Below are 115,343 nucleotides of genomic sequence, written 5' to 3'. Positions count from 1 at the left end.
TGTTAATACAAACGCTGCAATTCCTGGCAATGTCAATGTATTACCAATCATTGACATGAGGGCACTCAGCAAAATTAGGTTTAAAAACAATGCTATATTGGCAACCAGACCAAAAAAGCGGTAATAGACAAGCATAAGCACCAGGATAAGTCCCATACCAACTTCAAGGGAAACTAATCCACGATGAATATTTTCCTTACCCAGAGAAGGTCCGACTGTTCTTTCCTCTACTGGGTAAATTGCAGCAGGTAACGCACCAGCACGTAATAGCAGTGCTAAATTACTTGCTTCTTTACTGTCTGAAAGACCTGTAATCTGGAAGTTATTTCCTAACGCATTTTGAATAACAGGGGCACTGATGACTCGCTCTTCACGTTGAGTAACACGCTTTTCAACGCCATCAATGGTGTAGGTATTTGTTTTAGTTTCTACAAATACAATCGCCATACGTTTACCAATATTTTCACGAGTGATTTTGGTAAACAGGCTTTCTCCACCACCTCCCAGTTGAACTTGAACAGCAGGTGTACCTGTTTGCTGATCAAAACTTGAGACAGCACTTGTAATAGAGTCACCACTCAATACGATCTGACGTTTCAACAGAATAGGATGTCCATCCATCATGTACAATTTACTATTAACAGGAATAACCCCAGTTTGTTTAGCCAATTGTGCGTCATTATCCTGATCCACAAGATAGAATTGCAACGTCGCTGTTCCCCCAAGGATTTGTTTGGCACGAGCAGCATCCTGGATACCAGGCAAATCAACCCCAACTCGAGTTGCGCCTTGCTGCTGCACAACAGCTTCACCGACACCTAGTTCATTAACGCGATTACGTAAAATACTCATTGTTTGATCAATCGTATTTTGACGAATCTCATTAAGCTCAGTGGGCGATAATACAGCTAACACTGAATAAGTGGCATTGGATTGAGAGATAAGCAAGTTCGGAAACTTGTTCTTCACTTCCTGCAAACCGCTATCCATTGTTGATTCATCACGAAAACGGATATCAATTCCTTTATCAGCAATATAGCGAATACCCACATAGCGGATACCTGCCTCGCGCAGATCTTGGCCGATATTTTTCATCAAACCTTCATAATGACGACTAACGACGCTGTCAACATCGACTTCAAGAAGAAAATGAACGCCTCCACGCAAGTCTAACCCTTGCTTCATAGGCTCAGCGCGAATTGCACTTAACCATCTTGGTGTAGTCGGCGCAAGATTCAATGCAACGGTATAGTCAGAACCGAGTGCGTGTTTAATAGCATCTCGAGCTAATAATTGTGTATCTGTTGAAGCAAAACGAAGTTCTACACTATCACCTACAATGTTGAGTGCATTATATTTTATCTTCGCATCTGTCAGTACAGTACCAACTTGTTGCTTTAACTGCTCCATATCAACAAGGGCTTGTGAAGAAATTTGTACAGCAGGATCTTCGCTGTATAAATTAGGTATTGCGTAAATAAGGCCGATCACCGCAATGATGATCAGCATTAAATTTTTCCACAGAGGATATTTATTCTGCATATTGTTTCCCTAACTCAACTTAAAGGGATTTAAGAGTGCCTTTAGGCAAAACGGCGCTTACAGCACTTCGCTGGATGTTAATTTCAACATTTTCAGCGAGAGCAACTTTAATGTACTGGTCATCCATATTGACAACTTTCGCCAAAATACCACCGGAAGTAATAATTTCATCACCTTTCTTTATCTTACTAATCATTTCACGATGCTCTTTAGCGCGTTTATTTTGTGGTCTTATGAGCATAAAATAAAAGAGCACAAAAATAGCGACAATCATGATCAGCGAAAAAGTTCCATCAGCTTGTGCTGCGTGAGTTGTTGGGGCTGCAGCCATAGCATCGCTTATAAAAAAACTCATACCATTTCTCCTCAAATTCGCTGTTTAGTCATTGCTTACAACAGTTTTTTTATTAATTCTTGCATCGATATTGTCCCTAAAACCTTATGCAAAAAATAATAAACCGCCTATAGCCAGGCAAAGGTGCGTGACATCATATCTAGAATTCTATCGCTCGTAAATGAATGTCCGTAAATTCGTCGAATTTAAAGAAAGAATTACGAATAATTTTGACAGTAATACCCATTATGTTGGATAAGAAAACGCTGGCAGAGCAAAGGCGTATGGTTAATCAGATGGTGCAAATAAGCACGAGTAAACTGTTGCTGACAGGTAGGGCAGCCACAATTGCTATCAATCACCACATGTTGATGGGTCATCTCCTCAGCAAGTAAGTCGAGCACTTCTCCTCCACCATACACTTTCCCCGAAAAGGCAAGTTGAGAAGGCAGATTTGATTCCACCATAAGAGACTCGTATTGAGCGAGAGCCTTAAGTTGTTCTAAATCGAAATCACCCGTGAGATAAATTGGTTTAGTGTTGTAGCGCTCAATTTTTGTTTGTAATGCTGTAAACGAGGTAGACTGCTCATAAGACAGATACCAGCCAAAATGCTCATCCGAATTTATCTCAGGCACAACAAATGTTTTGGTAGCTTTAGCTAATGACGCGAGTCGTCTTGCATCAAAATCGGATGGCAAGATCACTGCGTCGGGTTGTAATTTTTCAATTAAAGAATAAATATCTTCTTTTGCAATTCGTAATATACTGCCATCAAAAGGCGAACGAATAACATAATCTCCTTGCTTATTAGCAAGCCGCAATGCCGCATTTAAAATCAGAAATCCCTGCCAGGGAATATAGGATTTCAGGTTTAAAAGATTCTCAAGCAAAGAAATCCCAGGCTTTAACAGTAAGGATTCTAAATAACAAGATACCGCTTGTATCCCAATTTCCTGCCAATTTGCCATTGTAAGGCAATTTCCAGCTTCAGTAGTTAATACTGGGATGAAAAAAGGTAGGCTCTTCATTGGTTGATTCATTAAAAATCCTTAACTAAAGCAATAAACTAGCATCGCCATAGCTAAAAAAGCGATACTTCTCGGCAATGGCTTCTTGATAAAGTGCCATTGCCTGAGAATGACCTATAAAAGCTGAAACCAGCATGAGTAATGTTGACTCCGGAAGATGGAAATTTGTTAGCAAACCATCGCAGATTTGGAATTGATAACCTGGATAGATGAAAATATTTGTGTCACGCTGACAGGGGTGCAACAGACCATCACAAGCAGCACTTTCCAAACTACGCAAAGCAGTTGTTCCCACTGCAATCACCCGCTTACCCGCTGCACGCGTCGCATTAACCATCTCCGACAATTCTTTAGTAATTGTAAACTGTTCGCTGTGCATTTTATGCTCTTTAATGTCATCACATCGAACAGGTCGAAAAGTTCCGGCGCCTACGTGTAAGGTTGAAAAGCCTATATTCACCCCTTTCTCTTTCAGTTCCTCTAAAATAGCCTCATCAAAATGCAAACCCGCAGTAGGGGCCGCTACTGACCCTTTATGCAAAGCGTAAACCGTTTGGTATCTGTCTAAATCCAACCGTTCATCGGGGCGAGTAATATAAAGAGGTAAAGGAATATGTCCTATTTCTTGTAACATGGCATCCATATCCCCTAAAACCTGACATTGATATAATTCATCATGTTTCGCGATAACTTCAATCGACCACCCTTTATCAAGATAAATGATCGAGCCTGCTTTTGGAGCTTTACTTGCCTTGATATGCGCTAAAAACGATTGATCGCCTTGTAAACGCTCCACTAGTAGCTCTACCTTACCGCCACTTGCTTTTTGGCCATAGAAACGTGCTGGAATAACTTTGCTGTTATTCATCACCAATAAGTCACCAGCTTCCAGAAACTGACTTATTCCTTTAAATTGATGATGGCTATTGCTCTGTGTTTGGCGATGGTGAACCAATAATCTTGAGTCACTACGATTGGGAAGCGGATATTGTGCAATCAACTCTTCCGGTAAATCGAAATAAAAATCTTGTTTTTTCATTTTTCAACCTGACAACAAATTGACTTAGTATATACCTATTTTACTTGAAATATGATATCAAAGATTTAACAATTTCAGTGTTTTACAAAATAAGGAAATTAAATGTTAGTAACCTTCTACAGCGATGCTTATGAAAATATTGTAATGTTTGGCCACATTGCTCAACATTTGTTAAAACTCATGGGACACAGTGGTACTGTTCCAGGGGCCATTATGGCCGAGGACATTCCTGACGCTTTATCACACTTACAAGATGGCCTTGAAAAAGAAAATAAGCAGCAGACAAAACCCGTGTCCACAACCAATAACGAGGATGATGACCCCATAGTCAGTTTAGCTCACCGGGCGCTACCCCTAATTAATATGCTTAAAGCAGCAGACACCAAGAAATGCAATATAATGTGGAAATAATTATTAAACAAAGCCGTGTTGTCCCCACGTAGCCTGGTTGGCGCAAAAGTGACAACCGGGTTATTGGTTATCCGGCAAACCTCGGTTGTCACTTTTGCGCCAACCAGACTACGCTAAATGTGTTGATCATGATTAAAGTAAACGATTACTTGCCAGCGACTTGCAACAGAACTATATTTTTACTTTGTTCATCTCGATAAGAAACATGACAAAAATAGCACTTTACTTAGCCGGAGGTGGCGCTCGAGGGGCCTATCAGGCTGGGGCTCTTAAAGCTATCAGTACCCTACTAAACTCGAAAAGAATTCCTTTTAACATGCTTACTGGCGCCAGTGTTGGCAGTATCAATACCGCAGTACTCGCTGAAGATGCACTGGATTTTTACGCGGCTACTAATAAATTAAGCGAATTGTGGGGCGAAATTACTTGTCCGCAAATTTTTAAGACAAGCTATTTTGCAGCCTATAAAACATGTATGCGTAATATGTGGAGCATGGTTTTTAAACAGCGCTTATTAGGACATATTCTTGATACATTGCCTTTGCGTGGGTTTCTTAGCAGCAACATTAATTTTAAGAATGTAGAAGCTGCCATTACAAATAAACATTTAGAAACCATTGAGATAATAAGTAACTGTTATGAAACCAAAAAAACCATTTCTTTTTATCAACACCATACCGAGGATTTTGAGGATTGGAACTATCCACTACATATCAGTCAGCGAGTCAATCTCGAAATGGAATATTTTCTGGCATCAACTGCATTGCCGTTGTTCTTCCCGCCCTCAAAAATAGATGGTTTTCATTACGGCGATGGTCATTTAGGGTTAGAGGCACCATTGCGAGGCGCAATTCATTGTCAAGCTAATAAAATTTTGGTGATAGGAAATCGACAATTAAAAGGAAGTGACCCCGAAAAATTACGAGATGGTGATATTGATTTCTCACGTGTTTTAGGTGGAATGATAAATGGCTTGTTTTTAGATAATCTTGATCGAGATATTGAAATGATTAACCACATGAATCATATTGCCCGCTTATTACCTCTTGAGCAGAAGCAACACTCACCCTGGCAAGGGGTGGAGATTTTACATTTGCGGCCCAGTGTCGATATTGCCACACTAGCACAATCCCATTACCACAACATCCCAATGTTTTTACGTCTTCTACTTAATTTTATGGGGGCGAAACGCCACTCAGGTGATTTATTGAGCTTTCTATTATTTGAAAAAGAATTCACTCGTGAATTAATCAAACTTGGCTATGACGACACAATGGCGATACGAGATTCAATTTTGAAGTTTTTCGATTGTTAATCATTCCGGTAAATGACGTATCCTGCTTGCATTCATGGTACTATACTATCCTTTTAATTTGGTGTTATTTGTACCATGTTAACTTTGCGTCAAATTACTCTTTCTCGCGGCAATAAAATTCTTCTTGAGAATGCAAGCGTAGCGCTGCATGAAAAGCAAAAGATAGGTTTGGTAGGCCATAATGGCTGCGGAAAATCCAGTTTGTTCGCATTAATCCTTGGGGATCTAATTGCGGATACTGGGGAGTGTCTTATCAACCCTCAATTACGAATTAGCCATCTTTCACAACAGTTACCAGATAGCGATGATCCCGCGCTTGATTTTGTTCTAGCAGGCGATGAAGAATATTTAAATCTACAAAAACGTCTGGCTCTAGCCGAGAAAAAAGAGGACCACAGTGAAGTTTTGCTTTGCCATGAACTACTTACACAAACAGCCGGTTACAGCAAACCGGCCAAAGCAGCAGCTATTATGGCTGGTCTTGGATTTAAAACAGAAGAACAAAAAAAATCAGTAAATAGTTTTTCCGGTGGTTGGCGAATGCGGCTTAGCCTTGCTCGCTGTCTCATGAAGCCCGCTGACTTATTATTACTCGATGAGCCCACCAACCATCTTGATATGGAAGCCATTTTTTGGCTTGAAAAGTGGCTTAAGCAATGTCCCAGCAGTATTTTGTTGATTTCGCATGATCGTGAATTCCTAGACACCTTTGTGACGCACATCCTTCATATCGAGCAGCAATCGATGAGTTTGTACAGTGGCAACTATAGTCGCTTTGAACAAACAAGAGCGCAGCAGATGGCGTTACAGCAGATGATGTACGAGAAGCAACAACAAAAGATCAGTCACATGATGGCCTATGTTAATCGCTTTCGTGCCAAAGCATCAAAAGCCAAACAAGCTCAAAGTCGACTCAATGCCATTGAAAAAATGGATGTTGTGGCGCAAGCCCAAGTGGATTCCCCCTTTTCTTTTAATTTCTATCCTTGTCAAAAAGCTGGCAATCCACTCTTGCGTTGTGAGCAAGTCAATGCAGGTTATAGTGATGATGCCCTCATTTTGAGAAAGCTAAATCTGGTACTCAATCCTGGTGACAGAATTGCCTTACTTGGACCTAATGGTGAAGGAAAATCTACATTAATTAAAACCCTTACAGGTTCTCTACCTCCTTTGGCTGGCGATATCTATCGTTCACCTCATTTGCAAATCGGTTATTATGCACAGCATCAGTTAGACGAGTTGGATAATAATTTAAGCCCTCTGGCCACCATTCAAGCGCTTTCACCTGATGCGAAAGAACAAACCATCCGTGATTACCTAGGTGGATTCAACTTTGTTGGTGACATGGCCGTCAAATCCATTCAACATTTCTCCGGCGGTGAAAAAGCCAGGCTTGCCTTGGCAAAACTTGTTTGGCAAAAACCCAATTTATTATTACTTGATGAGCCTACTAACCATCTTGATCTTGGTATGCGGGCGGCCATAGAAATTGCGCTACAAAGTTATGAAGGCGCCTTGATTTTAATTTCTCATGATCGTCATCTACTGCGCACAACCGTTGATGATTTTTATTTGGTCTATCATAAACATGTGCAAGCATTTAAAGGTGATTTGGATGATTATCATAATTGGTTACAAACTAGAGAAACTGTTAAAGACACGGCATCCACTTCAAATAATAATCAGTATCGTGAAAAGAAATCTTTGCAAAATCGCATGAAAAAATTGGAGCAAATGGTTGAACAATTTAACGATAAACTAGTGCAACTTGAGCATAAATTATCTGATTTGTCGCTTTACGAAGAAGGCCAGCAACAACAGCTGCAGGTATTGTTGAGCCAGCAAAAAAGATTACAACAGGAACTGCTCACAACGGAAGAAGAATGGTTAAATGTTATCAGTGAGCTTGAGCAGTTTTAATAATTTAACATTAACATATTAGAGTGTGTTGCCTTTCATCTCAACACCACGGCAGGCCCCAACTCTAAGGTGAATTGTCAAAGACTTAAAAAATTACTAACGAAGCAATTGACTATTAAGGAGATCCCAATGCGGCTGCGTAAAATTTTTACTGCTTTACTAAGTTTCTGCACTCCCTTCATCGCCCTGTCAGCAACAAATGCTAATGCTGCTTCATTACATCTCGATTGGTTAGATAAATCAATGAATCCCGGCGAAAATTTCTTTGCGTATGCGAATGGTAACTGGCAAAAACAAAATCCAATTCCACCCGAATATGAGAGTTGGGGTACTTTTTACGTGATCCAGGATAAGCTTCAAAATGTGATTCATCAAATGCTTATTGCAGCGGCAAATGATAAAAATGCAAAGCCTGGCAGTATCGAGCAAAAAGTAGGTGATTTTTATTTTAGTGGTATGGATGAGACACTGATTAATAAGGTTGGTGCGACACCGCTAAAGCCCGAATTTGATCGTATTGAAGCCATTAGAAATACTGATGAATTGCAAACTGTTATTGCCCATTTACAAATGATTGGTGTTGATGCCCTTTTTGGGGTTGGCAGTATGCAGGATTTTAAAAATAGTCAGGAAATGATTGGAGCAGTTATACAGGCAGGCATAGGATTACCTGATCGGGATTATTATTTAAAGGACGATAAAAAATTTGCGCAAATTCGTGAAGCATACCTACAACATTTGACAAAAATGTTTGAATTATTGGGAGACTCTCCTGAAAAGGCTGCAAAAGAAGCAAAAGCAGTCATGGCTATTGAAACTACCCTTGCCAAGGCGTCATTGTCACAAACTGAATTACGTGATCCTTATACCATTTATCATATCATGGATCGCAAACAGTTAGCCGCAGCCACACCTAATTTCTCCTGGCCACGCTATTTAACAGCCATTGGGCAATCCCATCTTCAATCAATCAATTTAGCAACTCCTGATTTTTTCAAGAAAGTGAATGAAATGATCCCTACTATTTCGTTAGATGATTGGAAAATTTATCTTCGTTGGCGATTAATTGATTCCTTTGCGTCGTATCTGTCGCAACCCTTTGTTGATCAAAATTTTAAAATGACTTCAGCGATTGGTGGCGCAGAAAAATTATTGCCTCGCTGGAAGCGAGTAGTTAATACCGAAAATGGCGCGTTAGGATTTGCTATTGGCAAATTGTATGTTGAGAAATATTTTTCATCGGAGTCTAAACAACAAGTTATGGATATTCTACAAAATATCCGCAAAGTTTTGCGCCAAGACTTGCAAACTTTAGCATGGATGGCCCCAGAAACTCGTCAGGCCGCCCTTAAAAAATTGGATTTAATGGAAGAGCGCGTGGGTTATCCTGAAAAATGGTGGGATTATTCTACTCTCAAAGTCGACCGCGGACCGTATGTACTTAATGTTATTCGTGCCAATGAATTTTTAGTAAAACGAGACCTTAACAAAATCGGTAAGCCAGTTGATAGAACAGAGTGGCATATGACACCACAAACAATTAATGCTTACTACGACCCCTCAATGAATAATATTAATCTTCCTGCTGGAATTCTTCAGCCACCTTTTTTTGATCCCAAAGCGCCTGCAGCAGTGAATTATGGTGCTATTGGTTTTATCATTGGCCATGAAATCACGCATGGTTTTGATGATAAAGGGGCTTTATTTGATGGTCATGGCAATCTAAAAAATTGGTGGACTTCTGAGGATCTCAAAAAATTCCAGGCAGCAACCAATTGTATTGCAGACCAGTTTTCTCAGTATAAAGTGAATGGGGATTTATCAGTTCAAGGTAATCTTGTGGTAGGCGAAGCCACTGCTGATCTTGGCGGCTTAACCTTGGCCTATAAAGCATTTCAATCCTCCAAAGAATTTAAAGATGCACCAACAATTGCAGGCTTTACACCAGAACAACAATTCTTTTTAGGTTCAGCACATGTTTGGGCGAGCAATATTCGCCCCGAGAAGGCTCGTGATTTAGTCACTACTGACCCTCATCCACCCATGATCTATCGCGTTAACGGGACTTTAGCAAATATGCCAGAATTTCAAATGGCTTTTTCTCTTTTAGAGAGCAGTCCCATGGTCAATAAAAATAGATGTGTTATTTGGTAAGATTTTAGTCTTCCCCGCTTAGGCGGGGAGTATAGTTTAGTTCAAAAGTTATCAGTGCACCGCTCAAAAATTGTTTAATAAATTAGCCAATTAAAATAATAGCGGTTGTGTCAAAATTTCCATGTCATGAGCCATCAAACGTCGATTGGCACGAAAATAAGTCATGGGTGAATGTTCGAGCAAATCAGAGAATTTTTCCATATAAATACAGGCATAGCGATCGACCTGAGAAGCAAAATAGGTTTCTTCTGCCCCAGCACGAAATACACGCCCCCAACGCTCATTGTAAAACGTTTTCTCTTCATTCAGTAATTTCGTTATTTGCACATCCAATGCAGAAACTTGCTGTTGAATTTCAGAAATTTGCTCATTGAATTCCGTAGTTTTTTCTTCTAGACAGCGGCTATATAGTTCAATATTCTTTTGTTCCAGCGCTTTTTTAACATTCATTGCTTCGACAATTTTCTTTTCTACAGGCAATGCTTTTCTTTGTGATTCAATTTCTTCGCCTAACTCTTCAACAACTAAAGCAGTCCGCCAGTTACAATCCTTTTTCAAACGTAAAATATCACCGTAAATATGGTCACCAATATATAAAATATCATCACCATTAATTGCCAAGTCTTCAGTAAATTTTCTGGCATTTCCGCCCTGATATACGCCAGGTGTTATAGGTCCTGTGGCATTTGTCATTGAACCATTTTCAGGATTCACTGTTAAAAATCTTAGATTATCATAAAAGAAACGTGGTTTATGGGCTAAAGTAATGACATATTCAAACAAATCCCGCCAATTTTGCCCTTCTTCCAGGAAGGGAGAGAAGGCATACTCCAATAAAACATTGGTGTAATAATATTCAGAATTGGTGAGTAAAAAAAACTTTTTCCCATAACGTATATATCGCTTTAAACCTTCAACAACAGCCCGTTCTTTTAAAACATAATTCTCCATATTCTCAACAATGAATCCTTTCAAACTTCCATCAGCATGCGCTTTATCTACGGAGCTTAAGACATCTAAAGCAATGGTTGCATAATTTGGCAAGTCGGCAGGTCGTTCATCTTTTAAGTCGACCAATTGGCTGTAGAGTACACAAAATGCAATCGAAAATGAGGTATCGATAGCAATGTAGTTACGATCTTTTAAATCCACATAGATACTGCGATAAATTTTCTTTTGTTCTGCAAAGCTAATTTCTTTTGTTCCATGGTAGCTTTGGCGAATAGCCGCATAACGACTAAGCTTTAAAATATTGCCATTTTTACTATCGATGATTAAGCCACGAATTGAACTGTCAAAATTAAATTTAAATTTTCTAATATCTTCAGGATATTTTTTATCATTAATTAACTTCTCAACAACCAGTTGGTACACCAAAGTTTCAAAATTTTTCGTGTTATAACGAATTAAGGTGTGATCCATGTCCAAGCCAATGTATTTGATCTTTTTCATGTTTAAAATGCGGTTTACAAAAACTTTTTGATTCATATGTTTTCCTCAAAATCTATTTGCAACTTTTATATCCCTAAGTTGAAAAAATCTGCATTAGGCTTGGATTAAATAATCGGGACGATATTAATCGCATCATTTCTAGTTAGCAATAGACGTATACGAATTCCTTACCAATTAATGACCTTATCATCATAATTACGTAAAGCCTCACCATGGCTTTGATCTTTATGTTTCTCAATAACTTTTAACATGGATTGAACACTTTTTTCAGCATCAAGTTGCGCCTCAACACCCCCCATCCTTGTCTTTACCCAGCCAGGATTTAATAACATTACTTTAATACCCTCTTGGCTAACATCCAGAGCAAAAGAACGCATGACACAATTCAGTGCAGCTTTACTGGCCCGATAGGCATAACTTCGCCCCCATTGATTATCACTAATACTTCCCATAGCGGAACTAATATTAACAATTAGTTTTTCATTCCCTTTAAGCAAAAGAGGCAAAAACGTGTCACTTACTTTAAGTGCACTGAGACAATTGACATTCATAACCTGCAAGAAATTATCACGATCAATGTTGCCTACAGTAACACCAGACTGCCCACTAATACCCGAATTATTAATAATCCAATCCAATGCAATATTTTTTAATTCCTTTGCCAAACCTATGATTTGTCGATCATCGGTCACATCAAGAGGATATATAGAAATATTATTTTTTGTTTTAGCATAATTTTTTAAATCATTGGCTTTCTCAGGATCACGACATGTTGCAATAATTTGATTATTTTGTTCGCTAAGCTGTTTAACAAACTCTAATCCTAAACCTCGATTACTTCCTGTAATTAATACTGTTCTCATTTTTTCTTCCCTTTGGAAAATCCTATGCGCTTATATCATTTTATAGCAAATATAGGCGGATTTCTGACAAGATGTGTTATACTCACACACTTTTTTGTCAGAGTATTTGCTATGTCTGTTTATAAACTCATTATGATTGGTCCAACCAAGGTTGGCAAAAGTGAAATTTTTAACCGCTTTACGGGTAAAAAATTCAATGCGGCTCATAGTGCAACCATTGTTGGCGATTTTTGTCTTCTGAAGGATGACTCTGACCGAGTGCAATTGTGGGACTCTACTGGAGAATTGAGCGGCTTTAGCCATGTGTTTTATAGAGATGCAACTGTAGGAATATATTGCATAGATTTGAGCAATCCTGCAGAACAACAAGATGCAATCGCGTTATTTAGAGGATTTAATCCAGGAAAAAAAATCATTTTAGTAGGTACTAAAATGGATTTGCTGGGAGACACGGTAGATGAACAAAATAATGCAGCGCAAGAAATCTTAGAGAAAGTACCGGGAAAATTTGCTGAACGTATTGCTATTTCGGCTAAAAATGACACACAAATAGAAGACTTAAAAGCCTTATTAATAAAAACTGCTCTTGCACCTATTGATTCGTTTGATGCTGTTCTGGATTCTCTACCTGGTGAGTCCGCATTACATGCAACCTTTACTTATTTACAAAAACAAGCCAAAAGCCTGTCCTCTAAGCAATATGAATGTATTGCCACGTTTAGTAATGAGTTGGCAAAAAAACTTTTAGAAGACAACGGGGCATCGCAAAAAGCCGAAGCCATTAAACAATTTACAGAAAAATGCGCACTTTACTTAGAAGGCAAACATCCCAAGGTGATGAAAGCCGCTTTAGGTGTTGCTGCCGCCGCTTCTGTTACTCTGTTAGTCACTGCCCTAGGATTTGCACTTGGTATTTTAACTATCCCAAGTACAATTGTTATTGGACTTATTGCAACTGAAACTACAACGCTTGCTATTAGCACTGCAATTGGAATATACACAGGTGGTTTGACGTTTTTCCGTGGAGCAGGTAGCAGAGATGCTGTTGGAAAAATTGCTGTGGAAGCCAACGAATTCGATCCTAATCACTATAAAGCAACTTTTTAATGTTTAAAAACCCGTTTTTTTAAACGGGTTTAAACTAGTCTGGCTGTGTGGATTGGGCTTGAAATTGTTTTATTAATTCAATCACTTTGTCTTTCTTTTCAGGCCAATGTTCAACAACCTCATCATTGATTTTTTTACAGTTCTCAGCAACCCAAGGTCCTAATTGCAATAAAATGCCTGGGACTTTGATTTGTACGCACGCCGCAACTTGTCGTTGGGTTTCTTCGGTACACAAATCTCCTTCTTTAAAGCAATCACGCATTAATTCTTCGGTTAATAATTGCCAATTCGGTGGCGATTCAACGCCTAGAAATGCTTTATTCATAATTTGAGGTAAAGCCGTTGTCGAGATCCATTGCAACTGCATCGGCTTAATCCCATTGGCACAAATGTCTTTTTCAAACGCAGCCTCAAGCTCTTTAGCAATTACTCGTAACTTTTTTTGATCAAGACAGCTTAGAGTAGTAGAGAGTATATAGTCGGAGGCAGCAAACACAGGGAGATTAAAGAGAAATAGCATCATCGCCAGAAATATAGTTCCAATTTTACTCACAATGTCTCTCCATAGAACCGCAATAATACAATTATTGCACAAAATACGTGATTAAAACTTATCTGCTCCAATTTTTTCTCAATACATGCATAGAGTAAGATTGTTTTATTGCCTTAGTTATTGTTATGAATTATTGTTTTCTTTTATTTTATTCTAAAATAGTAATATGGAAATTAATCTTATTGCCCTCGCGATTCCTGTTTTTTTAATTTCAATGGCAATTGAGTATGTAATTTCTGTTGTCCAAAAAAAACAACTTTACCGCTTAAACGATTTCACCAATAACATTAGCTGCGGAATACTCGAACAGGTCACCATGTTGCCTTTAAAGGGCTTACTTATTTTTAGTTACCATTATTTCTATCAGCACTTCAGCGTCTTTGAGATAAGCCCACACTCCATTGTTGCCTGGTTTCTTCTATGGCTTGGCGTTGATTTTTGCTACTACTGGTTCCATCGCGCAAGTCATCGCTGTAATTTTTTATGGACAGGACATGCCGTTCATCACCAAAGTGAATACTACAATCTTTCGGTAGCTTTACGTCAAGGAATGGTACAAACCCTTTGTTCATGGGTGATTTATCTACCCTTAGCCTTTCTTGGCTTTCCTACCTGGATGTTCTTACTCGTGGTGTCAGCAAATACGCTTTATCAATTTTGGATACATACTCAACTTATCCAGCGCATGGGATGGTTTGAAGTTATTTTTAATACCCCTTCTCATCATCGTGTCCATCATGGAAAAAATCCTGAATACATTGATAAAAACTACGCAGGAAGTCTAATTATTTGGGATAAGTTATTTGGAACCTTTCAGAAAGAAACTATTCCTGCAGATTATGGAACCACAGAGCCACTCGCTTCCTGGAATCCTTTTTTTGCCAATGTCAAAGTGCTTTATGACACCTATCTTTACGGTAAAAAGTTATCGACGTGGCCTGAGCGCATGTTAGCCTTCTTCATGCCCCCAGAATGGATAGTCAAGCGATTAAATAAGCAATCAATAAATAATAAAACAAAACCTAATAAAGATGTCATCCAATATCCAGGTATCTATGTACTATTGAATCTTTCACTGACCATTTTATTGTCTGGGTACTATTTACTATTTTTTAATCCCAGTTTGCCCTTAAGCTGGATGCTAGGATTTTTTATCTTGATTACGCTTTATTTAATCGGGTTCGTACTCAATCGCGGTATAATTATTAATATCAAATATACCGAGTTTTTTCGCAGTATTTTAGTATTAATAATTTTCCATCTGATGTTCGAAAGTTATGTCATTGACTTCATTGCAATGATTGTATTTTTTATAGTCAATGTATCCGTTTACCAAAAACGTTTTTTGCCTGATCTTCTTTCGTTGCAACTTCACAAGAAATAAAATGTTTTGATTACAACTCATCGAGTCTTAGCGATTGTTTAATATTCCAAAACTCTTTCCAAGGGTCATCTTTTAATTTTTTGAGTCGCTGGGGCAAAGTATGAATAGTATAGAAGGTATCTTTGATGTCATTGGTTAATTCATCCCAATGAATTGGGGTAGCGACCGGCGCATGTAAACGAGCTCTGGTGGAGTAGGCACTAATAGCAGTAGCACCTCGCTGATTACGCAAATAATCAACAAATATTTTGCCCTTCCTTTTTGCCTTTGCCATATTAGTCACATAAGCGTTGGGATTTATTCGCTCCAGAAATTCGACAAAAACATGGGTAAAATTTTTTACTTCTTCCCAGTTATATTCAGGGAAAATAGGAACAACAACATGTAAGCCCTTTCCTCCTGTTGTTTTGACAAAACAGGTAAGTTTAAATGCTTCCAAATGTTTTTTAATTTCAAATGCAGCTTTTACAACCTCCTTCCACGAAACATCAGTTCCGGGGTCTAAATCAATGGTGATCATGTCAGGTGACTCGACATTATCAATGCGACTTCCCCAGGGATGAATTTCTAATGCTCCTATTTGCACCAAACTCAACAAACCCTCTTTATCCTTTAGATAAATATATTGCTCTACCTCATCATCAGACTTATTTTTAATGGGGATTGCGCAAAGTGCTTTAGGGGTGGATTTGTAATAATGTTTTTGATAAAAACACTCCTTATAGCTTTCTGGGCATCTTACTAATGTTAAGGGTCTATTTCTGACAAAAGGTAAGATAAATTCACTGATTTTATCATAATAATCATAGAGATCTTGTTTGGTAATATTATCTTGGTTATATAAAATTTTTTCAGGGCTAGAAATAGTGATCTTCCTTGACTGAGGTGTTTTTTTATTAATGGTTTTTATAGCCACCTCTTCCTCGCGTTTGATTGCTCCTGCCTCTTTATCCTTTCTTAATCCTTTAAAACTAGGATGTCTTAACTTTCCTTCCGATGTCCACTGACTAAACTCAACTTCTGCAATCAGGACGGGGTTAACCCATATCGCATTTTTGGCATCTGGAAAAATGGAGTTAAAGGGATTTTCATCCTTTAAATTTTTTTGTAATTCGGTATATACCTCTTTTAAAGAAGACTCGGTGAAACCTGTACCAACGTTTCCAGTATAGATTAATTCACCTTCATCATTAAAAACACCGAGAAGCAAGGAACGAAAATACTGTCTTGAGCGTTGAGGTTTAAGATAACCACCGATAACAAATTCCTGGCGCTTGATGCATTTGATTTTTACCCATGATTTAGAGCGTCTTTCCTGATAGGTACTTTGACTATCTTTAGAAATGATCCCTTCTAATCCTAATTCGCAAGACTTATTAAGAACGTTTTCGCCATGGCCGGCAATATGATCGCTGTATTGTAACGCTGATGGGGCATTCAGCAATAATTTTTCAAGAATTTCCTTTCGTTGTAATAAGGGTAGGCTCTTGAGGTTAAATTTCTCATAATACAACAAATCAAAAATATAATAGTAAAAGGGATAATCCTTATCGCCCTTCATTGCATTTTGCAAACGCTGAAAATCAGTTTTTTGCTTATCATTGAGTAGCACCACCTCACCATCGACTATGACTCTTGTAGCCGGCAAATGTTGCAATGCTTTAATGACATTTTTAAACTTTCTCGTCCAATCAATATTATTTCGAGATATCAAGCGAATTGATTTACCGTCTTTAAAAGCAATAATTCGATAGCCATCAAATTTAATTTCATGCAACCATTGTGAACCTTGGGGCGGCTTATCCACTAAGGTAGTGAGTTGAGGGGAAATTCGTTCTGGAAAGGGACTGGCTTTAAGTTCAGCAGGAATTAATCCATCGATTTCTTCTTTAATTTTTTTTTTCTCGCTACTCTCTAACCCCTCTTTAGTCCATATGTTGTCATAGTTTTCGGCAATTTCATCTAAGGATTTATCAGTTACAACACTATTTGGTTTTTTAAGAGTGATATCGTAATCATCTAACGGTCTTGCGAACTCATCCTCATATTTCACTAAAAACCAGGAGTTATCTTCATTTTTAAAACGAAAAAGATCCCAGCGGCCATGTAATTTCTTTGCATGTAATTCAAAACGCAAATGTCCTTTTTCATAAGCTTTTCGTGGATCCTCATCCAAAGGCTCCCATTTTCCCTCATCCCAAAGCATCACCGTACCGCCGCCATATTCCCCTTTAGGAATTACACCCTCAAAAGAACCATACTCAAGGGGGTGGTCCTCCACATGAACTGCCAAGCGTTTAGCGTTAGGATCCAGACAAGGTCCTTTTGGCACTGCCCAACTTTTAAGAACCCCATCAAGCTCTAAACGAAAATCATAATGAAGACGACTGGCTGCATGTTTCTGGATAACAAAGCGATAATTCTTATTTTTATCTTGGCGAATTCTTCCCTTCGGTTCTGGTGTTTTCTTGAAATCGCGTTTTCGGTGATAAATATCTAACCCCATGGAGTATGTCCTTTTACTCAAAGTATATATGCTAAGTATAGTTGAAACTGAATTTGAAAAAGATTTACTAGGGTTCTACTTTTGTAGATTCTCCCTCATCATCCTCACTATCCTCCTCCATGAGTGGATGATGGCTGTGCGTAACATCCTCTAATTTAAATACCTTCACTGATTTCGATTCGCTAGCCGTGCGAATAGCAGACAATCCTGGTTTTTCTGCCGTCGGATTACTTACAGTGGTTGTTGCCACTTTTCTAAGAGTATCCAGCATGTGTGGAGTGCTTAATTCTTGTTCATTGATTGCTTGGGGAGACATTAATGTTGTCAACAGTTTATCATGTCTTAGTTGAGCAATATTTTCTGTCATCTCTTGCGCTGTAACTCCGGCCGTAGCGGCTTCCAAATTTTTAGCGCCAGCTGCCTCACGGAAAAAGCCATTGACTGCATTTAAGAGCTGACTTACTTTTCCTGGAGCAAAGAGAAATTCGGAGAGCATGCCATTCATTTCTCGTGGGGTCGGTAAATAGTGTCGCGATGAAGTAAGATACTGAGTAATAAGTACCGGACTGGCTACCAACGAATAAATAGCAACTAATGGAACACGTAAAATACTGCCTATTAGACCCCAGGTTACACGGCCTAAATTAGAAATCGCTTTAATTATCAATCCAGTATCCGCACGGGCCTTATTCAGTAAATCATTGACGGGTTGCAGGGCCATGGAAGCCCGGGATCTTAAGTCAGGGTTGATTAATGAGCCTAGACCAAAACCGGCACTCATGATTAAACCAACACCCGCACGGAAAAGAGCAGGAACATACGATAAAGCTATCTTGATAGAGCCAGCCAATCCGCCAATTTTTTCGTGCCCCCCCATCAAGATATATCTAACAGCAGCAACATAATCAGGATCATTTTTATAATGCGTATTCACATAATGCATTATTTTGTATTTTTCATCCTGAGGTAAATCCTCTGGATTAAGCTCTAGAATTCGTTCTCGAATGTGATTTCGTTTAACACTTTTTTGTAGTTTCTCAAGTGAAGAACTATTGAACTCAGAAATTGGAGCACCAGTATAAGTAGCGACATAGCTTTCCAAAGAACGCTCAACTGCATTGACCATAGGGTCTGTATAATTCACAGCAAGTGCTCCTTTAAAGGCCTCCATATATTCTTTAACTTGGATATCAATTTTACCTTCTTGTTCCTCAGAGACTTCAGTAATTTTGTGAACTTTTTTATAAGCTTCAACCATAGATGCTCTGATCTCAGGGCGTAGTGCCTCAATTTTCTCTTCCATAATATGAGTATGATGTGAATCGTGGTTCTCCCCTCCTTCGTAGCGAATGCCACTTTCAAGAACAATAGCAGCTAACTTTGCACCTGATAGACCGAGCTCAAGTTAGGGAAAAGAGGCATGTCCAGCTTCTGATGCAATGCTTTCACTCAACCAGGGAATATTTGCCTTAAAGGCAATCTCAAAACCAAGACCAATTGCTGCAGTACCCACTAACCCCGCCAAGACAGGGTTTTCCAAAATTAACTCAACCCCACGAACCAGTAGACTGTCTTTACCATTCGTTAAATCCTGTAAGAAAAAAGCCACCTTTCCCTCAATCATAGCGGTGGAAAAAGAAGACATAAGCCCTTGGGTCTCTCCCACCAAAGCTTTTGCAATGGGAATATTAATTTTGGTATAAATAAAATTCAAAAAAGCAAATTTTGCTACAAATGGCATAACCATAGGAACCGCTGTACTTGCCGCTAAGGTAAATGCCAATCCTCCTAAAGGATGGGCACGATAAATCTCATGCGAGAAGACCTCCACCATACTTTTCATAAAATCATTGCTTGCCCATGAGACAAAATCTTCAGGTTTATCGGGATTTAAATGATAATCGGCTTTTGCATCTCCTGTTTTTTCGAACTCTAATTGACCATAGGCTACTAATTCAGGCTTCTGCATATCAAGTAACATTTTAATTGCCTGATGATTGGCATTACTTGCGCTTTCATTCTCTTTAACCCGTGCCGTTAATAAATTGGCAATCTCTTCCTCATCAATTGGCTTGGTCCCAACTGTGATATCGTAATAAATATTTTTTGCGCCATCCCATAAATTAGTGGTCACTCCTTTAACAATTTCAACTAAAGGTTTCCAGGTGAAATTTAAAAGTTGATGGCCAATAAACCGCGCAGCCTTAACAAAAACGCCTGAATCGGTTAGTTCAGTAACTGCATTTTCACCAAATAAATTCTTTGTAGAATCCAAATGGGCATACATATCTTCATCGGTTTCCCATTTTTGCAACAGCTTGAGCTCACTGGGAAATGGTGGAATTTTAAAGGGTGGACGATCAAACACCCGCAGACCAAGATTGATTAAACTAACAGTGCCAGCATAGCCTGCATAAACTAAATCAAGCGCAAAGGTTGTAATATCTAAAGTGAAATTGATGAGAGTAAAACCTACTTTCCTCGCCGCAGTATAGCCTGGGATAGCATCTCTTCTGCCACTAAAATTTATAAATCTAACTGTCTCATCGTCGGGATTATTAAGCGCTTTGCCAGTACGCTCAATTAAGGCTACCCGTTTTGCCAATTCGACATTAGATTTAGGATGAAATCCATATTCCCCCAAGTCAATCGACACTAATCCATCCTTTTGCTTGTCAGAAAAGTCTAAGCCATGCTCTTTTGATATAGCATTGTGGTAATCAAGAAGTTGGCTAGAAAAATTTTCTGCAGTAAATTGAGCATCCAACAACGCCTGAGATAAACCGCTGGAATCTCGATATAAACCAGTTACAGCATAACCAGCATCGATCGCACTTTGTGAAACAAGATTTAATTGTTGCTGTAGAAAATGTTTTAATAAATTATTATTTGTACCATAACTACCTAATATTGCTCTTACTTGTTCCTCGGAGGGATGTTTTATTTCTGCCAAAGAAGCTCGGTACTGTTCTGTGCGTTTTTTTAAGGTAACGGCACAAGCCATGAGTGTTAAATAAGGTTCTTCATTTTTTGCTTTAGTCTCGTCAATCATTTTAGCAAGCTGAAGGCTCAAACCATCTAAAGTTGCCACAATATTTTTTAAATTTTCTTGTGGTTTCCTGGAGCGATCGTAATTATTAATCAATCGGTTGAGGGGTTGTAACACTTCAATCAACGTTTGCGCAACATCTGCAACAACAAGCCTTTCGCTATTTGAGGTAACTTGGGCATGCAATTCAGTAGAGCGCTCAAAAACTTTTCGTTTATAAGTGCCAATTTCAGCAATCATCTTCGCAAGTGGATCTTGAATAGTTGCACTGTCAAAGACTCCATTGCGTAAGGCTAATTTAATATTTTCTGGTGTGGTTGTGTATATCAACGTTTGGTAGCGACCATCGTGATTGATAATAGAAAGTTTCGCTTTAGAGTCCGCATCGGAATATATACGGTGTTTTGTGAATTCTGTGGGCGTTGTTGTTGTTCCCAATCCGCTAAATGTAGGGAAAAAGCTTCCTTTGGGAATCATAATTGCTCGGGTAGGCTCAAACAGAGTCACTTTCGTACCATCTTTTCCATAAAGACTAAACATTCTTTGTAATGCAGCATTGTGTAAAAGCATCTGCTGATAGGGCTTTTTAGGCATAATTATTCTCAAATAGTCCAATTCCTTGACAGCTCACTCCAATTCTTAATAAACAATAAATAATCACTATGATTAATAATAACACAATTATCAATAGTTAATCCATTGGGAAGTTATGTGCTAATATTCAATTCAATTAGAAAAGGAGAAAAATTATGGACAGACAAGGCTCAGCTGAATGGCGCGGGGGCATTAGAGATGGCAATGGCCTCATTTCAACAGAAAGTGGTACTCTTAATAAAACGCAATATTCATTTAAAACACGCTTCGAACAAGGGCAGGGAACTAATCCTGAGGAATTAATTGCAGCAGCACATGCAGGTTGTTTTTCGATGGCATTTGCCGCTCAATTGGAAAAAGAGGGTTTTAAGACAGAACGCATTCAAACCACAGCCACAGTGTCTTTAGAAAAATCAGCAGAGGGATTTTCTATTCCTGCAATTCATTTACAAGTCAGTGCAAGAGTACCTGAAGTTAATGCTGAAGCTTTTCAAATCGCAGCAAATACTGCTAAAGAAAATTGCCCTGTTTCCAAACTAATGCGGGCTAAAATTACTATGAATGCCAGCCTGGAAAGCTAATTTATAGACTACACACTTTTTCCTGAAGAGTGTGTAGAACTTAATGATTCTGTAATTGTAAAATTAAATTCTTTCAATATCTCTTTTTTACTTTCTTCTAATTTTTCTCGTAGGACTTCCTTAGCACGACTAACTTCAGTCCCTTCCTTTTCACTCAGTAGAATTAACTCTTTTAATAATTGGCTACTTTTAGTTTCTGAAGTATTGAAAGTGCGGGTTTTGTTAATAAAAGCACTACAACCTGTCATCTCATTAAGTAACTGCAGTTGTCGACCATTCTGATCCACAATGGCATTGTAAAGTAGTTGTACTTTGACCGCTTTTTCTAAATGGGCGAGAAGCGAGGGAGTAAATCCCGTTGGTCGAGAAAAAAAGGAGTTCGTATTGCTGTTTAAACTCAGACAAATGGAAGAAGCAGTAATATTGATATAAAAACCAAATAATTCCTCATTATTATTTATGTGTAAAACAGCATAAGTTAAAACGCTGGCAATTAAACGATAGGCTGATATATCAGTTCTCTTTTCGAGTGTTGAGGTTACTATATTAGCGATTGCGAGAATTTTTTGCGTATCATTCAATTCTGATAATAAAATCACTCCATGCAATTTATCCATTAGCTTAATTGCTTCTTCATCCAATAAACTCTTACACTTAGGCAGCACGTTATAGACAACTTCAATGAGATTATTAACAGCTGGAGAATAGTTCGCTGCAAATTGGGATAAGTGTTCAACTAAATTGTGAGAAAATATTTTTTCAAGTTTTTCATTATCACTTTGTTCAACATAAATCCTGGCACTTTGTAATATCTTTTCTCTTTTACTCCTTACTCCACTATATTTTATAGTACCTAGTAGAGTTCCTTTTCTATTGACTGTAGTCGCTTTTTGTTTACTCGATAAGCTCTCCAGTAGCAGCTCACTTTGGCTCAAACGAAAAATTGCTGATAAAGACGGAGGAATATCCGCTCTGCCCAGTTGGATGTAATCTGCCTCACCAAAAGATGATTTTAAATGCTGAAAAACATTGGTACGTGATAGAAAAGACAGGTGATCAACAACAAAAAGACCGCAACTAACCCAATCTGTCTGGATCATATTAGCAACTTTTTCTTTTGGTGTTTTGCTAAATGGGCCTCCTGGTGGCACAGAGACATAATAGAGATAGCCAGCACTCAAAAGACCAGCCATTTGGAAATTAGTCAAGTAGACCTGAAAAAAATGCCTTGACCTACTATCCATCACAGCATCTAAATTAAACGCTGAGATTCCTTTAGAAGCAATCACATTATCAACACAGCTCCAATGACCATCCGTAAGTACTGCGAGTTGAAAGCGTAATCCAATCGGCAATTTATGATGGTTAGCTTTTAAAAATTTAACAAGTTCAGATAATTCCTTGTTATTCTCTAAAGAATAATCGGTGGATTTTTCATTAGGAATAAATTCAGTCACCATGTAATTAAACGGTATTTCTTTATTCCGACGACGCTCTAATTTTTGAGCTAAAACTACTTTCATCACTGCTGCAGGCCATACAATACCTTCAATCTGGTGCGGCAGAGCAGTCAAATTCTCCTCTGTTTTGCGAATAGCACGAATAATTTTGCCACGCGAGGACTCGAATTCTTCTTTCATTACTCAAAAAACCACAAAAACCGGTATGCATTACTATAATATATTTAATCAATCAGTACATTAACTAAACATTAAGAGTTTAAAATACTTATATTTAATGATGTTAACAAAGTTATCCACCAAAAATGTGGATAACTTTATTATTCATTGGAATTATGGGAGCTAACTTTGGCTAAATTGTTTCGAGCTTGTTGTGTGCAAAACTGCAAGAGAGTAAGTGACGCCTTCGAGAAGTATGGAATCTATTGAATCACGAATTAAGGGGTTAACTCTCGGGAAACATCTAATTCTGACAAGAAGTCTTTATCGACAGTGCCTTCGCCACCAGTAACAAATCTTGGAGCATTCGCGTAGAAGAATAAGGAGATGTTAAAAATCAGGTAGACGTTTTTTGAACATTCATACCTGATTTATTCAGACATTTAAAAGCTCCATCAGAATAAACTGCGGAGCTTTTAAAAAGTTGCTAACTATTTACTTATTAGCTGCAGCTTTCTTTTCTTTTTCTTTGGCAATCACTGCTTCAGCCACGTTGGTTGGGCATGGAGCATAGTGAGAGAATTCCATTGAAAATTGACCGCGACCGGAAGTAAGGGTACGTAATGTACTGATGTAACCAAACATTTCTGAAAGAGGAACATCGGCTTTAATGCGTACGCCAGCAGCACTTGGTTCTTGACCAGAGATCATGCCTCGACGACGGTTCAAGTCACCAATCACATTACCCACATCATCTTCTGTACTGTAAACATCAACTTTCATGATTGGTTCTAGCAATTGTGGACCGGCTTTTGGTATAGACTGTCGGAAAGCGCCCTTTGCTGCAATTTCGAAAGCAATAGCAGAGGAGTCAACGGCGTGGAAACCACCATCAGTGAGGTTAACCACAACGTCTAATACAGGGAAACCTGCCAAAGTACCCGTGTTCATCATTGAGCGAAAACCTTTCTCAATCGCAGGGAAAAATTCTTTTGGAACGTTTCCACCCACAACGGATGTGATGAAAGTAAATCCAGTGTTTGGCTCGCCAGGAGAAATCGTGTAGTCAATTTTACCGTATTGACCAGAACCACCTGATTGTTTCTTGTGAGTATAACTATCTTGAATCGTCTTTGTTATGGTTTCACGGTAAGCAACCTGTGGTTGGCCTACTATTAATTCAACATCGTAAGTACGTTTTAGAATATCCACTTTAATATCAAGGTGTAATTCACCCATGCCACGAAGAATGGTTTCACCAGAATCTTCATCCGTTTCAACCCTGAATGTTGGATCTTCTGCAACCATCTTACCGATAGCAATACCCATTTTTTCAGTAGAGCCTTTATCTTTTGGTGACACTGCAATTGAAATAACCGGTTCAGGGAAAACCATCGCTTCAAGTGTACACTCGTGGTTAGGATCGCAAAGAGTATGACCAGTACGAACGTTTTTCATGCCCACAATCGCGATAATGTCACCTGCTTCAGCACTTTGCAATTCAATACGCTCATTTGCTTGCATCTCAACCATACGGCCAACACGTTCAGTTTTACCAGTAAAGGAGTTAAGAATAGTATCCCCTTTATTGAGCTTTCCTGAATATATGCGTACGAACGTTAGGGCACCAAAACGGTCATCCATAATTTTAAATGCCAAGGCGCGGAATGGCTCATCAGGAGAAACGATAGCGAATTGACCATTTGGCTTACCTTCAGCATCAGTCAAAGGTTGTGGGTTAACTTCATGAGGAGCAGGTAAGTAGTCAACCACTGCATCCAATAATAACTGCATCCCTTTGTTTTTAAAGGCAGAACCGCAATAAGTTGGGAAGAAGGCTAATTCAAGCGTACCTTTTCGGATACAACGCTTAATTTCTTCTATGGAAGGCTCTTCTCCTTCCAAATAAGCCATCAGCAGATCATCATCCATTTCAAGTGCAGTTTCAATTAATTGCGCGCGATACATTTCAACGTCATCATGCATATCGGCTGGTACATCGGTAACTGTGTAATTTTCTGGCTGACCTGTTTCATCCCAAACATAGGCTTTACGTGTTAACAAATCAACAACCCCTACGAAGCTGTCTTCAAAGCCAATAGGTAAAGTCATAATTAAAGGATGGGCACCCAATACTTTTTTGATTTGCTCAGTCACTTTTAAGAAGTTCGCACCAATACGATCCAATTTGTTGACGAAAATCAAACGAGATACTTTCGAATTGTTCGCATAGCGCCAGTTAGTTTCTGACTGAGGTTCAACACCACCAGAACCACAGAATACCCCAATACCGCCATCAAGAACTTTCAGTGAACGATATACTTCTACAGTGAAGTCAACGTGTCCTGGGGTATCAATAATATTGAAGCGATGACCTTTCCAGAAGCAACTAACCGCAGCTGACTGGATGGTAATACCGCGCTCCGCTTCCTGTACCATGAAATCGGTTGTTGATTCACCTTCGTGAACCTCACCCATTTTGTGGATTCTGCCAGTAAGCTTAAGAATACGTTCGGTAGTGGTGGTTTTTCCTGCATCTACGTGAGCGAAGATACCAATATTTCTGTAAAGGTTTAAATCATTCATAGTTCAAATTTCAAATGGGTTAAAAATAGTCGCATATTATACAGTGTTTTATACGAATTTGCAGCAGTATTTATTACATTGCCAATTTGTTTTTTTTTAATAGTAGACCAATTGGAGAAGATTGTCTTACAAGTATGATATTTATATCTGCATAAAGGTTCAGATAATCAATCAATCATTCAGTTGAATGATGCTTATATTTTCTTTGTGTGTAGATTTTCATCATTAGTTTAGAGAGCACTGTCCGTTGAAATGACCGACTGTGTCAATTGGGCATCGTTGTGGATGCCTCGGACAAGCCGAGGCACGTCGGGTGATTAACAGCTCTTAACCAACTCAGTAACCCTGCCTTATCAATTCAATCAGGCTATTCCCATTTAACCTAAATTCTCTTCGCATTTTTCGACGTGACACGGACAAGACATAGTATATCGAGTGATTAACAGCTCTTTTAACCAATTAGTAAGCCCTGCCTTAGCAATGGATTCACGCTATTCCCATTTACCAGAGTTCTCGTCGCATTTTTCGGCATGTCACGGACAAGAGGTAGCACATTGAGTGGTTAACTGCTTTTAAATAAATTTCCTTCCCATTCTAGGTGCCTCGGCTTGTGCGAGGCATCCAGTCAGCGGCGAGTGACCTTGAGTTTATGAAATAGATTTTTAATAGGTATCAGCTGTTTTAAAATAAATTTATAAAGTTGCTATGGGATTTTCGCGCATCTGAATCTATTAACATGCTGTCACCCAATCCTAATCTCTGGAAAGGTGACAAATGGAATATAAAATGCTACATCAAAAATTAAATATCGATTGAATGCTTAAGTCCTTTCCGATATTAATGAGGACGAGCACTTCCTTTAACATACGTGCTTTTACGAGTATTTTCCGAATGTTTAGGAATAGATTTTTTAATTGTTTTATCAGCACTTGATTCATTGACTCTTTTTTCCAACCAAATTAAAAATTTTCCTTTTAAGTAATGGATTTTTTCTTTAAGAATTAAAGCCTCTTTTTCCGAAAGTACACTTTTAGCCTTGTCAAATATCGCACCCTCTTCTTCCTTGACATGATGTTCAACGATATCTTTCAATTTTAAAACTTTCTCTTTCCAATGCTTACCTGCAGATTGATTAATACTCTGAATTTGCTCCTCTATTTCACGATGTTCCTTCTCCCCATGAAGAGCAATTTCATTTGTTTTAGGGTGTTGAGTGAGCGCTCTATAAAACGTTTCTTGTTCAGAATGCGCATGAACCAATAACTCTTGGGATATGAATGCCACAATCTCTTTTGCACGTTTTTGAGATTTAGTTTTCTCAAAAAGTTTAAATAAATGGTTGACCTTCTCATGATCCATTTTTAAATATTCATAAATATCCATCGAAATCTCCCTAGGGTGTCATAACGACTTTAATACAGCCATCGTCTTTAGCTTCGAAATTTTTATACGCTTCGGGGGCTCCTTTTAATTTAATTCGATGGGTTATTATTTTTGACGGGTCAATTTCTCCCGCAGTAATTTTTCTTAAAAGAATGGGTAAATAACGTTGTACGTGGGTTTGTCCCATTCTAAAGGTTAACCCCTTATTCATTGCGGCTCCGAATGGGATGTTATCTAATGTGTCTAAATATACACCAGGCATGGAAATAGTACCTGCTTTGGCACAACATCGGATTGCTTCTCTTAAAACATGCGCTCTATCAGTTGTAAGATAGGTCGCTTGTTTGACTCTATCCATAATGGAGTCAAACGTTGGACCTACGTGAGCTTCGCAACCTACTGCATCAATGCAGCGCTCAGGGCCCAAGCCACGAGTCATGACCATTAAGGCATCAAAAACATCTTCTTCTTTAAAATTAATTGTTTCCGCATTACCTAATTTTTCAGCCAGCTTTAAACGCTCCTCCACGCAATCTATAGCAATAACTCGTTGGGCTCCGAGCATCCACGCGCTTTGAATAGCAAATTGACCCACTGGGCCACACCCCCAGATAGCAACTGTATCTCCTTTTTGAATGCCACAATTTTCAGCAGCCATGTAGCCAGTTGGAAAAATATCAGATAAAAACAAAAGTTTTTCATCAGGAATATCTTCAGGCACTTTAATAGGCCCGATATTTGAAAAGGGAACCCTCACGTATTCTGCTTGACCGCCTGAAAATCCTCCTAATAAATGAGAGTATCCAAACATTCCAGCGGGCGTTTGCCCCATTTGTTGTCTTGCCATCTCAGCATTTGGATTAGAAAGCTCACAACAAGCATATAATTTCTTTTTACAAAAATTACATTTACCACAAGAGATGCTAAAGGGAACCACCACTTTATCACCAATTTTTAATTTCTTATTTCCGGGGCTTAATTCGACTACCTCACCCATAAATTCATGCCCCAGAATATCGCCTGACTCCATCGTTGGCATTAATCCATTATAAAGATGAAGATCGGAGCCACAAATTGCTGTTGCCGTTACACGAATTATGGCGTCTTGTTCATTTATGATTTCAGGATCGGGAACAGTCTCAACCCGAATGTCTTTTTTTCCGTGCCAACATACTGCTTTCATATCAACTTCCTTATCGACTTTAATGGTTGTGATTAATTCAAGTTATAAAGTGCTTCATCCATATTTTAACGATTAGAGCATTTTTTGATCTATTTCAACATCGATTTTGGAGGCGCTTGCTTAAGTAATTGATATTTTTTTCTTTATTCCTGATAAATTTAATTAGGGAAAATGACCAATTATTCTTCTAGTTAACTAATTACCCACCCGTTGTTGCTATTCTAAGAGGATAAAAATTATTAATAATCCATATATAAAACTATGGGATAAAATATTTTCGTTCAGATTAATACTCATAAAAAAGAAAAAAGAAACAAACTCATGAATAAAGACGCAGCAATGCGTGTGAATAAACCGCTGAGTAAAAATACACCAATAAATAGCTCTATTTCTCTCAAGTATTGCCAGGTAGGTTTGATGAGTAAATCAGGTGCAAAGAGTACCGGTTCTGCCAACTGTGCTCCTGCTTTCGGTATTAATCCTAGTCCGCATAAAATTAACATCCCCCCGGTGCTTATTCTTAAAATCAGTAAACTCCAATTGAGATTCTTAATCTTAAATCCTTTCTTTATTGGAAAATTATAATTAATCACTCCCCAAGCTAATATTGCCAAAAAAGCTCCTGCCAATATTAAAGAATTAAAAAGCGTAAAATGAGAAAACATCCGTGGAGAAGGAAGATTTTTTAATTGGATGATTTCATTATGAGTTAATAACCATTGCTCATGAGCAGATATTGAATTGACGAAATTGAACACGAGTGCTGTTAAGATTTTAGAATCCAACGTTTTCCCCGGGTTTCTATCCTAAGAACCCTCTTTTTATGAGAGATTCTGGGAATCGCCTCTACAAGCGTTAACTAATGGTCTATCTAAAATAACAAGGAATGCTACTCCTAGACACAAGTATTGAAAATATATCTTATATTTCTTTCTTTGGTGGGGTGATACCTGTTTCATTTTGTTTTCTGATAATTTCGTCCATGTATTCACCTGTTCTGCCACCAGAAACGTTGTTTAATTTATCATTGCTAATTTTTTTAGGATTTTTTTGGGGGAATTTTATGGACTTTTTCATGATGATGTCCTATTGCAAGGAAAGTACTTTTAAGAATAGCCCACTTTGTAACTATAGATCGTGACCAGAGCTTTTATTCTTACAAAGCCTTTGCAAGCAGCATAAGGTCCAAGTCTTTTCCTCTGACAAAAACATACGATGTAATCAGTAGATTCGTTATCCGAATCTAGGTAATATGCTGCTGAACAAGTAATTTATGCAAAGGATATGCAATGCTAAATCCAAGGTATGTCAAAACGATTGAAGATGCAAAACAAATCATTGAACAACGCAATCTTAATCATATCAAAGTAGGAATTTTTGATATAGATGGTGTGATGCTTGGGAAGTATATGAGTCGCAGCAAATTCTTCTCCGCACTAGAGAATGGTTTTGCCTTTTGTGATGTTATTTTAGGATGGGACTCTAAGGATAAACTCTACGACAATAGCAAATATACCGGCTGGCATACCGGCTATCCTGACACGCCCGTTCGTATTCTTCCCCATACCTGTCGCGAATTAGTATTCGAAGAGAATCAGCTATTGTTTCTCGCTGAATTTGCAGAAACTGCAGAAACAATATGCCCTCGTGCCGTTTTACGTCGGGTCATTGAAAAAGCAGCAATGATGGGATTTGATGTTTATGCTGCCTTGGAATATGAATTCTTTTTGTTTAATGAAACCCCTGATAGTATCCGTAGTAAAGGATTTCGCAATTTACAGACTATTACTCCAGATTTTTTTGGCTATTCGATTATTCGTAATACTGTTCATGCTGAGTTGTACCATCAAATACTCAAAATGAGTGAAGAGATGGATTTTCCAATTGAAGGCTTGCATGCAGAGACAGGTCCTGGTGTTATTGAAGCGGCAATTGCTGTAGATAACGCTGAAGCTGCTGCGGATAAAGCTGCATTATTTAAAACTTTCATGAAAGTTTTGGCGCAACGAAATAATATGATGGCGACATTTATGGCGAAATGGTCGCCAAATTATCCAGGACAAAGCGGACATATTCATCTTTCTTTAAGACACAAAAATGATTCAAGCTCTGCTTTTTATGACCCGTCCAAGCCTTATAACATGAGCAAAATTCAAGAGCATTTTTTAGCTGGTCAGCAAAAATTAATGCCAGAACTTTTAGCCATGGTTTCTCCAACAGTAAACAGTTACTCACGTTTAATCCCAGGCTTTTGGGCACCTACTGATGCGACTTGGGGGGTGGAAAATCGAACAACCGCTTTGCGCCTTATTCCCGGTAGCGATAAATCACAACGTATTGAATACCGCTTAGGTGCTGCCGATGCTAACCCTTATCTAGCCCTGGCGGTAGCCTTAGGCTCTGGCTTATACGGCATCGAAGAGGAATTGGAACTGAGCCCACCAGTCAAAGGCAATTCCTATGAGCAACAACATAATGACGAATTAGCTTTACCACGAACTTTATGGGAGTCGGCACAGCGTTTGCGCATGTCTACACCCGCACGTAATTTATTTGGTAATGATTTTATTGAACATTTTGCCGCCTCGCGCGAGTGGGAAGAACGTGAATTCCGCCGCCATATTACCGATTGGGAACTGGATCGCTACTTTGAAATTATCTAACCTGGATTAAAAATGAACGGTATATTGAAAACCTACTCACCGATTGATGGCTCCGTTTACGTTGAAAGACCTTATGCCAAGCATGCAGAAATTCAATCTGCCTTACTAAAAGCGCAAATAGCTCAACAGCAATGGCGACATACCAGCGTTGCAGTACGAGAAAAATTTTGCACAGCCGCTATCGATGCATTGGTTGCAGAAAAAGAAGCAATTGCTAATGAAATCTGTTGGCAAATGGGTCGACCTATTCGCTATGCCCAAGGGGAAATAGCAGGTTTGGAAGAGCGTGCACGTTACATGATTGCCACGGCGTCCCATACTCTTAATCCTATTCGCTTACCTTTCAAAGAGGGTTTTTTGCGTTATATTCAACGTGAACCTATAGGCGTTGTCCTAGTTATTGCCCCTTGGAATTACCCTTTTTTAACCGCAGTAAATGCCATTATTCCTGCAATCATGGCTGGCAATACAGTATTACTTAAACACTCAGCGCAAACTCCGCTTGTAGCCGAGCGGTTCGCCCAAGCCTTTGCAATGGCAGGATTGCCTGAGGGTGTTTTTCAATATCTACATTTAACGCATGAAGACACAGAAAACATTCTACAAGCCCCGCAAATTAATTATGTCGCCTTCACTGGCTCAGTAGATGGCGGCAAAATGATTGAGCGTAAAACTGCCGGTCGTTTCTTAAATATTGGTCTCGAATTAGGTGGAAAAGATCCTGCTTACATCCGCATGGATGCCAATCTTGATCAAGCTGTGGAAACTGTTGTTGATGGTGCATTTTTTAATTCCGGTCAGTCTTGTTGTGGTATAGAGCGTATCTATGTGCATCAGGAAATTTATGATTCGTTTCTCAAAAAAGCAGTAGCTTTGATTAAACAATATAAGCTTGGTCGCCCAGATAATCCTGAAACAACCTTAGGACCACTTGTACGTGCTTCATCTGCCGATTTTGTTCGCGACCAAATTAAAGAGGCGCTATCTCAAGGTGCTGTTGCGCATATCAACTCCGAAACCTTTGCAATGGATAAACCGGGTTCCGCTTATATGGCGCCACAACTTTTAACAAAAGTTACTCATAAAATGCGCGTTATGTCTGAGGAATCATTCGGTCCTGTCGTAGGTGTGATGCCTGTCGCCAATGATAAGGAGGCCATTCGATTAATGAATGATAGCATTTATGGATTAACCGCAGCAGTATTTACTCAAGATATTGATGCAGGGATAGCGATTGGCGGGCAAATTGAGACAGGTACATTTTTTATCAATCGTTGTGATTATCTTGATCCGGCATTAGCCTGGACAGGTGTAAAAGATTCAGGTAGGGGATGCACTCTTTCGTCTATTGGCTATGAAATGTTGACTAGACCCAAGTCTTTCCATATTAAAACGATTATTTAAGGGGAAATAATATAGAATGAGTATACAATTGCAAGCAAACTGGAATTATCCTACTTCCGTTCGCGTAGGTGCTGGACGTGCTAAAGAGCTTGCCCAAGCTTGTACACTTTTAGGAATGAAAGCCCCTCTTTTAGTCACGGATCCTGTCCTATCCACGCTGCCAATGATCAACAATGCACTGCAGCAATGCCGCGCAGCAGGTCTGCGTATTGAATTATTCTCTGATATTAAAGCAAATCCTAATGGTGACAACGTAATGAAGGGAACCTCTGCTTACCATGCAGGTCAGCATGACGGAGTGATTGCTTTTGGTGGTGGTTCAGCGCTTGATGCAGCTAAAGCAATTGCCCTAATGACCGGTCAAAATCGACCTTTGTGGGATTTTGAAGACGTTGGAGATAACTGGACACGCGTTAATGCAGCAGGTATTGCTCCCATTGTTGCTTTACCCACCACAGCGGGAACAGGATCTGAAGTGGGACGTGCTTCGGTGATTACTGACACCAAGCAACAAATTAAAAAAATAATTTTTCATCCTAAAATGTTACCCGGAATAGTCATTCTCGATCCAGAATTAACTCTCGAATTGCCACCCTCTATTACCGCAGCAACTGGAATGGATGCGCTTTCTCACAATTTGGAAGCCTACTGCACTTCGCCTTATCATCCTATGGCAGAAGGTATTGCTGTAGAAGGAATGCGATTAATCAAGAAGTTTTTACCTCTTGCAGTTCATGAGGGTAAAAATATTGTGGCACGTACGCAAATGCTTGTGGCCTCTGCGATGGGCGCTACCGCTTTTCAACGAGGTTTAGGTGCCATGCATGCACTCGCTCATCCACTCGGCGCTGTCTATGATGCTCATCATGGGCGTTTGAATGCCATTTTAATGCCTTATGTTCTTCAAGCGAATCGGTCCGCTATTGAAGATAAAATCACTCGACTGGCCGCTTATCTACAAATCAATAATGGATTTGATGGTTTTCTTGAATGGGTATTAGAATTAAGAAACGACCTCGGTATTGAACATCGTCTCTCGGATATTGGTATTGATGATCGCCACATTGAGCGACTTGCAAAGATGGCAACCGAAGATCCTTCCTCCCAAGGTAATCCCATTCCTTTTGACGAGCTACACTATAATAAAATTATAAGAGCCTCATTAGAAGGCGATATCTATTTCCATCTTAAGCATACCAGTTTTGCATAAAGAGGAGTTCAAGGTGAACATCGGTATTTTATTGTGTGACCTGGTGAAAGAACAGTTTCAAGAGCATGGTCAATATCCTGAGATGTTTGCCAAACTACTCCATCAAGTGGATTCCACGTTGAAATTTTCTGTTTATGATGTTCGTCAAGAGCAGTTTCCCGATCAGATTGATGCCGCAGACGCCTATTTAATTTCTGGTAGTCGCCATTGTGTGAATGATGATTTTCCATGGCTACGAAAACTTGAGGAATTCATACTTCATGTGCATAAAGCCCAAAAAAAAATAATTGGTATTTGTTTTGGCCATCAACTTATAGCTAAAGTGCTTGGAGGAAAAGTGGCAGTGGCAACAAACGGTTGGGGTGTAGGCATATCCACTAACAAAATCATTCAGCACAAGTCCTGGATGACTCCTGCTCAAGATAATCTTAATTTAATCGTCAGTCATCGGGATCAAGTTGTGGAGTTACCTAAAGACGCAGAAATTCTTGCTGCCAGTGATTTCTGCCCTGTCTATATGATGCAAATAAACAACCATCTACTGACGGTTCAAGGACATCCTGAATTTAGCAAATCTTATTCTCAGGCATTAATCGAAGATCGAAAAACCCTCCTTGGGGAAGAGTTAGCGAATCAAGGATTGACCTCGTTACACTTACATGTGGACGATCATTTGTTTGCCCATTGGATTATTAATTTTTTACGCAGCTAGTTATTGTTTATGGTTGCTTCAGCAACGCGGGGCACTCCAATCCAGCCGTGATCCTCAGAATTTTGCTGGATTCACCACCACAACTCCCACCATCCGAAAGCAAGTATCGAGGCAATTATTAGGAGCGCTACTGATAGACCAATTTTTACTTTACTCATTGTATTAAAATTTCTAGGCATGTGTTGACTCACTATGAAACGTTGATTCCTATTTAACAAGTCTCAATGAGTAAAGTTTGACGTCAAACTACAAGGAATTCCCTTTAAGTTCTTGCAGTAACTGTTTTGCAGCCTCTTGTTCAGCTTTGCGACGATTCGATCCGCAACCTAGTGTTGGATTTTTTCTACCACTGACTTTGCAAGTCACATAAAATAGTTGATCATGCTCTTCGCCCTCAACTTTTGCCAGGGAATATTCTGGCAGTGGTTTTTTATGCGCTTGTAAATATTCTTGTAACTGTGTTTTTGCGTCTTTTAAATTATCGTGCAATGTCTCATCTTCAAAGCGAGATTGGTATAAACGAAGTACTAATTGTTTGCTTGCCTCAATTCCACCATCAAGAAAAACGGCAGCGATAACAGCTTCCAGGGCATCAGCAAGAATTGAAGCACGGCGAAAACCACCGCTTTTTAATTCACCCTGCCCAAGAAACAAATGATCCCCTAACTCAATTTCAGTAGCGATTTCTGCAAGCATCTCACCTTTGACCAAAAAGGCCCGCAGTCTACTTAATTGACCTTCTGTTTGTTCTGGAAATTCAGAAAATAGTGCATGAGCAATGACAAAACTCAATATGGAATCGCCCAAAAATTCATAACGTTCATTATTCAGGCTGCCAGCACTACAGTGAGTTAATGCCTGCTTTAAAAAAGCAGGGTTTTTAAATTGATAACCTAATCTTCTGCATAGGCGTTGTAAATCACTTGAACCCAATGTTTACCTCAAATTCAGTAGTTACTTTAGAATTCCCTATCAATTAGTTTAGTTAAAAATTACCCTTAACGAATAGTACGACCTATTTTTGACCATCGGATACTATCTGTTTTTCCATTCCAACTCATCCAGACAAGAAAGGCTTTGCCGCGTAGGTATTCATCGGGCGTAAATCCCCAGAATCGGCTGTCAGCACTATCATCACGATTATCGCCCATCATAAAATATTGCCCTTCAGGGACAACAACATCAAAATCATCAGCAGGAACATCTGGGCGGATGTAGATATCGTGTTCCACACCATTTAAATTTTCACGATATTTTGCAACAGCATGACCTGAACTTTGGTCCGTTGCATATTCAACAAATGTCTGTTTCATTTCCTTGCCATTAATGATTAAGACCTTATTATGGTAACTAACCTTATCACCCGGCCCGCCTACAACACGTTTAATGTAGTCATAAGTAGGATCGGGTGGCCAACGAAATACCGCTACATCACCGACTTTAGGCTTAGAAATTGGCAGTATCTTGGTCTCTAAAACTGGAAGTCTTAGTCCATAGGCAAATTTATTAACCGCCACAAAGTCACCTACTAATAAGGTTGGCTCTAGCGAACCAGAAGGAATCCGGAAAGGTTCTACTAAAAAGGAGCGTAAAAGTAATACAAGAATGAATACAGGAAAAAAAGAACGAGAATATTCAATTATCCGTCCCGGCTTCTGATCAGGCTTTCTTCGTTTAGCAAAAAAGAGAATATCTAATAGATAGATAACACCACTGACTAAAGAAAGAACAACTAATAAAAGAGCAAAATTCATAGTTTTACAATTCCTACCTTTGATTCTGTGTATCCAATAGCGGTTTAAAATTAGCACATGACAATAACATTCATATTTATTGCTATTGTGCTATTTTTTTCTTTCGGTTTGAAAAACAGCCATAAATGCTTCTTGTGGAATTTCCACATGCCCGACCTGCTTCATGCGTTTTTTACCCGCTTTTTGTTTTTCTAATAATTTTCTTTTACGGCTAACATCTCCACCGTAGCATTTTGCTGTAACATTTTTACGCAGTGCTTTTACCGTCTGGCGAGCAATAATGTGATTGCCTAATGCAGCCTGAATCGCTACATCGAACATTTGCCGAGGTATTAACTCTTGCATTTTTTCTACTAATGCCCTGCCGCGACTGTAAGCGTCACTTTTGTGGACAATCACAGCCAATGCATCAACACGTTCACTATTAATTAAGACATCCATTTTTACTAAATCAGCTTCCTCAAAACGCAAGAAATTATAGTCCAATGATGCATAACCACGACTTACTGATTTTAAACGATCGAAAAAGTCAGACACAACTTCACTCATCGGTAAATCATAGGTGACTGATACCTGGCGACCGCTATAAGTCATATTAACTTGCGACCCACGTCGTTCAACGCAAAGACTGATAATTTGTCCTAAATAATCCTGAGGTACCAAAATATTAGCGCGCACAATAGGTTCAAACATTTGTTTGATTTGCTGAGGCGGCGGTAATTGCGAAGGGTTATCAATCATCACCGTGTCACCTTTTGTAGTGACAACCTGATAAACCACGGTGGGAGCTGTGGAAATCAAATCCAGATTATACTCTCGCTCCAACCGTTCCTGGATAATTTCCATATGTAACATGCCCAGGAAACCGCAGCGAAATCCAAAACCTAATGCCTCAGACGATTCGGGTTCATAAAACAAAGAAGCATCATTTAAACTAAGTTTTGCCAATGCTTCACGGAATGACTCAAAATCATCGGCGCTGATGGGGAATAATCCGGCGTAAACCTGGGGTTTAACTTTTTGAAATCCCGGCAATGGCGCTGATGCTTGATTCTTCTCCAGAGTCAACGTATCACCAACTGGCGCTCCTTGAATGTCTTTAATGCCGGCAACCACATACCCAACTTCACCGGCCTGCAAAATATCAAGTTTTGTTCGCTTAGGTGTAAATATGCCCACCTGATCAATTTCATACGTTTTTCCGGTCGACATCACTCGCATTTTATCGCCCTTTTTAAGCGAACCATTGGCAATGCGAACCAGAGATACCACTCCCAGATAGCTGTCAAACCAGGAATCAATAATCAGAGCTTGAAGAGGAGCTTCAATATCACCTTTGGGAGATGGTATGCGTGCTACCAGCGCTTCAAGAACATCTACAACACCAAGGCCACTTTTCGCACTAACACGAATAGCATCCTGAGCCTCAAGACCAATGATGTCTTCAATTTCAGCAATAACACGCTCAGGTTCTGCCTGGGGTAAATCAATTTTATTAAGAACAGGCAGAATTTCTAAGGATTGATCAATCGCGGTATAACAAACCGCAACTGTTTGTGCCTCTACCCCCTGGGCAGCATCAACAACAAGAATCGCCCCCTCACAAGCAGCCAATGAGCGTGAAACTTCATAACTAAAATCCACATGCCCTGGTGTATCAATGAAATTAAGCAAGTATGTTTTGCCATCACGGGCTTTATAATTTAAAGAAACGCTTTGTGCTTTAATGGTAATGCCGCGCTCACGCTCGATATCCATAGAATCAAGCACTTGATCGGCCATTTCTCGATCAGATAATCCCCCACAAAGCTGAATGAATCGATCTGCCAAAGTTGATTTACCATGATCAATATGGGCAATAATAGAAAAATTACGAATTCGCGTTAAATCGCTCAACTGAAAAACCTAGTTATAAAATTACGCTATTTTAGCTGAATTATTGGCATCCAGAAAGTATCTTTACATCTAAACGACTAATAGGAAAAAAATCTGCCTCTTTACTCAAAGCACAAGACAACTCCCGCTTTTGCGGGAGTGAATTACTTTGCTGCATTAAATCATCCTATCAAAGGAGCTTCAGAACCACAGAAAACTCCAACACGATTAAAAGCACTGATAACATCCTGATATTTGTAACCACGCTGTTTAGCTGCCTGTATAACACCACATGCTGCACGATTAAAACTGGTTCTTGGTGTCCAATAATTCATATTGGCATCAAGCATAACCCGAAATGCCTTATCGACAGACCAACCCGAAGTCACACTAAGCAGATAAAATGCCTTATTAAAAACACCACTTGAATGGTGCACATCTAGTCCAGAATAATAATCCCTGGCATCATCAATGGAATCCCCATCAAGAGGGGGATTGTTCATATATCGCAAAGGTTTCTTGACTTTGCTGGTTTCCAAACCAATGGTCCAATCTTTACCATCCCATATCCAAGGATATTGGGCCTTCAAATAACTTTTAAGGGCAAATTCAGCCATGTCTGAGAATGACTCATTGATTCCTCCAGACTGACCGTCGTAAACTAGTTCTGAAAAATTATCAGTAACAATATGAGCAAACTCATGCCCTGATGTACCTATGTCAGTATAAGGCGCATCATCAACTCCACCATTGCCAAAAACTAATTGTTGAGGACCGTTAATGCCTGAGTCCCGCATACAAGCCGGCGAACAAGCAAAGGCATTGTCATAGTCATCAATGTGGGTATATAGACGTAGCTGTTTATGTTCAATTGGTGAGGCTACATTGTATTTAACGATGTACATGTCGTAAGCTTTCTTGACAAAAAAGATTACATCATTCACCGGAGACCATCCACCATTCACTGGTGCCGAATTATTATCACTCACATTGCGATAGTTAGGGGCACTGCACGGATAACTAAAAGGATTTAATCTATAATTTTTTGCATCTAAACTGGAAACAGGTAATTCAAATGGCAATGAATTTACCGACTTATTTTTTAGATTTATTACTGAAAATACAAAATTAGTTGCATAACACACTCCTGACTTAAAAGTAATATTTAATTTATTCAAAGTTTTGATACCAGACCTCACCACCCCGAATTGATATCGACCAGGTCGATATTTCAAATTACTAAATGTAAATCCACCATAACCCTGTCCTATCTCAGAGCCTGTTTGCAACCCATCCCAGAAGCGTAATATTTCTCCGGTGTTAGCATCAATGATGAAATGAGGTAACGACGGCATTTTATTCTTATTGGCAGCATAGGAGACTAAATAAGCCATTACCGCTTTATGTGATTTGTTTTTTAGGTATATGATTTTTTTTACAACCATGTTCTGCGAACCAGGTGAATGCCTCTGAGCGATATCTTTCGCATTATCTACTGAGAGTTTTGCGTCCAGTTGTGGAATATCTTGAGCAATATCTTTAACGAGTTGTCCGGTAACCGTGTTATTTAAACCTTGTTTTGGAGTGTGATAAATAACTTGTGCGGCCCATACAGGGATGTCTTGATAATATTGATTATAGCGAGCATGACTTACATCGAAACTATCACGATGTCCTTTGACAAACTGCAGTGTATTCTCGCTTTTTGTAGTACTTGCTTCAGGTAATGTTAAACCTGTCGGTATTGTTGATTTTTGCACAAGAGAAAAGGCACTAAGTAATTCAGTTTGAGAAGCGATATTTCCCCACACTGTTTCCATTGTCGCTGCATAGCCCTGGGGAATTGTAAATAAACCCGCATAGACAGCTATAATTGTCTTTCCCAACTTCATTCCAACTCCCTTTGTTTCCAAGTTCAATCGATAAACATACATAGAAGATTCTTGTTAGGCAATTGATAAATTAAACCTCGCAGAAATTTTCACAAAATTACATTTGCAAATTGGGTTAAAAATACGGATGATCGTGGCATTTTCATTAAGATGCAATTTGCTGTTGATTTTTTTTTATACTAAACTCGATAATTTAAGATTAATAAAGGATGACCAATGCGACGATTAATCACGCTCTGTTTGGCCTTAGTTACATTTTCAATTTGTGACGTTCTTCAAGCTGATACAGCGTTCACTCAACGTAAAGATGTACAGCGTTTTATAAATAACATGGTGCAAGAACACGGTTTTAATAAAAAAGAACTGACGCAAATCATGGATGATGTCAAACTACAGCCCCAGATTATTGAGTCCATGGAAAAACCTTATGAAAAGAAGAGCTGGGATGTTTATAAGCAGTTGTTTTTAACTCCTGAGCGTGTACAAGGTGGTATTGCATTTTGGACAGCTAACCGGGAAGCGCTTGAAAAAGCAGAAAAAAAATACGGTGTACCCGCGAACATCATTGTGGCTATTTTAGGTGTTGAAACACTCTATGGTAAAAATCAAGGGAATTATCGTGTCATTGATGCGTTATCCACTCTTGCGTTTAATTATCCAAAACGCTCTGCTTTTTTTACTAAAGAACTTAGAGAATACTTGCTACTTTGCAGAGAGCACCGCGTCTCTCCTACTGAATATATGGGATCTTATGCAGGTGCAATAGGTAAACCACAATTCATGCCGAGCAGCTATCGTTATTATGCGGTTGATTTTTCTGGCAATGCCAAGAAAGATTTAGTTAATGATGATGAAGCAGTTATTGCCAGTGTTGCAAATTATTTTCATAAACATGGTTGGCAAATGAACCAAGGTGTTGCTCAGCCCGCCAAAATACTAGGAAGTTCTTATAAAAAAATCAATACGGGCTACAAAAGTGCCGCCTATCGCTGGCAACAGTTAGCTGCAGCAGGAGTTAAGCCATTAACAGCCTCCTTGCACAGTCCTTCAAAAGTTGGTTTGATTGAATTAACAACCCAAACTGGCGCTGAGTACTGGCTGGCCTATCCTAATTTTTATGTAATCACTCGCTACAACTCTAGTCCACAGTATGCCATGGTTGTTTATCTACTCGCTCAGCAATTAAAAATGCAATGGGCATCCTCTGCGAATATTGGCAAGAAATACGCATACGTGTAAGCTTCACCTATAACAATTTCGCTTAATTGCTCTGGTATCTCCAGAGCAATTACAAAGCAGAAGGTAATCAATACAAAGGACGCCGCGTGGTTACATGCTTTCTATTTATCCATCATTTCAATGAAGACGGCTGCCTAAGTTTGAGTCTTGATCAACAGGGGCAGGTTGTTGCTCCTCTGGAAAAACGTAATTTCGATGAAATTAAACTGCTACAAAAAAATTGTCGCACGGTTCTTGTCCTATCAGCACAACTGTTCAGTCTTCATAGCCTGACATTACCGTGGCTCGCTGAAAAAAAAGCCCGCGCAGCAATTCCCTTTGCATTAGAAGATAAGCTTGCACAAAATGTGAGCTCATTACATTTTGCTTTTGATCGCCACTATTATCAAAACGGACAGTATCTAATAGTCGTTGGGGACAAACATTATCTTACTGAACTCATCAACAAATTTGACGACCTGAACATTGAATTTGACAGTATTACTCTGGATTGGTTTGCACTTAATACACAAGAAATTGCAGTTCTCAGTTCCTGCTTACTCATTAACGAAGAAGGATTTCAGGGCGCTCTTAGTCCTGATTTGGCCAATTTTTACTTACAAAAATTAAGTTCAAGTACGGAGAATTATTCAATTTATACTTTTACTAATAGCAACCAGCTATTACTGTCCATTCTTAACAACACCTCGATAACAACATTACAAGACAATGACTACACCTGGATTGCTCAACGCTTGCGAACTCAGAAAGTTATGAACCTTTGCCAAGGTGAATTGTCACGTGGGGGTACTACGACTATTGCTAAACGCTGGTATCAAGCAGCCTTATTGATGAGCATTCTTTGGATTGTGACGTTGCTTGGTAGTAACGCGATTAAACTATATCAGTTAAACCGAGATACCTCGGCTGTAGATACACAAATTGCGATTATCTATCATCAGTTTTTTCCTCAGGCACAACAAGTTATTAGCCCTAAATTTCGTATCACGCAATTACTTAAATCGAATCAAAACAATACAGACAGCAACTTTTGGCTACTACTTAACACCTTAGCCAAAGTATCGAAAAACAAAGTCCTGGATTTTTCGCAGATTCGCTATCAAAATCAAACACTTCTGGTTACATTAACGACTAAAAATTTTGAAGAGTTAGAGAATTTACAAACTCAATTACAGAAGACAAACATTCAAGTTAGACAAACCCAAGCGTCGACAGAAAATAACAAGGTTGTAGGTACTTTGGAGTTAAGCTTGTGATGAACTACTGGAATAATCTCAATGAACGTGAGCGTTGGATGGTTGGTATCGCCGCAGCTTGCATTATTTTTTATTTATTTTATCTTCTAATCTACTCTCCTCTGGTAACAGCAGTCGATACCAAATCAACACAATTGCAGGAAAAAAAGGAAACTCTAGCCTGGATGGAGCAAGTACGCAAAAAACCCAAAAATCAAAAAATACCTCAACCCATAACCAGTTCCAAATTACTTGCGCTTATCGGAAGTCAACTGAATACTGGTTCATTACGCCCCTTCACTTATCAATTGCAGCAGACAGGACAAGGTGAAATTCAACTTTCTTTTGAACAAGTTCCATTTACACAGTTTTTAGCCTGGCTATGGAAACTATCCAATGATTATGCACTCATTCTTAAACAATTTAGCGCCGAGCGTACTGATACACCCGGCGTGGTAAAACTCACTATTATCATTGCAATAAAATAAGCTTTTAGGGTTTTTACTCTGCTGTATTCTCTTGAATGTTACTCCAGTTTTTAATATTTGCTCCTTGTTTAACGTTTGGAGGAAGATTATTTAATGCTTTTTGAGCATCTTCATAACTGTTATAAGTACCATAAACTCCTTTGTAATAGGCTTTTCCATTACCACGATAAGATTTTATTTGCGCAGTTCTGTCTGTTTTAGGAACCTTATACAGTTTTGCTGCAACCTGAGACGCTTTATCTCCTTCGGTTATTTCAATGGTATATCCTTGAGGATTCTGGCTATGAACCCAATTACTATCCACGGCTTTATGTGAGGTGGGCGAATGATCAAGGCCTACATGGTAGGAGTTAGGGACGTTCACATTCCCGGACGAATAGCGGTAATCAACTCCTCCATCATAGGTTTGATAGTAATAAGTTTGCTCATAGGCATAAGGCTGGTAACCCGGATAAGACATATAATTTGTCTTTTCAGGGGTTGTGCAAGCAGAGAGACTACCGACACATAAGCATACTGTTAGAATTTTTATTTTTTTCATAACCTCTCCCCTTTTTTGAGCTTGTCACCTCCAAAATATGCGGACGGGTAAGCCTTATTCTTATACGGGATGGATGCTCATCCGTTGCTGTCTTATACTTTCTCCTACTTGTTATCTTTAAAATCTTAAAAAACTTTAGCAATTTGTATTGTTTCTCTTCATACAATCGCATAAAGTATAAAATTTTGCATTGTTAAACTAAAATGTGGACTCATAGACGCTCTGGACAAACCCATCAACGAGGCACTCAAGATCATCGTGATCCTTATGAAAGAGACCGAACAAGGGTTATTCATTGTCCAGCTTTTCGTCGATTACAACGAAAAACACAAATCTTAGGCACTGATGAAGGTGATTTCCATCGCACTCGTTTAACCCATTCCCTCGAAGTTGCTTCTATAGGTCGAAGTATTGTTCGTAATCTTGCTATTAACCAGCAACAAAGTATTCTTCCCAGTCTATTGCCAAGTGATGATTTAATCTCTGTCATCTGCTTGCTTCACGACATTGGCCATCCTCCTTTTGGTCATGGCGGTGAAGTTGCCCTAAATTATATGATGCGCAATCATGGAGGGTTTGAGGGCAATGGCCAAACATTGCGTTTGCTAACCAAAATTGAAGATAGCTATGGCAGTTTTGGTTTGGATTTAACAAGACGCTCACTCTTGGGAATTCTTAAATATCCGGTTAATCGAGCACAGGTCGTTGCTACCTCATTACCTGATGCAAGCGAGTCTCAACATAAAACTATTCGGGTTAATGATTGGTTACCTCCTAAAGCCTATTTTGAAAGTGAACAGGCTGAAGTCGAATGGCTCCTGTCTCCTTTTAGTGAGAACGATCACTTTCTTTTTCAATCGTTAGCTAAACAGCCTCAAGCAAAACAACATGGTAAATCAGCCTTCCATAGTTTTGATTGCTCAATTATGAATGTAGCGGATGACATTGCTTATGGGGTACATGATTTGGAAGATGCCATTCATTTACGTCTTATTAACCGCGAACAACTTGATAATGAACTTTTTTGCTCATTACTCGCTGAAACCCCTCTTGCCAGCAATAAAGAGCAGTTAATCAATGGATTATTCAGTCAAGAACTTTGTCAGCGTAAACAAAGTATCGGTGAAATTGTTAATTATTTTGTTACAGCGACAGAAATTGCTGTGACCCATGAAAATTTTGAAAATCAATTACTTAAACATAATATCGTTCTTCTGCCAGAAGCTGCTGCCTTGCTTGACTATTTTAAAAATCGCATTTATCAATATGTTATCGATTCTCAAGAGGCACGTACCTTTGAATATGGAGGACAAACAGTAGTACTGCGTCTTTTTGAAGCGATAAGTTCAAATCCAGGTAGTTTACTTGATACTAAAAACCGTGACCGGTTTCACCAGGCTAACAATGAGCTCTCAGCTTTTAGAGTGGTCTGTGACTATATTGCGAACATGACTGACGAATATGCTTACCGTATGCATGAGCGTTTGTTCGGCTTTAATACACGGACTATTTTTGAACGACTTTAGCAATCGTGATCTGTTGCAGTTTGTTTCCCTTCGCTTTTTAAACGTATGTTCTGCCACTTTTTTTTTAAATTTTGAATCTTAAGGGTTTTATTGCATACAATCCGGACGAATTACTGTATAATATATTTACATTTTGAAAAATTAATATTTATTTGTAAAAATACAACTTCTATGAAGATCGCAATTATAGGTGCTGGCTGGTATGGTTGTCACTTAGCCCTAATTTTAAAAAAAGCAGGCTATGACGTCACCCTTTTTGAAAAAAACGACCAAATTCTAAGCGGTATTTCTGGGACTTTTGGTATACGTTTGCATAGGGGACCTCACTATCTCAGCTCCCTGCTCACTCGACTATGTTGTCAGAAAGATTTTGATGCATTTTGTAAAATGTACCCTGAGTTTATTGAACAACTTACCCATTCTATCTATGCGCATGGACTTATTGACTCAAGTGGAAATCCGTCCAAGGCCTCTAAAGAAAAATTTGAAGCAGTATGTAAAGAAACCCTTAGCTGTCAATCGTTAAATATAGAGAATACTCCTTACAAGGGTGTAGATTCAGTGATGGATCTTGATGAACCCAGTATCGTCATTGGTGATCGTTTAAGAGAATTATTTTCAAAAAGACTCAAAGAGGCAGGTGTAACTGTTCTCTGTAAAAGTTCTATTGAAGACATAAAATCACTTCCTGAGGGTACCATTCTTATCGATAGACAAGGCAACAGCTCCGAGTTTGATTACACTATCAATGCAACCAGTTATCAACAGTTCATCCCAAAGAATATAAAAGAGAACTTTCCAGTTGACATGGACGTAGTTTACCAACCCTGTTTGGGTTTAAAATATCGAGATAGAACTCCTGGAGACAAGCCTTTTTCTTTCATTGTCATGGATGGATGGTTTCCCTGTGTTATGCCTTGTATTGAGGATAATCCTTTTAAACACGAATACATTTTGACGCACGGCGCCTTCACTATTCAAGCATCCTCCAATACGCCTGGTGAAGCTTATGAGGTTCTGAATAAGATTACTGACGCCTATATTTATGATGAAGTAAAGAAACGATCAGAAAACGAGATTGAACGATTTTGGCCTGAGTTTATTAAGCGTTTTGAATTTATTGGTGTAACAAAAGCGGTTCTTGCTAAAATTAAAACCAAAACTGAGTTTCGAAGTGCTGTTACCTTTGAATCCGGGAGAATTATTCAGATTATTCCAGGTAAAATAAGTAACGTGATGTCGGTTGGTCCTGAAGTAGAGGCGTTGATTAAAGGAGAACAATGCTTGAGTGAGAATGGAATACGTTTTATGAAAGACGGTGTTCTTGATCTCGCGAGAACCGAAATTAAGACCAAACCAGAACCCGGTGAGCCGAATACCTGTACTTTGGATACTTTTGCTGAGCTCACTAAAACGTCATTTGCTCTACCCACCCAACCAGCAGAACCAAATACTGGGAATAGTTCATTAGAACCCCAACCATTGCCAACTGGGTCAGTGGAGAGCCTGACACCCAATTTGAATTCAAATTTTCATTCAAGCTACTCATTTTTTCCGCCAGTTAATTTACCCAGTGATTCACAAGGTGAACTTAATACAAGTCTAGCGTGTTGCCAATAAAAGGACTCGAAGGAATTATGGGATCTCAGAAAAGAAAAACCTCTATCGCAGAAGAACAGTTAACTAACGCCATTATCGATTATCTTCCTGCCCAAATTTTTTGGAAAGATAAAGACTTGTTTTATTTAGGCTGTAATATGGCTTTTGTGAAGTCATTGGGGTTAGCATCAAAGACAGACATTATTGGCAAGTCAGATTTTGATTTACCTGTTTCTGAAGAGAACAGCGCAGCCTTCCGCGCCGATGATCGCAAAATCATTCAATCCAAAAAACCAAGATTGAATATAGAAGAATGTCAGACTCTGGCGGATGGAACAGAACGCATTTTAAGTACAAGCAAAGTCCCTCTTCTTGATGAAAAAGGCGAAGCCTTTGGCGTCCTTGGTATTTATATTGACATTACGGATCGCATTAAAATGGAAAGAACTTTGGCCAAAGCTAAAGAGCAAGCTGAGATTTCCAACCGTGCAAAAACAGAGTTTATTGCTAATATGAGTCACGACATTCGAACACCTGTTAGCGGTATTATAGGCATCTCTAAACTGTTGGAGGAACGTCTTCATCAATCTGAAGACCAGCAATATGCCCACTGGATAAATGAAAGCGGTCAACAACTCTTAAGTCTGTTAAATAGCGTTCTAGATATCATTTCGACCACAACAAGTGTAGAAAATCATTTAATCGAAGAGGAATTTGATTTATATCAAACCCTAAGAAATTTAATTAATCTGGAATTACCGACAATAAAGCTTAAACAACTCGAGCTAAATCTTGATTATGATAAAACTATAACGCAAACCATTATTACTGACAGAACAAAGCTCGTACGTATTTTATTAAATTTAGTGGGCAATGCGATTAAGTTTACTGATCAGGGTGCAATTACTATCAAAGTAAGAAAGCTCAAAGAAAAGATGGATTATCAAGTGCTTGAATTTACTATCATAGATTCAGGAATCGGTATCCCACCGGAGTTGCAACAAAAGGTATTCGACAGATTTTATCGGATTAATCCCTCCTATAAAGGAAAATACGAGGGACATGGCGTTGGTTTACATATTGTGCAAAATTATTTAACTGTTTTAAACAGTGAAATAAAGCTTGAGAGTGAGTTACAAGTCGGCACCAAAGTCATATTTAACTTACAGGTAAAACGAGGCAAGCAAACTGCCACATTTGCCACCAGTCCTAAAAAGGAAGATTCTACACTCAATCTCCTTCATGATATTGGACATGCTCCTACAGTTTTGGTGGTTGAAGATAATCCTATCGCGCTTAGAATTGTTGAGTCATTATTGAAAAAGGCAGGCTGCAGATATATGTCTGTCTCACAAGGAGAAGACGCGCTACCTTTGATTGAAAACGAATCGTTTGATTTAATATTAACGGATATTGGTTTGCCAGGGATTTCTGGTCAAGAATTGACTGAAGCAATTCGGATGATTGAAAAAAATAATCAGAAGCCAAATCTTCCTATTATTGGATTAACCGCACACGCAGCAGATAAAGTGGAGGAAAGCTGTCTTCGCGCTGGGATGAATAAAGTTCTCACCAAACCCCTTTCGTTTAAACTCCTGCATGAAACCTTAGCCGGATTTTTAAAAGCAGCAAAGCCAGAAAGTCATGAATCCGAAGGATTAGGTGCTGATTTGCCCAAAAAGGAAGACGAGTTATTTCAGCTGGATAATTTCCCTCTTCTTGATATTCAAAATGCTTTAACGAATTTAGGTGATCAAAAAACGGTTAAAGAATTACTCAACTTGATGGTTCATGTTGATTTACCTCAAGAAGAATATCAATTAAACCAGGCATACAAAGAAGACAATTGGGTTAGCATTGAAAAAATTGCTCATAAATTGAAAAGTGGTGCTCTGTATTGTGGCACAGTAAAATTACAATATGCCTGTCAGTACCTTGAACGCTATTTAAAAGCTGGACATTCTCAATACCAAGAGGAACTCTACCAACAACTACATGCAGTATTAAGACAAACAAAAAATGCGATTAATGAGTGGTTGTTAGGCTAACTGATCCATCTTAAAGATGGCGTCCCCAAGGGGATTCGAACCCCTGTTACCGCCGTGAAAGGGCAGTGTCCTAGGCCTCTAGACGATGGGGACCTGGAACTTAATCAAACTATTTTTTACATTACGCCAAAAATGGCGTCCCCAAGGGGATTCGAACCCCTGTTACCGCCGTGAAAGGGCAGTGTCCTGGGCCTCTAGACGATGGGGACCCTAAAACATTTTCCCATCAACAACCGAAGTTGATGATGGTGGAGCTAGGCGGGATCGAACCGCCGACCTCTTGCATGCCATGCAAGCGCTCTCCCAGCTGAGCTATAGCCCCGAAATTAAGAATCGCAGTTTAATGAGACACCTCAAAGCTGTCAAGAAAATTTTAATAAAATATTCTTTCTGCCTCTGTTTTGTCCTTTTTCTTGGCTTTCCTTCAAAAAAAATGAGACAAAACTTAAGGGGAGATTAAATTTTAGACATGAAGTTAATATTTTATTAAGAATACTTCTTTTATAATGCACATTCTTTATTCATGTAAAAAATAGGATTGTTATGTCTAATTTAGTTGCTTTGCTTAACACTGTTTATACAAATTATATGCGTTTTACGGAAACCAATGACTCTAAACATCTATTAGAAAATATCAAAGCATTTCAAAAAATATCTCAAAAGGACATTGCGAAAGAGCTTAAAGAAGCCCACATCTCAGAATTAGAAGAGTGCAATAAAACACTTATTTTGGTCGCTCAAAGCTACATTGAATATGCTTTTTTAAAAAAAGAGAAACTCCCTTCATCCAAACTTGACATTTGCCTAAATCACGCCCAAAGATGTTATGAATATGTGATTAACGCAGCAAGAAAAATACCACCTTATAATTTAGGTGCTATTGGCCCACAAAATACTGAAGCTATCTATTACACGCATAAAATTAAATTCTTAAGGGCAAAGTTAGATTTGTTTTCTATTAACATAAAAATGCAAAGTACTTATGATGCGGCTGAAGTTAGCTCAGCACTTAAGGCGGTTCTTGAAGCCTGCGACACTTTTAAAGCAGAAATTGATCGCAATTATCGTTATGTCTCCTACAAAGAAGATTTTGGCATTAATGAGGCACTTTTTAATTCTATTAAGCAGACTCGCGAAGAAGCACAAAGCCTTTTATCCAAAGCTAATGACTATAAAAAGGAAAAACGTCGAAGTGAAACCTTGTCCTCTGACAAATCTTCTGCTCACAAAAAAACATCTCAAAGAAAAAAAGCTAAACATGCACCTACAGAAGAGCCAAAAGTTTCTCAAAATGAAGTCGATCCTTCGCCCTCCTCCTTTGTTCCTCCTCCCAATCAGGTAATTGCACCAACAATTGCAATTACCTCCACCACATGCACAAGTGAGGACTGGTCCTCTCTAGAGGCCCTTATGAAGGCTGCTTCGGAAGATACTCCTATCCCCCCTGTACAATCGCCAAAACCTGCTTATGCAACTTTGTCCTATAGCTCCTTTTGGGCGCATCTTGATCCCAATCAGGATAGTAAGCGATGTTTGGGATTGATGAAGAATTGGATTAAGGCTTATTTCCCTAAACAGAGAATATGTCCCTCACAAGGAGGCCAAGACGCACGAGTACTTGAAAAACTGGCTCAGGGATTATTATTAGCAGCTCAACAATTGCAGCAAGAAAGCAATATCTATGGGCAGAAACATAGTAACCCTGCTCTTCAGTTGGCAGTGCAACTTCTTTACCGTTCCACCGAATTAGCCTCGGTTAATGATAGACAATTTTCCGAAGATTTAACTGATTTATCTGTACGATATAGCTCTATCTTGATTAACTTCATACAACACACCCCTGGAAGAGTATTATCAGATGAAGACTATCTGCAGCATCTTCACAGAGTTCTAGGCAAGACCCCCGCGCTTATTAAGACATCCCATACTCCGGTGGAAGAAATAGTTAAATTAGTCTTTCTTGCTTTAGAGAAAAGCTGCTCTGCACAAGACTATAATCTTGTTAAAGAAGTCGTATTTAATGCTTTCAATCAAGCCACTACCGAATTATCTTCAAATATGATTTTATCTTAAGTCGTTTTGTTGGATAAACAATAACCAACCTATGTGCTAGACTCTGCATCTTGCTGGATGCCTCGGACAAGCCGAGGCACGTAGGGGGTGGTTACATAGTCTCAGACAAGTCGCACGTAGAGTACTTAACAGCCTTTCCTCTGCTGTATGCCTTGGACAAGCCAAGGCACGCAGGGGGTTAGATTTTCTTAGACAAGCCACATGTAGAAGTAGTTAAAAGCCTTTCCTCTGCTGGATGCCTCGGACAAGCCAAGGCACGTAGGGGCGGTTAGATTGTCTCAGACAAGCCGCATGTAGAGTAGTTAACAGCCTTTCCTCTGCTGGATGCCCTTGGACAAGCGAAGGCACGTAGGGGCTGTTAGATTGTTTCAGACAACCCACACGTAGAGTACTTAACAGCCTTTCCTCTGCTGGATGCCTTGGACAAGCGAAGGCACGTAGGGGCTGTTAGATTGTTTCAGACACCCCACACGTAGAGTACTTAACAGCCTTTCCTCTGCTGGATGCCTTGGACAAGCCAAGGCACGTAGGGGCTGTTAGATTGTTTCAGACACCCCACACGTAGAGTACTTAACAGCCTTTCCTCTGCTGGATGCCTTAGACAAGCCAAGGCACGTAGGGGCTGTTAGATTGCTCAGACACAAGCCGCACGTAGAGTAGTTAACAGCCTTTCCTCTGATGGATGCCTTGGACAAGCGAAGGCACGTAGGGGCTGTTAGATTGTCTCAGACAAGTCGCATGTAGAGTAGTTAACAGCTTTTCTCCTACCATTTTTTCTACGTGCCTCGGCTTGTCCGAGGCATCCAGTTGGAGCAATCAACCAGACTGATATGCGTTTATTAGATAGGTTTTATTAATGGGCAGCGGGTCTGGAACTAAAATCCCAGACAGTTATTATTTCTATTGACTTCATGTAAGTCAAAAGGGAAACTGCTTAGCATTCGTCAATACAGACGTTACTATGGATTGAATATCACTTAGGATAAGTATGTACTTTAAAAATGCTATTGTTAGAACACCCAGCCAATCATTAATTAATGGCTTAACGTCTTCTTCTTATCTTGGTAACCCCGATTATGAGCTCGCGCTCGAACAGCACCAAGCCTATATCAAGGCACTGATTGGTTGTGGTGTTGAAGTGACTATTTTACCTCCAATAAATGCTTATCCCGATGCTTGTTTTGTAGAAGATGTTGCTTTACTCACGGAAAAGCTTGCACTTCTTACTCGACCCGGGGCTCCCTCAAGACGAGGTGAAGTCAAGGAAATAGAAGCAACAATTCAGGCATTCTATCAGAATAAACGGTCTTACATTGTTGCTCCAGGTACATTGGAAGCAGGTGATGTGCTTCGAATTGATAACCACTTTTATATTGGTCTCTCAGCAAGGACAAATAAAGATGGCGCTCAACAACTTATACAAATTTTAACAACACAAGGTTATACAGCCTCTTGTGTAGAGCTTAAAGAGTTTCTTCATCTTAAAACAGGTATTAGTTACCTAGGAAAAAACTATGTTATCGTCAGCGGTGAACTAATCAATCACCCAGACTTTAAGCAATTCGTTCAAATCCCTATAGAAAATGAGGAAGCCTATGCAGCCAATTGCATTACGGTAAATGGCACGGTCTTAATGCCCCACGGATTCTCAAAAACGCAACAAGCAATTCTAGACATTGGCTTTCCTGTAACAACCCTCGATGTCAGTGAATTTAGAAAAATAGATGGGGGATTAAGTTGCTTATCCTTGAGATTTTAAATGAATAAGCCTCTTTCAATAGCCAGTCTTAGCTTAATTACTGTTTGTTCAGTTGACAGCATCCGCAATTTACCCGTTGCAGCGATCGCAGGCAGCCAATTATTTAATTATTTTATACTCGCCCTTGTCCTGTTTTTACTTCCTATTGCTATCCTTGCATCATGGTTTTCAAAGCAATCTCAACAAGGAATCTATGGCTGGGTTAAACAAGGCTTAGGACAACGATTAGGGTTCATGGCTATTTGGTTTCAATGCATACAAAATCTTCTCATTTACCCTACTTTCTTAAGTTTTATTGCAGGGACTTTGCTCTATAGCTTTTCCCCTCAACTTGCTGAAAATAATTATTTAATTTTTTTTACAATCATTGTGCTTATTTGGTGTTTAACCTGGATCAACTTAAAAGGGATTCAAACGTCGAGCCGTTTTAATAGTTTTTGTACCCTGGCTGGTCTTTTAATGCCTTTTCTCACCATACTCACTATGGGACTTTTTTGGTATTTTTCACACAGAGATCTTATTAAGCCTATTTTACCTCCCGCCACGCCTTATTCATGGACAGCTTTAACTGCCATTATGCTGTCGTTTTGTGGTATTGAGATTGCTGCGGTTCACGCCAAAGAAAGCAAGCCAGGAGCTATTACAAAAGCAATTTTTATTGCAGTCATTGTAGTTTTTTTTACTATGCTTTTCGGCTCAATAACTTTGGCCATGATTATACCCGCACAGCAACTAAATTTTGTTAGTAGCATTCCCCGATTAATTGAAATATTTTTTAATGAATTACATTGTGGACCGTTGGCTTTTCTCATGAATGCCTTGATTGCCATAGGCTGTATTGGTACTGCTAATAACTGGATAATAGCACCTATTAAAGGTTTGAGTTTTGCAATTAATGAAGGCGTGAGGTATACAAAACTCATTGAAAAGAATGCTCGACAAGTACCTGCCAGATTACTTATTTTACAGGCAGGATTTGTTTCTATAATTAGCCTTCTATTCTTGGTTTTCCCTGCAATTAATACCTCTTATTGGGTCATGCTTAATTCAGCAACTCAAGTGTATTTATTGATGTATTTTATGCTATGTCTTAGCGCCATTAAATTGATTTTTAATAGAAAATCTTATTCATGGATAATTTTACTATCAGCATTTCTCGGGCTTTCAGGCATTAGTATTGGATTAATAGTCAGTTTAGTTCCCCCTCCCTCTTTGCCAATAAATTCACATTTTATTTATGGTTTGTTAAGTATCTTCTTTCTGGTTTTCTTAATCCTAGCCCCACTTACATCCTTAGGTCGCAAGCCAATTCAGGCCTGAATAGAGCGATGGCAATTTAATGGCTATACCGTATTTAATTTTGAATGCTTGGCAAATGCAGGTTTTGTAGTGGGGATATTAAGCGGGAAATAAAGGCGGCTAAGAATATAGGCGCCTTTATGAATTCTTAGGCGTTTGTAGACTCAACGCGTTTTTTTGCTGCTTTTTTATGTTGTTTCCAATCACGATCTTTAGCAAAAACAAAACTTGCAGCTTCTTCAATAAAAAATCCAATATCATCAATATTCGCCCAAGCGCAATACGCAGTGATCATCTCAAAGGTTTCGCTGCTGATTTCAGCCTTGATTTTTTCTTTTTTTTGTACACGAGTACTGTTAATAATTGGCATACTTAACCTCAAATGTTATTTAAACGCCTTAAATCTTAACAAATAAAACTATGATTGCAAAGCCAGTATAAATTTCTGGCATTAATGACAATTCGTTTACGAATTCCATCCTGATTTTTGCGGTAAAATCATAGAATATTAAATGGTTTAGGAATTTCAGGATAAAAATTACTCCAGATTCTCTCGCAAAAACCTAGCAAATTCGTGTGATTTTGCAGGCAATTTTTTAATGGATCTTCAAAAGGTAGCCACGCAATATTCGCTAAAAAAGCAAAGGCTGTTGCATCAATGCTAGTGAGGTCATTACCATGAAAATATTTTTTTTCACCAAGCATCGCTGCAATAGCATCCAGAGTTTTATATCCCATTTGTGCAACTTCTTCGGCGGTATGACGACCTATCCCCTGCAGGTATAAGGCTTTTCTCATTGCCTTTCGTACTGCATTAGGAATGAATAATCTTGCAAGGCCCGGCAATTTGGCAAAATAAGCATCTTTTACATGAGCCCAACCTTTTTCATCCTGCCAACGCCAATAAACCATAATCCAATACAAACGTTCAGAAAAAGTATTATCAAGAAGGATAGAGAAGGCTTTTTGTTCTTTCGATAAATTTCTATCAAGTGGGTCACCAAATTTATTAATCAAATAATCTATAATTAATTCACTATCAGGAATAGTCTTTTCATCAATTTTAATAAAAGGCAATTTTCCTTTAGGGGCTTTTGCAGGATTCCTCACAAACCTAATTTCATAAGGCATTTCTGCCAAGCGTAAATAAGTCTCCACCTTCAAACAAAAAGGGCTAGCATTTGGTAATCCCCAAATACTTGGAAATTGATACAATGTAATCATATTTTTGTTAGTCCTTACGCGCTTTATTTGCTCTTAATTCAAACTGGATTCAACAATCACTTATTGTCTTTATTGTGCAGAAAAGTTGGTATTATATGCCAGAGTGCGCGATTATATCCCCGTACTCTTTTCTGTAAAGTCAAGAATGCGATTGAAGGAGTTAAATCATGACTAAATGCCCTTGCGGTTCCTCACTGAATTATGCCCTATGTTGTGGTTCCTATATAAACGGCGCGTCTATCCCTGCAACTCCAGAAGCATTAATGCGCTCGCGCTATACAGCGTATGTTCAAGCTAATATCGATTATATTAAACAAACTATGCGCGGAAGTCCTCTAATCCATTTTGATGCATCAGATGCAGAAATATGGGCAAAACGCGTGACCTGGTTAGGATTAAAGGTGGTGCAAGCTTACCTTAGTCAAACAAATCCGAATAAAGGCTACGTTGAATTTATAGCGCGTTTCAAAGAAAACAATCAGCCTGGAACTATTCATGAATTAAGTGAATTTGATTATGAAAATGGCTCATGGTTTTATACAGCAGGGCATGAGCCAGAAAAAATATCCTCTAAGTCCCTAACTAAAACTCCGCGTAATGCACCCTGCCCCTGTGGAAGCCAAAAGAAATTCAAAAACTGTTGTTCAAAATAAAACGTCTGCGAGTAAACGGGAAAGAATCAAGCTAATTCTTGATTAACCACTGAGAGTGGATTGCTTCCTGCGTTCGCAAAGACACAGTAGGCTAATTAGTCTGAGACAATAATTTATTGGTGTAAGCAATTGCTAATGCAGAAACCAGTAGTGTTATATGAATCACAACTTGCCACATGACATTATCAAAAGTTTGTTTACCAGGATCAATAAATGTTCTTAAAAGATGAATAGACGAAATGCCGATTAAAGCAAGTGCGAGTTTGATTTTCATTGCCCCAGCATCAAGATGATCTAACCACTCTGGTTGATCAGGATGATTGTGTAAATTCAATCGTGACACAAAGGTCTCATATCCTCCCATAATGACCATAATGAGTAAATTTGCAATCATCACTACGTCAATTAAATCCAAAACTCCTAACATAATTTGCGTATTATCTGCCGTATTAATGTGCTGCATTAAATGAAACAATTCTGTTATAAATCGATAAGCATAGGCGGTCAGAATTAGAAGTAGTCCTAAATATAAAGGAGCTTGTAACCAACGTCCGAAAAAGATTATCTGACTAATAAGTTGGGGAATTTTTATTCTTTTTCTGTACTCAACAGTGGTATCTATAGTATTCATAATTAATTGCTCGAAATTGTATACGATAACAAAAGGAAATTGCGCTTCTAATTTTACTGCAAGTCGTTCAATTTAAAAACTGGTTGGATTCTTTGAGTAAACTGAGAGATCAATGGTGGGCCGTATAGGGATCGAACCTATGACACAGAGGTTAAGAGCCTCCTGCTCTACCAGCTGAGCTAACGGCCCACATTGCTTAGCATAGCGCGGTTTTGATTGATATTTCAAGCAGTTACTTCGCTATCTCCAAGAAAAATGAAATCAAGACATACCAGAGCTTGCTGTCATTGAAGCAGTCTCTTCGTGCTCTTCCTTAGTTTTTCTACGCTGAATAAGCATTAGTAGTCTTTTTTCTTTGCTGTTTGAGAAAAAATTTTCTCGCCTTTTTATAGGATTCTCAGTAATCATCCTAAGTACTCCCTGTCTTTGAATCGGTATTTCCCTAAACTCTTGCTCTAAAAATTGTTGGTTAAATAATTTAAACATGTACCGGTTTATAGGAAAGAACTTATCTTCAACTTCAGTTAAACGTTCGCCCTTTTCATTAGGAATACTTATTTTCCCAGCATAGTAAAAAATACTCATATTACTTGAGCGTAGCCATTCAGCTTGAAAACGGGACGCCCTGTGGTGATTTTCTTTTTCTGAACCGCAGGAATAAAAATGAATGTCATCAATCCGATAAGAGATAGGCATCATATCTATCGTAAACCGGTCAGCAACAGTGCTTATGGAAATAAATGTTGCTAACCGTCCATCAGAGTGATTCGCCACCTTATCAAATATCCCTGCATAGCCATGTGCCAGAATGTAAACAGAGGAACTGCTACAGATACTACTTTGCTTATAGTTATCCTGATGGCAAATAAGTTGTATTTCTTCAGAAAAATTTCGCTGATGATTGATTACCCATTGTTCAGTTGCAGACAATAAATCACCAGCTTGCTCTCTTGTAAAGGGGATATATAATATGATCATAAAATTTATATACTTAAAGGCGCTTGAAACACTTCTTCCTCAAATACGTTCTCCTCAGTTTGGGAGTCCGTATCTTCATAGCTTGAGTCGTAACTAGAGTCTTCATCAGAATCGTTCTCTGCATTATGAAGCGGTAACAAAACATCCACAATATAGGTGATGCGTCTTGCTAAAGAGCCGTGTTTATTGACCAAAGGAACAGCATTAAGTTTTTCTACCAAATCACTTATGGAGACTATAGATGTGTTAAGGATGTCAGTTACTTCAGTAATATGGTTTCGATGCCAGTGGCCTGTAAAAAAACGTGTAAGAGTAGAACCTGATTTAGTGTAATCCCTTAGCACTGCCAGTGCTTCCAGTAACACCGTTTCTTTAGATTCACTAACGCGTTGATAAGCATGCAATGCACGCATTTGGTCAAGCCATGCTGTCAATTGAACGTGATTTTTACTACTTGACTCGTTACGTAATCCGTTAATATCTATGGGTATTTTTTTGGATATCAGTATTCTGGTCAGTGTTTTTACTACGTCTAAACTACCAAGTCGAACGCCTTCTAATAATTTTGTATCCCATGCAATTTGGTAATAAGAGGTCAATTTATCAAGAAAAGAAATCAAATCCGGTTTTTGTTTCTCAATTGCCAGATCCAGTGCTGCCATCCATAATGTCCTTGGATAACTAATCTCCCCCTCCCAAAACGATTTGATTGTTTGATATTCATCCATCTCTACTAAATCACGAAGCAGTTCGGTTTTTTCCTGAAAAGATAAAAATCGGGAATGGGGTAGTTGACAAAACAGAGGTAATAAATGAGGTTGTTTTTTTGCTTCCGTGAATATACCCCTTATTAGATCGGGATTTTTTTTAAGAGTGTTATTTTCTTGAAAAAATACTGATACTAACGAATAATTACCCTTTCTCACGGCTTCGTAAAGAACTTCAATATCAGGTTCAAAGTCCCCTTGTAGAGAGCATAGGTTCCGTGCATCCTTTTCTGGCAACTTCTTTATCAGTGTACTTACATCTTTAGAACTAATATTTTTGGCTTTACATGCGCTTTCTAATGTCCTAATCATTGGTTTCCAACCATCTTGGTATGCTCTACCTAAATGGATTAGTAATAATTTTGCATCAAGATAGCCCAGTGCTTTGTCAACTAAAATCAGAATAGTGGAAAAATCAAACCCGTTAAAAGCATGCCGAAACGCTTGCTGCACTGTATTCTTGTCAGGATGTAAACTTGAATCAAATCGTTCATATATTTTGTTTAAGAGTTTGCTATCCTCTGTAGGTATCACAATATCGAGAATTGCCGTTGAAACATCCTTTTGAGTTAAAGCCCTCTCACTCTGTTCCAAAGTGATCTGATAAGCAACTTCAAACCACTTCTCTGCATTTTCCAGGGAATATTGAAATATTTTTTCAAGTTTGGCTTTTGATAGTTCATTCTCCCCTCTTAATTTAATTAAATCGCTGACACCTTCTACCTTACCTTCCCCAAAATAGTAATAGGTAGCACGCTCTATTAGATCTGCACTGAAACGGGTCCCACAAGTTCTAATAAACTGTCTTTGGTGAGTCAATGGCCAATTTTCGGATACATAATCCCATGCGACATGGAAAGTCTCCGGTTTAAAATGACCCTTGGCTTTCTTATCAAGAATACTAATGACTCCATGCCAATGTTCATGACTAAGGGCATTCAAAAATAATGACTGGAGTTCATCACCGGATAGCTCATAGTCAAGTTTACATAATAAAACGAGCTCTTCTGTAGAGTTAGAAAGAACAGCACTGTCGAGCAGTGTTAGATATAACGTTTTTGGTAGTGATAATAATTGACGATTATCAAGCAAAAATTTGAATATTTCTCGATTGTTTGCATCCAATGCAGCCCTATATATCGACTCTATTTGTTCCCCAGTAAGCACCTGAATGACTTCAGGAATCAAAAATAACTTAACAAAAGTTAGATCGCTTAATTTAATTGCCTTAATAAAACCCTTAGAAATCTGGACACTATCAAAAAGTTTACATCGTTGCGTCAGGAGATAAGTCGTAAGTACCAAATTGCGGTTTCGAACTGCTTCTTTTAATAGGAATGGTCTTTCTTCATCCCAAACTATGAAAAACCAATAACGGTTATATTGCGTTAATAATTTAATAATTTGTTTACCAAGCGCACCATCACTTTCAATAAGCACATTGACTAACGCTTGTTGACAGGAAAATATCTCCTTTTCTTCCGATAAATTAAATAAGACAGCCAGCATATCTTCCAATACGAACTTGTCTTGCAATAAAGAAAAACGATATTTGATGAGTGTTTCTTTAAACTTCGTCTCTCTGAAAGTCGGAATCTCTTTATCTGGGTAACGAGTGCGTCGAAAGAAGTGGCTTTTACGCATATAAATAGACCACCGTTCAAACAATGCTTCGTAATCTTTATTGTCAAAAGTGTCCTTGCCCAATCTAAGATCACAGAAAGCAACCCACTCATCATCACAATAGTCATCGAGTTTTTTTAAAAATTTCGCCATTACATACTGAAGATTAGTGTGCTCAATTTCCTCATCAGAAGCGGCATTCTCCTCCTCACTAACATACCCATCTTCACTAACACTCTCTTCACTATCCTCTTCATCACTTGAGGGCTCAGGGACTAACTCATCATCACTACTACTATCTTCTTCACTATAATACTGATCTGAAAAGATAAGTTTTTGATACTCATCTCTCATCATCTCAACTCGACTATCATCCAATAAAACATAAGGAGGCTGTAACAGAAAATTAACAAGCATTTGATAGATCAGATGCGCCAAATGAGTACTCCCGTTCCTCCTTAGCCATTTATGCAAAAGGTAAATAAGATCAAATTTTTTCTCGGCCCCAACTTTGGTATCTGCCAGGAAATTATTTAAATATCCAATAAGTTCCTCGCCTTTGAAAAAATCATAGATAGTCGACTTATGGTAAAAAAGTAAATAAATGATATTGACTTGTTGCTGAGTGATAAGATGATAAGTTAAGGTATCTTTTGAAACCAATTTAGCCAAAAGCTCTAGTCTTAAATAGAGTGGCTTCTCTTCATAATTGGTAATTAATTGATTAATTAAATCAGGTAGAGCATTAAATGCAACACCATTTTCATTTAATGCTTTCCGCCAGAGTGAAAAATTTTCTTCTTTCTTTTGATCATGGTAAAGCCAATTAAACGCATGATAAAAAAACGTGTCTTTGAATAAGCTACACAGATTATTAAAAGCAGTTTGCGAAGATACTCCTGAAAATTCGATTTTATTTTCTTCTGCTACGTTAAGAGTTGCATGGAGACACAATTGGCCAGCTAAATTGTAAGAGCGCCACGCCGATTCTTCTACTGTATGCTTGGTAGCCAGATAGGCTAATTCTTTGGTGGCATTGTTTTCTGATAAGAGCTTATAGAGCCTGGATAATGGATTATCTTCTTGACTCAGATTTTGGATATGAAATCTAAAAATAGCCTGTAGTAAGCCAGAGTTAAGAATTCGTTCTTCAACACTACCCTCCTGGTTTTCTGAGACTTCTTCTTGCTGGCATAACCATACGATAAATGCAGCCAGACGAGTAGGTTCATCAAAATATTCGTCCAATAATGGAATAACTGTAAAAGGCTGGTTCACTTCTTTTAGCTGAAAGTGAATATCCTTAATTAATTCATCAAATGTCTTTGTCTCGACAGCACCCTGCTCTTTCTTTTCTTTAATAAATTGTGCCCCCGCTGGGTAGGCATGCTGTAATTCTTCGTGTTGTTCGTAAAATGCAATAGCGTCGCTATGATTATCAAGGTAATTCGTGAAAACACTGCCTAGTTTTAGTCTACAGACAAATAGTCTTTTTGCATCTTCTTTGAAAATTTTATACTGGTTTGTGAGCCACAGTAGACTAGCTTGGCTAATGTTAGTTAATTCGTCGTCCTGATTTGAGCAAAATGCAATAAAACTCATCGCGCGCTCTATAGCGTTAATGTTCTTTTCTGTGTCGGAGGATTGAGTCTCTGCTTGCTGCAATAGATTGAGATGCTCTTGCGCAGTTTTTTTTAGCAACTCCCAATCTTTAGTGGAAACTGGGATATTCGTTGATAGGGGGAATTTACTATTGCTGATTGCTGAAAACCATTGTATCAATTCAAGTAGTTGCTCAAAACTCATTGGCCTTCTCGGTATAAAAAGCCTTATTGTACATTATTAATTCAGATGAGTGAAATCTTGAAAAACAGATGTCAGAGCAAAATGTCTTTTTTTATATCGATAATCTGTTCGCTTGCAACCGAAGATTTAACATTCACCGTTTAAAACTTTCCCCTTCACTTTCGTCTTCCTCATCGCCTTCTTCTGCCTTTTCAGTTAATGGCTTACTGGGAGAAACAGGCTTTTTTTGCTTACTCTCTTCGTGAGATAAATCTTTGTTAGTCGTCGGTTGGTGCGTGAGTTTGCTAATCTTAGTTACTACTTGTTTATCAGCCGCCATTTTTTCTTCAGTTTTCTCCTGGACCTTTTGCTGATGTTGATGTTCTCGAACGAGTTTAGTTCCTAAAACACTCACCGCAACGACACTGATTGCTACAGACAAGGCAGCGATAGTAATTACTGCGGCAATTGGAGCACCCACCCCAGGAATTATCAATGACAAAGCAGCAATGGCTAAGGCAAAACCAAGAAAAGAAGAGGTATAACCTAATCCTTTAACTAGTTTTTCCTCATTTGACCAATGCTTTTTCTCGAGTTGTTGGCGTTCAATAAAAGTATTTTCACCTTTATTTAATTGGTCTTCCAATTGGGCAATTTCATCACGAGTCCTTGATGAAATTTTTCTTTCCCCAAGAGGCGTTAATTGTAGTTCATTATAAAGTTCGGCACTATTTCTTATAAAATCAATAGCTCCATAGGCTAAAACAGCGCCCCCAATGACTAATCCTGGAATAATCAATGGCGGGAACGCAATACTTAATACGGCAGCTGCAGCTACAAGCAAAGCACCCAGTCCTATCCAACTGATGTCTGCGATTAATTTTTTACGATTATTTGTTTCCTTCAGATAAGATAAGCGAGTATCAGCCAACATATGATTGTTCTGCTCTATAAGAGCTATGGACATGAGATTTGCCAATTGCTGATGAGATTCATTCGCTAATAGACCTTCTATCAACAGATTTTTGTGCGTTTCAAAAATACGTGCATCAGATTCGCCTTTCAAGAAATCCAATTCTATCTTCCAATGGGTATACTGCTCATGTTCTTTAAACCACGTAGGTAATTTTTCATGCAAGGTCTTAAAATTTTCTGCTGTTGCACTGCGCAATACCTGTAGAAGCTCTCTATAAAATCGATAATCTTCTAATGGACCTTCCAAATCCTCTTCTAAATTAAGCTGATTTTTAACGCCCACGATTAATTGATTAAACCGTTGTTGCTGCAGCATAAACACTTCTTTTGAAGTCGCTTGCAGCATTCCTTTTATCGACTCCTGAGCGGCAATTAAAATTTTCTTTTGTAGCTGTTTCGCTTGCTCAGAAGACGTTTTACTAATCCAATCATCCATAATGGCTCGTAATTGATGTTCCATAACTAATGCAGCAGTCAACTCTCTTGTTAACGAATCCTGATTAAAATTTGAAGTCTCTTCATTTAAATCTTGTACCATTATCTAATTTCCTAAATCTCAATAGAATGAATAATACCTTAAATCTCATTAAAACTAATGCTTTCCCTAAATAACTGTCACTAAACTAAACTATAGTAAAGTGATAAACGAATTCCTACGATGAATGTTAAAGATAAACTAGCTCTAGCAATATCTGCACGAAATCCTGTGGAGTGCAGTTATCATAAAAAAAAGCGACTTATTGAACCCTATCACTATGGCATTTTAGGGAATGAAGAGCAGTTACATTGTTTTCAATATGCCGGAGAAAGTGAGTCCGGAGGTATTCCGCAATGGCGAAACTTAAAACTTGATGATATTCACACTGTGCGCATTTTGGATGATAAGCAATTCACCATACGAGACACTTATCACCCTGAAAATGCTCATTATACCAAGATTGAAAAAAGTATAACTATCTCAAACTAATCTGTGCTTCTTGGTCTAAATCAATTCCGTAATTATTCTGAATTACTCCTGAGAGATGCTCATACATTTCAAGAACCAAATCGTATCGACTACTCGAAGACCCCTCTTTCGCAGTAAGCCATGTATCCATTGCTTTCAACAATGCCCTGTCATTTTTTTCTGAAGGTTCCAAGCTAGAATGGGTAAGAAATGCTTGATCAAGCACTTCAGTTTCCTTGGTTTTAAACCAAGAGGCAGCTTTACTCCCCTCCGTCCAGTGTTTCAAGAAGTAATCTGTGTGTTTCAACTCTTCACGATTCCAATGTGCAATCTGTTGTTGCAAAACCCCATGGTTTTCTTCTAAGTAATGCTTAATATGGCCACGCAAGCATTCTACCTGATAGTAACGTGATGTAGAGCTATTTTCTTTAAGCATTAACCACCGATCAGTTTGTTTGAAAAGCTTTATCAATTCATCTTTATTATTTAAATCTATTGTCTTAAGGGACTTAACAAGCTCTTTGGTGAGCTGTGTTGATCGAGACGTATTTTCATGGCTTTGCCACCAGTCTAATAATGTTTCTTTCTTATCATTCCATTGCATCCCTTTACGAACATGTCCTTTTGGATGCAATTTATCGATATAGCGATAAGCCTGATTACCTAAACCAAAAAAGCCCTGCATCTTGCTTGCTACCGGAAAAAGAGTAGGCTCTTCACTTTCATATTTGCTATAGGTTGCCTTGGCAACTGCAGTTTTTCTTTCAACAGCACCCTCTTTAACCAACCCTAACTTCACTTTTTTACTAGGCTCGCGGGGATCAGGACCTGTTTTAGCATCAAGATATTTTGCCATCTGCATGTGCATATGTTCTTCACCAGTAGGTGCGTTAGGTCTATCTTGATGGTGACTTTCACGAGGGATAATAATCAAATCACGATGTGCTTTTCTTGGTAATTTGGGCAGAATTTGAGAGAAAAAACCACGATGAATCACACGCTCAGTTTCATGTAATGATTCTGCTTTGTAAGTATCCACTAAATAGGAAAATTCCTGGGGTGTCATTGAATATTTTCTTTCTTTATTGGCATCGATTTTTAATTCTTTAAACACTGCGGCGGTATAATCCCCAAATCTATATCCTAACTCCTGCAACTCCCCTTGAGAGTTAACGTAATAAGGCTTTACATTTGTTTTATATTTTGCAGACTCTATCTCATCTCCTGTTACTTTGTCCTTTACAGCATCAATAACTTCATAAAAGGGTGCCTCTCCTACAAATAGATAGCTATTTTTATAGGGCGTTAAGTCCTCAGGTATTTCCTTTTTTACATGCAAATCTACATTAGCCATAGAACCTGTATAAGAGCCAAGAATTACCGAGACATTACGAAGATTGGTGAGGTCACTGCAATCTGCAATACTGCCAGCATTAGTCAATGGCCCCTGATAGCTATTACCAGGAACAGGCTGATCAGCAACAATATCTACGGGAATTTGAGGTGCCATTCTATGTAATGCTCTTGCCACTTCAAAACAGGTTACAGCACCACGGCTATAACCACATAAGGTAATACTTTCAATTTCTTCCTTGGCTACACGACCCTCAATAGTCGTACGATCAAGTCTTACACCGATACTTTCCAGAAGTTTATTATCCACAGCCTCCTGCGAATGTTCGGCAGGCGAGAAGCTTTTTAAGGCTGCTAATTTTACTTTCGTATCTTCAGCTTTAAACAATTTGCCGACAAAACGGTTAGCAAATGCTTTAAGATTAGGAAAAAGACCACTATTGCAGACCTCAGGTTCATCACATCCTTTCACAAAGACGGTGCAAACTTTGCTTCTGTTCACATAATCATAATGATCACCAAAGGTGTCTCCTGGATTACCGGTGCCACAAAAATAGATTACTAGATGCATGATTTCTTCCCAAACAGTCTTTGTATTTATTGTAGGAAAGAATTATTAAGGATAAATTAAATCGCAATCTTTGGATGGTATAGTTTAGTCTAAGGAATAAATGGAACTTTCATGAATTATTTGTTTCTGACATCTTGAAACAAATCTTTTATTAGGATTTTTGTCAATAACTCATTGAATATTAATAGTAGTTTTTGAATAAAATTTAGAATATAAGTTCATTAAAAATGCATTATTGTTGCATTTACAGCCCAAAGTGAGTTATATTGGTTCAAATTTGACTTTTTTGGGTGCAGTATGGGTGTTACTAAAAAATTCAAAACTCGTTCGGAGTATTTGGCCAATTATGGAAACGAAGACCGCGAAACTATTGAACAAACTCCAGTCGATGCATCTAATTATCAATCACTTCATGCCAATTTATCAAAGCTTATAGATAGTGGGGATGCTCACGCACTTAAAACAGCCCTGGCATCTGAATTCATTTATCCTTAAGTTTTAGGTACTGAAAATATAGTCATTTATAATTCATTTCCTAAAAGTCCAGGTAATTACCTCCGAATAGGAGAACGGCTTGTTTATTTTCCAAACCCTGATTATGGTAAAGGCCAACGCGACACAGAGACTTATGAAACACATCGAGTTGCTCCGCTTCTAGAAGAATTGGTGAACAACCATTTTGAAGATTTTTTAAAATTACTCGAAAATGCTTCTGAAGAATGCCAATTAGCTCTGCTGGATTTTACAGGACTGGATTTAAGTCATGTTAATTTCGAGCAATTTCAACATAAAATTCAATCAAAACTGGCATCTGTTATATTAACCAAAGCCAATTTAGTTTCTGCAAAAGGGTTAACACAAGAATTCCTCGACAATTGCAAAGAGTATACTGACGCTCAACTACCCAAGACTTTAATTCCCTCATGGACTGCTACAAAAACAAAACAGGTTCACCATTATCTCGATGAACTTAGCGCCTATGGAACTATCTTGTCTACATCGAATTTTGAAGCAGGTAGAGAAAAAGGAAAGTTGGCAATAGCCTTGGCTAAGGAGCTCAAGGATAAGATTCGATATACAACCAAGCATAATGGAGCATTTCAAACGGAGTTTTTAAAACTTTTGCACAAGCATGATGAAGTTTTTAATGAGCCTCGTTTTTATGGGCTTAAGAAAATTATTGCCAATATTGCTCTTTTTATCTTAGGCTTTGCAGTTGGCTACGCCGCTGCAGCAGCACGGCACAAAAGAGAAACGGGGAGTTACTTCTTCTTTAGTAAAACGCAGACTCAAGAAAACATTGAAAACGTTCAAAAAGCATCGCAGAGTACTGACGAATCTACTGAATTTCATACAGCAGATATATCGACTGCTTTCTCTTAATTTGCTACAAAACTTTCTGATGATGGATACCGCGCATAAAGCGCGGTAGGTAGGATAGGGATTTACTATCAACTACCGCGGTCTCCATAAAATAATGGAATTGCTTCAGTCCATTCAAAATAGTACTGCCGAATCTACTCAATTTCATGCACAGATACATCGACTGCTTTTCTTAATTTGCCACGAAACTTTCTTGATAATGGATACCGCGCATAAAGCGCGGTAGGTAGGATAGGGATTTACTATCAACTACCGCGGTCTCCATAAAATAATGGAATTGCTTCAGTCCATTCAAAATAGTACTGCCGAATCTACTCAATTTCATGCACAGATACATCGACTGCTTTTCTTAATTTGCCACGAAACTTTCTTGATAATGGATACCGCGCATAAAGCGCGGTACGTAGGATAAGGGATTTACTCTCAACGTACCACGCGGTACGTAGGATAAGGATTTACTCTCAACGTACCACGCGGTACGTAGGAAGGATTTACTCTCAATATACCACGCGGTACGTAGGATAAGGATTTACTCTCAACATACCACGCGGTACGTAGGATAAGGATTTACTCTCAACATACCACGCGGTACGTAGGATAAGGATTTACTCTCAACGTACCACGCGGTACGTAGGAAGGATTTACTCTCAACATACCACGCGGTACGTAGGAAGGATTTACTCTCAACATACCACGCGGTACGTAGGATAAGGATTTACTCTCAACATACCACGCGGTACGTAGGATAAGGATTTACTCTCAACATACCACGCGGTACGTAGGAAGGATTTACTCTCAACATACCACGCGGTACGTAGGATAAGGGATTTACTGTCAACGTACAACGCGGTACGTTGGATAGGGATTTACTGTCGACGTACCGCGCTGTACGTTAGATAGGGATTTACTGTCCACTTACCGCGCTGTACGTCAGATAGGAATTTACTTTCCACGTACCGCGCTTTATGCGCGGTATCCATTTCAAATGTCGAGAACAATGGATTGCTTCACATTGCCTAAAATTTTGAATTTTGGCTATATTTAAAGTGGGAGTTAGGATGAGGTTAAGGGTAGTTCAATCCTTCATCACTAATAATAATTTAATAAATTAACCTATTTCTAAAATGCCAGATACTTTACGAATAGCTACATACAATATTAATTGGGGAAAAGGTCCTTGGAGACTTACCTCCCCGACGACCAGCATGGATGCATTAAGAAAGACCGATGCAGACATTATTCTTTTGCAAGAAACCACTCCTTTCTGGCAGGAGATGCTAGAGAAGAATTTTGCTAAACGTTACCCTCATCGTTATTTTCGACATTACAAGAATGCAGGGGGATTAGCGGTAATGGGTAAATATCCTTGCCATACCATTGAATATGATCATCCCCAAATTGGTTGGCATCCAATTTGGATTTTTGAATCCAAAACACCTTTAGGCCCGATACAATTTGCCAATTTACACCTGACACCGCCACTCGTTAATGAAGCTAGTATGGGTTTTATGTTCCATGCTCTGTTCACTTCCCCACCAATTCGTTTGCAAGAAATTTATCATGTCAAAGAACATTTACATCCTCAAATACCCACGATTATTGCAGGGGATTTTAACGAGGGAGACAATGGCAATGTTGCAAGCTATCTACGTGATCAAAATTATATTGATGCATTAAATGCTACCCAATTTCGGGGGTATACCTGGCGTTGGCGCAAAGCACTTTTATCATTTCATGAGCGCCTGGATCGTATGTTTTCATCCCCCTCATTAAAACCTGTTAATAGCCAGGTAATTTATGATGGTGATTCAGATCATTTTCCTTTATTAGTTGACTTCATCAACGATAAGCATTGAAAAATATTGATTGAGATTGCTTCGCTACGCTCGTAATGACGGGTGCATATAAGGAAATTCCTTAATGCTTTTCAAGACACATTCCCCCCTACCTGTCTCAGCTTATCCGAGGCCCATTACCCCCCCTACATCTCTCGGCTTGTCCGAAGGCCCATTACCCCTTACCTCTCTCGGCTTGTCCGAGGGCCCATTACCCCTTACCTCTCTCGGCTTGTCCGAGGGCCCATTTACTTCCTACTTGCCTCGGCTTGTCCGAGGCATCCAGAAAGATAGTAGATAACCGCAAATTTTTAATCCCATTCTCACAAGCTTAAAAATAATTTACTGAGCACTCGCGGCGCGCAAACGAATACGTTCTAATCCTTGCTCCAAACGCGCCAGGGTGCGTTCTTTGCCAAGCAATGTTAACGTCATATCAATAGCAGGTGACATACTGCTACCTGTTACGGCTACACGCAATGGTTGTGCTATTTTGCCCATATTCATGTCAAATTCTGCACTGACATCATTGATACATTCCTGAAGCGCATCTTTCTCCCAAAGAGATATCCCTTGAAATTTTTGCAAAAGTGTTTCAAGAGGAGACAAAATGACAGGCCTTAAATGCTTCTTCACGGCTTCTTCATCATATTCAATTGCATCTTGATAGAAATAAAGGCTCTTCTCACAAATTTCGACGAGTGTTTTACATCGCTCTGCTTGAATTTGCACTAAATCCTCTAATTTAGGCCCCTGAGTTAAATCGATACCACGCTGCTCAAAATGCCATTGTAACGCTTTGGCAACTTCTTTAGGCGCATCGCTTTTTTGATAGTGCTGATTTAACCAATGTAGTTTTTCATAATTGAAACTCGATACCCCACGACTTACATTTTTTAAGTCAAACAAGTTAATCATTTCTTCAACACTAAAAATTTCTTGATCGCCACAAGACCAACCAAGACGTACTAAATAATTCAGTAGTGCATGAGGTAAAAATCCTAACTCTTTAAATTGCAGCACACTCACTGCACCATGGCGTTTGGAAAGACGCTTACCATCATCGCCAAGAATCATCGGTAAATGAGCGAAAACAGGTATAGGCGCATTAAGTGCCTTGAATAAATTGATTTGTCTTGGCGTATTATTGATGTGATCGTCTCCTCGAATAACATGAGTAATATTCATGTCCCAATCATCAATAACCACTGCAAAATTATAGGTAGGATTGCCATCAGAGCGAACTAGAATCAGATCATCAAGTTCGCAATTGTCGATATGAATATCACCGTACACTTCATCAGCAAACGAGACTACACCACTATGCGGATTTTTGAAGCGTATCACATAGGGATTATCACTTTCAGGCAAATTTTTATTGCGACAGCATCCGTCATAACGAGGTTTTTCCTTAGCGGCTAATTGAGCTTCACGTAGTGCCTCCAAACGTTCTTTACTGCATTCGCAACGGTAAGCCTTGCCTTCATTCAAAAGCATTTGAGCAATTTCCTGGTAACGATCATAACGCTTAGTTTGGTAAATAGGCCCTTCATCCCAATGGAGTCCCAACCACTCCATTCCATCGAGAATAGCTTGCACGGATTCTTGAGTCGAACGTTCTTGATCAGTATCTTCAATGCGCAATACAAATTCACCTTGGTGGTGTCTTGCATAAAGCCAGGAAAACAATGCCGTACGTACACCGCCCACATGTAAAAAACCAGTGGGACTAGGGGCAAAACGAGTTCTAACAACCATTAAAAAGCTCCGTTGTAAGCGAGGAAATAATCAAGCTATAATAGCTCAGTTTAGCAACAACAAAAACCCATAAGGCCCGCTTTCTATAGCATTTTCACAAATCATTGCTATGAATTTGCTAAGCTTAAGCAGATGCATTTAAAAGATTGTGAGCCAAGGTTTTTATCTGTTATTTGGAATAATCAAGGCTAGAGTATAAGTGAACATCAGAATTATCTCATAGGGAATCACGTGCCGATACTAGTTGCCATGACATGCAGGAGACGCCAATGATGAAACGACTTGGCATTAAGTATCAGCTCCGCATTACCACTTTAATCCCAGTATTCCTGGTCGCCCTTTTATTTGCTGTTTTTTATAATGGTCAATTTAATAAAGACTTAAATCAACATATGTCTCGGCTTGGCGAAGCCTATATTCGTCAACTTTTACCCGCTGCGCAATTTGCCATGATGCGCAATGATAGTAAAACCTTACAGGGATTAATCAATGCCTCGACTATTAATCCGGAAATTAAATCCCTAGCTTTCTATAATGCACAAGGACAATTATTGGCTTATCGTGGTGGTAAACATTCTATCCACAAGCCTTTTACCCCTCCTGAATTCACAGGCGACTACATAGAAAGCAAGCAAATAGAACCTTATACAATTAATTTTACAGCCCCAATTACTATTCCAAAATTTAATCTTTATTCAACAAACTCGTTAAAAAAATCGACGAATCGCACCCTACAAGCTGATGATATTCTTGGTTGGTTGTCACTGGATATTGATACCCAGTCCATGCTTATCAAGCGCTACCAGATGTATATTGTGACCATTTTCATTACGCTTTTAGGTTTATTAATTAGTTTAACGATTCATTTCTTTTTATCCAGACGCATTTATCTTCCCATTGCACGCTTAAGACGAAGCATGAAACAAATTCTTAGCAATGAGTTTGAGACGCACATTAGCACAACCAGTACAGGTGAGTTAGGGATGATTGAAAAAGGCTGTTCACATTTGCAGAAAGCCTATTTGAATACCATCAAAGATTTAAATCATCATATTGAGGTAGCGACTGAAGATTTGCAGCAAGGTCTGGAATTACTTGAAGAAAAAAATATTCAGCTGTCGTTAGAGAAGAAAAAATGTGAAGAAAAGAGCAGACAAAAATCCGAGTTCATTGCCAATATGAGTCATGAAATTCGTAATCCGATGAATGGTGTGATTGGATTTACTAATGTGTTGCTGGAATCCAAACTGGATAGTTTGCAGTTGGATTATGTGAAAACCATTAAATCCTCAGCGCAGGATTTGTTAACTATTATTAACGACATTCTTGATTACTCTAAAATGGACGCAGGTAAATTGCATCTAGACTGCATCCCTTTAGATATTCGCTCTTGTATTGACGAAGTATTAGCGTTAGCCGCCCCGAATGCTCATAAGAAAGGACTTGATCTTATCCCGGCAACAGAGGTGAATGTTCCTAGAAAAGTACTTGGTGATCCTATCCGTATTAAGCAAATTATTACTAATCTGGTTAGTAATGCCATTAAATTCACCGATCATGGCTATGTTTTAATTCGCACGTCAATTGAACAAGAAACTGAGAAAGATTACACAGTCTGTTTATCTGTTATCGATACTGGTATTGGTATCTCACCAGAAGATCAGCCCAAATTATTCAATGCATTCAATCAAGCCGATACGACGATTACCCGTCGTTTTGGTGGCTCAGGATTAGGCTTGGTCATTTGTAAAAAACTGACCGAGCAAATGCAGGGACGTATTTCATTTACCAGTGAAGTGAATAAAGGTTCCACTTTTTCAGTGCGTATCAAACTCGAAAAATTAGCAGCCTATGAAGTTGAAAAGGAACAAAGTCATCGTTTCGATAGTCTAAAAGTACTGTGCTTTGATGATAATCCTCTCTATTTGGAAGCAATGTGTAATGGCTTAGGCTATTGGGGCATCGAATGTATCCGCATTCCCGCATTCAATCAACTTGAAAAAGCCTTTAGTGAACATAGTGATTGTTCTTTGGCATTTATTAATGTTAATGAAGGTTGTGAAAAACAGGTCGCTCAAATTTTACGTAAGCAAACAATACCCGCTATTTTAGTCTCCAAATGGGTCATCCATAATCATCAAGCGCTAGGTGCAAAAGCGTTTCTCTTCAAACCAATTAGCATTCAAAAATTGCATGAAATTATTGAATCTGTATTGAACGAGGCGTCCCAAGCCACGAATACTGATCAAGAATTGGATAATCTACGCGCCCAACTGCGCGTTTCCCATCCTGACGTTTTAATTGCTGAAGACAACCCTGTAAATCGCATGTTATTAACCTCTTTACTCCAGGAAAATTCAACGATCGAAACAGTCGATGATGGCGAAGAGGCCGTTAAAATTTGCCAAAGTAAACGCTACAATGCCATATTACTTGACCTGCAAATGCCTAAACTTAACGGTTTGGATGCAGCTCGTCTTATTCGACATGAATCTATGCTGAATAAACAAACACCCATTATTGTGATTAGTGCAGACAGTAGTAATCTCAGTAAAGAGAAGTTAAAAAAAAGCAGGGGTCGATTTCTGTTTACAAAAGCCAATTGATGAAAAGCAATTACTCACTTATTTACTACGTATTGTTAAAAAAGCCAAATCTGCAGCTATCGATTGGCAGCTTTGTGTACAAAAGGTCTCAGGCAACCAGGCATTGGCTGAGGAGTTTTTGAGTCGATTCGTAGAAGAATTACGAAAAAATCGCGAAGAGTTTATTCAGCTTTTACACGATAAAGACATTAAAGGTTTGGAAAGTGCCGCGCACAAGCTTCACGGTGCCTGCTGTTTTTGTGGAGTTCCCCATTTGCAAACGCAAGTCATACGTCTTGAAAAACAGGCAAAAACCGCAAAACAAGTCGATGAGCTAAAAAATACCTTTGCAGAACTTATTCAAAGTATTGACGAAGTGATTGATGAATTTGACAATCTATACCAAACCAGCCCTTCTGATTGAATTTATACCTCGGAGAAATTATGTCCATTAAAAACGCAATCTACGCCCAGTCCGGTGGAGTTACCGCAGTTATTAACGCATCGGCGTGTGGGGTGATTCAAACGGCTCGTAAACATCCGGAACAAATCGGAAAAGTCTACGCCGCACAAAATGGAATTATCGGCGCTTTAAATGAGTTATTGATTGATACTTCTTTAGAAACAGATGCCGATATTGCCAAGCTTTTGCATACTCCATCGGGTGCCTTCGGTTCTTGCCGTTACAAATTAAAAGAGAGTGGACCTGAGTATGAGCGCTTAATTGAAGTCTTTAAAGCACATAATATTGGATATTTTTTCTATAATGGTGGTGGCGACTCTCAAGATACCGCCTACAAAGTCTCCAAATTAAGCAGTGAAATGGGTTATCCGATTACCTGTATTGGCATTCCCAAAACCGTTGATAATGATTTACCCTTTACAGACGCTTGTCCTGGTTTTGGTTCTGTTGCCAAGTATGTGGCTATTTCAACAATGGAAGCAGGATTTGATGTTGCATCCATGGCAGCATCTTCAACCAAAGTCTTTATTCTTGAAGTAATGGGACGCCATGCTGGCTGGATTGCTGCAGCCAGTGGTCTAGCAGGTGAAAAGGCAGAAGAACCTCCTCACATTATTTTGTTTCCTGAAGTACCTTTTAAACAACAACATTTCTTAGGCAAGGTTGATGAGTGCGTTAAAAAATATGGATATTGTGTGGTGGTCGTTTCTGAAGGTATTCGCAATGAAGCAGGGCAATTTTTAAGTGATGCCGGGTTAAGAGATGCCTTTGGCCATGCACAGTTAGGTGGCGTTGCACCCGTTATTGCTCAATTAGTTAAGACGGAATTAGGTTATAAGTATCATTGGGCTGTAGCAGACTACTTACAGCGTGCAGCAAGACATATCGCCTCCCAAGTTGATTTGGATCAGGCCTATGCACTGGGTAAAGCAGCCGTTGACTTAGCATTGCAGGGACACAATGCGATCATGCCTATCATTAAACGCGAGCAAGATTCACCGTATCGTTGGTCTATCAGCCATGTTCCTTTAGCCGATGTAGCCAATCAGGAAAAGAAAATGCCGGCTAATTTTATAAGTGAAGACGGTATGGGGATCACCGATCATTGTCGCCGTTATTTGGCACCTCTGATTCAAGGAGAAGCGTACCCTCCCTATCACGATGGCTTACCTGTGTATATTCGTCTACAAAATAAACTTGTTCCGCAGAAACTTTGATGTAACGGAGTGATTAAACATGTCGCGATTACCGCGACATGTTTACGCATCGTTTGTATATTCTGTTTGTAAATGACACTCGGTAAATTATTTACACCCATAAGGACGATATTTTTCTTCCAGGGTTCCACCCGAACAAGCCCAGGTTAAATCACCATCTGCTTTCATTGTCGGCGTCAGCAATAATGTTCCATCGCCAGCTTCAGGGGTATAAGTAATTGTAATAACGCCTTTGTCGCCAATCGTAATTGATTTCACATTAGCGGTTGGTGTTGGACTCGAATAAGTTGTGGCTTCCTGGGAAGAAGGTAACACATGATTCGCTATCGCAGCTTCTGACACAGCAATTTTTGCGGTAGACGCCAAATTTAATCCTTCTATCACTTTTGCTCGTACGATGTGTTGTCTGTAAGCTGGTACAGCAAGAGAGATAAGAATACCTAAAATTGCCACCACAATCATTAACTCAATAAGTGTAAACCCTTTTTCTTTCATCATTGCTCCCTAAGCATCTTTAAAATTTAAAAAAAGATATCACAGCTATTGGAGGAATTCATTGATTAGATGATTTCAAATATTTTTAGGCTGCATTATCTATACTTGCTTGATAAACAATTTTAACCAAACCCAATTTTATTCGGTATAATTTAGTTATCTTGCAAAAATTTGAGGCAGTGTATGTCGAGAGAAAAACGAATCATCCAGTTAATTACAGATAATTTTACCAGTACTTATTTACAGGTTGACAATGAATCGCATAAACACCACGTACCTGAAGGCTCTGAAACTCATTTTAAAATACTCATGGTTTCTGAAGCCTTTAAGGGTAAATCGATGATTAATCGACACCGCGAAATTAATGCATTATTAGCGGATGAATTAAAAACGGGGTTACATGCTTTAAGTCTACATCTATATACCAATGATGAATGGGATAAACGGAATCAAACAACTCAAGCGTCACCTGCCTGCAGGGATGGTTATCGTCATGGATAAAAAGCAACCTTTTTATTGGCAAACAGAGTGTATCTTAGCCGCGAAACCGCGTGGTTTTCATCTTATTACCTCTGAGCTTGCCCCCCTGCTGACTTCACTACCAGAGATAAATATTGGTTTCGTCCACCTTTTCCTTCAGCATACGTCCGCCTCATTAACGCTCAGTGAAAATACTTGCACTGACGTACGTCTGGATTTGGAATCTTATTTTAATAAAACAATTCCTGATGATAATACTCTTTATCGACATACCTTGGAAGGTGAAGACGACATGCCCGCACACATCAAAAATGTGGTGTTGGGCGCCAGTTTGATGATTCCAATAATGCAAGGAAAACTAGCACTTGGACAATGGCAAGGGATTTATTTGTGTGAACATCGAAATGCGGCACCTGCACGGCGAATTATTATCACCGCGCACGGGATTTAACTCATTTTTTTAGCAACTTCAACTGCCTGCGGCTCGGAATCAGCTTTTATAAATGAGGCTATTGCATTGCCGCCATGAACTAAGGTATCAATCATATTGGCTACATCAGGGGCCGACGTACTACCGGAAGTAACTCCCGCATAGATAGCTCCTAGTCTGATTAAATTAGCGGAAGAAGCACTTACTTCACAAGCAAGTGATGCTGGATCGCTTAATCCAAAATAACTGATTAAATGCACAGCAGCATCCAACCCAAACTCTGCAATAGTTGCATTGGGATCAGTTAATAACGCATAAGTAGCAGCACCAAATGCAGCGAGATTAACAACCTGCAAAGCTGCATGAGGAATACTTTTAGTATTAAGAGAAGCCTTAAATAGTCTAAACATTATATTTCCTTATTAAATTAAAATAACGCCCTGCTATTTAACAAAATGTTATTCAAGATACAAGCTAAATATTTAAAATTTAATCAACGATATCAAGTTTAGACTTCTGGTAATCTAGTCAAAATCCTATGAGCCTGAGTGATTCAAAAAGACCATTATTGAGATTTTAACTAACTACACACAGAGTTATCCACAAATTTTGGGGATAAGTTCATGTATTAAATTTCGAAATTGGGCTTATTTTAAAAGGGTTATAAGAATAGAGCACAGTTTATTAAGGAAAAAGAGCTGTAGAGCAAGAAAAATTATCCACAGATAAGTAGATTAAAATTTAGAATTGTGGGGAAACCATTTTATAGAAAAAAAAATAAAATAAATAGTCTTGACGGCAAATTATTTTTTCTATTGTAGTTTCACTTAATCTTAAAAAAATATCATGCTATCTTATTTGTTTTGCTGAACATCGAAATAGCAAAGAATTAGTTTTCATACCCTTCTTCATCCCTTATAATGCTTATCTTTTTGCCAAACTATCTCATCGGAACTGTTTTATGAAAGCATGGTCTTCGGAAAAAATCCCTGTATTTGCATTAGTGTTATTGATCACCGGAGCCATTGATAGTATCCGTAATTTACCTGCCACAGCGCTATTTGGATCATCATTAATTTTCTTTTTTGCGTTTTCAGCAGTAGTTTTTCTTATCCCTGTTGCATTGGTTTCCGCTGAGCTTGCTTCCCTTTGGCCTGAAGAAGAAGGTGGCGTTTACAGTTGGGTTAAACATGCATTTGGGGAAGGTGTAGCTTTTATCACTATATGGCTACAGTGGATTAATACAATGGTTTGGTACCCTACTATTTTGTCCTTTATTGCAGGTACACTCGCCTATTTGATTAATCCTGCTTTAGCACAAAATAAATATTATTTGATTAGTGTAATTCTTATTGTTTTCTGGTCACTTACGTTTCTCGGTCTTGCAGGCTTACGTGCCTCAGCCGCCTTTGCCAGTTTTTGCGCAATTTTTGGTATGATTCTACCCATGGGATTTATTATCCTCCTTGCCGTCATTTGGCTTATTAAAGGAAATCCACTGGCCATTGATTTAGGTTTACACACCTTGCTCCCACATTGGAAAGATACCCAATCCTGGGTGTCGCTCACCGCAATTATGACCTCCTTTCTGGGAATGGAGCTTGCGGCTGTGCATGTTCGTAATGTTAGGGATCCACAACGTAATTTCCCAAGAGCCATGTTTTTTTCTGTAATTCTAATTCTAACAACAATGATACTGGGCTCGCTTGCAATTGCCTTTGTATTGCCACAAGAAAAAATTAGCTTGGTAGATGGTGTTATGCAAGCGTTTACCAACTTCTTTCAGGCATATCACCTCACTGCACTCATGCCGCTTATTGTGATATTGTTATTGTTAGGTAGTCTGGGAGGCATGGTAAATTGGATTATTTCTCCTGCTAAAGGTTTATTACTGGCAGCAGATAACGGTTTCTTGCCTCATTGGCTCTACCGTTTAAACCAACATGGAATTGCGTCGCGTATTTTAATTTTACAAGCTGTCCTGGTAACCCTCCTATGCAGTGGTTTTTTATTATTCCCCAGTGTTAATGCCATTTATTGGTTATTCACTGATTTGAGTACCGAGCTGTACATCATGATGTATGTTTTGATGTTTATTGCAGCCTGGCGTTCAAAAAACAAATTTGCTCATCTTGCTCGCGCATTTAAAATCCCAGGTGGCAATGTCGGTTATTATTTAACGTGTATTTTAGGCCTGGCGGGTTGTTTTATCACCTTGGTCGTTGGCTTTATTCCTCCTGAAAGCAGTATGGATATGGGTGGAGCCAGTCATTTTCGTCTGGTTTTTGCCTGCGGTATTTTGATTATGGTTTTTCCTGCTTTATTATTATATCTACGGAAAAAAAGAATCGACCGAAAAGGGTGATAGGATAAGAGTGCTGCATGAATGACAATGATAAGCTTGCAACGATTCGTAATCAAATTGACAAGATAGATAAAAAATTTTTTGATTTATTGCGTGAGCGAGCTACTCTTGCTTCAGCAGTCGCTAAAATTAAACAAGAACAGCATTCTCCGATTTATTATCGCCCTGAGCGTGAAGCACAGATTCTGCGCTCCATTACAAAGAATAATGACAGTCTCCTCCCTGACGGTGAAGTAGCACGAATTTTTCGAGATATCATGACAGCCTGTCTTGCCTTGCAACAACCACTCACTATAGCCTACCTAGGCCCTGAGGGCACCTTCACTCAACAGGCCGTGGAAAAACATTTTGGTGAAAGTGTCACAATGGTTCCGGAACTTTCTATCCCTGAAGTATTTAAACAAGTAGAAAGCGGCAATGTTCATTACGGCGTTGTACCTATTGAAAATAGTACGGCAGGGATGGTTAATGTCACACTCGATAATTTGATTAACAGTGAGTTACAAATTTGTGGCGAAATTTCATTACGCATCCGTCATCATCTGGCGCGTGTTGCACCTAAAGAACCATTAGAAATTATTTATGCCCACCAACAAGCACTAGCGCAGTGTCAACATTGGCTTGCTGTTCATTACCCTCAGGCGACATTAAAAGAAGTGGCGAGTAATGGTATTGCTGCCCAATTGGCATCGAACGAACCTAAATCAGCAGCGATATGCGGTGATAAAGCTGTTGAAATCTATAAACTTCAAAAATCCCATCAACATATTGAAGATTATCCAAATAATACAACTCGTTTTATTATTCTAGGTAAGCAGCTTCCTGCAGCTAGTGGCTTTGATAAAACCTCATTAGTTATCTCTACACCCCATGAACCTGGCAGTTTAATTCAATTACTAAGGCCCTTTGAAAAATATAATATTAATATGACCTCCATTGCTTCGCGCCCCTACCGCCATAGAAATTGGAGTTATCTCTTTTTTATTGATTTTGAAGGCCATCAATCGGAATCTCCTATTCAGGCAGCGTTAAATGAACTGTTAAGTAGTTCAATAATGATGACTTTGTTAGGCTCATATCCTCAAGCAATGGGTTAACCTTGAGTTTATAACTTCGTCTCTTTTTACTGGCTCAATAAATCAATGTCAACTTTAAAAAATTTTCTCTTTTGAAACATTTCTTTAAGATTTTCTTAAGCTTGTGGTGCTAAGGTAGTCACATTTTAAACGGCCTGTGTAGAGGTAGTTGAAATGGGGCGAGACCACGAGATTATTCAATTTCGACTAGAGCAAATCCAGAACCTAGTTCATGAGTTGCAAACAATGCCTGTTTTTTCTCTGCTAGTTGAGGATTTACAATCTAGAATTTCCTCTTTCACTGCTAAACTATCCGCCTTAAGTCCTGAGTTTTTGCAAACAACCCCTGAAGAACTCACTAATCTCGAACTTCTGCTTTTCAAAGAGACTATCAAAATATTACGCGAAGCAGTCAGTCAACAGTCGATAGCTGAAGACTTGAAGCTAAAATTATCAGTATTGGAAAATAATGCTCAGCCTTTATCAGACTTAACCCAATATGTGCGTCAATTTAAAGCGCTAACCACTAAAGAAACATCTTCAACTAATATGCAGCAAACAACATCCGCATCAAATAATCCGTCGAAAACCAAGAGAAAAAATAAACATCCAATAATCATCGACGATTCATTTCCGCCTCCACCCGCATCACTTCAAGAAAAAATTAATGATTATTTAGTGGGCTTAAAGAGATTTGAAAAGACGTTCACTCTTCCTCTGATGGATAATACCCATCAACAAGATTATGTGTTGCATCCATTACTTGGCTTATTTAAAGAGAAGACTGACTTTTCACAACGAGTACTTTCAGAAACACAAAAGAGAGTAAGGAATTGCATTCATGAAGTAGGCTACCATGAAATTTTAGTTAAAGAACTTAAAAATGCCACGCATAACTTAGAAACAAACTATCAAGAATTAACTAATCTTCATGCCAACATATGGGCTCGATATACAAAACTCACATTCACAACAATGGATACTACAGAATTAACTGAAAATCTCGTGAATGCGCAGTTAACACTTCTTAACACGATAGAAACTTTTCTAAAAAGCCTTTCAGCCATTTCAGCAACAAATAGAACGAATACCGAATGGCAATACTGTAAAGTAAATTTAGTGATGTTTATTGAAGCAATCTACCGCGAATTAAAATCAAAAAATTTACCAATTAATCAAGATGCTGTCGAAGAATTCAGAATAAAATGCTTGCAGCATTTAGGTGAAAAAACTGGTTTTTTCAACTTCATTGTCACTACTAAACCATTGGAAGAAGATGTTATTCAACGTCTGTTAAAAGATTTATTTACAGGTCAATTCAGCAAAGACAGAGCAACCTTAGAAAATCAATTTGCTGTTATGCAACATTTCATCAGTAAAATAGAGACCTTTCCTATTCATATCATTAAAGATTATGTTTCTTTAACTGATTCTATAGAAAAGCAAAGCACAACTATTCACGATAATCAAAGACGTATTTTGGAAGAAATCACGTTAGATTTATTGCCTAAATTACAAAGGAGTTTAGACCTGTTTTTTTTATTTTCGCCATCGGCAGTAGATAAAAAAGCCAAAGAAACAAGAAAAAATTTACAATCGTTAGAGAAAGAGCTTACAAAATTTTTAAAGCAATTTGATGAAAAGGAAACACATCAGCTTGCGATGATGAATTCCCTCAAAGAAAAATTTCTCTCTATCCCCAAGAATGAAAAATTGGATTGGGATAGTTTGCAACAGATAGTGGGTTTATTGCATGAAATTAATGCAGGTGTGAAAAATGATTTCGAAAAATTTGATCAGTTAGCAACACGTTTTAAAGACCTAAAAAACTCTACCCTAAAAGATATTCGCTCTCTAAATGAAGCCTACAATGCTCAAAAAGAAACAATAGGCCTTGAGCTCAAAGAAGCACTCATTGATACCCAGACAGCATTAGAAATTCAATATGAATATGAGGAATTTGACCAGGATGCTATTAACACGAAAATAGCTGATCAATTAAATTCGCCTCAGGCATTTCTCTTGAGTCTTCAACAATCGAGCTTACCTCTCGAGAGTTTATTACTTAGTAAAAACAATTTTCTACTACAGTTAAGTGATATTATCACTCGCTCAAAGATTGTTTTTAAAGAGAAACTTTCTAAACATTTAACTACTATTACACAAGAGTTTCATAGTCCTTTGTCTACTCCCCTTACTGACAATAACCCTTTTAAGGCAAGTGTTCAAGAAAAGGAGAAAGATGCTTCTGACGCTTTTCAAAAATTAACTGCTCTTTACCATGCCTTGGATGCCACTCGTGGTAAAGATTTGAAAGATTGGGTAAAAAGGTTAGAAGACATATTTAATGTGGTACAAGAACAGATTAAACAACGCAATCAAACTCGTGATAAAGCCCTGGAAATAGAGCGGCGCTTACAATCACCCGCTTATCAAACCTCAATAACAGCACTTGAGACGTTAAGTGAAGAATTTTTACGTATCCTCAAAGAATATACTCCGGCCGCACTCACTCAACATCCTGATAATCCAGAACTACAACAGGTTTATGCGTCGATTACTCATGATAATTTTGATATTCATAACGACTGGCAAAAAGGCACTTTAGATAAAATTGATTCTCGATTGTTTGTTCTCCTTTCTATGCACCGCGAATTCGAACAACTTAATAATCAATATATCAATAAAAACTTATTTTGCTCTGATGCTACCTATCTAGATGAACTTACTAAGAAGGTGGAAATGCATCTCGATAATAGCCACATGGAAACTCTTTCTAATGCAAAACGGTCAGCGCTTATTCAGTGGATTCGAACTCATATTTTGCGTTCACTACAAGCAATTAGCCATCGAGTCATCAACTATCTTAAACCCAGTGAAACTACACGGCATCGCTTCTTCGTGACTTTAGGTGCTTGCCAAACTGAACATACATTAGTAAAAGCAGGTAATGAAGTATACGAAGTATTAAAATCTTTAACACCTGTAACTGCTTAGACAGAAGAGAGAAGTTGGCGCGCTAAAAGCAGATCTTCCTGGGTATTTATATCCTGTAACGGTTGTGTGCAAGCTTGCTCTACTCTGATTTTGTGTCCAGCCCACAATACTCTTAATTGCTCTAATGCTTCCGATGCCTCAAGGGCACAGACGGGCCATTTTACAAAATCCAGTAAGAATGATGCGCGATAAGCATACAAACCAATATGACGAAAAACCTGTTTGATATTCTCAGGCTCATCACGATTAGCAGGAATTGCACTTCTTGAAAAATAAAGCGCGTTATTCCAGCAATCACGAACTACCTTAACAATATTAGGATTGTTAAGTTGTTGATAGCTTTCCAGAGGCCAACATAAAGTGGCCATAGGCGTTTGTGAGATAGAGAGGCTTTCTGCAACTTGTGATATAAGTTGAGGCGCAATAAATGGCTCATCTCCTTGCACATTTACAATAATATCGTCTGAAGCAAATGGAACTGAGGCCACTACTTCTGCAATTCTATCCGTTCCGGTTTGATGGTGCACCGCCGTCATTTGAACCGTAGCCCCAAAACTTTCAGCATGTTCGGCAATAATTAAATTGTCAGTAGCAATAATAATCGAGGTGGGGTTTGCTTTAAGCGCTTGTTGATACACACGCTGAATCACGGTAAGTCCATCTATCTCCATCATTAACTTGCCAGGCAAACGCGTTGATTGGTATCGAGCTGGAATAATTACATGGAATGCATGCGTCATAATTGTTCTTTTTCCTCTAAAGGAATTAAACGAGCTTCTTGTTCAAGCATCACTGGTATACCGTCGCGAATGGGGTAAGCCAGCCGATCAAATCTACAGATTAGCTCATTTTCTTTAAAAATTAATTTACCTTTGCAAAGCGGACAAACCAGAATTTCGAGCAAGCGCTTATCCACGAGTATCTCCTTGTGTTATTTGATTGCGCACATAAACAGGAACTGCCTCGGCAGCTGTAATGGCTTTTATAGTACCATTTAACGCTAGACGAAGCATCGTTTGAGCATGGGGATAAACAACAACTTGTTGAATAACTCGTGATTGAATACTCTGAGGAAGGTCTTTAAGGTAAGGTTCGTATCCTATACCCGCTATCATTAAAGACGAGCTTGATGACAAGTTCAATGCAGACATATCTGAAACGAATTCCTCTGCATCCCATTGTTTATTTGCATAACAAGCCCAATAGACTTGATTCATGCGGGCATCAATCATCGCCAGGACTTCAACTTTTTCAGCCATCTGATGTTGATGACAGGCTTCATCAGCAATGGCCGCAAGACTACTCACTGGAAACAAAGGAAGATCATGCGCATAGGCTAAGCCTTTGGCTATGCTGCATGCAATACGAAGACCTGTAAAACTTCCAGGCCCCCTGCCATACACAATACCATCAAGCTGATTTAACTGATATCCAGCGTCTACCAATAGTTGGTCAATCATGGGAAGGAGTAATTGAGCATGTTGGCGCTGGGCACCTTGTTCTTTACTTCTTACATTCCCATTTATGCATAATGCAACAGAGGCACAGCTTGTTGATGTATCAATGGCTAGCAGGTTCATTTTTTAAAGCCAATTCATTTATAAAAGTGAGTACCGTCAGTTCTTCACGAGTTTTACGTAATGTAGGTAAACTCGCAAAAATCAGACGACCATAATCTCTTCCTGTTAATCGAGGGTCAGCAATCATTAATACGCCTCGATCGGTAACATCCCGAATCAGACGTCCGACCCCTTGTTTTAAAGCCAATACGGCGTTGGGGAGGGCCAATTCATCAAAACCCGACAGCCCTTGCGATTTAAAATAAGCCATTTTTCCACGAACGAGAGGATCAACCGGACTGGCAAAGGGTAATTTATCAATAATAACACAAGATAAAGCCTCCCCTTTCACGTCAACACCTTCCCAAAAGGTTGCAGTGCCTAAAAGTACCGCATTTCCCAATTGCCGAAAACGTGCCAATAATATGGGTTTAGCTTCTTCGCCTTGGATTAAAAGCGGGTATTTTAATGTATTGACCAGCCTTTGAGCAACCAGTTTCAAGGCCTTATGGCTTGTAAACAAAAAGAAACAACGCCCTCCACACGCATTAATTACAGGTAATGCTTTATCCAATAAGACGTCATAATAGCGTGCATCTTTAGGATCAGGTAACTCACGTGGCAAGTAAAGTAACGCTTGTTCCTGATAATTAAAAGGGCTTGTCAACATTAAAGTATGAGCATTTTTTATTCCAAGGGGTTTTAAAAAACAATCAAAGGAAGACGCCATTGTTAACGTTGCAGACGTAAAAATATAAGCCCGTGACTCTCTCATTAGCATGGTATTAAACGAGTCTGCGATATCAAAAGGTGTAGCTTGAAAAACAAGACTATGTTTAAAACGCTCCAGCCATCGAATTTGTACGGTGTCAGTTTTTGTAAAATATAATAGACCTCGTTTTAAATCTTCCAATCGCTTAAAACAACGCGTAAATCCAGGTGTCTTTTCAAAATCAGCATCGTTTATACAATTTAGGACACTATCTACCAACGCCAATAATGCTTCCCATGCATGGATAAAGGCTTTGTTTCGCTCTAATATATCCCAGGCTATACGCTCTTCATGAGTAGGTAACGCCAAACACAGTTGATCAACAATCTGATCTGCTTTTAAGCTTAATTCTTTCAAAGGTTGGTTGACTAAATCAAGCACAGGCCACTCACGTATTAAGTCATCAAGTAACTCACGAATTTGACGTGTACCTACCCGCTCCCCATGAAAATTAGCAGCAATTTCAGCCAATTGGTGAGCTTCGTCAAAGATAACGGAGTCAATATCCGGTAATAGCTCACCGAAACCATCCTCTTTTAAACGGGAGTCAGCAAAAAATAAATGGTGATTAATAACGACAATATCAGCATCAAGCGCTCGTTTGCGTGCTTTCATTAAAAAGCACGTTTCATGGTATTCACAATCACTACCTAGGCAATTGTCAGTAGTTGAGGTTACATAAGGCCATGCGGATGAATCTTCTTGAATTTCAGGCAACTCAGAGCGCTCTCCCTCAGTGAGTTGCGCTAGCCTTTCGCGGATATGTAATAATTCATGCATGGCTTGAGGATTTACAAACCGACCTTCCTGAGCATGTAACTCGATGCGATAACGACACAGATAATTCGCTCGCCCTTTGAGATTTTGCAAGCGCACTGAAAGACCAAGTGCTCGAATAAGCATGGGGAGATCTTTTTGAAACAATTGATCTTGCAACGTTTTTGTTGCAGTTGAAATGAGTGTTTTCTTTTTACTTAAAAGAGCCGGTATAAGATAGGCAAACGTTTTTCCTGTTCCTGTACCTGCTTCAGCAACCAAGATCGTTTTTTCTGTAATGGCTTTTGCAATAGCGGTAGCTAATGTGATTTGCGGTGCGCGTGCAACAAAACCAGGAATGGCAGTTGAAAGCCGACCTTTCTCTCCTAATACACGCTGACAATGCATAACTGCATCGTCAGCGAGCGACATTATTTCTTCCACTCTTTTTCGAGATATTGAATTTTATCTTCAACGCCTTCCCAGGACTTTGCATCCTCAGGAGCTTCTTTTTTAGCCGTGATATTTGGCCATGTTTTGGCTAACTCAGCATTTAAAGCCTGGAATTGCTTTTGCTCTTCAGTGAGGTCATCCTCAGAAACAATCGCCTCGACCGGACATTCTGGTTCACAAAGCGCGCAATCAATACATTCATCGGGATGAATAACTAAAAAATTAGGTCCTTCATAAAAACAGTCAACAGGACATACTTCAACGCAATCTGTATATTTGCATTTAATGCATTGTTCAGTAACAACAAAAGTCATGTTACCCCTTCTTTACGTAATTAAATAATGAGCTTATTAAATCATAAATACCCCATAATCGGCTAGGGTAAGTCTGAATTTTATGAACTGAACATTGCTCATAACTTTAATCGAAAACCAGTCTAGGCCCTAGAGGAACAATTTGGGTAGGATTAATTGTTTTATGACTGAAATAATAATGCTGCTTAATATGTAGAAAGTTCACTGTTTCCCGAATACCTGGATAATAATATAACTTTTTTAAAAAGGCCTGTAACGCTGGATAATCACTAATGCGTTGCCGGTTTGTTTTAAAATGACTGTAGTAAACTGCATCAAAACGAATTAACGTCGTAAATAATCGCCAATCTGCCTCTGTAAGTACATCGCCTACCAAATATTCATGCTTACTTAAATGAATTTCTAATTCATCGAGTGTTGCAAATAATTCGTTATAAGCCTTTTCATAGGCTTCTTGTGTGGTCGCAAAACCACATTTATACACCCCGTTATTCACTGTGTTGTAAATTTTATCGTTAATCGCATCAATCTCCGAATGCAAAAATTCAGGGTAAAAATCTTGTTTGTCACCAGTTAGATCATTAAATGCATGATTAAATTGACGGATAATTTCTGCAGATTCGTTGTTGACAATTGTTTTCTCTTTTTTATCCCATAAAACAGGAACCGTGACTCGTCCTGTATATTGCTCATCCGCCTTGGTATAAATTTCATACAAATAATTCAAACCATACAGATTATCGCCTGTTGCCCCCATCTCTACTTTGAACTCCCAACCATTTTCAAGCATATGGGGATGCACAATAGAGATCTCGATATAGTGCTCCAGTTTTTTAAGCTTTCTAAAGATTAATGTGCGATGTGCCCATGGGCAAGCCAGGGATACGTATAAGTGATATCGATCTTTTTCAGGAAGAAACGGTGCATTTGTTTCATTTTTGATGGTGTTTCTAAAATGCGTAGGTTCTCGTTTAAAAGTCCCTCCCGTTTTAGAGGTGTCATACCATTGATCATGCCAATGACCATCAATTAATAGTCCCATTATTCTTCTCCCTAAGCTCGAATGCATCTTTCTAAATGGTAGTCGCTATATTAATAAGAAGCGAAAGTTCTTTTGGATTTCATTTAGACTAAATTTATTCAAAAAAAGTGAAAAGCTCATCCACGCACTTAAGGCGGCTAAATCTTTAAACGGTGGAGGTAAGTACACAGGAGGAATTAATAAACCGCGCTCTTTCAACTCTAAAAGTAAGGGTAAATCATCAAGAATGAGTTTACCGGTAAAAAGTAAGGGAATAGAATCGATTCGACGCTGACTTATGGCGAAGCGCATATAATTGTAGATTAAAAGAAATCCTTTTGCATAGGATAAATCTTTGGTAAATGGGCCACCTTCCGGAGTACTTCCGCGAAATACGCGCACAGTATGGTTGTAGCTATCCTCTTCGGTTAAGCCACATTCGATAAAGTAGCGGTAGATATCAATAAAATTCGCCCCTTGTCTGACCTTATCCAATGCGATAACCCGATTAGTAATTTTTCGTACACGTGCAGGGTAAGACGAAAAAGTGACAATTTCAGTAATAACTGCCAAACCTTCCTGGATAACACTACTTGAGGGAGAGCCTTTACCAAGAAAAAAGCAATAAGGTTGGCTGCCACCATTTAAAGTAGTACCAACGTGAACCCACCCCTCATGAACTTCAAGGTACTTCAAATCACGATCGCTAAACATCGCCTGCTGACTCAATTTGATGGTATCTGCTCCCGCAGAAGCATCCGCGACCATATCATCACTTACCATTACCGTCACTTTACCTGGATGTTGATCAAAAAATTGACTCAAACGTTCCTGTAACAGCTCTTGTGCTTGTTGTGGCGTATGTCTCTTTAAATCAGCTTCGGATTTAAGTTGAACTTCGAGCGCTGTTAACACATCAAACAAGGATGTACCTAACTCCGATAATCGTGGCCCACCAGAATAGAATGCATCATTCGGACTACCGTAAAGCTCCATTGCCAGTTCACAAAATGCCGGAGTGCCTCGAACATCCAACATTTGAACCGCGCGGGAATACTCTTCACACTGACGTTTGATTAACCGGGTAACCGGTGAATATTGTCCAAGTTGGTTTTGTGCATCCCGAATAAGTAAACGAAACTCTTCTTGCTTTTCAGTAGCATTAAATGGCAAAGGTTTACCAAGATAATAATCTCTATCAATCTTTGGCAGGGATTGTCCTTTTTTGGCAAAAAAATCCTGTTTAATTGTATCATCCCACTTAATACTATCCAAAATACGGATGGTTCGCTGCGCCTCAACGAGACGACCGGATAGTTCCTGGATAACACGTAATTCTTCTGATTCCACTGCCATAGTAAACCTTTGACTTGAATTATGATGCCTCTTCTGAGATCGCAGGATCTAAAGGAGGTGCAATACTTACCATTGCATTTTTATTTTGTGCCGGTAAATCATAAAAGCGACTAATATTATTATCAGTTAACGGTCGAGGAACTACTAGTGCCTGTCCATTATTACTACGTAAATATAGTGCCTCACCATTACTAGAATAATTTGAACAGGCAGGTAAAACTAACACCGAAAGAACCATAAAACCAAATTTTTTCACAACAATTTTTCCCCATTTAGATAAGCTGCAAATTTCGCAGAATCTGTTCCAATCCCTGATGATGGTCTTCAGACAAAGATGTTAACGGCAATCGTAACTCATTCTTCATCAACCCCATTTTACTTAATGCCCATTTTACAGGGATAGGATTAGCCTCTACGAAGAGTGACTGATGCAGTGGCATCAGTTGTTCATTAATTTTTAAGCATCCGGCAGGATCATTATCAAATGCTGCATCCGCTAATTTGGCCATTTGTCTTGCAGCCACATTGGCAGTTACAGATATAACTCCTCTTGCACCTGCTAAAATCCATTGAGCAGCCGTTGGATCATCCCCACTATAAACATCAATACCCTCACACAAACGCAAAATTTGCTGCAAACGCGTCATTTGCCCTGTAGCTTCTTTAATGCCAATAATGTTTGAAATTTTTGCAAGTCTTGCTACTGTTTCAGGTAGTAAATCGCAAGCTGTTCGGCCGGGCACATTGTACAAAATGATTGGAATCGCAACTGCTTTGGCAATAGCACTATAATGTTGATAAAGCCCTTCTTGAGTGGGTTTAATATACGCAGGCGTCATGATAAGCGCCGCATGAGCACCACATTCCATTGCTTCCTGTGTCAACGTTATACACTCTTTAGTTGCATTTGCCGCGGTCCCCGCAATAACAGGAATTCGTTCGCGAGCTTGATCAATAACTGTTCTAATGACTAGAAGTTTTTCTTCATGAGAGAGGGTCCCTGCTTCCCCAGTCGTCCCTGCAGCAACAATAGCATGGGTACCTGCCGCAATATGAAATTCAACTAGTTCGCGTAGGCATTTAAGATCAACTGCGTCATCCTGAATAGGTGTGGCTAATGCCACGATACTACCACGAAACATAGCACTCTCTTTTTATTAAAATCGATTTTGCCAATACTACTGGGGGATCGATAATTTCTCAAGCGTAAAAGAGAAACTTACCTGTATCCTTAACTATTCATTTAGGCATCCAGTCACGACAATTATCGATCAGAATAGTCCCTTTTCGATTTGATTTTTTGCAAATTCCAAGGCTTTTGTCTCTGCTTCATTTGGCGTTGGGAACGTTTTTCCTACTGATTTTTTGATAATGTATGTGTACTGTTCATGATGAAAAATCAGGAGATATTTCCCTGCATACTTGCCATTACATTTTTGAGATGAATACTCAAATTCTATTCCATGATAAGTCCCTTTCATAATCTTCTCACTGATCTGTTTTTCCTTTCTTGTCCCTACTTTTAAAGTATAGATTAAAAGATTTACTAATTAGATAATTTTTAAACAACAAAAGATTTTTCTCTTTTATTTGGAATGGTTATCTTTTGAGCAAATGATCTTTTTTTGTACTAATATCTCTAGTGAAGGAACAACGTTCAAGAGGAGCTTAACCATGAAGCGAGTAATTTATGTTATGTTTTTCTTGGGGTTATCGACTACGGGATTAGTTTCTTGTACTGCCACTCAAGTCGGTACTGCAACCGGAGCTGCTGCAGGTGCAGGTATAGGCTATGCGGTTAGTGGTGGAAGCGGCTGGGGTACTGCAATCGGTGCAGGTGCAGGCGCTTTAATCGGTAATCAAATTGGTCAGGAACAAGACAGGAGAAATTGGTACTATAGAAATGGCTACTATTATTATTACTAATTATCAGAGTAATAATTTCTAGATTCTCAGATTCCATTTTGTCTTGATTATAGGTCCTGCTAAACTATGAAGTTATTAAGGCAAAATGGAAAACTCACTGTTATACTGTCATCACCAACTTATATTACAAGGAATGTAATCATGCGATTAAAAAATAAAGTAGCTATAGTTACCGGCGCTGCCAGTGGAATTGGAAAAGAAATTGCCATTGTCTACGCGAAAGAAGGTGCAAAAGTAGCTATTGCGGATCTCAATCTCAACCAGGCTCAAGAAGCTGCCAAGGAAATACAGTCCATGGGTGGACAAGCGATGGCAGTGGCTATGAATGTTACCGATGAGGGACAAGTTAATGCAGGTGTAGATTCCGTTGCCAGCAATTTCGGGGGGGTCGATATTCTGGTGAGCAATGCCGGGATTCAAATCATTGAATCTGTTGACAAATTATCGTTTTCTGATTGGAAAAAAATGCTTGCCATCCATTTAGATGGAGCCTTCCTAACCACCAAAGCCTGCTTAAAACACATGTACTCTGCCAAAAAAGGCGGCAGTATTATCTACATGGGCTCAGTTCACTCCAAAGAAGCTTCATTATTGAAAGCTCCTTATGTCACTGCAAAACACGGCTTACTTGGTTTATGTAAAGTCGTGGCCAAAGAAGGAGCCGCTCACGGTGTGCGTGCCAATGTTATTTGCCCAGGTTTTGTTCGTACTCCATTAGTCGATAAACAGATTCCTGAACAGGCAAAAGAATTACATATCAGTGAAGAAGATGTTATTAAAAAGGTTATGCTTAAAGAAACCGTGGATGGCGAATTTACCACCACTGATGACGTGGCACAAACTGCATTATTTTTTGCCTCATTTGCATCAAATGCCCTAACAGGACAATCATTAGTTGTCAGTCATGGCTGGTTTATGGAATAAACATAGATAAACAAGGCACTTGTTAAACAATACAGGAGTTTTAGTGATGAATGAGTCACAAATAAAAGAAGATGCATTTGCCATGCCCTTTTCATGCCCCTCCTATCCTAGAGGCCCTTATCGATTTATTAATCGTGAGTATATGATTATTACTTACGAAACAGACATTGACCTATTGCGTGAAATTGTACCTGCCCCATTGGAAGTCACTGAGCCATTGGTAAAATTTGAAGTTATTCGCATGCCTGATTCGACTGGATTTGGTGATTACACCGAATCTGGACAGGTTATTCCTGTTCGTTTTCAAGGAAAAGAAGGTGGCTATACACATGCCATGTATTTAGATGATCACCCTCCTATTGCAGGCGGTCGAGAAATTTGGGGATTCCCTAAAAAGCTTGCACAACCCAATTTAGCGGTTGAAAAAGAAACCATTGTAGGCACGCTGGATTACGGGCGTAACCGCATTGCTACTGCGACAATGGGTTATAAGTATGAAACACTGGATATTAAAAAAGTGGCTAATGCCATGGGGACCCCTTCCTACCTACTAAAAATTATCCCCCATGTTGATGGGAGTACACGCATTTGTGAGTTAGTCGAATACCATCTTCAAGACATCACAATCAAAGGAGCATGGACAGGACCTGCAGAACTGGAACTATTCCATCATGCACTGGCCCCAGTTGCTAAATTACCCGTAAAAAGAGTAATTAGTGGCATGCATTTTGTTTCTGATTTAACACTACCTTATGGTCGTGTTGTTCATGACTATTTGAAATAATTTAAGGGATTAACCTGTTAATCCCTCTTTAAACCTTAGCTCAGTAGAGGAAATACGATGCTCATTTTGCTTGGTTACTCTATAATTCTGCTTTCAGTTTTTGGTGGATTTGCATTAGCTGGAGGACATTTAGCCGCGGTATTCCAACCGGTTGAATTATTAATTATTGCGGGTGCGGCCATAGGATCCCTAGTCGTCGGCAATAGTGTGAGTGTTTTAAAATCTATCGGCAAGGCATTGCCTGTTTTGTTCACCAGCCCAAAATCAGCAAAAATCTTGTATAAAGATATCTTAGGCTTGCTGTATGCCCTATTGAATAAGGGTAGACAAGAGGGTTTCATGTCTTTAGAGGCTGATATCGATGATCCAACCAATAGCCCTATTTTTAGCAATTACCCACGCATTATGGCTAAACCTCATATTATTGAGTTTCTTTGCGATTATCTTCGTTTAATGATTACTTCAAATATGCAACCCTATCAGTTGGAATCGTTGATGGAAAGTGAAATTGAAACTTATCATCAAGAGGAATCCATTCCGGCAAATGCAATATCAAAATTGGCAGATGGCATGCCGGCTTTTGGTATTGTTGCAGCAGTTTTAGGCGTAGTGCACTCTATGGAGTCAATCAATTTGCCACCGGCGGAACTTGGTGTACTAGTAGCGCAAGCCCTAGTAGGAACCTTTTTGGGGATTTTATTAGGTTACGGATTTATTGGTCCACTTGCTACCGCCTTAGAACAACGGGCTAATGACGCTATTCTTATGCTCAATTGTATTAAAGTGACCTTGTTAGCAAGTGCCCATAATTACCCTCCCATTATTGCTACTGAATTTGGTCGCAAAGTATTATTTTCAACGGCAAGGCCATCCTTCAGTGAGCTGAATGACGAGATTAAGCCTGTAAAACAAGAAGAACCCGAAGCAGCCTAGAGAATTAGCATGTCTGGAAATGATGAAAAAAATATAGTTATTTTAAAAAAGGCTAACAAACATCGAAACCACCCTCATGGTGGTTCCTGGAAAATAGCCTATGCCGATTTCGTAACAGCGATGATGGCATTTTTCTTATTAATGTGGTTACTTGCTTCGTTAAATAAAGCACAAAAAGCTGGTTTGGCCGAATACTTCAAGCAGCCTTTACGTATCGCATTGATTGGTGGAGACAGTATGGGGGCACGGAAGAAAACCATTAACGGTGGCGGAACGGACATTAAACAAAAAGATGGCCAAGTAAAAGCAGGAGATCAGGCCCTTGAAAAAAGTCAAGAAATTAAAAAATTGGAACAATTAAAAGACCAAGTACTTAACACAATTACAAAAGATCCCGCACTTGCTGATTTAAAAAATCGTTTGCTAATGGATGTCGTATCAGAAGGTTTGAGAATCCAGCTCATTGATAATAAAAACAAACCCATGTTTGGCATTGGAAGTGATGAAATTGATCCGGAAATGTTGCAGGTACTTGATAAAATAGCAAAAATTTTAAATAACGTGCCTAATAAAATTAGCATTCAAGGTCATACAGACGCACACCCCTATCACAACCCTGAAGATCTGAATCAAAGCAATTGGGAACTTTCTACTCAGAGGGCGAATACAGCTCGTCGCGCATTAATCAAAGCAGGCATGCCAGAAGATAAAGTAATGGAAGTGATTGGTTATGCTTCAACAGTGTTGCTTGATAAAGCCAATCCATTAAATCCCGGGAATCGTCGCATAAGTATTATCGTGATGAAAAAAGATGTTGAAGCAAAAATTATTCAGAACGATTGATAAATTGAAATATGTTCAAATTGTATCTTGACTTAGCCATCAAAGTCACATACTGTTCATTATTAATTCTAAAAAATCACTTTTGTAACGAAGCATATCAATTATGAGCCGCATAGCTTTTATTCACTCAATGATGCGTTGCCTGGACACTGTTATCCAGGTTGTGCAGAAAAAATAGTCGAATAGCGCCATCTATTTTCAGCTACAACACCGGTGTCCAGGTTTTCTACCTCATTTGTGTCGTCAAGCGCTTAATGTATTCCCATATTTTGGGAATTACTTGGCAGTTTTTTGCTAAGTGAGTGGAAGCTAAAACATGAAAACATTAACAGTGGAACAACTAGACCACATTTCCCTTGAGTTTTTCTTAAGAGCATATATTCGCCTAAAAATCTCCCCTGTATCCGCCAAATATTCCTACCCCAATGAAACCAGCATTAATCCTGCTTTTCAAAGAATTGAAGACATCGAGTTCCCACTGGCTCTTAATGAAAAACGACTATTTGCCTTAAGAAGTGACCTGGTACTTGCGACGGGGATTAAAAATGCCTATCAAGAATATGGTTATTCAGGATTAAGTACAGCAATTGAGTCTAAGAATCATCATCTTATCAATTGGGAGGATCGATATGGTCACCCTTCATTGGCATTTAGCGATAATCAATACGATGGACGAGTATTCTATGCAGGCTTTATTTGCCAACGTGCTACTCATTTAGAAATTTTTTTGTCATCAGGACGATTTAATCGCTTTGATAGAACCAAGGAAGAGATTCAGCCACTAACTAGTGAACAAAGAACTATTCTTGAAAGTTACCTCACGCTTAAATTTACCCGGGTTTACGGGAGTCAATCCCTCTATTTTTATGATACACAGCCAGGTCAGCAAGATGATGAGGATTCCGCCCTTTTCTTCTCAGATCTACCCTTTCCAAAAACTAAATGTCCTCGAATTTACACAACGGAAAACATTCTTAAAGCGGTTGAATTGGCACGACAGCTATTAAATTACCCTATCGCCCAATCCTATATCCAAAACTCAATTGCTCCAGTCAAGCCTAAATATCAATACGACAATGAGGGAAATATTAATCCCGCCTTCCAAAACATCGAACAGGTTAACTATCCTTTACAACTCTGGGAAAAGCGTATCTGGGTGTTGCGAACGGATTTTATATTGGCTTTGGGAGTAAAAAACGCCTATCAAAAAGAATATGACTATCATGGTTTGGCAGAAAGTTTTAGTGATTCGCTCCATTCCTTCTTAAACTGGAATGATAGATACGGCCATCCCTCTCTAACTCTACCCGAAGGTGATTATGATGGTTCTGCATTTTATGCGGGCTACCTATGCCAACGAAAGGGATTTCTACAGGTCTATTTGGTCTCTGGACGTTTTGATCGCACTGATTTAGATTGCGAAAAAACACAGATTTTAGAAGCGTATATTGCTTCATTATTACAAGTCGCCTATGGGTTGCAAGATATCGTGTTTGATTACGGCAATCCCGATAATCCTAAATATCATCAAGTTTTTTTTGGAAATGGAGTCTTTGATAAAAAAAATCCTCAGCGTCGATATTCAGTATGCGATATTGAGCATATTCTTCAAGAAATTCCTTGTGCACTTAATACACCCGTAAAATCTATGTAGGATTCCCACTACCCTCCTATTTGAGCGAATTTGATGACAACCAGCATCTTACTGGATGCCTCGGACAAGCCGAGGCAAGTAGGCATAGGATTCAACACGGCCTCTAACACTCCTATCTGCCTCGGACAAGCCAAGGCAAGTAGGCATAGGATTCAACACGGCCTCTAACACTCCTATCTGCCTCGGACAAGCCAAGGCAAGTAGGCATATGATTCAACACGGTCTCTAACACTCCTATCTGCTCGGACAAGCCAAGGCAAGTAGGCATAGAATTCAACACGGTCTCTAACACTCCTATCTGCCTCGGACAAGCCAAGGCAAGTAGGCATAGGATTCAACACGGCCTCTAACACTCCTATCTGCCTCGGACAAGCCAAGGCAAGTAGGCATAGGATTCAACACGGCCTCTAACACTCCTATCTGCCTCGGACAAGCCAAGGCAAGTAGGCATAGGATTCAACACGGCCTCTAACACTCCTATCTGCTCGGACAAGCCAAGGCAAGTAGGCATAGAATTCAACACGGTCTCTCTCACTCCTACCTGCCTCGGACAAGCCAAGGCAAGTAGGCATAGGATTCAACACGGTCTCTAACACTCCTATCTGCCTCAGACAAGCCAAGGCAAGTAGGCATAGGATTCAACACGGTCTCTAACACTCCTACCTGCCTCGGACAAGCCAAGGCAAGTAGGCATAGGATTCAACACGGTCTCTAACACTCCTACCTGCCACGGACAAGCCGAGGCAGGTAGGAGTAGGATTTGCACTAGTCCGTCCATCCTACCTGCCTCGGCTTGTCCGAGGCATCCAGTTGGGTGTTCATTAAAAATCCGAACTCTAATTAAAGAATTATCTCAACACTGTTGTAAATTTCTGGTGGTGATGAAATGATTTGTAATTGAGTAATTAATAATTGATAAGGATGTCATTCATGGAAACCAGATCAGTCTATGTTGCAGGAGGCATGCGCACTCCCTTTGTTAAGTCGATGACATCCTACAAAGATATCTCTACCCAAGATTTAATGATTGCTTCCTTAAAAGCCCTTGTAGAAAAAATGAAACTTGAAGGCAGACTGATTGGTGATGTTGGCTTAGGTGCTGTGATTAACAGTTCTTCAAACTGGAATCTTGCTCGTGAAAGTATTCTTGGCACTGCTCTTGACCCCCACACGCCAGCCTATACCTTACAACGAGCTTGCGGTACAAGTTTAGAAACAACATTACAAATTGCCCTTAAAATTGCTAATTACCAAATTGAGGATGGCATTGCTGGGGGTGTCGATACTAATAGTGATATTCCCATTATGTTTCGCAGAAGTTTTGGGCGCAAATTACTTCATGTCAATCAATCAAAAAATTTTCCAGAGAAATTGAAAACCTTTGCGTCCTTTCGTCCCGGTGATTTGAAACCAGAATTTCCTGCTGTAATTGAACCACGTACGGGTTTGTCAATGGGACAACACACTGAAAAAATGGTTAAGGAATGGGGGATATCACGCCAGGAGCAAGATGAGTTAGCACTGAGAAGTCACCAAAATGCTGCCAAGGCTTATAAGGAAGGATTCTATGATGATTTGATTTGTGAATATTTAGGTTTAAAACGTGATGGTATCACACGGGCAGATACCACTCTAGAAAAATTAGCCACACTAAAGCCCGCATTTGATCGAAGTGACAAAGGCAGCTTAACTGCTGGAAACAGTACCCCCTTAACAGATGGCTCCTCAGCAATTTATTTGGTGAGCGAATCCACTGCCAAGACGTATAACTATCCCATGCTTGCACGTTTTGTGGATGCACAGGTTGCAGCGACTGATTTTGTCAATGGAGAAGGTTTACTAATGGCACCCACCATTGCTGTGAGTGAGTTATTAAAACGGAATAAATTAGCGCTACAAGATTTTGATTTTTATGAAATCCACGAAGCTTTTGCAGGTCAAGTTTTGTGTACATTAAAAGCATGGGAATCTGAAGATTATTGTAAACGTGTTTTGCATCGAGAACGATCATTAGGTTCTATTGATAGAGAGAAAATGAACATCAAAGGAGGAAGTCTCGCCTTAGGCCATCCTTTTGCTGCAACAGGAACCCGAATCGTGAGTAATCTCGCTAAGATTTTATATCAACATGGAAAAGGACGAGGTTTGATTTCTATCTGCACAGCAGGCGGAATGGGAGTAGCAGCGATTATGGAAGCAGTCTAGTTATTGACTCGTCTTTGCGAGGAGCACGAAGCAATCTAACTTTCAACTTACTGTTAAGATTGCTTCACTATCTTCGCTAATTTAGTTCTATATTTACAATGACATCCTCTTAAAAAAGTAAATAAGAATCATTTGTATTATCAGGGACATACTGATATTTTCAATGAAAATTTAGAGGCTTATTTGGGGTAATTCGCTAGTTTAAAATTGCTGCTTGCGATACAATATTTGGGCATGTTTTACCGGACAGCAATCTATGAAACCCCTGACTCGAGACATTCTCCTCACACTATCAGTCAAATTCGCTTTATTTTTTCTTCTATGGTTTGTTTGTTTCAAGGATGTTGAAAAACCTGCAAAAGATATGCGGCAATGGCTGTTGGGATCTAGTTTGCAATCTGATACGACAGTGACTCGAACTAAACCTTGATCTAGTTTGCATTCTAACTCCAGCCATGGGAGGTTTTCATGATACCTGGTAGCGAAGTCGTCGATCTTTCACGCTTACAATTCGCTTTAACTGCACTTTATCACTTTCTATTTGTCCCGTTGACGTTGGGTTTATCGCTTTTGCTCGCTATCATGGAAACCCTTTATGTGATGACGGGTCGCGAAATCTGGCGCCAAATGGTCAAATATTGGGGAATATTATTTGGTATTAACTTCGTCTTAGGCGTTGCCACTGGGCTTACGATGGAGTTTCAATTTGGTACCAACTGGTCATACTACTCCCACTATGTGGGTGATGTTTTTGGCGCCCCACTTGCAATTGAAGGTCTAATGGCTTTCTTTTTAGAAGCGACGTTTGTCGGCCTGTTTTTCTTCGGTTGGGATAAGTTAACTAAATTGCAGCATATGGCCTGCACTTGGTTTCTTGCTTTAGGAACGAACCTCTCAGCACTATGGATTCTCATAGCAAACGGTTGGATGCAAAATCCCGTGGGTGCAAAATTTGACTATCAAACTATGCGAATGGAAGTCACCGATTTTGCAGATGTCATGTTTAACCCCGTAGCTCAAGCTAAATTTGTTCATACTATCAGTGCAGGTTATGTTACTGGAGCAATTTTTGTTCTCGCAATTAGTGCTTACTTTCTACTACGCGGTCGCAATAAAGACTTTGCCAAGCGTTCGATGACTGTCGCTGTATCGTTTGGTTTAGCCTCAGCCTTATCCGTTGTTGTTCTTGGAGATGAGAGCGGTTATGTGTCTAACATCAACCAAAAAATGAAGTTGGCGGCTATTGAAGCGATGTGGCACACAGAAAAAGCACCCGCGGGTTTGACTTTGATTGGAATTCCAAATCAAAAAACAATGCATACAGATTTTGCAATTGAAATACCTTACGTGTTAGGTATCATTGCCACACGTTCCTTTAACGAACAACTCGAAGGTATTGTTGAGCTCGTTGAGCAAGGTAAACTAAAAATTCGCGAAGGCATACTAGCCTATGATGCATTAAGTCGTTTGCAGAAAAATCCACAGGACGAACAAGCGAAAAAAGATTTTGCCACCTATGAATCGTCGCTAGGATATGGCCTGCTTCTTAAAAAATACACCGAAAAGGTGGTTGATGCGAGTGAAGAGCAAATCAGTAAAGCGGCCAACGATTTAACACCTCATGTCGTACCTCTGTTCTTTTCATTTCGCATTATGGTTGCTTGTGGTTTCTTCTTCATTTTTCTATTTGCAATGGGTTTTTATTTATCAGTCAGACGTAAACTTCACACGACACGCTGGTATTTACATGTTGCGTTCTGGTCACTGCCTTTGCCATGGGTAGCAGCTGAGCTTGGGTGGATCATTGCCGAATATGGTCGTCAACCATGGGTTGTACAGGGAGTTTTACCTACAGCATTAGGCTCCTCTTCTGTAAGTGCAGCACAAGTTATGACGTCACTATCAGGCTTCATTATTTTTTACACAATACTTGCCATTGTTGAAATTTATTTAATGGTTAAATACATCCGTCTAGGCCCTGATGGCTTAGCTCACTAAGGAGAAAGTAATTATGCCTTTAGATTATGAAGCTTTACGTATCATTTGGTGGGCACTCCTTGGCGTTTTGCTTATAGGGTTTGCTGTGATGGATGGCTTTGACTTAGGAGTAGCAATTTGGTTGCCGTGGCTCGCTAAGACAGACATTGACAGACGCGTCTTAATCAATAGCATCGCGCCAACATGGGAAGGCAATCAAGTCTGGTTTATTTTGGGTGGTGGAGCAATTTTTGCTGCCTGGCCAGCATTGTATGCGCTTTCTTTTTCAGGTTTTTATCTCGCAATGCTAGTGGTGCTACTTGCTCTCATTTTGCGTCCAGTTGGATTCAAATATCGCTCTAAATTAACCAATCCTCAATGGCGCAGTTTCTGGGACAAGGCATTATTTCTTGGTGGTTTTGTTCCTGCTTTAATTTTTGGTGTTGCCGTTGGAAATGTCATTCAAGGAGTCCCCTTCTTTTTTGATGAAAGTCTTCGCGTTTTTTATACGGGAACATTTCTGCAACTATTAAACCCTTTCGCTCTATTATGCGGCTTAGTTTCAGTCATCATGTTAGCCATGCACGGGGCATTTTTTCTAAATATAAAAACACAGGGTTACCTGCAACAGCGTGCAATAAGTGCAGCCAAAATCAGTGCAATTCTCTTGGTTCTTCTTTTTATTTTGAGTGGATTGTGGCTGTATTTTGGAATTGAAGGTTATGGTCTTGCTGCTCCAGTTGTTCATGATGGCCCTTCAAACCCTCTTTTTAAAACAGTTGTCCATCAAAATGTAACCTGGTTTATGAATTATCAAACCTGGCCTCTTACTGTGTTTGCTCCTATAGGAGCCATCGTCGCAGCATTTTTGGCGATAGTTCTAACACAAAGACCTTTCCTGGCATTTATCTGTAGTGCATTGTCTGTAACAGGTATTATTGCCACGGTAGGACTTAGTATGTTTCCTTTTATTCTGCCGTCGTCAACTTATCCCAACCAAAGTTTGATAGTTTGGGACAGTTCATCCAGTGAATTGACATTATTCATCATGTTAATTGCGACGGCTGTTTTTTTTCCTTGTATTTTAATTTACACCGCTTGGGTATACCGTGTATTACGCGGCAAAGTTACCCCTGAGTCTATTCAAAGTAATGAGCATACAGCTTATTAGGAGGTTTTAAAAATGTGGTATTTTTCATGGATCTTAGGTACAGGCTTAGCCTGTACCTTTGCAGTTTTAAATGCAATGTGGCTTGAGCTTAGACTTAGCGATAAGGATAAAGAACAAAACTCAGCCAATTAAATAAAAGATGGAGGAATAGTAGCCACTATTTCTTCGTCCTTCTCCTTCGTTTTAGTCTTTTTATTCATTTCAATATCAAGCTTTCTCTCTTCTTCCAATCTTCTTTTTTTGGACATGAAGTTTGATTGATTAGTCCATTTGTACCCCACAAAATCACCTACTCTATTTCCTTTTTCATTAAAGCCAACTGTACAAGCACTCCAGCCTATTGTGCGATTCTTACCATTCAATTTTTCTAACACAGTAGACAGGGAAAAATAATTTTTATTTGATTTGAGTATACTCAAATCAAACAGTACTCTAGCCGTAAGTGGTTCTATTACACGGGGTTTAGGGAAGCTTTTTTCACCATCAACAAGGCAAAGATCGGGTAATTTTTTTACCGTAGTGTGTCGACTAAAAAAAGTAGGGGAAGGATTTATAGATTTCACAGGAACAGTTTCTTCATCTTTTTTTACTACCACGACATTTTCGACTTTATAGAGGTCATTTTCTACATCCCTAGCCAATTCATTGCTAAGAGTACCTCCCAACCCTGAAATCAGTACAACAGTTGAATCGAATTTACTCATATCAATAAATTTGTCCTCAAGCTCCCAGCTACCGTGACCAGAACAAACCAGCGGTGATACTACAATTCCCTTATCAATAGCGGCCAATAGCCCCTTTAATGGCTCTATTTCCTCAAGGATTGTTCTAAACTTCGAAAGTTTCTCTTTAGTAGAGTCTTTTACAAGCACAGAGCAATGAGCTGTATTTAATAACCGATAAGTTTCTAGTAACTGCCAATTTGCCAATTGAGCGTAATTTTCACGACGAGGTCGCTTAATCAGTAAACTTGAAATTTTTCTTGCATAATAGGCTGTATTTTCATCCAGATGTAAACGGACATGTTCTTGGACATTAATATTATCTGCCAAGACATAAGTAATTTTTTCGCGCTTTTGTAATTCTTCTTCAAATATCTCTAATAGTTGCAAGGTAAGTCGATTAATACTCATAATGGAATTATTTTTATGAAAATGAATATTATAAGAGCAATTTATTAAGAAATTATTAAAGCTTTTTTATAGCTTATTCATTGAGGGGAACTCTCAAAATGTAAACAAATCGCAAAGAATAAAGAATATTTTTTGGTACACTTCAAATGTAAGGTAAATTATAATTAGTTTAACTGCCCTTTTTAGGGAGTAAGCATTAGCTTAAGAATTCGGAGCTTAAAATGAGCACACCAGAAGATAAAGTCAAACAAGATTTGAACCGGCTACGTGAGTTGCACTCACTAAAAGAGCGGGATCAAAAAATACAAGAAGAATATCAGCGTCTTTATGATGCCTATAAAGATCAAATTGTTAAAAATCCTAATTTGCTAAAACCGGAAGACAAACAAAATCCACAAGAGTATCAGATAAAAACCACCAAAAAAGGGTTTGCTGCAGAGATTTTGAAAGATTATGAAAAAGCAACCGGAAAAAAACCGGTGGAAACTGACGAGGGCGTAGCACTTGCCTTTGCTAATCAAGAAGAAGCTGTAAAATTCTTTAAAGGCCAAGCCAAACAAAATCGTGCATTTGATGCCTACTGTGCCAAAGAAGATCATCGTGTCTATTCAGATGGTAAAGGTACCTTTGTGCATGGAACCATGGCTGATGTTACTGCTTACCTCAAAGATCCAAAAGGCTTTAAGCTCGATGAATCAGGTAAATTATCAGCTAAGGAGCCCGAAAGTACTCATCAATCTTCACCTAATTAATTCTGACAACTAGACTACTGTCAGTGTTAATTAGAAATTCCGAACCTATTACCACCTCCCCGCTTATCCGGGGGAATCTAGGCTTATTGCAAACTTTTTGGATCCCGCGGACAAGCCGCGGGACGTAGCGAAACACTTTATTACCTAGATCGATGCATCATCCTAGGATGTAGTATTCTCACTTACTAGCAGTATTTGTCTTTTATTTTGCTCCTAGACTATAAGCTGAAGAGCCTCGGTTTTAATCCAAAAATTCCAAGCTTACTCACTACGTCCCGCGGCTTGGCGGCGGGATCTAGCTCTATTGCAAACTTTCTGGATCACGGCGCGTACAAGCCGCGGGACGTGGGTTTAATCCGAAACTCCAAACTTACATCTACTTCCCGCAGGGGAGGTGGGAAAGTTGTTACATAGACCCATGTATCATATATCGGATGTAGTATTGTCTTGATTACCTTTCTTATTTACTAATGCATTTGCTTTTTTACTTTGCTTCCTATCCTGCCAGCTTTGGATAAATACATAAAATGCAGGCACAAAAACAACTGCAAGGCACGTGGAAGCAAGCATACCGCTGCATACAGCAATACCAATGGAGCGTCTGGCATTAGCCCCAGCTCCGGTCGCAAATACCAGAGGGAGAACTCCCATGATAAAGGCAAAGGATGTCATAAGAATAGGACGAAAACGTGTTTTTGCACCGAGTACTGCAGCTTCAATCGCGGATTTATTATGAAGTAGCCGTTGCTCACGAGCAACCTCAACAATCAAGATAGCGTTTTTGGCAGCCAGGGCAATCAATAGCAATAAACCTATTTGTGTATACATATTGTTATCGAGACCCAGGCTGGATAATGCCAATACCGTACCGATTAAGGTTAATGGCACGCATAGAATAACTGCTGCGGGTGTAAACCAGTTTTCATATTGCCCAGCCAAAATCATATACACTAACACAAGGGAAAGAGCAAAAATAAAATAACTTAAATTCCCCGCTACTTTTTCCTGATAAGCAGTACTTGTCCATTCAAACGATAAACCTGCTGGTAAGAGTTTATGAGCCAAATCTTCCATAGATTGAATTGCTTGTCCTGAACTGAAGCCTGTCGCAGCAATTCCATTAATACTGCTTGAAGGATATAGATTATAAAGGGAGATAAGAGCAGGACCAATTGTATTATTAATATCAGTCAGCGTCCCCAAAGGAACCATGTCTCCCGCAGCATTTTTTACATAATAATTGCGTACATCCTCAACGCTCATACGTGAAGACGCATCAGCTTGTACGTAGACCTGGAAGACCTGTCCAAACTTAGTGAATAAGTTCACATAGGACGAGCCTAAATAGGTTTGCAGTGTATCGAATGCATCACCTACCGCTACCCCAAGTGATTCAGCCTTCACTCGATTGATTGGTGCTAACACTTGCGGCACTGCAGCTCGAAATGACGTCATCAATTTTTGTAGTGGAGGTTGCAGCATACCGTATTTCACTACCTGATCGGTTGCTTTTTGCAATTTAATATAGTCAAAAGAACCATCCTGCAACTCTATTTGCATTTGGAAACCACCGGATAAACCTAAACCTTGGATAGGAGGTGGAACGACTACTAACACTTTAGCATCCGTAGTATTTGCAGCAATGTTACTGAACTTGGTATAGAGTGTTCTTAAATCTTCCCCTTTCCCCCGAACGCTCCAATCTTTAAAAATAATATAAATAACGCCAGAATTAGCGAGGCTGGAATTATTATCCAATAGTGAAATACCATCGATGGCGATCACATTTTCAACACCACCTACTTTAGAAACTTCCTTGGTTAATCGATTAAGAATGTTGTCAGTTCTATCCAGTGTTGCGCCATCTGGAAGCAGAACACTTAGAATAAGATATCCTTGATCTTCAAGAGGAATAAATCCTGTAGGAATACGCGTTATACCAAAGATAGCTACAGCCACTAAAATAATACCTACCAAACAAGCACTTGCACTGCGATTTACAAGACGCCCAATAAACCGCACATAACGCTCTTCTATTGGATTATAAAATCTATCAAAAGTTCGGAAAAAAATATTTTTGGGCTTATTAGGATCGATGGGTTTAAGCCACAAAGCACATTGTGTTGGTTTTAACGTCATCGCATTAATTGCACTAATAAGTGCAGTGGCGGCAATAACCAAAGCAAACTGCGCATACATGGATCCAGTCAGTCCCGGCATAAATCCTGCCGGCACAAACACAGCCATCAGCACAAGAGTGATACCGATAATAGGACCAAATAACTCCCGCATTGTTTCAATGGATGCTTCTTTAGGGGCCATACCTCGTTCAATATGCTGGGTCACGCCCTCGACAATAACAATCGCGTCATCCACCACAATACCGATTGCTAGCACTAAGGCAAATAACGTCAGCAGGTTAATTGAATATCCCATTAAAAACATTGCGAAAAAAGTACCAATAATGGTAACGGGTACGGTGGTGGCAGGTACTAAGGTGGCTCGGAAATTTTGCAAAAATACGACTATTACCAATAAGACTAGAATTCCCGCCTCAAAAAGTGTTTTATAAACTTCACTAACCGATGCTTTTACGAAGATAGTCGTGTCAAAAGGAATAGAATACTTCATTCCTGGTGGAAATTTCTTTGCCATTTTGGCAACAGTTTTACGCACTTCCTCTGCAACCTGCAGGGCATTAGCCCCAGGAAGCTGAAATATTCCAATAGCAGCAGTGGGTTTCCCATTAAGTTTAGCAAGCTGACTGTAGCTTGAAGAACCGAGTTCAACCCGACCTACATCCCGAATTCGAACCACTTGAGCACTGCTGCTGGCATCAGCGTCTTCATCGGCTTGGGATGCCACGCTTTTAATAATGATTTCGCCAAACTCATCTGGATTAGCAAGCTGTCCCGGTACGTTTACAGTAAATTGATAGGACTGTTTACCGACAACTGGAGGAGAGGCAATCTGTCCTGCGGAAACCTCTTTGTTTTGATTGCTAATCGCATTAAGCACATCACGCGGTGTCAACGAAAATGCTAACATTTTTTTCGGATCAAGCCAGACACGCATTGCGTAAGTGCCGGATCCGAAGATGATTACGTTACCTACACCGGGTAATCTTGCCAATTCATCCTGCATGTTAATGGCTGCATAACTGTCAAGAAATAGGCCATCATATTCACCGTGTTCAGACGTTAAAGTAATAAACTGCAGAATCGCTGTGGATTTCTGTTGGACCACAACACCCTGTTGTTGAACGGCTTGCGGCAACTGAGCCATTGCCGCTTGCACACGGTTTTGCACCAGTACCTGGGCATAGTTAAGGTCGGTTCCAATAGCAAACGTTACAATCAATGTATAGTTACCACTATTGGTACTGGTAGATTGCATATAAAGCATATCTTCAACCCCATTGACTTGCTGTTCAATAGGGAGAGCAACCGTTTTAATCAATGTTTTTGCATCCGCACCAGGATAATTCGTTGTCACTTGAATTGTTGGCGGAACAATCGCTGGATATTGCGAGACGGGTAAAACAGCGATGGCAATTATGCCAAGAAACACTAATAAAAGTGCAATTACATTGGCTAATACAGGCCGTTCAATAAAAAATTTAGAAATCATTCCCTTTTCTTCTCACTTTGGATAGAGGATCTTTATTTTACAGTTCACAATAACGGCTTAAATTTTTTCTTTATACTTTAAGAATTTGAACTTTCTTGCGGCTTTGAGTTTACCTGCGCACCAGGGGTTGCATTCTGTAAGCCATCAACAATAACGTTATCGTCTTTTTCAAGTCCTTTAAGAATTGCGCGTCTTCCTTGATTCAGACTACCAAGAGTCACTCGCTTTGTTACTACATAGTTATTTTTATCAACCGTTAATAAATACGGACCTATTTGGTCATATTGTATAGCGGTATCAGGCACCGTTAATTGTGGGTGCGGATGAGTTACTGGAATTCGAACCTGAACATATAATCCAGGTAATAACCCATGATTTTTATTCGATAGAAGAGCACGAAACTCCATGGTCCCTGTGGATGCATTAAGACCTGTATTGACGAAATCAAGTTTCCCTTCATGTGGAAAATTGGTTTCATTTTGCATTCCAACAAATACAGGAATTTTGTTAATGTCTGTCGGCTTGAAACCCCGGGCTTTTGCCGCTTCACGCAATTTAATTAAGTCCAGTTCATTTAAATTAAAGTAGACATAAATTGGGTCTATTTGTTCGAGAGTAGCAAGATTAGTTGCTTTGCCATTACCGACTAAGTTTCCTGGATCAACCAGATGACGACCAATACGTCCATCAAAGGGCGCTCGCACATGGGTATAGCTGTAATTAATGGCTGCCACCTTGGAATTCGCTACGTTCTTTGCAATTGCTGCTTTGCTCTCATCAGCCTGAGCACGCCATTTTTCCACATTCTTTAAAGAGGTAGCGTTCTCTTTATACATTTGTTTTTGACGTTCATATTCGGCTTGATCATAAGTATGAGCGGCTTTCGCAATGGCAACTTGCGCCTCGGCTTCTAACAATTTTTCCAAATAAGGTTGCGGTTCAATGATAAATAATTCCTGGCCTTCTTTTACATAAGAACCATCGACAAATTTCACTGAATCTAGATAACCTTCAATACGCGCCACCAGATCAACCGAATTAAAAGCAACAGTGTTACCGGTTTGAGTGACATATTCTGTCATCTCAAGTAATTCCGGTTGTTTAACAAACACAACTGGCAAGGGCAGAGTGTCTGCATTATTTGACGTTTTATGATGCAAAAATAAATAAAGAATAAGAAATATAACAAATCCAACCACTGAAATTTTTACTATTTTTGAATGTCTTTCTGTATTCATATCATCACCAACTTGGTAGATAAAGTTGCTTCAAGCGCTGTTTTTTAGTCATGGGGGGTAGATGATTTTCTGGCTTTAATAAATTACCCCAATTTGTTCGCGCGGCCATTTCTTGTTTAATATGATTGGGAACAACATCATTGCAACAGCGAATTTGCCAACCACCCCCAAGTGCACGATAAAGCGCTATTAAGGCCTGATCAACCTCTCCTTGCGTATTCGTTAATGAGGTCTGTACACGCAATTGCTGTCTTTCGACATCCAATACAGTCGTATAATTTGCTTCGCCTTCTTTATAACGTGTTAAGGCTAATTTGGTAGAAACAGTCGATGATCGATTTGCCTGGATAAGATAATTTTCTGATCGTTTCGTTTCAATATAGCGGGTAATATTATCCTGAACTTCTTGCTGAGCTTGTAACACTAAATTGATATATTTTAATATTGCTTGTTGAAATGCCGCATCTTGCACACGCACTGCGTTGGTGATCTGTCCGTAGTTCAATATAGGCCAAGTAAAAGAAGGTCCTGCGGTTATCTGTCGATTAGACCAGTTAAAAAGATCACTGATTGAGTTACTACCAATAGTATTGGCCGCAAAAGAAAACGTACCTGCCAGTGAAAAGGACGGAAATAGATTTGCCTTGGTTGCTCCAATTGCTTCGGATTGAGCAATCGCTTCTAAGCGTGCTTGATGAATATCAGGTCTTTGATCTAACGCCTCTCGTGGAATACCTACTGCCACTGTAGGAGGAGTTCTTGGAATACCTTTACTTTTATTGATGAGAGGATCGACCTGATTAGGCAGTATGCCCAACAAAACGGCTAATTTATCTTTTTGTTTTTGTAAATCGCTAATTAAAGTAGGTAAGGTAGCTTCTGTTTCAGCCAGTTCTGTTTGGGCCTGTTCCACATCCAACAAACTTGTTTGGCCCCCTCGATATCGAGACTTAGCAATCTTAAGACTCATCGCTTGTAGTTGTATATTTGCTTTAGTAATTTGTATTAATTTTTCATTGGTACGAATACCCACATAGGCACTCGCAATCTCGGAACTGAGTATGACCAAAGCATTATCATAAGCTGCCACTGAGGCTAAGAATGTCGCATCATCAGATCGAATAGCTCTTCGATATTTTCCCCAAAAATCCAGCTCCCAGCTAGCTGTACCACCAACTGTGGCAGTTTCAAAACTTGAGGGTAAAAGAGTTTGTAGCGAACTACCACCAATCCGGTTATACGTATAGTTACCTGCCATAGCTTGTTGTTGGGGGTAAAGCTCACCAACCGATTGCGCAAGCTGTGCTCTGGCTTGTAATACCCGCACTCCGGCACTCTGGACAGTTAGATTATTATGATAGCCTAATTCTATTAAACAAGTGAGCGTGGGGTCATTAAATGCCTTCCACCAATTAGCATCTCGAAGAGGAATAGGTTTTACTGCCGGGCTTTTCTGCAACCATTGATCAGCAATAGGCTTTGGCGGCTCTTTATAATCCGGACCAACCATACAGGAAGTAAGAAATAAGCAAGCTATTACTGTAGAAACTTTTAACATATGCGCAAATATTTCCCTATATTTACTACCTCAATTCGAATTAAGAGATACCCTGGGCAAAATGCTTATAGCATGCTCCTGGTTAATAGTATCCGTGATATCACCCAGTAACAAGGGCCCTATTAAAAAATACTCGATAGGCGATTACAGTAAGGGACATCGGCACTAGACCGCTCTGCTCTGCTAAAAAGAATTAGTTGATTGGATTGGTTCCAATGTACTTTCCCGGATGCCTCGGTCAAGCCGGGGCACGTATGCAAGTAGCCCAGGACACATGGATAAGTAGCATAGACACGTGGATGAGTAAAAAGGACTCGTAGATGGCATATTAGCCATGACATAGTGGCTAAATAATGAAATTCATTGAGTTGCTTCTATACTTAAAGGGATTAAGTTTAGCGGAGAACATTATGACAAAAAGAAAAGCACCTACGCCAGAGATTTCTAAAGGAAAGCAAAAAATTTCCCCTAGAAATTTAAGAAAAATTAGTGGAGGAAAAGATAAGAGTTATATCGATATACATAATCCAATTAAAACCCCCACAGCCCCTGCAGCGGGGACTTAGTATTTATACCTTTTTGCTAGCTAATTGGATGGTTCCCACAGAGCAACATGCGCACCTGTTGGGTCAGTAATAATTGCCAAATGACCCATTTCTCCCGCTTGAGTAACCCCTTTAATTACTATTGCGCCATGATCTTTAGCTTTCTCTAAACAGGCTTTGATATCAGACACTAAAATATAGGACATCCAATGGGGTGGGATTTCCTTTTGTTGTTCAGCAGGAATAGCCCATATGCCTGCAATATTTTTATCGTGGGTACGAACCAGGGTATAAGTCATATCCTCCATTTCTTGATCCACAAACTGCCAGCCAAATACTTTACCGTAAAAATCCTCGGCTTGTTTAACATTAGGTGTTGCTAATTCGTTCCAACAAAATTCACCAGCGACTAAAGTTGTCATTTTTATTCTTCCTTAAAATTTAATGAGAGGCTATCTAAACTAATCTTAATCTTTAAATCTGCGCGTTTAAATGTTGTTTTATTTTTTCCTGTGTCTCTATCAAATGTTGTTCATTTTGATATTTCATCCGAGGCCAAAAAAATCCTTTTAAACCATCTCCTTTGTTCCTGGGAACAATATGCGCGTGTAAATGAGGAATACTCTGACTAATCTTATTGTTCATGGCAATGAAACTTCCTTCTGCTTCCATTCCGTGCTCAACTGCTTTACCTATCACCTGGATTAACTGAGAAAATTTCGTTGTCAATGACGGGGGCAAATCATAAAACGTTTGAATATGTTCCTTGGGCGCTAATAAAGTATGCCCAGGAAATAAGGGTCGATGATCTAAAAAAGCAATAAAATATTCATCCTCAAAAACAATAGATGCCTTTTCTTGTTTATTAACAATTGCATCAATAATACACTTTTCTCTTTTGGACTGATTAACGCTCATTCGTCTGTATCCTTTATTCGCAATTTTTCTGTCATATAACGCCCAACCAATTGCGCCATGATAATCGTGAGATAGGCTTGCCCTGCAAATGATTCCATCCAGGAAAGTGTTTGTGTAATAGGGGTTTTAGGGACTACATCACCATAACCAACGGTAGTTAATGTGATAAATGAAAAATAAATCAGATCAGTATCATAAAAACTGGAGCTTAAGCCTGAGAATGCATTGTAATCTGTAAGCCCAATGCACAAATAAAGATAGGCATAAGCAAGTCCTATAAATAAATAGGCCGAAAGAGAGCCAAACAAAGTTGTGACGTCAATCGTTTTATCAGCAAAGGTATACCGTAAACAGACGGCTGCCATCAGCGCAAAATAAAGCATTGTAAAAAACGCTTTTATTACTCCTATTAAAGGATAAGCAAACAATAGACTTAGTGACAAAAACACAGCTTCACAAACAGCAAGTATGATTAAAATTCGCAATAGTGCTCTTGCTCTATCACCAATAATAACCAAGCTGTAGATAATAAGGACGGAAAGAATGACATCCCCTAATCGCCATATATCATACTGTGCATCCAACGCTTTGGTAATACAAAAAAATATCAAAACAAAAAAGAGAAATAGGAAGCGTAAGCGTTCAATCAGATTTAAAAAAGTTCTCACTTTATGTCCAAAGAAGCAAACTCATGTCTGCAATATATCTTTAAAGACCAAAAGATCAAAGAGGTTGCCGCAATAATACTCAATGTAAAACAAGGGTATTACTGACGTTTACAGAAGGATTTGGTTCTTGTCGCACAAAAAAACATGGGAAATAAGAAGCAAAGCTCGATGAAGGAAGTTTCTTTCTGGCATTGTCAATTACACTATTTAATTCGACCTGAGTGCTTGTCCCACCTAACAAACCACGAATAACCCGTACTATCCAAAGAGAACTTCGTAATTGTCTAATAAATTGCAATTCTGGACGTGGCTCCCTGCCATTACCGCCATTTAGAGCTTGCTGCAGTTTATTCAATGTACGCACCAACTCCTGATTAGGTTCTTTATTTTTTAGAAAGAATTTTAAGCAATACACTGAAATTTCCTTTTTCATTTTTAAACTAAAACGTATATCCTCACCTAAATCACGCAGTATGGCGATTAAGCCGTCTGCGTTTTTTGCGTCTCTTGCCTTATCCAAATAAGGTGATTGAAGACTATAGGAGATTACTTTTAAATCTCTATGCTCAGTATGAAACAGGTTAAAACTGCGTGTCTTATTAACCCCTTCACTGACGAGATGCTTCATGATAAATAAGGGGTTTTTTCTGGGATCTTCAATCGTTTTATCAGGATCTTCTGCTAGTTTTTCTTGCGCTAATTTTACAGCTACATCCAGAGGTTTTTCCTTAGCATCATTAGCCTGGTTTGCAAACTCTTTAAAATAACCCCAAGTCTCATGATAGCGATAATCTCCAAGACGAATAGCAACATGTAGAGGGGTATCTCCTTTTTTAAATCCATTCTCCAAAGTGCACATTTCTTTTAAATGTTCCAATTGCTCATTCAATTGTATTCTATAACTTTCATCATTTAACTCAGTCACCTCGCGAAAGATCTCAGCACTTAATTCTTCATTATTCACTTTAGCAACATAATTACGAAATTCAGGTAAGGAAAAAAGAACGGCTTTTAATTGCGACAAACGTGCTATGGTTGCCTGATTAATTAAAGAAAGTTGCGCTCGCTCATGGGGATCAGTTATGTCCAAAGAATTTGATAAATACACCTTAATCATTGCTGAATGTAAAAGAATGTGCTTATACCACTCACGCCATTTAGCTTGTTGAAACTCAGGCGATTTTCCAAGGGCAATAAATGCCTCTATTTCAGAATAATTATTATAAACCTTTGGATCACTATGATTTACAAAATAACGCAAACTCGTTGGCCAATAATGATTTTTAGAGTCCATCAGCTTCGGAAATTCACGTAAATCCCTGGCGGTAATTTTAAAAGCATTTTCTCCATGTCTCCAATGCACAATTCGAGCCTCATGATGAGACATTAAACTATCAGACAGCAGCAGATCATTATCAATCTTAAAGAAAACTACCTTCGGCTTCTCTCCCTGCTCAACAATGTAAAATCCAAAATTGCCCTTATGTAAATCATCTTCTTCCAGCGTATAGGCACTGCATAAAACGCTGGCCAAGGAGGCCATATCAAAGTTTAGTTCGCCAGCTAAAGATGCTTTGTATAAGTCAGCAAAAAAACCACTCGGAAATTCATTTAGAAAATAAAGAGGGATATCTTCTGCCTTTTCTCGCTTTTGAGGGTCAATTATATAGTGGTCTTTCCTTCGGGCAAGGGAGTAAAACCTAGGTGTCAAAGTTTCGCGTCTTTCTATTGCATAACAAAAATGCTCAGAAGCCAAACCAACAACTTTACCGGCTTCGTTCTTCACTATTTTTTGTCTGGGGGTCAGATTAGATCGTAAAAAAAGGCTGATTAAACTAGTTAGAGCCACCTCGTATAGCGATAGGATGGGAAGATCATGTTTGTTTAATTTGTAAACAATTTTTTTGCTGCTGGACTTAACCTTGGCTTTTTTAAAAACAATATGGCCCGAGCGGCTAGGAGGACCGCAAATTATGTCATTTTCATTATAAAAATCAGCCATTATTTCAAAAAAAGGGACTTAGTGTTCGTTATTGTAATAAATCGAGTCGAAGAATAAAACTCAAAGGGGATTTACTTTAGCATAAATATCAATCAAAAAGAACCTAAAATGAGCTAATATTATTAAGAGAACTTATTTCGCATTTGCGTAATATCCCAATCAATACCAGGTTTTGGAGGCCACTATGATGAGTCATGAAGACACGGCCCTTAGCATTTCCAATCCACGGTTGCTTGCCGCAGTATATTTTGCTTTATTAGCTGTTATAGCTACTTGTATTATCGATAGTTTTCTTTATTTTATGGGCGTTGAACAATTCTTACCACTTTTTAAAGCTGTTCTCTTGGCAGTAGTCGTGGCAGGTTGTTTTGGAGCTCTTTTTGGAAAACGTATTATCCATAGTAAGAAACCTTATCGACGCAAAGCATTCCTATTTGGTTTTTTAATGGTACTTGCAGCACTCCCGTTCTATGTTTTAGGCTTTCTATTTTTGTCAGAAGAATATGCTCGTTGGGCTTTAACAGATACCTTATCGCAACAGTTGCTTAGTTATCTATTTACCCTTTTTTACAGCTTTATAATTGCAGGCCTTTGGTTAGCAATCGCGGCAGGATTTGCAGCAATGTATTTGCGTGGGCATTTAGTTTACGACATACTACACTCAAAATATTTAAGACGACAACGTCAATATTGAGTGATAGACATTATGGCCCTTGAAAAAAATGATGTGTCCTTGAATCCCAGGTTCACTGGAGCTATTTTTTTTGCAATTTATTCCCTATTAATAGTCTTGTTCACCAAATATACTTTAGTTCCTCTAAAAGATAGTGCTCTCATCCCTACGTGGCCATCGGTCATTTTGGCAATCGTAATTGGGATTTTAACCGGTAGTTTATTTGGTAAAAGTTTAGCGCGTGATGGGAGCTGGTTACGAAGTTTTTTAATTGGTATTTTAGCCGCTAGCTTCATTCTTTTTTGTTTAAGCTTAGCTATCTTTATTCATTTTTATTACACAGGTTCACCGCTACTCGATCGCTTGCAGTACTGGCAAGATCACCTGGTATTTTACGGCGTGATTCTTGCGACTCTTTTCCTCACATTGGGTATATGGTTTATTCCTTTAACAGGGCTTATTTCACTGTATTTTAATAAACGATTTTGGCCAGGACTCTTAACTGCCAGTAAAAAGCCGCTGAAAAAAGATAATGACCTTCCTCATGAATAGAAAAGAACAACTTTTGGCGTCAATGAAGCAGGGCGCCTATGTTATTACACCGAATAATCGCTTAAGTAGTGAACTATTGACTGATTTTGCAAAAGCATTCCCTCAGCAAATTCATAAAAAACCACACTGTCTTCCCTATGGTGCTTTTTTAATAAATGCATTTCAGCAATTGTGTCATGAACAGTCACAAGCCACCCATCCCCTTTTATTAACACCACATCAAACACGTCATCTGTGGCACCAGGTATTATCAACCACTGAGGCCACGGTTAGTCGAGGTTTAATGAATGCGGTAGAAGAAGCTTGGGTACGTTGTAACCTCTGGTTACAAGATATTCATCATCCTGCATTTGGGTATACCCATCAAACTCGCCAATTTCAGCATTGGGCGCTCCAATTCACTCATGAATTACAACATCGTCATGCGATAACAGAATCTCAGCTTGCTGTCTATTTAACCTCACAGAACGCTAATTTTAATGCAACGCAAATAATATGGGCCTGTTTTGATGA

At 39.1% G+C, this 115,343-nt stretch carries 96 protein-coding genes, 4 tRNA genes and 1 pseudogene (2 of these 101 only partly in view); 48 read left to right on the top strand and 53 right to left on the bottom strand.

Annotation, left to right across the window (positions count from 1 at the left end):
- The 4 genes from secD to queA all read right to left on the bottom strand — a co-directional run.
- A protein-coding gene (gene secD / locus LHA_RS04655) for a protein translocase subunit SecD (RefSeq protein WP_045105504.1) crosses the window boundary here: on the bottom strand, window positions 1–1,542 show its 5' portion. Its footprint begins 315 nt before the window's first position; only the first 1,542 of its 1,857 coding nucleotides appear in the window; it begins with the start codon at window positions 1,540–1,542; the stop codon falls past the left edge of the window.
- Window positions 1,543–1,561: 19 nt separating this feature from the next.
- Window positions 1,562–1,897 carry a preprotein translocase subunit YajC gene (gene yajC / locus LHA_RS04650; protein WP_045105503.1) on the bottom strand — a complete coding sequence of 112 codons (336 nt, stop codon included), beginning with the start codon at window positions 1,895–1,897 and terminating at the stop codon, window positions 1,562–1,564.
- Window positions 1,898–2,094: 197 nt separating this feature from the next.
- Entirely contained in the window at window positions 2,095–2,919 is an 825-nt protein-coding gene (locus tag LHA_RS04645; RefSeq protein WP_052673586.1) for a hypothetical protein, read from the bottom strand.
- 13 nt (window positions 2,920–2,932) lie between these two features.
- Entirely contained in the window at window positions 2,933–3,946 is a 1,014-nt protein-coding gene (gene queA, locus LHA_RS04640) for a tRNA preQ1(34) S-adenosylmethionine ribosyltransferase-isomerase QueA (RefSeq protein ID WP_045105502.1), read from the bottom strand.
- Window positions 3,947–4,048: 102 nt separating this feature from the next.
- Here queA and LHA_RS04635 point away from each other — a divergent pair, with 102 nt between their 5' ends.
- The 4 genes from LHA_RS04635 (at window position 4,049) to LHA_RS04620 (ending at window position 9,746) form a co-directional block, all read left to right on the top strand.
- Window positions 4,049–4,357, top strand: coding sequence for a DUF1840 domain-containing protein (locus LHA_RS04635; protein WP_045105501.1), 309 nt, complete (start codon window positions 4,049–4,051; stop codon window positions 4,355–4,357).
- 205 nt (window positions 4,358–4,562) lie between these two features.
- A complete protein-coding gene (locus LHA_RS04630; RefSeq protein ID WP_045105500.1) occupies window positions 4,563–5,672 on the top strand; it encodes a patatin-like phospholipase family protein in 1,110 nt (369 codons plus the stop codon).
- A 75-nt stretch (window positions 5,673–5,747) separates the two neighbouring features.
- On the top strand, window positions 5,748–7,592 hold the full coding sequence (locus LHA_RS04625) for an ABC-F family ATP-binding cassette domain-containing protein (RefSeq protein WP_045105499.1): 1,845 nt from the start codon (window positions 5,748–5,750) through the stop codon (window positions 7,590–7,592).
- Window positions 7,593–7,721: 129 nt separating this feature from the next.
- Window positions 7,722–9,746 carry a M13 family metallopeptidase gene (locus LHA_RS04620; RefSeq protein ID WP_045105498.1) on the top strand — a complete coding sequence of 675 codons (2,025 nt, stop codon included), beginning with the start codon at window positions 7,722–7,724 and terminating at the stop codon, window positions 9,744–9,746.
- A gap of 90 nt (window positions 9,747–9,836) precedes the next feature.
- Here the strand turns inward: LHA_RS04620 and LHA_RS04615 are convergent, their stop codons facing one another.
- Complete coding sequence (locus LHA_RS04615) at window positions 9,837–11,234, bottom strand: HAD-IG family 5'-nucleotidase (protein ID WP_045105497.1); 1,398 nt, start codon at window positions 11,232–11,234, stop codon at window positions 9,837–9,839.
- Window positions 11,235–11,365: 131 nt separating this feature from the next.
- On the bottom strand, window positions 11,366–12,061 hold the full coding sequence (locus LHA_RS04610; RefSeq protein ID WP_045105496.1) for an SDR family oxidoreductase: 696 nt from the start codon (window positions 12,059–12,061) through the stop codon (window positions 11,366–11,368).
- A 111-nt stretch (window positions 12,062–12,172) separates the two neighbouring features.
- Here LHA_RS04610 and LHA_RS04605 point away from each other — a divergent pair, with 111 nt between their 5' ends.
- On the top strand, window positions 12,173–13,168 hold the full coding sequence (locus LHA_RS04605; protein WP_158644239.1) for a P-loop NTPase family protein: 996 nt from the start codon (window positions 12,173–12,175) through the stop codon (window positions 13,166–13,168).
- A gap of 34 nt (window positions 13,169–13,202) precedes the next feature.
- Here the strand turns inward: LHA_RS04605 and LHA_RS04600 are convergent, their stop codons facing one another.
- Window positions 13,203–13,721 carry a hypothetical protein gene (locus LHA_RS04600; RefSeq protein WP_045105494.1) on the bottom strand — a complete coding sequence of 173 codons (519 nt, stop codon included), beginning with the start codon at window positions 13,719–13,721 and terminating at the stop codon, window positions 13,203–13,205.
- Between the two features lie 166 nt (window positions 13,722–13,887).
- On the opposite strand from LHA_RS04600, the gene LHA_RS04595 reads away from it, so the two are divergent.
- Entirely contained in the window at window positions 13,888–15,105 is a 1,218-nt protein-coding gene (locus LHA_RS04595; RefSeq protein ID WP_045105493.1) for a sterol desaturase family protein, read from the top strand.
- 10 nt (window positions 15,106–15,115) lie between these two features.
- Here LHA_RS04595 and ligD read toward each other — a convergent pair whose 3' ends face one another.
- The 3 genes from ligD to LHA_RS04580 all read right to left on the bottom strand — a co-directional run bounded on the left by ligD (window position 15,116) and on the right by LHA_RS04580 (window position 21,254).
- Window positions 15,116–17,611 carry a DNA ligase D gene (ligD, locus tag LHA_RS04590; protein WP_045105492.1) on the bottom strand — a complete coding sequence of 832 codons (2,496 nt, stop codon included), beginning with the start codon at window positions 17,609–17,611 and terminating at the stop codon, window positions 15,116–15,118.
- Between the two features lie 67 nt (window positions 17,612–17,678).
- The gene (locus LHA_RS04585; protein ID WP_045105491.1) at window positions 17,679–18,914 is read right to left on the bottom strand and encodes a hypothetical protein; all 1,236 of its coding nucleotides are present in this window, start codon (window positions 18,912–18,914) and stop codon (window positions 17,679–17,681) included.
- Window positions 18,915–19,016: 102 nt separating this feature from the next.
- Entirely contained in the window at window positions 19,017–21,254 is a 2,238-nt protein-coding gene (locus LHA_RS04580; RefSeq protein WP_045105490.1) for a hypothetical protein, read from the bottom strand.
- 155 nt (window positions 21,255–21,409) lie between these two features.
- Here LHA_RS04580 and LHA_RS04575 point away from each other — a divergent pair, with 155 nt between their 5' ends.
- Complete coding sequence (locus tag LHA_RS04575) at window positions 21,410–21,835, top strand: OsmC family protein (RefSeq protein WP_045105489.1); 426 nt, start codon at window positions 21,410–21,412, stop codon at window positions 21,833–21,835.
- Between the two features lie 8 nt (window positions 21,836–21,843).
- Here the strand turns inward: LHA_RS04575 and LHA_RS04570 are convergent, their stop codons facing one another.
- The 6 genes from LHA_RS04570 to LHA_RS16890 form a co-directional block, all read right to left on the bottom strand.
- The gene (locus LHA_RS04570; RefSeq protein WP_045105488.1) at window positions 21,844–23,475 is read right to left on the bottom strand and encodes a hypothetical protein; all 1,632 of its coding nucleotides are present in this window, start codon (window positions 23,473–23,475) and stop codon (window positions 21,844–21,846) included.
- Window positions 23,476–23,949: 474 nt separating this feature from the next.
- Window positions 23,950–26,040 carry an elongation factor G gene (gene fusA, locus LHA_RS04565; protein ID WP_045105487.1) on the bottom strand — a complete coding sequence of 697 codons (2,091 nt, stop codon included), beginning with the start codon at window positions 26,038–26,040 and terminating at the stop codon, window positions 23,950–23,952.
- An 837-nt stretch (window positions 26,041–26,877) separates the two neighbouring features.
- Window positions 26,878–27,423 (bottom strand): hemerythrin domain-containing protein, encoded by a 546-nt coding sequence (locus LHA_RS04560; RefSeq protein ID WP_045105486.1) that lies wholly within the window; start codon window positions 27,421–27,423, stop codon window positions 26,878–26,880.
- Window positions 27,424–27,433: 10 nt separating this feature from the next.
- On the bottom strand, window positions 27,434–28,606 hold the full coding sequence (locus LHA_RS04555) for a zinc-dependent alcohol dehydrogenase (RefSeq protein WP_045105485.1): 1,173 nt from the start codon (window positions 28,604–28,606) through the stop codon (window positions 27,434–27,436).
- Window positions 28,607–28,899: 293 nt separating this feature from the next.
- The gene (locus tag LHA_RS04550; protein WP_045105484.1) at window positions 28,900–29,391 is read right to left on the bottom strand and encodes a DoxX family membrane protein; all 492 of its coding nucleotides are present in this window, start codon (window positions 29,389–29,391) and stop codon (window positions 28,900–28,902) included.
- Window positions 29,392–29,527: 136 nt separating this feature from the next.
- A complete protein-coding gene (locus LHA_RS16890) occupies window positions 29,528–29,683 on the bottom strand; it encodes a bacteriocin (protein ID WP_115678668.1) in 156 nt (51 codons plus the stop codon).
- A gap of 212 nt (window positions 29,684–29,895) precedes the next feature.
- On the opposite strand from LHA_RS16890, the gene LHA_RS04545 reads away from it, so the two are divergent.
- Genes LHA_RS04545 through LHA_RS04530 form a run of 4 tightly spaced genes read left to right on the top strand, consistent with a single transcriptional unit; the run spans window position 29,896 to window position 34,595 of the window.
- Window positions 29,896–31,269, top strand: coding sequence for a glutamine synthetase family protein (locus LHA_RS04545; protein WP_045105483.1), 1,374 nt, complete (start codon window positions 29,896–29,898; stop codon window positions 31,267–31,269).
- Between the two features lie 12 nt (window positions 31,270–31,281).
- Window positions 31,282–32,673: an aldehyde dehydrogenase family protein gene (locus LHA_RS04540; protein ID WP_045105482.1), complete on the top strand. Its 1,392-nt coding sequence runs from the start codon at window positions 31,282–31,284 to the stop codon at window positions 32,671–32,673.
- A 16-nt stretch (window positions 32,674–32,689) separates the two neighbouring features.
- Window positions 32,690–33,883 carry an iron-containing alcohol dehydrogenase gene (locus LHA_RS04535; RefSeq protein WP_045105481.1) on the top strand — a complete coding sequence of 398 codons (1,194 nt, stop codon included), beginning with the start codon at window positions 32,690–32,692 and terminating at the stop codon, window positions 33,881–33,883.
- 13 nt (window positions 33,884–33,896) lie between these two features.
- A complete protein-coding gene (locus tag LHA_RS04530) occupies window positions 33,897–34,595 on the top strand; it encodes a glutamine amidotransferase-related protein (protein ID WP_045105480.1) in 699 nt (232 codons plus the stop codon).
- A gap of 246 nt (window positions 34,596–34,841) precedes the next feature.
- On the opposite strand, the gene rnc is transcribed toward LHA_RS04530, so the two are convergent.
- From rnc to LHA_RS04510, 4 genes are all read right to left on the bottom strand, one after another.
- Entirely contained in the window at window positions 34,842–35,528 is a 687-nt protein-coding gene (gene rnc / locus LHA_RS04525; RefSeq protein ID WP_045105479.1) for a ribonuclease III, read from the bottom strand.
- 65 nt (window positions 35,529–35,593) lie between these two features.
- Window positions 35,594–36,349 carry a signal peptidase I gene (gene lepB / locus LHA_RS04520; RefSeq protein WP_045105478.1) on the bottom strand — a complete coding sequence of 252 codons (756 nt, stop codon included), beginning with the start codon at window positions 36,347–36,349 and terminating at the stop codon, window positions 35,594–35,596.
- A 90-nt stretch (window positions 36,350–36,439) separates the two neighbouring features.
- Window positions 36,440–38,245, bottom strand: a complete 1,806-nt coding sequence (gene lepA / locus LHA_RS04515; protein ID WP_045105477.1) for a translation elongation factor 4 — start codon at window positions 38,243–38,245, stop codon at window positions 36,440–36,442.
- Between the two features lie 161 nt (window positions 38,246–38,406).
- A complete protein-coding gene (locus LHA_RS04510) occupies window positions 38,407–40,116 on the bottom strand; it encodes a M4 family metallopeptidase (RefSeq protein ID WP_052673585.1) in 1,710 nt (569 codons plus the stop codon).
- Between the two features lie 216 nt (window positions 40,117–40,332).
- On the opposite strand from LHA_RS04510, the gene mltB reads away from it, so the two are divergent.
- The 3 genes from mltB to gspM all read left to right on the top strand — a co-directional run bounded on the left by mltB (window position 40,333) and on the right by gspM (window position 43,078).
- Window positions 40,333–41,355: a lytic murein transglycosylase B gene (gene mltB / locus LHA_RS04505; RefSeq protein ID WP_045105476.1), complete on the top strand. Its 1,023-nt coding sequence runs from the start codon at window positions 40,333–40,335 to the stop codon at window positions 41,353–41,355.
- Between the two features lie 86 nt (window positions 41,356–41,441).
- The gene (gspL, locus tag LHA_RS04500; protein ID WP_045105475.1) at window positions 41,442–42,611 is read left to right on the top strand and encodes a type II secretion system protein GspL; all 1,170 of its coding nucleotides are present in this window, start codon (window positions 41,442–41,444) and stop codon (window positions 42,609–42,611) included.
- On the top strand, window positions 42,611–43,078 hold the full coding sequence (gene gspM / locus LHA_RS04495) for a type II secretion system protein GspM (protein ID WP_045105474.1): 468 nt from the start codon (window positions 42,611–42,613) through the stop codon (window positions 43,076–43,078). Before gspL ends, gspM begins: the two co-directional genes overlap by 1 nt.
- 13 nt (window positions 43,079–43,091) lie before the next feature.
- Here the strand turns inward: gspM and LHA_RS04490 are convergent, their stop codons facing one another.
- Window positions 43,092–43,619, bottom strand: coding sequence for a hypothetical protein (locus LHA_RS04490; protein ID WP_045105473.1), 528 nt, complete (start codon window positions 43,617–43,619; stop codon window positions 43,092–43,094).
- Between the two features lie 203 nt (window positions 43,620–43,822).
- Between LHA_RS04490 and LHA_RS04485 the strand changes: the two genes are divergently transcribed.
- From LHA_RS04485 to LHA_RS04475, 3 genes are all read left to right on the top strand, one after another.
- Entirely contained in the window at window positions 43,823–45,145 is a 1,323-nt protein-coding gene (locus tag LHA_RS04485; protein WP_045105472.1) for an anti-phage deoxyguanosine triphosphatase, read from the top strand.
- Window positions 45,146–45,316: 171 nt separating this feature from the next.
- A complete protein-coding gene (locus LHA_RS04480; RefSeq protein WP_045105471.1) occupies window positions 45,317–46,765 on the top strand; it encodes an FAD-dependent oxidoreductase in 1,449 nt (482 codons plus the stop codon).
- Window positions 46,766–46,782: 17 nt separating this feature from the next.
- The gene (locus LHA_RS04475) at window positions 46,783–48,792 is read left to right on the top strand and encodes a PAS domain-containing hybrid sensor histidine kinase/response regulator (protein WP_052673583.1); all 2,010 of its coding nucleotides are present in this window, start codon (window positions 46,783–46,785) and stop codon (window positions 48,790–48,792) included.
- 17 nt (window positions 48,793–48,809) lie between these two features.
- Here LHA_RS04475 and LHA_RS04470 read toward each other — a convergent pair.
- From LHA_RS04470 to LHA_RS04460, 3 genes are all read right to left on the bottom strand, one after another.
- A tRNA-Glu gene (locus LHA_RS04470) sits at window positions 48,810–48,885 on the bottom strand.
- Between the two features lie 40 nt (window positions 48,886–48,925).
- Window positions 48,926–49,001: transfer RNA gene (locus LHA_RS04465), tRNA-Glu, on the bottom strand.
- Between the two features lie 37 nt (window positions 49,002–49,038).
- Window positions 49,039–49,114: transfer RNA gene (locus LHA_RS04460), tRNA-Ala, on the bottom strand.
- A 221-nt stretch (window positions 49,115–49,335) separates the two neighbouring features.
- On the opposite strand from LHA_RS04460, the gene LHA_RS04455 reads away from it, so the two are divergent.
- From LHA_RS04455 to LHA_RS04445, 3 genes are all read left to right on the top strand, one after another.
- Window positions 49,336–50,865 (top strand): hypothetical protein, encoded by a 1,530-nt coding sequence (locus LHA_RS04455; protein ID WP_045105470.1) that lies wholly within the window; start codon window positions 49,336–49,338, stop codon window positions 50,863–50,865.
- Window positions 50,866–51,853: 988 nt separating this feature from the next.
- A complete protein-coding gene (locus LHA_RS04450; RefSeq protein ID WP_045105469.1) occupies window positions 51,854–52,624 on the top strand; it encodes a dimethylarginine dimethylaminohydrolase family protein in 771 nt (256 codons plus the stop codon).
- Window positions 52,625–53,944, top strand: coding sequence for an APC family permease (locus tag LHA_RS04445; protein WP_045105468.1), 1,320 nt, complete (start codon window positions 52,625–52,627; stop codon window positions 53,942–53,944).
- 127 nt (window positions 53,945–54,071) lie between these two features.
- Here the strand turns inward: LHA_RS04445 and LHA_RS04440 are convergent, their stop codons facing one another.
- Window positions 54,072–54,293, bottom strand: coding sequence for a hypothetical protein (locus LHA_RS04440; protein WP_045105467.1), 222 nt, complete (start codon window positions 54,291–54,293; stop codon window positions 54,072–54,074).
- 128 nt (window positions 54,294–54,421) lie between these two features.
- Entirely contained in the window at window positions 54,422–55,147 is a 726-nt protein-coding gene (locus LHA_RS04435; RefSeq protein ID WP_045105466.1) for a glutathione S-transferase family protein, read from the bottom strand.
- 167 nt (window positions 55,148–55,314) lie between these two features.
- Between LHA_RS04435 and LHA_RS04430 the strand changes: the two genes are divergently transcribed.
- A complete protein-coding gene (locus LHA_RS04430) occupies window positions 55,315–55,800 on the top strand; it encodes a YchJ family protein (protein WP_045105465.1) in 486 nt (161 codons plus the stop codon).
- 91 nt (window positions 55,801–55,891) lie between these two features.
- Here LHA_RS04430 and LHA_RS04425 read toward each other — a convergent pair whose 3' ends face one another.
- The 5 genes from LHA_RS04425 to LHA_RS04405 all read right to left on the bottom strand — a co-directional run bounded on the left by LHA_RS04425 (window position 55,892) and on the right by LHA_RS04405 (window position 63,097).
- On the bottom strand, window positions 55,892–56,431 hold the full coding sequence (locus LHA_RS04425) for a TIGR00645 family protein (protein WP_045105464.1): 540 nt from the start codon (window positions 56,429–56,431) through the stop codon (window positions 55,892–55,894).
- 113 nt (window positions 56,432–56,544) lie between these two features.
- Window positions 56,545–56,620, bottom strand: a tRNA-Lys gene (locus tag LHA_RS04420).
- Between the two features lie 72 nt (window positions 56,621–56,692).
- Window positions 56,693–57,409, bottom strand: coding sequence for a hypothetical protein (locus LHA_RS04415; RefSeq protein ID WP_045105463.1), 717 nt, complete (start codon window positions 57,407–57,409; stop codon window positions 56,693–56,695).
- Window positions 57,410–57,414: 5 nt separating this feature from the next.
- Window positions 57,415–61,605, bottom strand: a complete 4,191-nt coding sequence (locus LHA_RS04410) for a DUF5617 domain-containing protein (protein ID WP_045105462.1) — start codon at window positions 61,603–61,605, stop codon at window positions 57,415–57,417.
- A 133-nt stretch (window positions 61,606–61,738) separates the two neighbouring features.
- The gene (locus tag LHA_RS04405; protein WP_045105461.1) at window positions 61,739–63,097 is read right to left on the bottom strand and encodes an EI24 domain-containing protein; all 1,359 of its coding nucleotides are present in this window, start codon (window positions 63,095–63,097) and stop codon (window positions 61,739–61,741) included.
- A 120-nt stretch (window positions 63,098–63,217) separates the two neighbouring features.
- On the opposite strand from LHA_RS04405, the gene LHA_RS04400 reads away from it, so the two are divergent.
- Complete coding sequence (locus tag LHA_RS04400; protein ID WP_045105460.1) at window positions 63,218–63,526, top strand: WYL domain-containing protein; 309 nt, start codon at window positions 63,218–63,220, stop codon at window positions 63,524–63,526.
- Here LHA_RS04400 and LHA_RS04395 read toward each other — a convergent pair.
- The gene (locus tag LHA_RS04395) at window positions 63,513–65,429 is read right to left on the bottom strand and encodes a hypothetical protein (protein WP_045105459.1); all 1,917 of its coding nucleotides are present in this window, start codon (window positions 65,427–65,429) and stop codon (window positions 63,513–63,515) included. The genes LHA_RS04400 and LHA_RS04395 overlap by 14 nt on opposite strands.
- Before the next feature lie 297 nt (window positions 65,430–65,726).
- Here LHA_RS04395 and LHA_RS04390 point away from each other — a divergent pair, with 297 nt between their 5' ends.
- From LHA_RS04390 to LHA_RS04380, 3 genes are all read left to right on the top strand, one after another.
- Entirely contained in the window at window positions 65,727–65,924 is a 198-nt protein-coding gene (locus LHA_RS04390; protein ID WP_045105458.1) for a hypothetical protein, read from the top strand.
- A 171-nt stretch (window positions 65,925–66,095) separates the two neighbouring features.
- Window positions 66,096–66,812, top strand: coding sequence for a hypothetical protein (locus LHA_RS04385; RefSeq protein WP_045105457.1), 717 nt, complete (start codon window positions 66,096–66,098; stop codon window positions 66,810–66,812).
- Between the two features lie 1,124 nt (window positions 66,813–67,936).
- Window positions 67,937–68,668 (top strand): endonuclease/exonuclease/phosphatase family protein, encoded by a 732-nt coding sequence (locus LHA_RS04380; RefSeq protein ID WP_082060280.1) that lies wholly within the window; start codon window positions 67,937–67,939, stop codon window positions 68,666–68,668.
- Between the two features lie 321 nt (window positions 68,669–68,989).
- Here the strand turns inward: LHA_RS04380 and gltX are convergent, their stop codons facing one another.
- The gene (gene gltX / locus LHA_RS04375) at window positions 68,990–70,405 is read right to left on the bottom strand and encodes a glutamate--tRNA ligase (RefSeq protein WP_045105455.1); all 1,416 of its coding nucleotides are present in this window, start codon (window positions 70,403–70,405) and stop codon (window positions 68,990–68,992) included.
- A gap of 269 nt (window positions 70,406–70,674) precedes the next feature.
- Here gltX and letS point away from each other — a divergent pair.
- A pseudogene (letS, locus tag LHA_RS04370) lies at window positions 70,675–73,414 on the top strand (two-component system sensor histidine kinase LetS).
- Window positions 73,415–73,434: 20 nt separating this feature from the next.
- Window positions 73,435–74,670, top strand: coding sequence for a 6-phosphofructokinase (locus tag LHA_RS04365; RefSeq protein WP_045105454.1), 1,236 nt, complete (start codon window positions 73,435–73,437; stop codon window positions 74,668–74,670).
- Window positions 74,671–74,757: 87 nt separating this feature from the next.
- Here the strand turns inward: LHA_RS04365 and LHA_RS04360 are convergent, their stop codons facing one another.
- Window positions 74,758–75,165, bottom strand: coding sequence for a pilin (locus LHA_RS04360; protein ID WP_045105453.1), 408 nt, complete (start codon window positions 75,163–75,165; stop codon window positions 74,758–74,760).
- Between the two features lie 183 nt (window positions 75,166–75,348).
- Between LHA_RS04360 and LHA_RS04355 the strand changes: the two genes are divergently transcribed.
- Both LHA_RS04355 and LHA_RS04350 read left to right on the top strand, forming a co-directional pair.
- The gene (locus tag LHA_RS04355; protein WP_045105452.1) at window positions 75,349–75,666 is read left to right on the top strand and encodes a BolA family protein; all 318 of its coding nucleotides are present in this window, start codon (window positions 75,349–75,351) and stop codon (window positions 75,664–75,666) included.
- A complete protein-coding gene (locus LHA_RS04350; RefSeq protein ID WP_045105451.1) occupies window positions 75,659–76,096 on the top strand; it encodes a secondary thiamine-phosphate synthase enzyme YjbQ in 438 nt (145 codons plus the stop codon). Before LHA_RS04355 ends, LHA_RS04350 begins: the two co-directional genes overlap by 8 nt.
- On the opposite strand, the gene LHA_RS04345 is transcribed toward LHA_RS04350, so the two are convergent.
- Complete coding sequence (locus tag LHA_RS04345) at window positions 76,093–76,485, bottom strand: hypothetical protein (RefSeq protein ID WP_045105450.1); 393 nt, start codon at window positions 76,483–76,485, stop codon at window positions 76,093–76,095. The two genes, LHA_RS04350 and LHA_RS04345, sit on opposite strands and share 4 nt — an antisense overlap.
- Before the next feature lie 551 nt (window positions 76,486–77,036).
- On the opposite strand from LHA_RS04345, the gene LHA_RS04340 reads away from it, so the two are divergent.
- The 3 genes from LHA_RS04340 to LHA_RS04330 all read left to right on the top strand — a co-directional run bounded on the left by LHA_RS04340 (window position 77,037) and on the right by LHA_RS04330 (window position 82,513).
- On the top strand, window positions 77,037–78,440 hold the full coding sequence (locus LHA_RS04340; protein WP_045105449.1) for an APC family permease: 1,404 nt from the start codon (window positions 77,037–77,039) through the stop codon (window positions 78,438–78,440).
- 17 nt (window positions 78,441–78,457) lie between these two features.
- Window positions 78,458–79,537: a prephenate dehydratase gene (gene pheA, locus LHA_RS04335; RefSeq protein WP_045105448.1), complete on the top strand. Its 1,080-nt coding sequence runs from the start codon at window positions 78,458–78,460 to the stop codon at window positions 79,535–79,537.
- Window positions 79,538–79,690: 153 nt separating this feature from the next.
- A complete protein-coding gene (locus LHA_RS04330; protein WP_045105447.1) occupies window positions 79,691–82,513 on the top strand; it encodes a hypothetical protein in 2,823 nt (940 codons plus the stop codon).
- Here the strand turns inward: LHA_RS04330 and kdsB are convergent.
- The 10 genes from kdsB to LHA_RS04280 all read right to left on the bottom strand — a co-directional run bounded on the left by kdsB (window position 82,510) and on the right by LHA_RS04280 (window position 90,225).
- Window positions 82,510–83,253 carry a 3-deoxy-manno-octulosonate cytidylyltransferase gene (gene kdsB / locus LHA_RS04325; RefSeq protein WP_045105446.1) on the bottom strand — a complete coding sequence of 248 codons (744 nt, stop codon included), beginning with the start codon at window positions 83,251–83,253 and terminating at the stop codon, window positions 82,510–82,512. The two genes, LHA_RS04330 and kdsB, sit on opposite strands and share 4 nt — an antisense overlap.
- Window positions 83,250–83,429, bottom strand: a complete 180-nt coding sequence (locus LHA_RS04320) for a Trm112 family protein (protein WP_045105445.1) — start codon at window positions 83,427–83,429, stop codon at window positions 83,250–83,252. Before LHA_RS04320 ends, kdsB begins: the two co-directional genes overlap by 4 nt.
- On the bottom strand, window positions 83,422–84,093 hold the full coding sequence (tsaB, locus tag LHA_RS04315; RefSeq protein ID WP_045105444.1) for a tRNA (adenosine(37)-N6)-threonylcarbamoyltransferase complex dimerization subunit type 1 TsaB: 672 nt from the start codon (window positions 84,091–84,093) through the stop codon (window positions 83,422–83,424). Before tsaB ends, LHA_RS04320 begins: the two co-directional genes overlap by 8 nt.
- On the bottom strand, window positions 84,074–86,032 hold the full coding sequence (locus LHA_RS04310) for an ATP-dependent DNA helicase (RefSeq protein ID WP_102046631.1): 1,959 nt from the start codon (window positions 86,030–86,032) through the stop codon (window positions 84,074–84,076). The genes tsaB and LHA_RS04310 overlap by 20 nt, the downstream gene beginning before the upstream one ends.
- The gene (fdxA, locus tag LHA_RS04305; RefSeq protein ID WP_045105442.1) at window positions 86,032–86,367 is read right to left on the bottom strand and encodes a ferredoxin FdxA; all 336 of its coding nucleotides are present in this window, start codon (window positions 86,365–86,367) and stop codon (window positions 86,032–86,034) included. The genes LHA_RS04310 and fdxA overlap by 1 nt, the downstream gene beginning before the upstream one ends.
- Window positions 86,368–86,473: 106 nt before the next feature.
- Entirely contained in the window at window positions 86,474–87,409 is a 936-nt protein-coding gene (locus tag LHA_RS04300) for a glutathione S-transferase family protein (protein ID WP_045105441.1), read from the bottom strand.
- Between the two features lie 45 nt (window positions 87,410–87,454).
- Window positions 87,455–88,744, bottom strand: a complete 1,290-nt coding sequence (locus LHA_RS04295) for a flavohemoglobin expression-modulating QEGLA motif protein (RefSeq protein WP_045105440.1) — start codon at window positions 88,742–88,744, stop codon at window positions 87,455–87,457.
- A gap of 19 nt (window positions 88,745–88,763) precedes the next feature.
- The gene (locus tag LHA_RS04290; RefSeq protein WP_045105439.1) at window positions 88,764–89,000 is read right to left on the bottom strand and encodes a hypothetical protein; all 237 of its coding nucleotides are present in this window, start codon (window positions 88,998–89,000) and stop codon (window positions 88,764–88,766) included.
- Window positions 89,001–89,016: 16 nt separating this feature from the next.
- Window positions 89,017–89,886 carry a 4-hydroxy-tetrahydrodipicolinate synthase gene (dapA, locus tag LHA_RS04285; RefSeq protein ID WP_045105438.1) on the bottom strand — a complete coding sequence of 290 codons (870 nt, stop codon included), beginning with the start codon at window positions 89,884–89,886 and terminating at the stop codon, window positions 89,017–89,019.
- A 129-nt stretch (window positions 89,887–90,015) separates the two neighbouring features.
- The gene (locus LHA_RS04280; RefSeq protein ID WP_045105437.1) at window positions 90,016–90,225 is read right to left on the bottom strand and encodes a hypothetical protein; all 210 of its coding nucleotides are present in this window, start codon (window positions 90,223–90,225) and stop codon (window positions 90,016–90,018) included.
- A 193-nt stretch (window positions 90,226–90,418) separates the two neighbouring features.
- Here LHA_RS04280 and LHA_RS04275 point away from each other — a divergent pair, with 193 nt between their 5' ends.
- The 11 genes from LHA_RS04275 (at window position 90,419) to cydX (ending at window position 101,293) form a co-directional block, all read left to right on the top strand.
- Window positions 90,419–90,670 (top strand): glycine zipper domain-containing protein, encoded by a 252-nt coding sequence (locus LHA_RS04275; RefSeq protein WP_045105436.1) that lies wholly within the window; start codon window positions 90,419–90,421, stop codon window positions 90,668–90,670.
- A gap of 141 nt (window positions 90,671–90,811) precedes the next feature.
- On the top strand, window positions 90,812–91,594 hold the full coding sequence (locus tag LHA_RS04270; protein WP_045105435.1) for a 3-hydroxybutyrate dehydrogenase: 783 nt from the start codon (window positions 90,812–90,814) through the stop codon (window positions 91,592–91,594).
- A gap of 46 nt (window positions 91,595–91,640) precedes the next feature.
- Window positions 91,641–92,378 carry an acetoacetate decarboxylase gene (locus LHA_RS04265; protein WP_045105434.1) on the top strand — a complete coding sequence of 246 codons (738 nt, stop codon included), beginning with the start codon at window positions 91,641–91,643 and terminating at the stop codon, window positions 92,376–92,378.
- 57 nt (window positions 92,379–92,435) lie between these two features.
- Window positions 92,436–93,311, top strand: a complete 876-nt coding sequence (gene motA, locus LHA_RS04260) for a flagellar motor stator protein MotA (RefSeq protein WP_045105433.1) — start codon at window positions 92,436–92,438, stop codon at window positions 93,309–93,311.
- 9 nt (window positions 93,312–93,320) lie between these two features.
- On the top strand, window positions 93,321–94,154 hold the full coding sequence (motB, locus tag LHA_RS04255) for a flagellar motor protein MotB (RefSeq protein WP_045105432.1): 834 nt from the start codon (window positions 93,321–93,323) through the stop codon (window positions 94,152–94,154).
- Between the two features lie 316 nt (window positions 94,155–94,470).
- Complete coding sequence (locus tag LHA_RS04250) at window positions 94,471–95,808, top strand: hypothetical protein (RefSeq protein ID WP_045105431.1); 1,338 nt, start codon at window positions 94,471–94,473, stop codon at window positions 95,806–95,808.
- 930 nt (window positions 95,809–96,738) lie between these two features.
- Window positions 96,739–98,013, top strand: a complete 1,275-nt coding sequence (locus LHA_RS04245; protein WP_197541149.1) for an acetyl-CoA C-acetyltransferase — start codon at window positions 96,739–96,741, stop codon at window positions 98,011–98,013.
- Between the two features lie 256 nt (window positions 98,014–98,269).
- Complete coding sequence (gene cydP, locus LHA_RS17250; RefSeq protein WP_231861973.1) at window positions 98,270–98,443, top strand: cytochrome oxidase putative small subunit CydP; 174 nt, start codon at window positions 98,270–98,272, stop codon at window positions 98,441–98,443.
- Window positions 98,444–98,481: 38 nt separating this feature from the next.
- Window positions 98,482–100,011: a cytochrome ubiquinol oxidase subunit I gene (locus tag LHA_RS04240; RefSeq protein WP_045105429.1), complete on the top strand. Its 1,530-nt coding sequence runs from the start codon at window positions 98,482–98,484 to the stop codon at window positions 100,009–100,011.
- A 13-nt stretch (window positions 100,012–100,024) separates the two neighbouring features.
- On the top strand, window positions 100,025–101,161 hold the full coding sequence (gene cydB / locus LHA_RS04235) for a cytochrome d ubiquinol oxidase subunit II (protein ID WP_045105428.1): 1,137 nt from the start codon (window positions 100,025–100,027) through the stop codon (window positions 101,159–101,161).
- Window positions 101,162–101,173: 12 nt separating this feature from the next.
- Window positions 101,174–101,293: a cytochrome bd-I oxidase subunit CydX gene (gene cydX / locus LHA_RS16335; protein WP_065238344.1), complete on the top strand. Its 120-nt coding sequence runs from the start codon at window positions 101,174–101,176 to the stop codon at window positions 101,291–101,293.
- On the opposite strand, the gene LHA_RS04230 is transcribed toward cydX, so the two are convergent.
- On the bottom strand, window positions 101,290–102,294 hold the full coding sequence (locus LHA_RS04230) for a DUF6863 domain-containing protein (RefSeq protein ID WP_045105427.1): 1,005 nt from the start codon (window positions 102,292–102,294) through the stop codon (window positions 101,290–101,292). The genes cydX and LHA_RS04230 overlap by 4 nt on opposite strands.
- Window positions 102,295–102,515: 221 nt before the next feature.
- On the opposite strand from LHA_RS04230, the gene LHA_RS04225 reads away from it, so the two are divergent.
- Window positions 102,516–103,046 carry a hypothetical protein gene (locus LHA_RS04225; RefSeq protein WP_045105426.1) on the top strand — a complete coding sequence of 177 codons (531 nt, stop codon included), beginning with the start codon at window positions 102,516–102,518 and terminating at the stop codon, window positions 103,044–103,046.
- Between the two features lie 423 nt (window positions 103,047–103,469).
- Here LHA_RS04225 and LHA_RS04220 read toward each other — a convergent pair whose 3' ends face one another.
- The 3 genes from LHA_RS04220 to LHA_RS04210 form a co-directional block, all read right to left on the bottom strand.
- The gene (locus tag LHA_RS04220; RefSeq protein ID WP_045105425.1) at window positions 103,470–106,676 is read right to left on the bottom strand and encodes an efflux RND transporter permease subunit; all 3,207 of its coding nucleotides are present in this window, start codon (window positions 106,674–106,676) and stop codon (window positions 103,470–103,472) included.
- 77 nt (window positions 106,677–106,753) lie between these two features.
- Window positions 106,754–107,914, bottom strand: coding sequence for an efflux RND transporter periplasmic adaptor subunit (locus LHA_RS04215; protein WP_045105424.1), 1,161 nt, complete (start codon window positions 107,912–107,914; stop codon window positions 106,754–106,756).
- A 4-nt stretch (window positions 107,915–107,918) separates the two neighbouring features.
- Window positions 107,919–109,472: an efflux transporter outer membrane subunit gene (locus LHA_RS04210; protein ID WP_045105423.1), complete on the bottom strand. Its 1,554-nt coding sequence runs from the start codon at window positions 109,470–109,472 to the stop codon at window positions 107,919–107,921.
- A gap of 410 nt (window positions 109,473–109,882) precedes the next feature.
- On the opposite strand from LHA_RS04210, the gene LHA_RS04205 reads away from it, so the two are divergent.
- On the top strand, window positions 109,883–110,038 hold the full coding sequence (locus LHA_RS04205; RefSeq protein WP_156413574.1) for a hypothetical protein: 156 nt from the start codon (window positions 109,883–109,885) through the stop codon (window positions 110,036–110,038).
- A gap of 20 nt (window positions 110,039–110,058) precedes the next feature.
- Here LHA_RS04205 and LHA_RS04200 read toward each other — a convergent pair whose 3' ends face one another.
- The 4 genes from LHA_RS04200 to ankK all read right to left on the bottom strand — a co-directional run bounded on the left by LHA_RS04200 (window position 110,059) and on the right by ankK (window position 113,605).
- A complete protein-coding gene (locus LHA_RS04200) occupies window positions 110,059–110,439 on the bottom strand; it encodes a VOC family protein (protein ID WP_045105421.1) in 381 nt (126 codons plus the stop codon).
- Window positions 110,440–110,491: 52 nt separating this feature from the next.
- Window positions 110,492–110,935, bottom strand: a complete 444-nt coding sequence (locus LHA_RS04195; protein ID WP_045105420.1) for an HIT family protein — start codon at window positions 110,933–110,935, stop codon at window positions 110,492–110,494.
- Window positions 110,932–111,603 (bottom strand): potassium channel family protein, encoded by a 672-nt coding sequence (locus LHA_RS15945; protein WP_052673582.1) that lies wholly within the window; start codon window positions 111,601–111,603, stop codon window positions 110,932–110,934. The genes LHA_RS04195 and LHA_RS15945 overlap by 4 nt, the downstream gene beginning before the upstream one ends.
- A 79-nt stretch (window positions 111,604–111,682) precedes the next feature.
- Window positions 111,683–113,605, bottom strand: a complete 1,923-nt coding sequence (gene ankK / locus LHA_RS04185; RefSeq protein WP_045105419.1) for a Dot/Icm T4SS effector AnkK/LegA5 — start codon at window positions 113,603–113,605, stop codon at window positions 111,683–111,685.
- Between the two features lie 184 nt (window positions 113,606–113,789).
- On the opposite strand from ankK, the gene LHA_RS04180 reads away from it, so the two are divergent.
- The 3 genes in view from LHA_RS04180 to LHA_RS04170 are tightly spaced (at most 12 nt apart) and all read left to right on the top strand, a layout consistent with a single transcriptional unit that may run on beyond the window.
- On the top strand, window positions 113,790–114,299 hold the full coding sequence (locus LHA_RS04180; protein WP_231861972.1) for a hypothetical protein: 510 nt from the start codon (window positions 113,790–113,792) through the stop codon (window positions 114,297–114,299).
- A 12-nt stretch (window positions 114,300–114,311) separates the two neighbouring features.
- Window positions 114,312–114,830: a hypothetical protein gene (locus LHA_RS04175; RefSeq protein ID WP_045105418.1), complete on the top strand. Its 519-nt coding sequence runs from the start codon at window positions 114,312–114,314 to the stop codon at window positions 114,828–114,830.
- Window positions 114,823–115,343, top strand: the beginning of a protein-coding gene (locus LHA_RS04170) for a PD-(D/E)XK nuclease family protein (RefSeq protein ID WP_065238343.1). Its footprint extends 1,999 nt past the window's final position; only the first 521 of its 2,520 coding nucleotides appear in the window; it begins with the start codon at window positions 114,823–114,825; its stop codon lies off the right edge, out of view. Before LHA_RS04175 ends, LHA_RS04170 begins: the two co-directional genes overlap by 8 nt.

The sequence above is a fragment of the Legionella hackeliae genome, from assembly GCF_000953655.1.
Lineage (GTDB): Bacteria > Pseudomonadota > Gammaproteobacteria > Legionellales > Legionellaceae > Tatlockia > Tatlockia hackeliae.
Note: the sequence above shows the minus strand (reverse complement) of the source record. Positions and strands in the feature narration are given on the sequence as shown.

Coding starts and splice junctions, on each gene's coding strand:
- yajC (WP_045105503.1), bottom strand. CDS start 1,897: ATGAGTTTTTTTATAAGCGATGCTATGGCTGCAGCCCCAACAACTCAC.
- LHA_RS04645 (WP_052673586.1), bottom strand. CDS start 2,919: ATGAATCAACCAATGAAGAGCCTACCTTTTTTCATCCCAGTATTAACT.
- queA (WP_045105502.1), bottom strand. CDS start 3,946: ATGAAAAAACAAGATTTTTATTTCGATTTACCGGAAGAGTTGATTGCA.
- LHA_RS04635 (WP_045105501.1), top strand. CDS start 4,049: ATGTTAGTAACCTTCTACAGCGATGCTTATGAAAATATTGTAATGTTT.
- LHA_RS04630 (WP_045105500.1), top strand. CDS start 4,563: ATGACAAAAATAGCACTTTACTTAGCCGGAGGTGGCGCTCGAGGGGCC.
- LHA_RS04625 (WP_045105499.1), top strand. CDS start 5,748: ATGTTAACTTTGCGTCAAATTACTCTTTCTCGCGGCAATAAAATTCTT.
- LHA_RS04620 (WP_045105498.1), top strand. CDS start 7,722: ATGCGGCTGCGTAAAATTTTTACTGCTTTACTAAGTTTCTGCACTCCC.
- LHA_RS04615 (WP_045105497.1), bottom strand. CDS start 11,234: ATGAATCAAAAAGTTTTTGTAAACCGCATTTTAAACATGAAAAAGATC.
- LHA_RS04610 (WP_045105496.1), bottom strand. CDS start 12,061: ATGAGAACAGTATTAATTACAGGAAGTAATCGAGGTTTAGGATTAGAG.
- LHA_RS04605 (WP_158644239.1), top strand. CDS start 12,173: ATGTCTGTTTATAAACTCATTATGATTGGTCCAACCAAGGTTGGCAAA.
- LHA_RS04595 (WP_045105493.1), top strand. CDS start 13,888: ATGGAAATTAATCTTATTGCCCTCGCGATTCCTGTTTTTTTAATTTCA.
- ligD (WP_045105492.1), bottom strand. CDS start 17,611: ATGGGGTTAGATATTTATCACCGAAAACGCGATTTCAAGAAAACACCA.
- LHA_RS04585 (WP_045105491.1), bottom strand. CDS start 18,914: ATGGAAGAGAAAATTGAGGCACTACGCCCTGAGATCAGAGCATCTATG.
- LHA_RS04580 (WP_045105490.1), bottom strand. CDS start 21,254: ATGCCTAAAAAGCCCTATCAGCAGATGCTTTTACACAATGCTGCATTA.
- LHA_RS04575 (WP_045105489.1), top strand. CDS start 21,410: ATGGACAGACAAGGCTCAGCTGAATGGCGCGGGGGCATTAGAGATGGC.
- LHA_RS04570 (WP_045105488.1), bottom strand. CDS start 23,475: ATGAAAGAAGAATTCGAGTCCTCGCGTGGCAAAATTATTCGTGCTATT.
- fusA (WP_045105487.1), bottom strand. CDS start 26,040: ATGAATGATTTAAACCTTTACAGAAATATTGGTATCTTCGCTCACGTA.
- LHA_RS04560 (WP_045105486.1), bottom strand. CDS start 27,423: ATGGATATTTATGAATATTTAAAAATGGATCATGAGAAGGTCAACCAT.
- LHA_RS04555 (WP_045105485.1), bottom strand. CDS start 28,606: ATGAAAGCAGTATGTTGGCACGGAAAAAAAGACATTCGGGTTGAGACT.
- LHA_RS16890 (WP_115678668.1), bottom strand. CDS start 29,683: ATGAAAAAGTCCATAAAATTCCCCCAAAAAAATCCTAAAAAAATTAGC.
- LHA_RS04545 (WP_045105483.1), top strand. CDS start 29,896: ATGCTAAATCCAAGGTATGTCAAAACGATTGAAGATGCAAAACAAATC.
- LHA_RS04540 (WP_045105482.1), top strand. CDS start 31,282: ATGAACGGTATATTGAAAACCTACTCACCGATTGATGGCTCCGTTTAC.
- LHA_RS04535 (WP_045105481.1), top strand. CDS start 32,690: ATGAGTATACAATTGCAAGCAAACTGGAATTATCCTACTTCCGTTCGC.
- lepB (WP_045105478.1), bottom strand. CDS start 36,349: ATGAATTTTGCTCTTTTATTAGTTGTTCTTTCTTTAGTCAGTGGTGTT.
- LHA_RS04510 (WP_052673585.1), bottom strand. CDS start 40,116: ATGAAGTTGGGAAAGACAATTATAGCTGTCTATGCGGGTTTATTTACA.
- mltB (WP_045105476.1), top strand. CDS start 40,333: ATGCGACGATTAATCACGCTCTGTTTGGCCTTAGTTACATTTTCAATT.
- gspM (WP_045105474.1), top strand. CDS start 42,611: ATGAACTACTGGAATAATCTCAATGAACGTGAGCGTTGGATGGTTGGT.
- LHA_RS04490 (WP_045105473.1), bottom strand. CDS start 43,619: ATGAAAAAAATAAAAATTCTAACAGTATGCTTATGTGTCGGTAGTCTC.
- LHA_RS04485 (WP_045105472.1), top strand. CDS start 43,823: ATGTGGACTCATAGACGCTCTGGACAAACCCATCAACGAGGCACTCAA.
- LHA_RS04480 (WP_045105471.1), top strand. CDS start 45,317: ATGAAGATCGCAATTATAGGTGCTGGCTGGTATGGTTGTCACTTAGCC.
- LHA_RS04475 (WP_052673583.1), top strand. CDS start 46,783: ATGGGATCTCAGAAAAGAAAAACCTCTATCGCAGAAGAACAGTTAACT.
- LHA_RS04455 (WP_045105470.1), top strand. CDS start 49,336: ATGTCTAATTTAGTTGCTTTGCTTAACACTGTTTATACAAATTATATG.
- LHA_RS04450 (WP_045105469.1), top strand. CDS start 51,854: ATGTACTTTAAAAATGCTATTGTTAGAACACCCAGCCAATCATTAATT.
- LHA_RS04445 (WP_045105468.1), top strand. CDS start 52,625: ATGAATAAGCCTCTTTCAATAGCCAGTCTTAGCTTAATTACTGTTTGT.
- LHA_RS04440 (WP_045105467.1), bottom strand. CDS start 54,293: ATGCCAATTATTAACAGTACTCGTGTACAAAAAAAAGAAAAAATCAAG.
- LHA_RS04435 (WP_045105466.1), bottom strand. CDS start 55,147: ATGATTACATTGTATCAATTTCCAAGTATTTGGGGATTACCAAATGCT.
- LHA_RS04430 (WP_045105465.1), top strand. CDS start 55,315: ATGACTAAATGCCCTTGCGGTTCCTCACTGAATTATGCCCTATGTTGT.
- LHA_RS04425 (WP_045105464.1), bottom strand. CDS start 56,431: ATGAATACTATAGATACCACTGTTGAGTACAGAAAAAGAATAAAAATT.
- LHA_RS04415 (WP_045105463.1), bottom strand. CDS start 57,409: ATGATCATATTATATATCCCCTTTACAAGAGAGCAAGCTGGTGATTTA.
- LHA_RS04410 (WP_045105462.1), bottom strand. CDS start 61,605: ATGAGTTTTGAGCAACTACTTGAATTGATACAATGGTTTTCAGCAATC.
- LHA_RS04405 (WP_045105461.1), bottom strand. CDS start 63,097: ATGGTACAAGATTTAAATGAAGAGACTTCAAATTTTAATCAGGATTCG.
- LHA_RS04400 (WP_045105460.1), top strand. CDS start 63,218: ATGAATGTTAAAGATAAACTAGCTCTAGCAATATCTGCACGAAATCCT.
- LHA_RS04395 (WP_045105459.1), bottom strand. CDS start 65,429: ATGCATCTAGTAATCTATTTTTGTGGCACCGGTAATCCAGGAGACACC.
- LHA_RS04390 (WP_045105458.1), top strand. CDS start 65,727: ATGGGTGTTACTAAAAAATTCAAAACTCGTTCGGAGTATTTGGCCAAT.
- LHA_RS04380 (WP_082060280.1), top strand. CDS start 67,937: ATGCCAGATACTTTACGAATAGCTACATACAATATTAATTGGGGAAAA.
- gltX (WP_045105455.1), bottom strand. CDS start 70,405: ATGGTTGTTAGAACTCGTTTTGCCCCTAGTCCCACTGGTTTTTTACAT.
- LHA_RS04365 (WP_045105454.1), top strand. CDS start 73,435: ATGTCCATTAAAAACGCAATCTACGCCCAGTCCGGTGGAGTTACCGCA.
- LHA_RS04360 (WP_045105453.1), bottom strand. CDS start 75,165: ATGAAAGAAAAAGGGTTTACACTTATTGAGTTAATGATTGTGGTGGCA.
- LHA_RS04355 (WP_045105452.1), top strand. CDS start 75,349: ATGTCGAGAGAAAAACGAATCATCCAGTTAATTACAGATAATTTTACC.
- LHA_RS04350 (WP_045105451.1), top strand. CDS start 75,659: ATGGATAAAAAGCAACCTTTTTATTGGCAAACAGAGTGTATCTTAGCC.
- LHA_RS04345 (WP_045105450.1), bottom strand. CDS start 76,485: ATGTTTAGACTATTTAAGGCTTCTCTTAATACTAAAAGTATTCCTCAT.
- LHA_RS04340 (WP_045105449.1), top strand. CDS start 77,037: ATGAAAGCATGGTCTTCGGAAAAAATCCCTGTATTTGCATTAGTGTTA.
- pheA (WP_045105448.1), top strand. CDS start 78,458: ATGAATGACAATGATAAGCTTGCAACGATTCGTAATCAAATTGACAAG.
- LHA_RS04330 (WP_045105447.1), top strand. CDS start 79,691: ATGGGGCGAGACCACGAGATTATTCAATTTCGACTAGAGCAAATCCAG.
- kdsB (WP_045105446.1), bottom strand. CDS start 83,253: ATGACGCATGCATTCCATGTAATTATTCCAGCTCGATACCAATCAACG.
- tsaB (WP_045105444.1), bottom strand. CDS start 84,093: ATGAACCTGCTAGCCATTGATACATCAACAAGCTGTGCCTCTGTTGCA.
- LHA_RS04310 (WP_102046631.1), bottom strand. CDS start 86,032: ATGTCGCTCGCTGACGATGCAGTTATGCATTGTCAGCGTGTATTAGGA.
- fdxA (WP_045105442.1), bottom strand. CDS start 86,367: ATGACTTTTGTTGTTACTGAACAATGCATTAAATGCAAATATACAGAT.
- LHA_RS04300 (WP_045105441.1), bottom strand. CDS start 87,409: ATGGGACTATTAATTGATGGTCATTGGCATGATCAATGGTATGACACC.
- LHA_RS04295 (WP_045105440.1), bottom strand. CDS start 88,744: ATGGCAGTGGAATCAGAAGAATTACGTGTTATCCAGGAACTATCCGGT.
- dapA (WP_045105438.1), bottom strand. CDS start 89,886: ATGTTTCGTGGTAGTATCGTGGCATTAGCCACACCTATTCAGGATGAC.
- LHA_RS04280 (WP_045105437.1), bottom strand. CDS start 90,225: ATGAAAGGGACTTATCATGGAATAGAATTTGAGTATTCATCTCAAAAA.
- LHA_RS04275 (WP_045105436.1), top strand. CDS start 90,419: ATGAAGCGAGTAATTTATGTTATGTTTTTCTTGGGGTTATCGACTACG.
- LHA_RS04270 (WP_045105435.1), top strand. CDS start 90,812: ATGCGATTAAAAAATAAAGTAGCTATAGTTACCGGCGCTGCCAGTGGA.
- LHA_RS04265 (WP_045105434.1), top strand. CDS start 91,641: ATGAATGAGTCACAAATAAAAGAAGATGCATTTGCCATGCCCTTTTCA.
- motA (WP_045105433.1), top strand. CDS start 92,436: ATGCTCATTTTGCTTGGTTACTCTATAATTCTGCTTTCAGTTTTTGGT.
- motB (WP_045105432.1), top strand. CDS start 93,321: ATGTCTGGAAATGATGAAAAAAATATAGTTATTTTAAAAAAGGCTAAC.
- LHA_RS04250 (WP_045105431.1), top strand. CDS start 94,471: ATGAAAACATTAACAGTGGAACAACTAGACCACATTTCCCTTGAGTTT.
- LHA_RS04245 (WP_197541149.1), top strand. CDS start 96,739: ATGGAAACCAGATCAGTCTATGTTGCAGGAGGCATGCGCACTCCCTTT.
- cydP (WP_231861973.1), top strand. CDS start 98,270: ATGAAACCCCTGACTCGAGACATTCTCCTCACACTATCAGTCAAATTC.
- LHA_RS04240 (WP_045105429.1), top strand. CDS start 98,482: ATGATACCTGGTAGCGAAGTCGTCGATCTTTCACGCTTACAATTCGCT.
- cydB (WP_045105428.1), top strand. CDS start 100,025: ATGCCTTTAGATTATGAAGCTTTACGTATCATTTGGTGGGCACTCCTT.
- cydX (WP_065238344.1), top strand. CDS start 101,174: ATGTGGTATTTTTCATGGATCTTAGGTACAGGCTTAGCCTGTACCTTT.
- LHA_RS04230 (WP_045105427.1), bottom strand. CDS start 102,294: ATGAGTATTAATCGACTTACCTTGCAACTATTAGAGATATTTGAAGAA.
- LHA_RS04225 (WP_045105426.1), top strand. CDS start 102,516: ATGAGCACACCAGAAGATAAAGTCAAACAAGATTTGAACCGGCTACGT.
- LHA_RS04220 (WP_045105425.1), bottom strand. CDS start 106,676: ATGATTTCTAAATTTTTTATTGAACGGCCTGTATTAGCCAATGTAATT.
- LHA_RS04215 (WP_045105424.1), bottom strand. CDS start 107,914: ATGAATACAGAAAGACATTCAAAAATAGTAAAAATTTCAGTGGTTGGA.
- LHA_RS04210 (WP_045105423.1), bottom strand. CDS start 109,472: ATGTTAAAAGTTTCTACAGTAATAGCTTGCTTATTTCTTACTTCCTGT.
- LHA_RS04205 (WP_156413574.1), top strand. CDS start 109,883: ATGACAAAAAGAAAAGCACCTACGCCAGAGATTTCTAAAGGAAAGCAA.
- LHA_RS04200 (WP_045105421.1), bottom strand. CDS start 110,439: ATGACAACTTTAGTCGCTGGTGAATTTTGTTGGAACGAATTAGCAACA.
- LHA_RS04195 (WP_045105420.1), bottom strand. CDS start 110,935: ATGAGCGTTAATCAGTCCAAAAGAGAAAAGTGTATTATTGATGCAATT.
- ankK (WP_045105419.1), bottom strand. CDS start 113,605: ATGGCTGATTTTTATAATGAAAATGACATAATTTGCGGTCCTCCTAGC.
- LHA_RS04180 (WP_231861972.1), top strand. CDS start 113,790: ATGATGAGTCATGAAGACACGGCCCTTAGCATTTCCAATCCACGGTTG.
- LHA_RS04175 (WP_045105418.1), top strand. CDS start 114,312: ATGGCCCTTGAAAAAAATGATGTGTCCTTGAATCCCAGGTTCACTGGA.